The organism is Pseudomonas sp. RV120224-01b (assembly GCF_003208145.1).
In the GTDB taxonomy this organism is placed as follows: Bacteria; Pseudomonadota; Gammaproteobacteria; order Pseudomonadales; family Pseudomonadaceae; genus Aquipseudomonas; species Aquipseudomonas monteilii.
The window spans coordinates 55,549-145,384 of the sequence record NZ_QKMQ01000018.1 but is presented as its reverse complement, the minus strand read 5'-3'; the positions used below and the strand labels follow the sequence as shown (position 1 = coordinate 145,384).

At 61.7% G+C, this 89,836-nt stretch carries 87 protein-coding genes and 1 pseudogene (1 of these 88 cut by a window edge); 44 read left to right on the top strand and 44 right to left on the bottom strand.

The genetic code is table 11. The annotated features are described in order from the left end of the window. A pseudogene (locus N436_RS23560) lies at positions 1-275 on the top strand (IS110 family transposase); the annotation flags it as partial. A 366-nt stretch (positions 276-641) separates the two neighbouring features. On the opposite strand, the gene polA reads toward N436_RS23560, so the two are convergent. Next, positions 642-3,389: a DNA polymerase I gene (gene polA, locus N436_RS23555; protein ID WP_110742075.1), complete on the bottom strand. Its 2,748-nt coding sequence runs from the start codon at positions 3,387-3,389 to the stop codon at positions 642-644. Between the two features lie 75 nt (positions 3,390-3,464). Here polA and N436_RS23550 point away from each other — a divergent pair, with 75 nt between their 5' ends. Both N436_RS23550 and N436_RS23545 read left to right on the top strand, forming a co-directional pair. Further along, on the top strand, positions 3,465-3,752 hold the full coding sequence (locus N436_RS23550) for a DUF2782 domain-containing protein (protein WP_010951520.1): 288 nt from the start codon (positions 3,465-3,467) through the stop codon (positions 3,750-3,752). Positions 3,753-3,821: 69 nt separating this feature from the next. Then, positions 3,822-4,772 carry a homoserine kinase gene (locus N436_RS23545; protein WP_110742074.1) on the top strand — a complete coding sequence of 317 codons (951 nt, stop codon included), beginning with the start codon at positions 3,822-3,824 and terminating at the stop codon, positions 4,770-4,772. A 112-nt stretch (positions 4,773-4,884) separates the two neighbouring features. On the opposite strand, the gene N436_RS23540 is transcribed toward N436_RS23545, so the two are convergent. Then, positions 4,885-5,841: a zinc ABC transporter substrate-binding protein gene (locus N436_RS23540; RefSeq protein WP_110742073.1), complete on the bottom strand. Its 957-nt coding sequence runs from the start codon at positions 5,839-5,841 to the stop codon at positions 4,885-4,887. Between the two features lie 18 nt (positions 5,842-5,859). On the opposite strand from N436_RS23540, the gene zur reads away from it, so the two are divergent. From zur to N436_RS23520, 4 genes are all read left to right on the top strand, one after another. Beyond that, entirely contained in the window at positions 5,860-6,345 is a 486-nt protein-coding gene (gene zur / locus N436_RS23535) for a zinc uptake transcriptional repressor Zur (RefSeq protein WP_003253002.1), read from the top strand. Next, complete coding sequence (gene znuC, locus N436_RS23530; RefSeq protein WP_016712841.1) at positions 6,342-7,115, top strand: zinc ABC transporter ATP-binding protein ZnuC; 774 nt, start codon at positions 6,342-6,344, stop codon at positions 7,113-7,115. Before zur ends, znuC begins: the two co-directional genes overlap by 4 nt. Continuing rightward, a complete protein-coding gene (znuB, locus tag N436_RS23525) occupies positions 7,108-7,890 on the top strand; it encodes a zinc ABC transporter permease subunit ZnuB (RefSeq protein ID WP_019099207.1) in 783 nt (260 codons plus the stop codon). Before znuC ends, znuB begins: the two co-directional genes overlap by 8 nt. Positions 7,891-8,017: 127 nt before the next feature. Next, positions 8,018-8,725, top strand: a complete 708-nt coding sequence (locus N436_RS23520; RefSeq protein ID WP_105947069.1) for a PA5502 family lipoprotein — start codon at positions 8,018-8,020, stop codon at positions 8,723-8,725. Between the two features lie 114 nt (positions 8,726-8,839). Here the strand turns inward: N436_RS23520 and katE are convergent, their stop codons facing one another. After that, a complete protein-coding gene (gene katE, locus N436_RS23515; RefSeq protein ID WP_110742072.1) occupies positions 8,840-10,975 on the bottom strand; it encodes a catalase HPII in 2,136 nt (711 codons plus the stop codon). A 226-nt stretch (positions 10,976-11,201) separates the two neighbouring features. Here katE and N436_RS23510 point away from each other — a divergent pair, with 226 nt between their 5' ends. The 3 genes from N436_RS23510 to N436_RS23500 all read left to right on the top strand — a co-directional run bounded on the left by N436_RS23510 (position 11,202) and on the right by N436_RS23500 (position 13,715). Beyond that, positions 11,202-12,209 (top strand): methionine ABC transporter ATP-binding protein, encoded by a 1,008-nt coding sequence (locus tag N436_RS23510; protein ID WP_016712837.1) that lies wholly within the window; start codon positions 11,202-11,204, stop codon positions 12,207-12,209. Continuing rightward, positions 12,209-12,880 (top strand): methionine ABC transporter permease, encoded by a 672-nt coding sequence (locus tag N436_RS23505; protein ID WP_010951513.1) that lies wholly within the window; start codon positions 12,209-12,211, stop codon positions 12,878-12,880. Before N436_RS23510 ends, N436_RS23505 begins: the two co-directional genes overlap by 1 nt. A 64-nt stretch (positions 12,881-12,944) precedes the next feature. Continuing rightward, complete coding sequence (locus tag N436_RS23500) at positions 12,945-13,715, top strand: MetQ/NlpA family ABC transporter substrate-binding protein (RefSeq protein WP_110742071.1); 771 nt, start codon at positions 12,945-12,947, stop codon at positions 13,713-13,715. Positions 13,716-13,844: 129 nt separating this feature from the next. On the opposite strand, the gene N436_RS23495 is transcribed toward N436_RS23500, so the two are convergent. The 5 genes from N436_RS23495 to N436_RS23475 are packed head-to-tail and all read right to left on the bottom strand — an operon-like array spanning position 13,845 to position 17,728. After that, positions 13,845-14,477: an SCO family protein gene (locus N436_RS23495; protein ID WP_060499831.1), complete on the bottom strand. Its 633-nt coding sequence runs from the start codon at positions 14,475-14,477 to the stop codon at positions 13,845-13,847. After that, the gene (gene cyoE, locus N436_RS23490) at positions 14,474-15,367 is read right to left on the bottom strand and encodes a heme o synthase (RefSeq protein ID WP_110742070.1); all 894 of its coding nucleotides are present in this window, start codon (positions 15,365-15,367) and stop codon (positions 14,474-14,476) included. The genes N436_RS23495 and cyoE overlap by 4 nt, the downstream gene beginning before the upstream one ends. Beyond that, positions 15,352-16,431, bottom strand: coding sequence for a heme A synthase (locus N436_RS23485; protein ID WP_110742069.1), 1,080 nt, complete (start codon positions 16,429-16,431; stop codon positions 15,352-15,354). The genes cyoE and N436_RS23485 overlap by 16 nt, the downstream gene beginning before the upstream one ends. 9 nt (positions 16,432-16,440) lie before the next feature. After that, entirely contained in the window at positions 16,441-17,022 is a 582-nt protein-coding gene (locus N436_RS23480) for a hypothetical protein (RefSeq protein ID WP_110742068.1), read from the bottom strand. Further along, positions 16,991-17,728 carry an SURF1 family protein gene (locus N436_RS23475; protein ID WP_105947075.1) on the bottom strand — a complete coding sequence of 246 codons (738 nt, stop codon included), beginning with the start codon at positions 17,726-17,728 and terminating at the stop codon, positions 16,991-16,993. Before N436_RS23475 ends, N436_RS23480 begins: the two co-directional genes overlap by 32 nt. Positions 17,729-17,779: 51 nt before the next feature. Here N436_RS23475 and N436_RS23470 point away from each other — a divergent pair, with 51 nt between their 5' ends. Continuing rightward, the gene (locus N436_RS23470; RefSeq protein WP_110742067.1) at positions 17,780-17,983 is read left to right on the top strand and encodes a twin transmembrane helix small protein; all 204 of its coding nucleotides are present in this window, start codon (positions 17,780-17,782) and stop codon (positions 17,981-17,983) included. A 48-nt stretch (positions 17,984-18,031) separates the two neighbouring features. On the opposite strand, the gene N436_RS23465 is transcribed toward N436_RS23470, so the two are convergent. From N436_RS23465 to coxB, 4 genes are read right to left on the bottom strand one after another with little or no spacing between them, the layout of a single operon-like run. Beyond that, a complete protein-coding gene (locus N436_RS23465) occupies positions 18,032-18,919 on the bottom strand; it encodes a cytochrome c oxidase subunit 3 (RefSeq protein ID WP_105947076.1) in 888 nt (295 codons plus the stop codon). 16 nt (positions 18,920-18,935) lie between these two features. Beyond that, complete coding sequence (locus N436_RS23460; RefSeq protein ID WP_016712829.1) at positions 18,936-19,502, bottom strand: cytochrome c oxidase assembly protein; 567 nt, start codon at positions 19,500-19,502, stop codon at positions 18,936-18,938. 10 nt (positions 19,503-19,512) lie between these two features. Further along, positions 19,513-21,102, bottom strand: coding sequence for a cytochrome c oxidase subunit I (ctaD, locus tag N436_RS23455; RefSeq protein WP_104833654.1), 1,590 nt, complete (start codon positions 21,100-21,102; stop codon positions 19,513-19,515). A gap of 43 nt (positions 21,103-21,145) precedes the next feature. Beyond that, positions 21,146-22,273, bottom strand: a complete 1,128-nt coding sequence (gene coxB / locus N436_RS23450; protein WP_105947077.1) for a cytochrome c oxidase subunit II — start codon at positions 22,271-22,273, stop codon at positions 21,146-21,148. Between the two features lie 369 nt (positions 22,274-22,642). Between coxB and N436_RS23445 the strand changes: the two genes are divergently transcribed. Then, positions 22,643-23,284, top strand: coding sequence for a hypothetical protein (locus tag N436_RS23445; RefSeq protein WP_105947078.1), 642 nt, complete (start codon positions 22,643-22,645; stop codon positions 23,282-23,284). A 130-nt stretch (positions 23,285-23,414) separates the two neighbouring features. Here the strand turns inward: N436_RS23445 and N436_RS23440 are convergent, their stop codons facing one another. The 6 genes from N436_RS23440 to prlC form a co-directional block, all read right to left on the bottom strand. After that, the gene (locus N436_RS23440; protein ID WP_110742066.1) at positions 23,415-24,947 is read right to left on the bottom strand and encodes a SulP family inorganic anion transporter; all 1,533 of its coding nucleotides are present in this window, start codon (positions 24,945-24,947) and stop codon (positions 23,415-23,417) included. 190 nt (positions 24,948-25,137) lie between these two features. Continuing rightward, positions 25,138-25,857: a carbonic anhydrase gene (locus tag N436_RS23435; RefSeq protein ID WP_105947080.1), complete on the bottom strand. Its 720-nt coding sequence runs from the start codon at positions 25,855-25,857 to the stop codon at positions 25,138-25,140. Positions 25,858-26,130: 273 nt separating this feature from the next. After that, positions 26,131-27,189 (bottom strand): PA0069 family radical SAM protein, encoded by a 1,059-nt coding sequence (locus N436_RS23430; protein ID WP_105947081.1) that lies wholly within the window; start codon positions 27,187-27,189, stop codon positions 26,131-26,133. A 70-nt stretch (positions 27,190-27,259) separates the two neighbouring features. Next, on the bottom strand, positions 27,260-29,254 hold the full coding sequence (locus N436_RS23425; protein ID WP_105947082.1) for a M3 family metallopeptidase: 1,995 nt from the start codon (positions 29,252-29,254) through the stop codon (positions 27,260-27,262). A 110-nt stretch (positions 29,255-29,364) separates the two neighbouring features. Continuing rightward, complete coding sequence (locus N436_RS23420) at positions 29,365-29,646, bottom strand: YheV family putative zinc ribbon protein (RefSeq protein ID WP_016712822.1); 282 nt, start codon at positions 29,644-29,646, stop codon at positions 29,365-29,367. Continuing rightward, positions 29,643-31,730 carry an oligopeptidase A gene (gene prlC / locus N436_RS23415; RefSeq protein ID WP_110742065.1) on the bottom strand — a complete coding sequence of 696 codons (2,088 nt, stop codon included), beginning with the start codon at positions 31,728-31,730 and terminating at the stop codon, positions 29,643-29,645. The genes N436_RS23420 and prlC overlap by 4 nt, the downstream gene beginning before the upstream one ends. Positions 31,731-31,796: 66 nt before the next feature. Between prlC and N436_RS23410 the strand changes: the two genes are divergently transcribed. Then, on the top strand, positions 31,797-32,345 hold the full coding sequence (locus N436_RS23410; RefSeq protein WP_016712820.1) for a gamma carbonic anhydrase family protein: 549 nt from the start codon (positions 31,797-31,799) through the stop codon (positions 32,343-32,345). 20 nt (positions 32,346-32,365) lie between these two features. Next, positions 32,366-33,016: an HAD family hydrolase gene (locus N436_RS23405; RefSeq protein WP_110742076.1), complete on the top strand. Its 651-nt coding sequence runs from the start codon at positions 32,366-32,368 to the stop codon at positions 33,014-33,016. Positions 33,017-33,140: 124 nt separating this feature from the next. Here the strand turns inward: N436_RS23405 and N436_RS23400 are convergent, their stop codons facing one another. Next, positions 33,141-34,214: an aminopeptidase gene (locus N436_RS23400; RefSeq protein ID WP_110742064.1), complete on the bottom strand. Its 1,074-nt coding sequence runs from the start codon at positions 34,212-34,214 to the stop codon at positions 33,141-33,143. An 85-nt stretch (positions 34,215-34,299) separates the two neighbouring features. On the opposite strand from N436_RS23400, the gene N436_RS23395 reads away from it, so the two are divergent. Together N436_RS23395 and N436_RS23390 are read left to right on the top strand one after the other, a co-directional pair. After that, positions 34,300-34,713 carry a hypothetical protein gene (locus N436_RS23395; protein WP_104833660.1) on the top strand — a complete coding sequence of 138 codons (414 nt, stop codon included), beginning with the start codon at positions 34,300-34,302 and terminating at the stop codon, positions 34,711-34,713. 55 nt (positions 34,714-34,768) lie between these two features. After that, the gene (locus N436_RS23390) at positions 34,769-35,182 is read left to right on the top strand and encodes a hypothetical protein (protein WP_105947085.1); all 414 of its coding nucleotides are present in this window, start codon (positions 34,769-34,771) and stop codon (positions 35,180-35,182) included. Positions 35,183-35,217: 35 nt separating this feature from the next. Here N436_RS23390 and N436_RS23385 read toward each other — a convergent pair whose 3' ends face one another. Both N436_RS23385 and N436_RS23380 read right to left on the bottom strand, forming a co-directional pair. Continuing rightward, positions 35,218-35,451: a DUF1161 domain-containing protein gene (locus N436_RS23385; RefSeq protein ID WP_110742063.1), complete on the bottom strand. Its 234-nt coding sequence runs from the start codon at positions 35,449-35,451 to the stop codon at positions 35,218-35,220. A gap of 73 nt (positions 35,452-35,524) precedes the next feature. Further along, complete coding sequence (locus N436_RS23380; RefSeq protein ID WP_016712814.1) at positions 35,525-35,950, bottom strand: OsmC family protein; 426 nt, start codon at positions 35,948-35,950, stop codon at positions 35,525-35,527. Between the two features lie 154 nt (positions 35,951-36,104). Between N436_RS23380 and N436_RS23375 the strand changes: the two genes are divergently transcribed. Next, positions 36,105-37,109, top strand: coding sequence for an LLM class flavin-dependent oxidoreductase (locus N436_RS23375; RefSeq protein ID WP_019098082.1), 1,005 nt, complete (start codon positions 36,105-36,107; stop codon positions 37,107-37,109). 99 nt (positions 37,110-37,208) lie between these two features. Here the strand turns inward: N436_RS23375 and N436_RS23365 are convergent, their stop codons facing one another. Further along, positions 37,209-37,430 carry a DUF1161 domain-containing protein gene (locus tag N436_RS23365; RefSeq protein ID WP_019098081.1) on the bottom strand — a complete coding sequence of 74 codons (222 nt, stop codon included), beginning with the start codon at positions 37,428-37,430 and terminating at the stop codon, positions 37,209-37,211. Positions 37,431-37,531: 101 nt separating this feature from the next. Next, positions 37,532-37,747, bottom strand: a complete 216-nt coding sequence (locus tag N436_RS23360; RefSeq protein WP_003253076.1) for a dodecin — start codon at positions 37,745-37,747, stop codon at positions 37,532-37,534. Positions 37,748-37,898: 151 nt separating this feature from the next. Here N436_RS23360 and N436_RS23355 point away from each other — a divergent pair, with 151 nt between their 5' ends. Next, the gene (locus tag N436_RS23355; RefSeq protein ID WP_016712811.1) at positions 37,899-38,222 is read left to right on the top strand and encodes a YqjD family protein; all 324 of its coding nucleotides are present in this window, start codon (positions 37,899-37,901) and stop codon (positions 38,220-38,222) included. Here the strand turns inward: N436_RS23355 and N436_RS23350 are convergent. Continuing rightward, on the bottom strand, positions 38,219-39,115 hold the full coding sequence (locus N436_RS23350; RefSeq protein WP_105947087.1) for a LysR family transcriptional regulator: 897 nt from the start codon (positions 39,113-39,115) through the stop codon (positions 38,219-38,221). The genes N436_RS23355 and N436_RS23350 overlap by 4 nt on opposite strands. Positions 39,116-39,225: 110 nt before the next feature. Between N436_RS23350 and trpB the strand changes: the two genes are divergently transcribed. Together trpB and trpA are read left to right on the top strand one after the other, a co-directional pair. Next, complete coding sequence (gene trpB / locus N436_RS23345; protein WP_015268451.1) at positions 39,226-40,443, top strand: tryptophan synthase subunit beta; 1,218 nt, start codon at positions 39,226-39,228, stop codon at positions 40,441-40,443. Then, complete coding sequence (trpA, locus tag N436_RS23340) at positions 40,440-41,249, top strand: tryptophan synthase subunit alpha (RefSeq protein WP_019098079.1); 810 nt, start codon at positions 40,440-40,442, stop codon at positions 41,247-41,249. Before trpB ends, trpA begins: the two co-directional genes overlap by 4 nt. Positions 41,250-41,369: 120 nt before the next feature. Here the strand turns inward: trpA and N436_RS23335 are convergent, their stop codons facing one another. Together N436_RS23335 and N436_RS23330 are read right to left on the bottom strand one after the other, a co-directional pair. Next, positions 41,370-41,702 carry a DOPA 4,5-dioxygenase family protein gene (locus tag N436_RS23335; protein ID WP_019098078.1) on the bottom strand — a complete coding sequence of 111 codons (333 nt, stop codon included), beginning with the start codon at positions 41,700-41,702 and terminating at the stop codon, positions 41,370-41,372. Between the two features lie 23 nt (positions 41,703-41,725). After that, on the bottom strand, positions 41,726-42,625 hold the full coding sequence (locus N436_RS23330) for a LysR family transcriptional regulator (RefSeq protein ID WP_105947090.1): 900 nt from the start codon (positions 42,623-42,625) through the stop codon (positions 41,726-41,728). A 108-nt stretch (positions 42,626-42,733) separates the two neighbouring features. On the opposite strand from N436_RS23330, the gene betC reads away from it, so the two are divergent. The 3 genes from betC (at position 42,734) to N436_RS23315 (ending at position 46,922) form a co-directional block, all read left to right on the top strand. After that, positions 42,734-44,251: a choline-sulfatase gene (betC, locus tag N436_RS23325; protein WP_110742062.1), complete on the top strand. Its 1,518-nt coding sequence runs from the start codon at positions 42,734-42,736 to the stop codon at positions 44,249-44,251. A gap of 14 nt (positions 44,252-44,265) precedes the next feature. After that, positions 44,266-45,189, top strand: a complete 924-nt coding sequence (gene choX, locus N436_RS23320) for a choline ABC transporter substrate-binding protein (RefSeq protein WP_110742061.1) — start codon at positions 44,266-44,268, stop codon at positions 45,187-45,189. A 167-nt stretch (positions 45,190-45,356) separates the two neighbouring features. Then, positions 45,357-46,922, top strand: a complete 1,566-nt coding sequence (locus N436_RS23315) for a SulP family inorganic anion transporter (protein ID WP_110742060.1) — start codon at positions 45,357-45,359, stop codon at positions 46,920-46,922. Between the two features lie 143 nt (positions 46,923-47,065). Here the strand turns inward: N436_RS23315 and aroE are convergent, their stop codons facing one another. Together aroE and hemF are read right to left on the bottom strand one after the other, a co-directional pair. Beyond that, positions 47,066-47,890, bottom strand: coding sequence for a shikimate dehydrogenase (gene aroE, locus N436_RS23310; protein WP_085676584.1), 825 nt, complete (start codon positions 47,888-47,890; stop codon positions 47,066-47,068). 25 nt (positions 47,891-47,915) lie between these two features. Continuing rightward, a complete protein-coding gene (gene hemF / locus N436_RS23305; protein WP_019098072.1) occupies positions 47,916-48,827 on the bottom strand; it encodes an oxygen-dependent coproporphyrinogen oxidase in 912 nt (303 codons plus the stop codon). 135 nt (positions 48,828-48,962) lie between these two features. Between hemF and N436_RS23300 the strand changes: the two genes are divergently transcribed. Then, complete coding sequence (locus N436_RS23300) at positions 48,963-49,940, top strand: NADPH:quinone reductase (RefSeq protein WP_105947095.1); 978 nt, start codon at positions 48,963-48,965, stop codon at positions 49,938-49,940. Positions 49,941-50,073: 133 nt separating this feature from the next. On the opposite strand, the gene N436_RS23295 is transcribed toward N436_RS23300, so the two are convergent. The 3 genes from N436_RS23295 to dprA form a co-directional block, all read right to left on the bottom strand. Continuing rightward, positions 50,074-50,382 (bottom strand): hypothetical protein, encoded by a 309-nt coding sequence (locus N436_RS23295; protein WP_105947096.1) that lies wholly within the window; start codon positions 50,380-50,382, stop codon positions 50,074-50,076. Between the two features lie 447 nt (positions 50,383-50,829). Then, positions 50,830-51,387, bottom strand: a complete 558-nt coding sequence (locus N436_RS23285) for an L-threonylcarbamoyladenylate synthase (RefSeq protein WP_060499858.1) — start codon at positions 51,385-51,387, stop codon at positions 50,830-50,832. Between the two features lie 42 nt (positions 51,388-51,429). After that, positions 51,430-52,527 carry a DNA-processing protein DprA gene (gene dprA / locus N436_RS23280; RefSeq protein WP_110742059.1) on the bottom strand — a complete coding sequence of 366 codons (1,098 nt, stop codon included), beginning with the start codon at positions 52,525-52,527 and terminating at the stop codon, positions 51,430-51,432. Positions 52,528-52,733: 206 nt separating this feature from the next. Between dprA and def the strand changes: the two genes are divergently transcribed. The 5 genes from def to N436_RS23255 are packed head-to-tail and all read left to right on the top strand — an operon-like array spanning position 52,734 to position 57,257. Further along, complete coding sequence (gene def / locus N436_RS23275) at positions 52,734-53,240, top strand: peptide deformylase (protein ID WP_016712797.1); 507 nt, start codon at positions 52,734-52,736, stop codon at positions 53,238-53,240. A 60-nt stretch (positions 53,241-53,300) separates the two neighbouring features. Next, positions 53,301-54,233 carry a methionyl-tRNA formyltransferase gene (gene fmt / locus N436_RS23270; RefSeq protein ID WP_110742058.1) on the top strand — a complete coding sequence of 311 codons (933 nt, stop codon included), beginning with the start codon at positions 53,301-53,303 and terminating at the stop codon, positions 54,231-54,233. Continuing rightward, complete coding sequence (gene rsmB, locus N436_RS23265) at positions 54,230-55,540, top strand: 16S rRNA (cytosine(967)-C(5))-methyltransferase RsmB (RefSeq protein WP_110742057.1); 1,311 nt, start codon at positions 54,230-54,232, stop codon at positions 55,538-55,540. Before fmt ends, rsmB begins: the two co-directional genes overlap by 4 nt. 23 nt (positions 55,541-55,563) lie before the next feature. Further along, a complete protein-coding gene (gene trkA, locus N436_RS23260) occupies positions 55,564-56,937 on the top strand; it encodes a Trk system potassium transporter TrkA (protein ID WP_110742056.1) in 1,374 nt (457 codons plus the stop codon). 11 nt (positions 56,938-56,948) lie between these two features. Beyond that, on the top strand, positions 56,949-57,257 hold the full coding sequence (locus N436_RS23255) for a tetratricopeptide repeat protein (RefSeq protein WP_019473745.1): 309 nt from the start codon (positions 56,949-56,951) through the stop codon (positions 57,255-57,257). Between the two features lie 180 nt (positions 57,258-57,437). Here N436_RS23255 and N436_RS23250 read toward each other — a convergent pair whose 3' ends face one another. Further along, the gene (locus N436_RS23250; RefSeq protein ID WP_016712792.1) at positions 57,438-58,325 is read right to left on the bottom strand and encodes a lysophospholipid acyltransferase; all 888 of its coding nucleotides are present in this window, start codon (positions 58,323-58,325) and stop codon (positions 57,438-57,440) included. A 41-nt stretch (positions 58,326-58,366) separates the two neighbouring features. Beyond that, on the bottom strand, positions 58,367-58,918 hold the full coding sequence (locus N436_RS23245; protein WP_110742055.1) for a DNA-3-methyladenine glycosylase I: 552 nt from the start codon (positions 58,916-58,918) through the stop codon (positions 58,367-58,369). 83 nt (positions 58,919-59,001) lie between these two features. Here N436_RS23245 and glyQ point away from each other — a divergent pair, with 83 nt between their 5' ends. Genes glyQ through N436_RS23225 form a run of 4 tightly spaced genes read left to right on the top strand, consistent with a single transcriptional unit; the run spans position 59,002 to position 63,360 of the window. Further along, positions 59,002-59,949 (top strand): glycine--tRNA ligase subunit alpha, encoded by a 948-nt coding sequence (glyQ, locus tag N436_RS23240; protein ID WP_003253126.1) that lies wholly within the window; start codon positions 59,002-59,004, stop codon positions 59,947-59,949. Then, positions 59,946-61,997, top strand: a complete 2,052-nt coding sequence (glyS, locus tag N436_RS23235; RefSeq protein WP_016712790.1) for a glycine--tRNA ligase subunit beta — start codon at positions 59,946-59,948, stop codon at positions 61,995-61,997. The genes glyQ and glyS overlap by 4 nt, the downstream gene beginning before the upstream one ends. A 3-nt stretch (positions 61,998-62,000) precedes the next feature. Further along, complete coding sequence (gene gmhB / locus N436_RS23230; RefSeq protein WP_105947102.1) at positions 62,001-62,528, top strand: D-glycero-beta-D-manno-heptose 1,7-bisphosphate 7-phosphatase; 528 nt, start codon at positions 62,001-62,003, stop codon at positions 62,526-62,528. Positions 62,529-62,574: 46 nt separating this feature from the next. Then, on the top strand, positions 62,575-63,360 hold the full coding sequence (locus N436_RS23225; RefSeq protein WP_016712788.1) for a 1-acyl-sn-glycerol-3-phosphate acyltransferase: 786 nt from the start codon (positions 62,575-62,577) through the stop codon (positions 63,358-63,360). 177 nt (positions 63,361-63,537) lie between these two features. On the opposite strand, the gene N436_RS23220 is transcribed toward N436_RS23225, so the two are convergent. Together N436_RS23220 and N436_RS23215 are read right to left on the bottom strand one after the other, a co-directional pair. Beyond that, positions 63,538-65,157 (bottom strand): MFS transporter, encoded by a 1,620-nt coding sequence (locus tag N436_RS23220; RefSeq protein ID WP_028699544.1) that lies wholly within the window; start codon positions 65,155-65,157, stop codon positions 63,538-63,540. 96 nt (positions 65,158-65,253) lie between these two features. Further along, the gene (locus N436_RS23215) at positions 65,254-66,900 is read right to left on the bottom strand and encodes a GMC family oxidoreductase (RefSeq protein WP_110742054.1); all 1,647 of its coding nucleotides are present in this window, start codon (positions 66,898-66,900) and stop codon (positions 65,254-65,256) included. A gap of 169 nt (positions 66,901-67,069) precedes the next feature. On the opposite strand from N436_RS23215, the gene N436_RS23210 reads away from it, so the two are divergent. Further along, the gene (locus tag N436_RS23210; RefSeq protein ID WP_105947104.1) at positions 67,070-67,957 is read left to right on the top strand and encodes a LysR family transcriptional regulator; all 888 of its coding nucleotides are present in this window, start codon (positions 67,070-67,072) and stop codon (positions 67,955-67,957) included. Positions 67,958-68,022: 65 nt separating this feature from the next. On the opposite strand, the gene N436_RS23205 is transcribed toward N436_RS23210, so the two are convergent. The 5 genes from N436_RS23205 to N436_RS23185 form a co-directional block, all read right to left on the bottom strand. Then, positions 68,023-68,940, bottom strand: coding sequence for an AEC family transporter (locus tag N436_RS23205; RefSeq protein ID WP_110742053.1), 918 nt, complete (start codon positions 68,938-68,940; stop codon positions 68,023-68,025). After that, a complete protein-coding gene (locus N436_RS23200) occupies positions 68,934-69,947 on the bottom strand; it encodes a TauD/TfdA family dioxygenase (protein ID WP_110742052.1) in 1,014 nt (337 codons plus the stop codon). Before N436_RS23200 ends, N436_RS23205 begins: the two co-directional genes overlap by 7 nt. Positions 69,948-70,121: 174 nt before the next feature. After that, positions 70,122-70,940, bottom strand: a complete 819-nt coding sequence (locus N436_RS23195) for a sulfite exporter TauE/SafE family protein (protein ID WP_105947107.1) — start codon at positions 70,938-70,940, stop codon at positions 70,122-70,124. Beyond that, positions 70,937-72,208 carry an FAD/NAD(P)-binding oxidoreductase gene (locus N436_RS23190; protein ID WP_110742051.1) on the bottom strand — a complete coding sequence of 424 codons (1,272 nt, stop codon included), beginning with the start codon at positions 72,206-72,208 and terminating at the stop codon, positions 70,937-70,939. Before N436_RS23190 ends, N436_RS23195 begins: the two co-directional genes overlap by 4 nt. A 39-nt stretch (positions 72,209-72,247) precedes the next feature. Beyond that, positions 72,248-73,132, bottom strand: a complete 885-nt coding sequence (locus N436_RS23185; RefSeq protein ID WP_110742050.1) for an MBL fold metallo-hydrolase — start codon at positions 73,130-73,132, stop codon at positions 72,248-72,250. A gap of 220 nt (positions 73,133-73,352) precedes the next feature. Between N436_RS23185 and N436_RS23180 the strand changes: the two genes are divergently transcribed. Together N436_RS23180 and N436_RS23175 are read left to right on the top strand one after the other, a co-directional pair. Continuing rightward, a complete protein-coding gene (locus N436_RS23180; RefSeq protein ID WP_110742049.1) occupies positions 73,353-74,645 on the top strand; it encodes a sigma-54-dependent Fis family transcriptional regulator in 1,293 nt (430 codons plus the stop codon). A 129-nt stretch (positions 74,646-74,774) separates the two neighbouring features. Further along, positions 74,775-75,182, top strand: coding sequence for an RcnB family protein (locus N436_RS23175; RefSeq protein WP_105947111.1), 408 nt, complete (start codon positions 74,775-74,777; stop codon positions 75,180-75,182). Between the two features lie 61 nt (positions 75,183-75,243). On the opposite strand, the gene gyrB is transcribed toward N436_RS23175, so the two are convergent. The 4 genes from gyrB to dnaA are packed head-to-tail and all read right to left on the bottom strand — an operon-like array spanning position 75,244 to position 81,461. Continuing rightward, the gene (gene gyrB / locus N436_RS23170; protein ID WP_105947112.1) at positions 75,244-77,664 is read right to left on the bottom strand and encodes a DNA topoisomerase (ATP-hydrolyzing) subunit B; all 2,421 of its coding nucleotides are present in this window, start codon (positions 77,662-77,664) and stop codon (positions 75,244-75,246) included. Between the two features lie 4 nt (positions 77,665-77,668). After that, positions 77,669-78,772: a DNA replication/repair protein RecF gene (gene recF / locus N436_RS23165; RefSeq protein WP_105947113.1), complete on the bottom strand. Its 1,104-nt coding sequence runs from the start codon at positions 78,770-78,772 to the stop codon at positions 77,669-77,671. A 15-nt stretch (positions 78,773-78,787) separates the two neighbouring features. Further along, the gene (gene dnaN, locus N436_RS23160; protein WP_016712777.1) at positions 78,788-79,891 is read right to left on the bottom strand and encodes a DNA polymerase III subunit beta; all 1,104 of its coding nucleotides are present in this window, start codon (positions 79,889-79,891) and stop codon (positions 78,788-78,790) included. Positions 79,892-79,931: 40 nt separating this feature from the next. After that, on the bottom strand, positions 79,932-81,461 hold the full coding sequence (gene dnaA / locus N436_RS23155) for a chromosomal replication initiator protein DnaA (protein ID WP_110742048.1): 1,530 nt from the start codon (positions 81,459-81,461) through the stop codon (positions 79,932-79,934). Positions 81,462-82,056: 595 nt separating this feature from the next. Between dnaA and rpmH the strand changes: the two genes are divergently transcribed. The 8 genes from rpmH to N436_RS23115 form a co-directional block, all read left to right on the top strand. Further along, on the top strand, positions 82,057-82,191 hold the full coding sequence (gene rpmH / locus N436_RS23150; protein ID WP_003253163.1) for a 50S ribosomal protein L34: 135 nt from the start codon (positions 82,057-82,059) through the stop codon (positions 82,189-82,191). Positions 82,192-82,204: 13 nt separating this feature from the next. Then, the gene (gene rnpA, locus N436_RS23145) at positions 82,205-82,609 is read left to right on the top strand and encodes a ribonuclease P protein component (protein WP_105947115.1); all 405 of its coding nucleotides are present in this window, start codon (positions 82,205-82,207) and stop codon (positions 82,607-82,609) included. Beyond that, entirely contained in the window at positions 82,602-82,847 is a 246-nt protein-coding gene (gene yidD, locus N436_RS23140) for a membrane protein insertion efficiency factor YidD (protein WP_082426416.1), read from the top strand. The genes rnpA and yidD overlap by 8 nt, the downstream gene beginning before the upstream one ends. A gap of 2 nt (positions 82,848-82,849) precedes the next feature. Continuing rightward, the gene (yidC, locus tag N436_RS23135) at positions 82,850-84,532 is read left to right on the top strand and encodes a membrane protein insertase YidC (protein WP_105947116.1); all 1,683 of its coding nucleotides are present in this window, start codon (positions 82,850-82,852) and stop codon (positions 84,530-84,532) included. An 88-nt stretch (positions 84,533-84,620) separates the two neighbouring features. Beyond that, complete coding sequence (gene mnmE, locus N436_RS23130; protein ID WP_016712773.1) at positions 84,621-85,991, top strand: tRNA uridine-5-carboxymethylaminomethyl(34) synthesis GTPase MnmE; 1,371 nt, start codon at positions 84,621-84,623, stop codon at positions 85,989-85,991. A gap of 546 nt (positions 85,992-86,537) precedes the next feature. Continuing rightward, on the top strand, positions 86,538-88,430 hold the full coding sequence (gene mnmG, locus N436_RS23125) for a tRNA uridine-5-carboxymethylaminomethyl(34) synthesis enzyme MnmG (RefSeq protein ID WP_110742047.1): 1,893 nt from the start codon (positions 86,538-86,540) through the stop codon (positions 88,428-88,430). Beyond that, a complete protein-coding gene (gene rsmG, locus N436_RS23120) occupies positions 88,427-89,077 on the top strand; it encodes a 16S rRNA (guanine(527)-N(7))-methyltransferase RsmG (RefSeq protein ID WP_105947118.1) in 651 nt (216 codons plus the stop codon). Before mnmG ends, rsmG begins: the two co-directional genes overlap by 4 nt. An 18-nt stretch (positions 89,078-89,095) precedes the next feature. Continuing rightward, positions 89,096-89,836 carry the 5' portion of a ParA family protein gene (locus N436_RS23115; protein WP_012274913.1) on the top strand. 51 nt of this gene lie beyond the right edge of the window, so the window shows 741 of its 792 coding nt (coding positions 1-741); the start codon lies at positions 89,096-89,098; its stop codon lies off the right edge, out of view.

Below are 89,836 nucleotides of genomic sequence, written 5' to 3'. Positions count from 1 at the left end.
CAGCTCAAGCACTCAAGCAGGCTGCATCCAATGCTCGTAATGACAAGGGTTTCATTGGTGCATCGCACCGAGCCAGGCTGACTCGAATGGATACCAGCTGCGCCATCAAAGCCACTGCCCACCAGTTGGCACGACTGGTGTACAACCTGCTAACCAAGAAACAGGCTTATGTCGAAAAAGGTCTTGAGGAATTCGAAGCCAGGAGCCAAGACCGACAGGTCCGGGCTTTGCTTCGCAAAGCCCGGAAACTGGGGTACCAACTGGTGGCTGCCTGAGTGCTTAAAAAACAGTGGGTTGCATTTTGTTTGATGAGAGCTGGCTTGCCGGCGATGAGGCCGTATCTGTCGACCCAAATTCCGGGCAAAAAAAACCCCGGACTTCGTATGGGGAGGGGGAAGTTCGGGGTCCAAGTCCGGACCGCTAGGGCGGGGTCCAGATATCTGCCAACACTTAACACAACATAGGAGCATCGAAGGGCTTCACCAGCCATTCAGTTACTCTGAGTTCCGGTTCACCGGTTTAGTTCCGAAGCCCTGAAAACTATTTGCGATAGTTTCATGAAACTTCAGCACCAATGGCACTGAGCGGTGCCAGGATCCGCGTCACTACGTCGCAGATCCTACACAGCTTTCCCCGCTCAATCAGTGAGCTTCGTCCCAATTCGCGCCAATTCCTGCTTCCACCAGCAGCGGCACATCCAGTTCCGCCGCCTTGCTCATGTGCTGGCGAATTTCATCTTTCACCTGCTGAACCAGGTCCTCACGCACCTCAAGTACCAGTTCGTCGTGTACCTGCAGGATCACCCGGGCATCCAGCCCGCTCTCGCTCAGCCAGTTGTCCACATTGACCATGGCCCGCTTGATGATGTCGGCCGCAGTGCCCTGCATCGGCGCGTTGATCGCCGTGCGCTCGGCGCCTTTGCGCAGGGCCGGGTTCTTGGCGTTGATGTCCGGCAGGTACAGCCTGCGGCCGAACAGGGTTTCGACAAAGCCTTGCTCGGCAGCCTGGGCGCGGGTGCGCTCCATGTAGGCCAGTACGCCCGGGTAGCGGGCGAAGTAACGGTCGATGTAGTCCTGCGATTGCTTGCGGTCGACACCGATCTGCTTGGCCAGGCCAAAGGCGCTCATGCCATAGATCAGGCCGAAGTTGATGGCCTTGGCCTTGCGGCGTTGGTCGGTTGTGACGTCTTCCAGGGCCACGCCGAACACTTCCGCCGCCGTGGCGCGGTGCACGTCCAGGTCATTGCGGAAGGCATGCAACAAGCCTTCGTCCTTGGCCAGGTGGGCCATGATGCGCAGCTCGATCTGCGAGTAGTCCGCCGCCAGCAGCTTGTAGCCCGGGCTGGCAATGAACGCCTGGCGGATGCGGCGGCCTTCGGCGGTGCGGATCGGGATGTTCTGCAGGTTCGGGTCGCTCGACGACAGCCGGCCAGTGGCTGCCACTGCCTGCTGGTAGGAGGTGTGGATACGCCCGGTGCGCGGGTTGATCTGGCCCGGCAGCTTGTCGGTGTAGGTACTCTTGAGCTTGCTCAGGCTGCGGTATTGCATCAGTACTTCGGGCAGTGGGTAGCCTTGCTCGGCCAGCTCGTCGAGCACGGCTTCGGCGGTGGATGGCTGGCCCTTGGCCGTCTTGCTCAGCACCGGCATGCCCAGCTTGTCGTAGAGGATCGAGCCCAGCTGCTTGGGCGAGCCGAGGTTGAATTCCTCACCGGCCAGCTCATAGGCGCGCTGTTCCAGCTCGGCCATTTTCACACCCAGCTCACCACTTTGTACCTGCAGCAGTGCGGCATCGACCAACGCACCCTGGCGCTCGATCTTGGCCAGCACCGGCACCAGCGGCATTTCGATGTCCATCAGCACCGGCTGCACACTCGGCGTCTGCGCCAGACGCGCTTGCAGTGCGTGATGCAGGCGCAGGGTGATGTCGGCATCTTCGGCGGCATACGGGCCGGCCTTGTCCAGGTGGATCTGGTTGAAGGTGAGCTGCTTGGCGCCCTTGCCGGCGATGTCCTCGAAGGCGATGGTGGTGTGGTCGAGGTACTTCTGCGCCAGGCTGTCCATGTCGTGGCGGGTAGCCGTGGAGTTCAGCACATACGACTCGAGCATGGTGTCGTACGCCACGCCGCGCATGTCGATGGCAGGCGAGCCGTTGGCCAGGATGTTGATGTCGTACTTGGCGTTCTGCCCGACCTTGGCCTTGGCCGGGTCCTCCAGCAGCGGCTTCAGCGCCAGCAGCACGGCCTCGCGGTCCAGCTGGGCCGGCGCGCCTTCATAGTCGTGGGTCAAGGGCACATAGGCTGCTTCATGTGGCTCGACGGCGAACGACAGGCCAACCAGCTGGGCCTGCTGGGCGTCCAGGCCGGTGGTCTCGGTGTCGAAGGCAAACAACGGCGCCTGGCGCAGCTTCTCCAGCCAGGCATCGAAACGGGCCTGGTCGAGGATGGTTTCGTACTTGGGTTCGGCCTTGGCGGCTGGCGCCTCGACCGGTGCCACGTCATCACCGGCCTTGGCCGCGTCACGCTGCACCTCGGCGACCCAGCTCTTGAACTCCATCTCGGTGTACAGCGCCAGCAGCGCTTCACGGTCCGGCTCGCCACACACCAGTGCATCCACTTCGACATCCAGCGGCACGTCGACCTTGATGGTGGCCAGCTCATAGGACAGAAACGCCGCATCGCGGTGCTCTTCCAGCTTGGCCGGCAAGGTCTTGGCGCCCCGAATGGCCAGCGCCGGCACCTTGTCCAGGTTGGCGTACAAGTCGCTGAGGCCACCACCGATGCCGGTCAGCAGGCCCACGGCGGTCTTTTCGCCCACGCCCGGCACGCCGGGAATGTTGTCGACCTTGTCGCCCATCAGGGCCAGGAAGTCGATGATGTGTTCCGGGCCGACGCCAAATTTCTCGTGCACGCCAGCCACGTCCAGCACGCTTCCGGTCATGGTGTTGACCAAGGTAATGTGCCCGTCCACCAGCTGTGCCATGTCCTTGTCACCGGTCGAGATGATCACCGGGCGCCCTTGAGCGGCGCTGCTGCGGGCCAGGGTGCCGATGACGTCGTCAGCCTCGACACCCTCGACGCACAGCAACGGGTAGCCCAGCGCCTTCACGCTGGCATGCAGCGGCTCGACCTGCACGCGCAGGTCGTCCGGCATGCTGGGGCGGTTGGCCTTGTACTCGGCGAACATGGCATCGCGGAAAGTGCCGCCTTTTGCGTCGAACACCACCGCGAACAGGCTGTCGGGGTATTGCCTGCGCAGGCTCTTGAGCATGTTCAGCACACCCTTCACCGCACCGGTCGGCATGCCCTTGGACGTGGTCAGCGGCGGCAGCGCGTGGAAGGCGCGGTACAGGTAGGAGGAACCGTCCACCAGGACGAGGGGCGCTTGGCTCATGAGCAGAATCAACCTTTTCGACGGGTCCGGCGCTAGAATAGCCAGAATCATTGACGACAAAGGGACTAGGTTATCATGCGTACACTCAATCGCCTGTTACTGCTCGGCCTGTTGGCAACCATGCCTGTCGTTACCCTGGCGGCGGACGACGCCCCCTCGGCCGATCCCGAGGTGACCATTCGCACGGAAGGCGACAAAACCATCCAGGAATACCGGCAGAACGGCTTCCTGTATGCGATCAAGATCACGCCGAAAAACGGCAAGCCTTATTTCCTGGTACGCGCTGATGGCACTGATGCCAATTTCATTCGATCCGACCAGCCGGACATGCTGATTCCGTCCTGGAAGATCTTCGAGTGGTAATCTGACGCGCACCGTTCACATCAACCCGGCACTTCCCGGCGGAAGTGCCCGTATGGGCAATTTTTCATCATGTCAGTCTTCACCCCCGTGACCCGGCCTGAGCTGGAAACCTTTCTGGCGCCGTACGAGCTGGGCCGTCTGCTCGACTTCCAGGGCATTGCCGCCGGCACCGAGAACAGCAATTTCTTCGTCAGCCTCGAACAGGGGGAGTTCGTCCTGACGCTGATCGAGCGTGGGCCGAGCGAAGACATGCCGTTCTTCATCGAACTGCTCGACACCCTGCACGCTGCCGACATGCCGGTGCCGTATGCCATTCGTGACCGCGATGGCAATGGCCTGCGCGAACTGTGTGGCAAGCCTGCGCTGTTGCAGCCACGGTTGTCGGGCAAGCACATCAAGGCGCCGAACAACCAGCACTGCGCCCAGGTAGGCGAACTGCTGGCGCATATTCACCTGGCCACCCGCGAGCACATCATCGAGCGCCGTACCGACCGTGGCCTGGACTGGATGCTGGCCTCAGGTGCCGAGCTGCTGCCGCGCCTGACTGCCGGGCAAGCCGCCCTGCTGCAGCCGGCGCTGGACGAAATTACCGCGCACAAGGCGCAGATCCTGGCCTTGCCACGGGCCAACCTGCATGCCGACCTGTTCCGCGACAACGTGATGTTCGAAGGCACCCACCTGACCGGTGTGATCGACTTCTACAACGCCTGCTCGGGGCCGATGCTGTATGACATCGCCATCACCGTGAACGACTGGTGCCTGGATGAACACGGCGCGATCGATGTGCCACGCGCCCAGGCGCTGCTGGCGGCCTATGCGGCGCTGCGGCCGTTCACGGCGGCCGAGGCCGACCTGTGGCCGGAAATGTTGCGGGTAGGGTGTGTGCGCTTCTGGCTGTCGCGCCTGATTGCGGCGGAATCGTTCGCCGGGATGGATGTGATGATCCATGACCCTAGCGAGTTCGAGGTGCGTTTGGCGCAGCGCCAGCAGGTGGCTTTGCACCTGCCGTTCGCTCTCTAGTTCCTCTTCGGCCTCTTCGCGGGCGCGCCCGCTCCCACAGGTACAACGACAACCTTGAGGTTTGTGTTATCCCTGTGGGAGCGGGCATGCCCGCGAAGAGGCCGGAACAGGTTTATAGCTGTTCCAGACAGCCAGCCAGGTCACCACCCAGCTTCTCCAGCAAGCGCTCATAGCCCTTGCCATCAACCGGGTCGGTTCCGCCCAAGGCATCCAGCTCAGCCAGGCGCACCGGCAGCCCGGCAGTCAATGTTTCAGCCAAGCGCGGTCGCAGCGGCGGCTCGCTGAACACACAAGTCTTACCCACTTCCTGCAGGCGCTTGCGCATGGCAGCAACATGTTGCGCGCCCGGCTGCACCTCGGAGGCCACGCTGAACACGCCCGTGTGTTTCAGGCCGTACTCGGCCTCGAAGTAGTCGAACGCTTCGTGGAACACGAAGTACGGTTTGTCGGCGATACCCGCCACACGGGCCTTGATACGCCCATCCAGCGCATCCAGGCGCTCATCGAACGCCTTGAGGTTGCTCTGGTAGCGGGCAGCGTTGGCCGGGTCTACCTGAGCCAGGTCCGCAGCCATTTTCGCCGCGATTACCCGCGCATTGACCGACGACAGCCACAAATGTGCATCGAGACTACCCGGGCGGTGATCGTGGTCATGGTCGTCGTGATCCTCTTCCTCATGGGAGTGGCTGTCCTCGCCAAAATGACGCAACTTCATGCCCGTCAGCGACTGCACGGCCACCGTGGGCTTGCTGCGGCTGCCCAGCACCCGCGGCAGGAAGTTCTCCATGTCCGGGCCGATCCAGTACAGCAGGTCGGCATCGCCTACCCGCCGCACGTCGGAAGGGCGCAGCGCGTAGTGGTGGGGTGAAGCACCTGGCGGCAACAGTACATCAGGGCTGCCAACGCCTTCCTGCACGGCGGCGGCGATCTGCTGCAGGGGCTTGATACTGGTGAGCACGCGCACATCGGCCTGGGCGGAAAATGCGATGAAAGCGACAAACAGAGCTAGGAATCGGGACACGGTGGATACTCGAGTCGTCAGAAACAGGTAACATAATAACGTCTCCATCCAGAACCGTCGCTGCCCATGTCCATCACGCCGCTGGCCAACCGTCCTCACGATCACTCCCATTGCGTACACAGCGCACTGGCTGAAGCCGACGCCTTGTGCACCCGCCAGGGCCTGCGCCTGACCGCGCTGCGCCGCCGTGTGCTGGAACTGGTGTGGCAAAGCCACAAGCCGCTGGGCGCCTACGACATCCTCGCCGTGCTCAGCGAGCAGGACGGCCGCCGCGCCGCTCCGCCTACGGTGTACCGCGCGCTGGACTTCCTGCTGGAAAACGGCCTGGTGCACCGCATCGCCTCGCTCAACGCCTTCATCGGCTGCAGCCACCCCGAGCACGTGCACCAGGGCCAGTTCCTGATCTGCCGGGCCTGCCATGTGGCCATCGAGCTGGAGCAAAGCAGCATCAGCGAGGCCATTATCAACAGCGCCAAGGGTGTGGGCTTCACGGTCGAGACCCAGACCGTGGAAGTGGTCGGCCTGTGCGGCAATTGCCGGAGCGCGGCATGAGCGATGCGCTGATCCGCCTGGAACAGGTGGGCGTTACCTTTGGCGGCGAGGCGGTGCTCGACAGCATCGACCTGTCGGTCGCACCAGGGCAGATCGTCACCCTGATCGGCCCCAACGGGGCAGGCAAAACCACCCTGGTGCGCGCCGTGCTCGGGCTGCTAAAGCCGCACCGCGGCAAGGTATGGCGCAAGCCGAAACTGCGCATTGGCTACATGCCGCAGAAGATCCAGGTCGATGCCACACTGCCGCTGTCGGTGCTGCGCTTCCTGCGCCTGGTGCCCGGCGTAGACCGCGCGGCAGCCTTGTCGGCGTTGCAGGAAGTGGGCGCCGAGCAGGTCATCGACAGCCCGATCCAGACCATTTCCGGCGGCGAGATGCAGCGCGTGCTGCTGGCCCGTGCTTTGCTGCGCGAACCCCAACTGCTGGTGCTCGACGAGCCGGTGCAGGGCGTGGACGTGGTCGGCCAGACCGAGCTGTACAACCTCATCACCCGCCTGCGCGACCGCCACGGCTGCGGCGTGCTGATGGTGTCCCACGACCTGCACCTGGTGATGAGCGCCACCGACCAGGTGGTGTGCCTGAACCGCCACGTGTGCTGCTCGGGTCATCCGGAGCAAGTCAGCAACGACCCGGCCTTCGTCGAACTGTTCGGCCAGAACGCACCGAGCCTGGCCGTTTACCACCACCATCACGACCACAGCCACGACCTGCACGGCTCGGTCGTCGCCCCCGGCACCCATGTTCACGGAGAGCACTGCAAGCATGGCTGATTTTCTTCTTTACGCCTTGCTTGCGGGATTGTCCCTGGCAGTAGTTGCGGGCCCACTCGGTTCTTTCGTGGTGTGGCGGCGCATGGCGTATTTCGGCGATACCCTGTCCCACGCCGCGCTGCTGGGCGTGGCAATGGGTTTCGTGCTGGACGTGAGCCCGGCCCTGGCGGTAACCGTCGGCTGCCTGTTGCTGGCGATCCTGCTGGTTACCTTGCAGCAACGCCAACCGCTGGCCTCCGACACCCTGCTCGGCATCCTCGCCCCCAGCACCCTGTCGCTGGGCCTGGTGGTACTGAGCTTCATGCACGATGTACGCATCGACCTGATGGCCTACCTGTTCGGCGACCTGCTGGCCATCAGCACCACCGACCTGGCCTGGATTCTCGGCGGCAGTGCGCTGGTCCTGCTGCTGCTCGCCGTGCTGTGGCGGCCGTTGCTGGCCGTTACCGTGCACGAAGAACTGGCGATGGTCGAAGGCCTGCCCGTAGCCGGGCTGCGCATGGCGCTGATGCTGCTGATTGCGGTGGTGATTGCCGTGGCCATGAAGATCGTCGGCGTGTTGCTGATCACCTCGCTGCTGATCATCCCCGCCGCTGCGGCGCAACGTCACGCCCGCTCCCCCGAGCAGATGGCCCTGGGCGCCAGCCTGCTGGGCGTTACCGCCGTCTGTGGCGGCCTGGCCATGTCCTGGTTCAAGGACACACCCGCCGGCCCATCGATCGTGGTCTGCGCGGCGGTGCTATTCTTGCTGAGCCTGGCCCTGCCAAAACGCTGAAATACAGGGCGTGTGATGGCACGCCTTGCAACCTTTTGCCGGGTAAAGGGTCTGTAAGACCTGTTTTCGAGCGTGCGCACCTGGGTGTAGACTTGCTCGCTTTTTGCGCAAATAGAGAGTCGCAGGAATGAAGCCGTTCGCCTCCCGTTATCTGCTTGTTGCCGCGTTTTCCCTGTTCCTGGCTGCCTGCTCCAGCGCGCCGGTCGAACAGGCCGCCGTACCTGCCCAAGCCGATGCCTGGCAGCAGTTGCAACAAAACATCGCCAGCAACGAGCTGGCCACCGCCGAAGACCAGCTGGCAGCCCTGCAGGCCCAGTCGCCTGACGACGCGCGCCTGGAGCAATACCAGCGTCAGTTGGCCGAAGCGTATCTGCAACGCAGCCAAATCGTCCTGCAGAAGGGCGATGTGAACGCAGCAGCTACTGCCTTGGCCCGTGCCCGTGCACTGATGCCGCAAGCCCCGGCGGTGACCGGTGGCGATCCCCTGTCCCAGGCACGCAAGGCCGAGCTGGAGAAGGCAGAGGCTGCCTTGAAAGCTGCTGAAGCCAAGCCCAAGGCACGCATCATCGACCCGACAGCGCCAAGCACGGTGGTGGCCTTGAAGACCACCGATAGCCGGGCCATGCGCCGCCAACTCGATGACATTGCCGCCGATGTGGTGAGCTATGACTGCGAAGTGGTGTTCCAGGTGCCGCGTACTGATGATGCGCCTTGGCTGAAGACCTTGCTGGAGAAACGCGTGCGCAAGATCGACAGCGGGTTTGAGCTGAAGCAGAAGCATGAGATTCAGCGTTCGCTGCCGGCGCAGGTGGTATTGGTGCCACACCTGCAATAAAACTTTAAGGCCCTATCGCCGGCAAGCCAGCTCCCACAAGTACTGCACAAAGCTCAAGGCCTGCGCAGTACCTGTGGGAGCTGGCTTGCCGGCGATGGGCTGCAAAGCAGCCCCTTAGGCCGGCACAGCCTCCGCAGCCGCCTCCCGCTCCCACACCCGATGCCCCTCAACCGCTTTGACAAAGGCATCCACGGCTTTCTGGTCATCCGCCAGCAGCAAGCCCTTGTCTTCCTTAAGTCCCAGGCCGGTCGCCAGTTCCTTGGTCAACACCATAGCCTTCAGGTGCTTGTAGCCTTCCAGCAAGAAGTGTTTGGCCAGCCCGCTAGCCACCAAGGCATCCGTCGAAGCCTTACCTGATGGCACGACAATCCCGTCGAACATGATCGAAGGCATCCCTTCCATCGACGCGTCCACCGAAATCTGCTTGCCATCCGCGGCTTTCACTGGCGCCGACGTTGGCCCCAGCAGCATCAGCCGTGCACTCACAGCCTCCAGAGCCTTGACCAGCCTGTCGACGCTCGCCGCATCCACGCCATCGGCCACCAGCAGCGCGATCTTGCGCCCTTTGATACCCACGTCACCGGGGTGATTCATCTGGCTCAACGCCTTTGACTGCTCGGGCTTGCTGCCTTTCACCTTGACCGTCCCACGCTTGGGTGCCGGCAACCCAAGGTTGCCCGCTACCGCCGCCGCCAACGCCAGGTCGATGTTCGCCAGAATCTCATTCACCACACGCTCGCGAATGGTTTCACGCTCCACCTTGCCCAGCTCAAAGCTGTAGGCCTTGATGATGTGCTGCTGCTCGGTCGCGCTCATGCTCTGGAAGAAAAGCCGCGCCTGCGAGAAGTGGTCGCCAAACGACTCGCTGCGCTGGCGGATCTTGTGCGCATCGATGCGCTCCTGATAACTCTCGAAACCGCCATCCTGCGCCGCAGGCGGTGTTTCCTTCGGCCAACCGCCGTCGATGGAGTTGGGTTCGTACGAAGCCCGACCCTTGTCGATGGTCATGCGGTGCATGGCATCGCGCTGGCTGCTGTGGTTGGGCGCCACCGGCCGGTTGATCGGGATTTCATGGAAGTTCGGCCCGCCCAGGCGGCTGATCTGCGTATCGGTGTAGGAGAACAACCGGCCCTGCAGCAGCGGGTCGTTGGTGAAGTCGATGCCTGGCACGATATGCCCCGGGCAAAACGCCACTTGCTCGGTTTCGGCGAAAAAGTTGTCCGGATTGCGGTTGAGCACCATCTTGCCCAGCAGGGTGACCGGCACCAGTTCCTCCGGGATGAGCTTGGTCGGGTCGAGCAGGTCGAAATCGTACTTGTGCTCATCGGCCTCGGGCACGATCTGCACGCCCAGTTCCCATTCAGGGTAATCACCCGATTCGATGGCCTCCCACAGGTCGCGGCGGTGATAGTCAGCATCCTTGCCCGCCAGTTTCTGCGCCTCATCCCACAGCACCGAATGCACACCCTCGCGCGGCTTCCAGTGGAATTTGACGAAGCTGGCCACGCCTTCGGCGTTGATCAGGCGGAAGGTGTGCACGCCAAACCCTTCCATCATCCGCAAGCTGCGCGGGATGGCGCGGTCGGACATGGCCCAGATCACCATGTGCGCCGACTCGGGCACCAAGGATACGAAGTCCCAGAAGGTGTCGTGGGCCGAGCCACCGGTGGGCATTTCGTTGTGCGGCTCAGGCTTCACGGCATGCACGAAGTCGGGGAACTTGATGGCGTCCTGGATGAAGAACACCGGCATGTTGTTGCCAACCAGGTCGAAATTGCCCTCATTGGTATAGAACTTGACGGCAAAGCCGCGCACATCGCGTACCGTATCACCCGAGCCACGCGGCCCCTGCACTGTGGAAAAACGCACGAACACCGGGGTGACCTTGTCCGGGTCTTGCAGGAAGCCTGCCTTGGTCAGTTCGGCATGGCAGCCGTAGCTCTGGAAGTAGCCGTGCGCCCCGGTACCACGGGCATGCACGATGCGCTCCGGGATGCGCTCATGATCAAAGTGGGTGATCTTCTCGCGCATGATGAAGTCTTCGAGCAGCGACGGCCCGCGTGCGCCAGCCTTGAGGCTGTTCTGGTTGTCGGCAATCTTCACCCCCTGGTTGGTGCGCAGGGCCTGGCCGGTAGCGTCGCTGCGGAAGGTTTCCAGGCTCTGCAACTTGGCATTGGTATTGGCCCGGTCCGGGGTTTGGGTGCCAGCGGCTTCACTCTGCTTGGGCGCGTCCGTTTTCTTGCTGGGCATGGTCGGCTCTCCTCATCAGTCTTCAGGCGTGCCCGTTGCGGGCTTGTTCAACTAGTGACTGGGAGGCTTTGCCGAGCGTTCAATCAGGATTACCGGTTGTCGCGATATGCCCGATGGATTGGTGCATTACGAAATAAATGCTAAGAACAGCTATGGGAAAAGGCTAAAATGCGCGACCCCAGCTAACCGCTGACCCAAATTCCATGCGCCCCACAAGGTTCGCTACGTGATCGAGTTCCAACAGGTACATAAAACCTACCGCGTTGCCGGTAGGGAAATCCCCGCACTGAATCCGACCAGCCTGACCATCGAAGATGGCCAGGTGTTCGGCCTGATCGGCCATTCCGGCGCCGGCAAAAGCACCATGCTGCGCCTGATCAACCGCCTGGAAGAACCTTCCGGCGGCAAGATCATCGTCGACGGCGAAGACGTCACCGCGTTCAACGCCAGCCAGTTGCGCGGCTTCCGCCAGCAGGTCGGGATGATTTTCCAGCACTTCAACCTGCTGGCCTCCAAGACGGTCGCCGACAACGTCGCCCTGCCACTGACCCTGGCCGGCGAGCTGTCGCGCAGCGAAATCGACAAACGCGTGACCGAGCTGCTGGCCCGTGTCGGCCTGCAAGACCACGCCAAAAAGTACCCGGCGCAGTTGTCTGGCGGCCAGAAGCAGCGCGTCGGCATCGCCCGCGCCCTGTCCACCAACCCGAAGATCCTGCTGTGCGACGAGGCCACCAGTGCCCTCGACCCGCAAACCACGGCCTCGGTCCTGCAATTGCTGGCCGAGATCAACCGTGAGCTGAAGCTGACTATCGTGCTGATCACCCATGAAATGGACGTGATCCGCCGTGTCTGCGACCGCGTGGCGGTGATGGACGCCGGCCAGATCGTCGAGCAAGGCTCGGTGGCCGATGTGTTCCTGCACCCGCAGCACCCCACCACCAAGCGCTTTGTCCAGGAAGACGAGCAAGTCGACGAAGGCGAACAGCGCGACGACTTCGCCCATGTACCTGGCCGCATCGTGCGCCTGACCTTCCAGGGCGACGCCACCTACGCGCCGCTGCTGGGCACCGTGGCCCGCGAAACCGGTGTGGACTACAGCATCCTCGCCGGGCGTATCGACCGCATCAAGGATGTCCCCTATGGCCAGCTCACCCTCGCCCTGATCGGCGGTGACATGGAAGCGGCATTCGCCCGCTTCAAGGCAGCTGACGTACATATGGAGGTACTGCGTTGATGGACGCCCTGAATTTCTTTGCCAACGTCGACTGGGCCGAAATCTGGCTGGCCACCGTCGATACCATGATCATGCTGTTCGGTTCGCTGTTCTTCACCGTGCTGCTGGGCCTGCCGCTGGGCGTGCTGCTGTTCCTCTGCGGGCCAAAGCAGATGTTCGAGCAAAAGGGCGTGTACGCACTGCTATCGCTGGTGGTGAACATCCTGCGCTCGCTGCCGTTCATCATCCTGCTGATCGTGATGATCCCGTTCACCGTGCTGATCACCGGCACCTCGCTGGGCGTAGCCGGCGCCATCCCGCCGCTGGTGGTGGGTGCCACGCCGTTCTTTGCCCGCCTGGTGGAAACCGCCCTGCGTGAAGTGGACCGCGGCATCATCGAGGCTACCCAGTCGATGGGCGCCACCACCCGCCAGATCATTACCAGCGCACTGCTGCCAGAGGCCCGCCCGGGCATCTTCGCAGCCATTACCGTGACCGCCATTACCCTGGTGTCGTACACCGCGATGGCCGGTGTGGTCGGTGCCGGCGGCCTGGGCGACCTGGCTATCCGCTTCGGTTACCAGCGCTTCCAGACCGATGTGATGGTAGTGACCGTGGTGCTGCTGCTGGTACTGGTTCAAGTGTTGCAGAGCGTGGGCGACAAACTGGTCGTGCATTTTTCCCGTAAGTAACCCCAATGGGGTCGGCCCGGCCGACCCGTTCGGGGGCCGTCGCGGCCCTCACAAGGAGTGATTGATGAAGAAGCTGCTTGCTGTTGCTGCCGCTGTTGCGGCCTTCTCGGCCCACGCCGATACCCTGACCGTTGCCGCCACCCCGGTGCCGCACGCCGAGATCCTCAACTTCGTCAAACCACAGCTGGCGAAAGAGGGCGTGGAGCTGAAGGTGAAGGAGTTCACTGACTACATCCAGCCGAACGTGCAGGTGGCCGAAAAGCGCCTGGACGCCAACTTCTTCCAGCACCAGCCGTACCTGGATGAGTTCAACAAAGCCAAGGGCACTAGCCTGGTGAGCGTGGCCGGCGTGCACATCGAGCCGCTGGGCGTGTACTCGACCAAGATCAAGAAGCTGGACGAGCTGTCCTCCGGCGCCACCGTGGTCATCCCTAACGACGCCACCAACGGCGGCCGCGCCTTGCTGCTGCTGGACAAAGCCGGTGTGATCAAGCTGAAGGACAATAAGAACATCCTGTCCACCGTGAAGGATGTGGCCGAGAACCCGAAAAACATCAAGTTCCGTGAGCTGGAAGCAGCCACCATCCCGCGCGTGCTGACCCAGGTCGATGCCGCCCTGATCAACACCAACTACGCGCTGGAAGCCAAGCTGAACCCGGAGAAAGACGCGCTGGCCATCGAAGGCAGCGACTCGCCTTACGTGAACATCCTGGTTGCCCGCCCGGACAACAAGGACTCGGAAGACATGAAGAAGCTGGCAGCTGCGCTGCACTCGCCTGAGGTGAAGCAGTTCATCATCGAAAAATACAAGGGCGCTGTGGTTCCGGCGTTCTGATCCGAAATCCCCGGGGCCGCTTTGCGGCCCATTCGCGACGCAAGGCCGCTCCCACAAAATACGGCGTACGCCGATCCATGTGGGAGCGGCCTTGTGTCGCGATAGGCCTGCGCAGCAGGCCCAGCACTCTCAATCCCGCTTCACAAGCCCGGGCAACTGCGCCACCAGCTTCTGGTTGTTGAACGGCGCACGAATAAACCCACGCTGACGCCCATCCGGCCCGACAACCGCCAGGTTGCCGCTGTGATCCACGGTATACCCCGGCTTGCTGGTATCCGCCGGAATGAACGGAATGCTCAAGGCATTGGCCAGCTTCTGGGTATCCTCGATTGACCCCGCCACCCCGACAAAGTCCTTGTCGAAATAGCCCAGGTACTGCTTCAGCTGGTTCGGCGTGTCGCGGTTCGGGTCCACACTCACCAACACTACCTGCAGCCGGTCAACGGCTTCCTTGGGCAGCTCGCTCTTTACCTGACGCAACTGGGCCAGGGTGGTCGGGCAAATGTCCGGGCAGTAGGTGTAGCCGAAGAACAGCAGCGACCATTTGCCTTTCAGGTCATCCAGCTGCACTGGCTGGCCATCCTGGTTGGTCATGGTCACGTCGGCCACGGTGCGGCTTTGTGGCAACAGGATAATGCCCGCGTCGATCAGCTCGGTGGGGTTGGGCTGGTCGCGGCCATTGAGCACCTTGTTGACGGTCAGGCCCATGATCAGCGCGACCAGGGCAACGAGGATGAAGACGGTTTTCTGGGTTCGGGTCATAGGTTCAGCAACAGGTAGTGGTCGAGGAGCAACGCAATGAACAGCACGAACAGGTAGCCGATAGAGTACTTGAAGGTGCCGATCGCCGCGTGCGGCCGGCTGCCACGGTACAACACCCAGGCCCAATGCAGGAAGCGCAGGCCCAGCATCAAGGCACAGGCCAGGTACAGCGGGCCGCTCATGTGGATGGCATACGGCAGCAGGCTCACGGCCAGCAATACCAAGGTGTACAGCAGGATATGCAGCTTGGTGTAGCGCTCGCCGTGGGTCACCGGCAGCATCGGGATATCGGCCTTCGCGTATTCCTCCTTGCGGTGGATGGCCAGGGCCCAGAAATGCGGCGGGGTCCAGGCGAAGATGATCAGCACCAGCAGCAAGGGTTCGGCGCTGACATGGCCGCTCACGGCCACCCAGCCGAGCAGCGGCGGGGCAGCGCCGGCCAGGCCGCCGATAACGATGTTCTGTGGCGTGGCGCGCTTGAGAAAGCCGGTGTAGAGCACCGCATAGCCGAGCAAGGAGGCCAGGGTGAGCCAAGCGGTGAGGGCGTTGGTAAATACCAGCAGCAACGTCATGCCCAACAGCGCCAGGGCCAGGGCGAACAACAGCGCCGGCAGTGGCTCGACCCGGCCCTGGGCCAGTGGCCGCTTATGGGTGCGGGCCATCAGCGCATCGATGCGCCGGTCCACCACATGGTTGACCACCGCCGCAGCACCCGCGCACATACCTATGCCCAGGTTGCCGAACAGCAGCACGCTCCAGCTGACGCCCGCGCGAGTGGCCAGGAACATGCCGGCCAGCGAGGTAATCAGCATCAGCACCACCACCTTGGGCTTGGTCAGCTCCAGGTAATCGCGCCAGCTCGCCCACCGTGCGCTCAGAAGCGTCGCCACGAATCATTCCTCATGTGATGGGAAGTGCCCACGCCGGCCACCGGCCGCAGGCGCCACCCGTGGCCGACACCCACGCGCACCTTGTCGACCACGCGAATGCGGTAATTCACCAGCACCATGCTCAACAGCAACAGCGCCCCACCCGCGTTGTGCGCCACGGCCACGGCCAGCGGCAGGTGGAACAGCACGTTGCTGATGCCCAGGCCCACTTGCAGGGCCAGCGCCAGCAGCACCAACCGTGCCAGGCCGGGGAGGCCACAGCGGTGGAGCTTCCAGCTGAGCATCAAAAGCACACAAGTCACCAACAACGCGCCCAGCCGGTGGCTGATGTGGATGGCCGTGCGCGCATCGCTGTCCAGTTGCCCGCCCAGGTAGTTGGGGCCAACGTGCTGGGTCAGGTGGAAGCCGTTGCTGAAATCCGCCGCCGGCCACCACTGGCCATGGCAGGTGGGCAGGTCGATGCAGGCAACCGCTGCATAGTTGGCACTGACCCAACCGCCCAGGGCGATCTGGCCGATCACCACCAGCAGGGCCAATGCAGCGATCCGGCGCAAGCTCAACGGCAACTTGGGCAATGGCGCAAAAGCCCGGGATAGACGCAGGGAAAGCAGGAACAGCAGGCTCAACGTAGTGAACCCGCCGAGCAAGTGCGCGGTGACCACCTGTGGCCACAGCTTCAAGGTGACTGTCCACATGCCGAAAGCCGCCTGGGCCAGCACCACACCCAGCAACAGCACAGGCAGGCGATAGGGTTGGCCATCGCGGGCATGCCGGCGCACCGCCTGGAAGGCGAGCAGGGCAATCACCACGGCCAAGGTGCCAGCGAAGTAACGGTGGACCATCTCGGCCCAGCCCTTGGCCTCTTCCACGGGGTGATCGGGGAAGTGCAACTCGGCATGGGCCAACTGGGCCTCGCTCTTGGGCACGCTGATGAAGCCGTAGCAGCCCGGCCAGTCCGGGCAGCCCAGGCCGGCGTGGGTCAGCCGGGTATAGGCGCCGAGCAGGACGACCAGCAGTGCCAGCAGGGTGGCGAATACAGCCAAGCGGAATCCAGGTCTGGCCATGGCAGGCTCCTAGCCGATGTTGGACAGCTTGAGCAAGTGGCGCAGGTCGTCCAGCACATGCTTGCCGTTGACCTTGCCGTCGTAACGCAGCACCAGGTTGCCGTGGGGGTCGACGATCCAGAGTTGCGGGCCAGGCTCGCCAACCTTCTGCAGGTAGTGCTGGGCATCCAACGGGTAGCGTTGCAGTTGTGGGTACTCGCGGCCGAGCAGCGCCTGGTAGTCGGCGCTCAGCGGTTGGGCAGCGGCCAGCGCATGGCTGGCGCGGCTGGCATCGCGGCCCAGGCCGACCTGGATCTGCCGGGCCAGGTACACCAGGCGCTGGCAGTCTTCGGCGCAGGCCTCGGGCGCGCTGACCAGCAGTTGCCAGCGCTCGTCTTCACCCGCCACGCCGATATCGGCACGGCTTTCACCATTGCCGATCATGGCGCCGTGGTAGCTGCGGCCTTCCGGCACCCAGAACTTGAGCTTGTACATGCTGGTGGCCAGGATCATCGGACCGAGCACCACCAGCAAGATCAACAGCAGCTGCAAACGCCCGCGGGCTCTGGGTTTGCTACGTTCAGGCACGTCCAGTGGAGTGGCGGTGGCCATGGCGTTTCTCCTTGTTGTGGTGCCAGCCGAAGTAGAGGTAAAGCAGAACCAGCGCAGTCGCCAGGGCAAACCACTGCACGGCGTACCCCAGGTGTTTTTCCGGGCCCATGGCAACCACCGGCCAGTCCAGCCGGTAGGTTGCCGGGCCGGGCTCCAGGCGCAACTCATGGGCATAGCCTTCGCGGCCTAGCTGTGGCCATAGCTGTGCGGCATCAACGGCGGTAAGCAGATGGGGCCATTGGCCGCCTTCAGGGTCGGGATGCAGCTGAAACGTGCTGCCGGGTGATACGTAGACTGAAGCGTCCAGTGCCAAGGCGTTGGAGGGGGTATCGAAATGCACCGGCACGCGACGGTCTGGCCATGGCAGCCAGCCGCGATTGACCAACAGCCACAGGCCGCTGGGCTGGTCATGGAAGGGTTGAAGAAGTTCGACACCGGCCTGGCCGTCGCGCATGCGGTTGTCCAGCAGTAGGCTGTGTTCGGCGTCGAAGCGGCCATAGAGGTGCACGCGGCGGAAGGCGTTGTCTTCGTTCGATGCCAGCTGAGCCGTGGCGATTGGCGCGTCGACCCGCCGCTCGGCATAAGTGGCCAGCAGCACGCGCTTTTCCTCGGCGCGGCCCAGTTGCCAGCAGCCAAGCGCTATCAGGCCCGGCAGCAGCGCAAGCACCACCAGGGTCGGTACCCAACCTGGGCGAAACGGCCTCACGGGCGCCTCGCTATACTTATCCACATCACCGCATCCCCCCGGAGTAGCGCCATGCTCAAGGCCGCGATTGTCCTGATGCTGTTGGCCACGATTGCCAGCCTGTTCAGCGGCCTGGTGTTTCTGGTCAAGGACGACGAAAACTCGACCCGCCTGCTGAAGGCGCTGACCGTGCGGGTGACCCTGGCGGCCCTGACCGTTGGCTTGGTCGCCTGGGGCTTGATCAGCGGTCAGCTGGTTTCACATGCTCCCTTCTGAATCTCTGAGTGCCTGGCCTCATCCCTGTAGGAGCGAGCTTGCTCGCTCCTACAGCACATACACAAAGATGAACAACCCCACCCACACCACATCGACGAAGTGCCAGTACCAACTGGCCGCCTCGAAGCCGAAGTGTTTCTCCGGGTTGAAATGCCCGCGCAAAATCCGCACGAACATCACGATCAGGATGATCGTGCCCAGCGTCACGTGGGCGCCGTGGAAGCCGGTCAGCATGAAGAACGTCGCCCCGTAGATCCCCGAACCCAGCGTCAGCCCCAGCTTGGTATAGGCCTCGTGGTACTCGTAGGCCTGCAACGTAATGAAGCTGATACCCAGAAGAATGGTCAGCGCCATCCAGAACTTCAGTGGCCCACGGTGATCACGGCGCAACGCATGGTGCGCAAGGGTGATGGTCACACTGGAACTGACCAGCAGGATGGTGTTGATCAGCGGCAGGTGCCACGGGTCGATCACTTCCTTGGGCGGCGGGAACAGTTTCGGGTCGGGTGTGTGCAGCAGCGGCCAGGTGAATTCGAAGGTCGGCCACAGCATGTGCGCAACCCCTTTGGCCCCTTCGCCCCCCAGCCACGGCCCGGCCAGCACGCGCACGTAGAACAGCGCACCGAAGAACGCCAGGAAGAACATCACTTCGGAGAAGATGAACCAGCTCATGCCCCAGCGGAACGAGCGGTCCAACTGTGGGCTGTACAACCCCGCACGACTCTCCTTCACCACGGCGCCAAACCAGCCGAACAGCATGTAGGCCAGGAACAATGCACCCACGAAGAAAATCAGCGGCCCGTGCGATTCCGGGTGGCCGGCCTTCATGTCATTGAACCAGGTGCCCAGACCGAACACCGTGATGAACATGCCGATGGTGGCGATGATCGGCCACTTGCTCTGCGCCGGGACGTAGTAGTGCTCATGACTTGCCATTGCTGTTCTCCTTCCCTTAACGGGCGCCCTGGACGTCCTGGGCCGCAACATGCGCGACCGGCGGGTGGCGAGCGGTGATGTCGAACAAGGTGTAGGCCAGTGTCAGGTGCTTCACGCTGGCCGGCAGGTCGCGGTCTACGATGAAGCGCACCGGCATCTCGATGCGTTCGCCGGGCTGCAGCACCTGCTGGGTAAAGCAGAAGCACTCGGTCTTGTGGAAATACGCCGCGGCCTCGGCCGGGGTAATGCTGGGTATCGCCTGCGCACTCATCGGCCGGTCGGTCGGGTTGTGGGCAATGAAGATCATCTGGTTCACCGCACCCGGGTTGACCTCCAACTGGTCAGCCGTTGAGTAGAAGTCCCAGACCATGTCGCTGGCATTGGTCGACATGAACTGCACCCGTACCGAACGCGACGGGTCGCTGACCTGGCTGCCTTCGTACTGCCCGCCGGTCTTGCCATTGATGCCAAACGCCTTGCACATCACGTCGTAGATCGGCACCAGGGCAAAGCCGAAGGCAAACATCACCACCGTCAGCATCAACAGGCGCGTTACCAGGCGTTTCAGCGACAGGCCGTTCATGGCGGGCTTCCTATTTCACTTCCGGTGGCGTCTGGAAGGTGTGGTAGGGCGCAGGCGAGGGGATCGACCACTCCAGGCCCTCGGCGCCATCCCAAGGCTTGGCCGGTGCCGGCGCGCCGCCACGGATGCACTTGATGACGATGAACAGGAAGAAGATTTGCGTGGCGCCGAACATGAAGGCACCGATAGACGACACCATGTTGAAGTCGGCGAACTGCAGGTTGTAGTCGGGGATGCGTCGTGGCATGCCGGCCAGCCCCACGAAGTGCATGGGGAAGAAGGCCATGTTCATGCCGATGAACGACAGCCAGAAGTGCAGCTTGCCGAGGGTTTCGTCATACATGTGGCCCGTCCATTTCGGCAGCCAGTAGTAGGCCGAGGCGAAGATGCCGAAGATCGCCCCGGGCACCAGCACATAGTGGAAGTGTGCGACCACGAAGTAGGTGTCGTGGTACTGGAAGTCCGCCGGGGCGATGGCCAGCATCAAGCCGGAGAAGCCGCCGATGGTGAACAGGATGACGAAGGCGATGGCAAACAGCATCGGCGTCTCGAAGGTGAGCGAGCCTTCCCACATGGTGCTGACCCAGTTGAACACCTTCACCCCGGTGGGCACGGCGATCAGCATGGTGGCGTACATGAAGAACAGTTCGCCCACCACCGGGATGCCGACCACGAACATGTGGTGGGCCCAGACGATGAACGACAGGAAGGCAATCGCGCCGGTGGCGTACACCATTGAGGTGTAGCCGAACAGCGGCTTGCGCGAGAACGCCGGGATGATCGAGCTGACCGCACCAAAGGCCGGCAGGATCATGATGTACACCTCGGGGTGGCCGAAGAACCAGAACACATGCTGGAACAGCACCGGGTCACCGCCACCGGCGGCGCTGAAGAAGCTGGTACCGAAGTGGATGTCCATCAGCATCATGGTCACCACGCCGGCCAGCACCGGCATCACCGCAATCAGCAGGAACGCAGTAATCAGCCAGGTCCAGACAAACAATGGCATCTTCATCAGGGTCATGCCCGGCGCACGCAGGTTGAGGATGGTGGCGATCACGTTGATCGCGCCCATGATCGAGCTGATGCCCATCAGGTGGATGGCAAAGATGAAGAAGGTGACGCTGGCCGGTGCATAGGTGGTGGACAGCGGGGCGTAGAAGGTCCAGCCAAAATTCGGCCCGCCGCCAGGGCTGAACAGGGTCGACACCAGCAACAGAAACGCCGCCGGCAACAACCAGAAGCTGAAGTTGTTCATGCGCGGCAGGGCCATGTCGGGCGCACCGATCATCAACGGGATCATCCAGTTGGCCAGGCCGACGAAGGCCGGCATCACCGCACCGAACACCATGATCAGGCCATGCATGGTGGTCATCTGGTTGAAGAACGCCGGCTCCACGATTTGCAGCCCGGGCTGGAACAGCTCGGCGCGAATCACCATGGCGAACGAGCCACCAAGCAGGAACATGAGGAAGGCAAACCACAGGTACATCGTGCCGATGTCTTTGTGGTTGGTGGTCAGCACCCAGCGCATCAGGCCCTTGGCCGGGCCGTGCGCATGGTCATGGCCGTGGGCGTGGTCGTCGATCACTGTGCTCATGTCCTGTCTCCTGCAACCCATTGATTGCCGCGAGTAGCCCGGTTCATTGCGCTTCTGCCTGCTTCAGCGCCAGCACGTCCTTCGGCGTGACCATGTCGCCCTTGTTGTTGCCCCAGGCGTTGCGCTCGTAGGTGACCACGGCGGCAATATCCACTTCCGAGAGCTGCTTGCCGAATGCAGCCATGGCGGTACCGGGTTTGCCGTGGAAGACGATGCTCAGGTGGCCTTCCTTTGGCCCGGTAGCGATCTTCGAACCCTTGAGCGCCGGGAACATCGGCGGCAGCCCCTGGCCTTCGGCCTGGTGACAGGCCACGCAGGTGGTGTGGTAGACCTTGTCGCCACGCTCCACCAGCTCTTCCAGGGTCCATTCCTTGCTGGTCAGCTCCTTGAGCTTGGCAGCTTCGGCTTTGCGCTCACCCAACCAGGTGTCGTAGTCGGCCTTGGACTTCACCTCGACCACCACCGGCATGAAGCCATGGTCCTTGCCGCACAACTCGGTGCACTGGCCGCGGTAGATGCCGGGCTTCTCGATACGGGTCCAGGCTTCGTTGACGAAACCGGGGATGGCGTCGCGCTTGACCGCGAAGGCCGGTACCCACCAGGAGTGGATGACGTCAGCGGCGGTTACCAGGAAACGCACCTTGGCGCCCACAGGCAACACCAGTGGCTGGTCGACTTCGAGCAGGTAATGCTCGTCCTTGGGGGCCTTGTTGTGAATCTGATCGGCGGGGGTGGCCAGGTTGCTGAAAAACTCCACGTCCTGGCCCAGGTATTTGTAGTGCCACTTCCACTGGTAGCCGGTGACCTGGATGTCGATGTCCGACTCGCTGGCGTCGTAGATGTCGATCAGGGTCTTGGTGGCCGGGATGGCCATGGCCACCAGAATCAGGAAGGGCACCACGGTCCAGAGGATTTCCACCCAGGTATGCTCGTGGAAATGCGCGGCCTGCTGGCCGGTGGAACGGCGGTGGATGACCATCGACCAGAACATCGCGCCGAATACCACGATGCCGATGATCACGCAGATCCAGAAGATGGTCATGTGCAAGTCGAAGACGGCGTTGGAGACTTCCGTCGCCCCCGGGTGCATGTTCACGGTCCAGGCCGCATTGGCCTGACCAAAAACCGACCACAACAGGAGGCCCATCCAGACATGTGGATGTCGCATCATTGCGGGTTCCCCTTCTAATTCTTGTTGTCCCGGAGGCGTGGCCTGCGGCAAGAGGGAACGGCGGTCAAGACTGCCTGGCTTCGACGACCGAGCCCCTGCTAAAAGCAGTCGGGCCTCATCAACGAATCACGTTCACCGGGAGTATAGACAGCGACCAATGGCACGCAATGAAGCCTGTGAAATGAACTTCACGAAATAGCCAAATTGCCTGAAAACCGCACGCTTGAGGGGGTATGGCGCAATAATGGCACCTTGATATGCCTGAGAGCGCACACGTTTGCGAGATTTATAACAAATAGGTCTTAGGTATTCTGTATACCGAGCTAATTTAGTGTCTTCCGTTTGAAACGTAATGTCCCTGGAGTTGTCATGAACATCGCTGCTGTACGCGAGCAGGTAAGCCAAGCCCATCAACATGAAGGCCAGACTGGCCAATTGAAACAGCGTCTCGAGCTGCAACTGCCCCACCTGCACCCCTCGATCCAACTGCCTGAGCAGGACGCCCAGGGTACTTTGGCGCGCTTCGTCAGCGCCTACATCGACCAGGTTCCGGAACTGCTGGAGGCCGCACATGCGGTTGCCCGCGAGGCCGGGATCGAGTCGCAGATCAAACCTGTATTGAAAATTGCCGAGGCTTACTTCCTGCAACCGCCCGAGGTCATGGAAGGGCATGTGGGTCTGGACTGCCTGCTGGATGAGGCCTACCTGGCGCATCGCTTGGTGGAGGAAGTGAATGACTTGTACATCCGACACTTCCAGCAGCCGCTGATCCCGGTCGATACCACCGTCGCCAACCTGATTGCCCACCAGTTGATTGGCGAGGAATTTGCCAACCAGCTGGATGAAGTGGTGCATCACTCGGTTGACGAAATGCTCAATGACGAGAGCTTTGCGGTGGAGTCTGTTGAGGCTTATCGCGAGAAACTGAGCAGCCCGGCAACTGGCGAGGCCTGGAAGCGCTGGCCGTGCCTGTCGCGGCAGCTGGGTGTCGAGCTGGGTCAACCGGCCTGATTTTCCTGTTCCGGCCTCTTCGCGGGCACGCCCGCTCCCACAGGTTCTGCGCTGGTTTCAGCTAAAGCGCAATCCTGTGGGAGCGGGCGTGCCCGCGAAAGGGCCAGATCAGGCAACAAATCCCTCGGGGCTATGCCCCAACCCCCGCCGTAGTCCGCAACCGCCCCTCGATCCGCCGCTTCAACCGCCGCTGCTCGATCAACAACCGCGACCCATTCGCCGCATTGCTGCGGCCCCAGTCTTCAAGCAGCTCAAGGCACGAGTGGTCGATGTAGCTCAGGTTACCCAGCGGCACGTGCAGCGTGGTCCCCGCCGGCACAGTATCCAGCACCTGAGTCAGCGCCGGCACCTTGAGGAACGTCGCCGCACCGCTAAGCCGCAGCTCCATGTGCCCAGCCTTCTCCAGGCTCACCAGATTGATCTTCAACCGCGCCGCCTTGAACGCCAGCTTCAGCAAGGTCAGGGCAAAGCCCAGCAGCACGCCGGTCAGCAGGTCGGTAAAGATGATCGCCAGTGCTGTCGCCGCGTAGGTAAACATCGGCATGCGGCCATAACGGCCCAACCCGCGAAACGCCTTGAAGTCCACAAGCTTCACCCCGGTAAACACCAGCACACCCGCCAGGCTCGCCACCGGAATCTGTTGCAGCACGCTGCTCAGCGCCACTACGAACGCCAGCAGCCAAAGGCCATGGAAGATCGCCGAAGCCCGGGTTTGCGCTCCCGCCTGAACATTCGCCGAACTGCGCACGATCACTCCAGTCATCGGCAAAGCACCCAACACACCGCAGAGCATGTTGCCGATCCCCTGGGCCGACAACTCACGGTCGAAGTCCGAGCGCTGGCCGCTGTGCATGCGGTCCACCGCCGCAGCCGACAGCAGGGTTTCAGCACTGGCAATGAAGGCCAGGGCGAAGGCAGCGACCAGCAGGGTAGGGTCGGCCAGTTGCATCAGGTCATCCGGGCGGATCCAGTCGATGGCCTCAGACAAGTCTGCCGGCACGTGCACTCGGTTGACCGGCAAGGCCAGCCACATGCTGATGCCGGTCATCGCCGCAACACCCAGCAGGGCACCCGGGACGAAGCGTAGCCGCTGCGGCCGCAAGCGCTCCCAGCCCCACATGATGGCGATGGTACCCAGGCCCAGCGCACCGGCCATCCAGCCGGTACCGGCGCTTTCCTGTGGCAGGGCTGCGGCCACGGTTGCCGGGAACTCCAGCAGGTTCTGCATACCGGAAGGCTGGGGCGCGGTGTCGAACATGACATGCACTTGCGACAGTACGATCAGCACGCCAATCCCCGCCAACATGCCGTACACCACCGCTGGCGCAGTGACGCGGAACCAGCACCCCAGGCGCAGGCGCCCGGCCAGCAATTGCAGCACCCCGGCCAACAGCAAAATCGGCCCAAGCATGGCCATGCCATGTTGGCGCACCAGCTCGAACACCAGCACTGCCAGGCCGGCAGCCGGGCCGCTGACTTGCAACGGCGAACCGGCGAGGAAACCCACGACAATGCCGCCGATAATGCCGGTAATCAGCCCTTTGGCCGGCGGCATGCCCGAGGCGATCGCAATGCCCATGCACAACGGCAAGGCCACCAGAAAGACCACCACCGACGCCAACAACTCACGCGGCAGGGCCGCTTTCAACTGTGTAATGTTCACCGTGTTTCTCCATTCTCAGTCACACGGCCATTCCCCTGGCCGTGGGCACGTTTGCCCCTGAAGAGCGCGCAGGCGCGGGCCGCCAGCGGGCGTGCCGGCAGGGCAGTCAGGGAATTCAAGGCAGCAGAAGGCCGCGCCACACCCTGAAGGGTGCAGCCGGCTATCAAGGTTCTAGCGGTGGATGGGGCGCTTAGTAGCGGCCTCTCGGAGTGGCGCTCGGAACAGGCTCGCCAGCGGCCAGGGGCAGGAAGCTGTCGCTGGCGGCGTCGTAGGCTTCAATCTTGCTGGTCTCGATGTCGTAGACCCAGCCATGGATGTACAACTGGCCAGCTGCCAGGCGCGAGGCCACCGAGGGGTGAGTGCGCAGGTGGTGCAGCTGGGCAATGACGTTTTCCTTGGTCAGCACCTGCATGCTTTCGTGTTCGCTGCCGCACGAGCAGTTGTTCTCGACCACGGTGCGGGCCACCTCGGCATGGCGCAACCAGGCGCCAACCGTCGGCATCTTGTCCAGCGAGTGCGGGTTGAGTACCGCGCGCATGGCACCGCAGTCGGAGTGGCCGCAGATGATGATGTGGTGCACTTTCAGTGCAAGAACCGCGTATTCGATGGCGCTGGAAACACCACCGTTCATCTGGCCGTAAGGCGGCACCACGTTACCCACGTTACGGGTCACGAACAGGTCGCCTGGCGAGCTTTGGGTGATCAGCTCGGGGACGATGCGCGAGTCGGCGCAGGTGATGAACATGGCGCGTGGCGTTTGCGCGGTGGCGAGCTTCTTGAACAGCTCTTGCTGCTCGGGGAAGACGTCATGGTGAAAGCGCAGGAAGCCGTCGACGATGTGCTTCAGGGCAGCATCGGCGCTTTCCGCGGGGACCTGCGGTACGACCTTGGATGGGTCCTTGACGGGCATGATTCATCCTCTTGACGGTGTGTAGGTAAATCCATTTTACCGGTGAAAGATTCTGGCTATGCAGGGATTTAGATGACACGCACGGGCCATTGATCACAGTCGGTGTGGACTGATTTCCTACGCTAGCGGGGAAAACTTAACTGAAACTTAATTCGAAGGCTCTAGAACGGGTGTTCCAGACAGGAAAGGCGGGATCTGGATAATAGCAAAAAAGCATCAGTTGCCAATATGGATTAGCAAAATTATTGGGTGTTATTAGCTGAGTTACAGGCATCAGAACAACGCCATCTGGCCCCCCGGTGGGCAGAATGCCGAGCAATCCAGTGCCTGCGCTTCCCGCCCCTCAAAGTTCAGCCGCTTCATGGCCTTGGCAAAACGCTGTGCCAACAGCTCGGCAAACACCCCTTCACCGCGCATGCGCGCACCAAACCGGCTGTCGTACAGCTCGCCGCCCCGGCTCTGGCGGATCAGGCTCAGTACATGCGCAGCCCGTTGCGGGTAATGGTCCTGCAGCCACTGCTCGAACAGTGGCGCCACCTCCAGCGGCAGGCGCAGCATCATGTAGGCCGCGCTCTGTGCGCCGGCTTCCCTGGCAGCCTCCAACAGGCGTTCCAGTTCACTGTCGTTGATCATCGGAATCATCGGCGAACACAACACACCCACCGGCACACCCGCTTCGCGCAATACCCGGATGGCCCTCAACCGTGCGCCGGGGGATGCCGCGCGTGGCTCCAGCACCCGCTTGAGATCATCGTCCAGCGTGGTCAGGCTGATCATTACCCGCGCCAGGCGCTGGCGGGCCATCTCGGCCAGCAGGTCGAGATCACGCAACACCAGCGAACCCTTGGTGACAATGGTCACCGGATGGCGAAAACGCAGCAAAACCTCAAGCAGCCGCCGGGTGAGCATGTGCTCCCGCTCGATCGGTTGGTAAGGGTCGGTGTTGGAGCCCAGGTTGATCGGCGCGCACACGTAGCCCGGCTTGCTCAATTGTTGCGTCAGCACCTCGGCAGCGTTGGTCTTGGCAATCAGCTTGGTCTCGAAATCCAGACCGGGGGAAAGGTCCCAATAGGCGTGCGAGGGGCGGGCATAGCAGTAGATGCAACCATGCTCGCAGCCACGGTAAGGGTTGATGGAGCGGTCGAAGGGCAGGTCGGGCGAGGTGTTGCGGCTGATTACCGACTTGGCGGTTTCTATCCGCACTTCAGTGCCCTGCGTCTGTGGCACTTCCTGGTACCAGCCATCATCCACTGCCACCGAATGGCTCGGGGCAAAGCGGTTATGTGGGTTGTGCGCCGTGCCACGGCCCTTTTGCGGTGCTGGAGGAATCATGGCTAACCTCTATACTGTACCGATATACAGTATAGTGCGCGCCAGAATCTTTCCAGCACCTCTGGTCTGGCTACTTCAGGCCATGCCAGCTCAGGTACGCTGCCTGTTCAGATTGCCGACCAAGGAACACCTCAATGCCTTCGCGCAATGGGCGCGATGCGCCTGGGGCTAACAGCGCGTCCTGAAGGGCCTGGCCCGTGGCCCGGTTCAGCAGGCCCTCGGCCTCGAAGCGGGTGAACACGTCAAAAGCATGCACATCCGACCACAGGTAGGCGTAGTAACCAGCATCGTAACCATTCACCAGGTGGTCGAAGGCATGCGCCGGGTGCTCGAAATCAGCGAGCGGCCAGTAGCCACAACGCTCACGGGCCTCATTCAGGCGCTGCTCAAAGGACCTGCCATCGTTCGGTGTGGCATGCAGGTCCATGTCGAACAGCGCCAGGCTCAGATGACGCGCGATTTCCTCCACGCCCTGCTGGCGCAGCGCCTCCAGGCTCTCATCGGCTTGCCTCCGGGTCAGCGGGCTGCCATCGCTTGTATGAGCCGAAATCGACACCAGGTAATCCGCATCCCAGACCCAACGCTCGAACAGCTTGCCAAACAGCTCCACACCATCGGTGCCCAGTTCGGTCACGTTGGACATCACGTGGTTCGTCGTACGCACCAGTAAATGGTGCAGGGCATGGCCGAACTCATGGAACAACTTGCGCAGAGACAAGTGGTCGAGCAATGGCCGGCTACCTGGTGGTGCTTGCGGCACATCGCAGAAAACCACCACCGACGCGGCCTGGTAGATACCCTCGGCATCGACCCGACGGTTGCGTATGTATGTGGTGAACACTGAGTCTGGCTGCTTCCCGGCATGCTGCACGGCGTCCAGATACAGAAACCCGATGAAGGCGTTGTCCTGCCACACCTCGAACGGCTGCACGCTATCATCCCAGGTAGCGAGCGGCTTAGGCTCAAGCACAACACCGAACAGCGTCTGCGCCAGCTGCTGTAACGCGCTGACGACCGCATCCAGCGGGAAGTATTCGCGCAGCGCTTCGGTGGAAGACCCACCGCGCGAAGACGCCTGCAGGTAGTCGAAGTCCCAGGGTTTTGGGTTGTCCAGGCCTTGATCGGCAGCCTGGCGCTGCACTTGCGCACGCCAGCGCAACATGGCCGGTCGCACATGACCGGCCAGATCGTGGAGAAAGCTGCGCACCTGAGCTACCGAGCCCGCACTCTTCACATGCAGGCTTTGCTCCAGATGGCTGGGAAAACCAAGCAGGAGGGCCTTCTCCTGGCGCAGTTGTGCAAGCTCCTGCAAAGACGAGCGGTTATCCAGTTGCGGATCATTGCTGGTGCCTCGGGTGTGAAATGCCCGGTACACACGTTCACGGAGCTGGCGGTTGGCCGCATGCTTGAGCACCTCATCGGTAGCCACTGTGTCACAGGCAATAATCCAACCCTGCTCACCTGCCTCTTGTGCCGCAGCAGCCCATTTGTCGCGCACCTGCTGTGAAATGCCGCTGAGCTCGGTTTCGTCGGTAATGCTAAGCCCAGAGCGGTTGATGTTGCTGCGGAACGCGTCGCGTGCACTGCCGATCTGCCCTTGGAGGTCTGCCAGGCGCACCTTGCCAGCGGCATCGAGCAACGCCCCGCTGGAGGCAAATTTGTCCAGATGCCAACGCAAGGTGGCGCGTTTCTGGGCATCCAGCTGCTTGCCGATGTCACTGCTGGCCAAGCGCTCGTAAAGGGCATGCAGATGACTGTTGACGAATTTCTGTTCGAAGCGCTCCGTTGCTTTACCGTAAAAGCCGATGATGGCGTTGGCCCAGTCGACCTCCCGGCCAACCAATGGCGAGGCGGCATACAACACTGCCAATAGCTGGCTGTCCAGGCCATCCACGGCCAGCACCATGTCATCCCAGGTGGGCATGGCCTGCTGATCACGGATGATGCGCTCGATCCCTTGCTCATGCGCCAGTAGCACATGGTCGAAAGCCGCACGCATGTTTTCAAGGGTGATGGAAGGGTAATCGACGGGGATGTGGCTAGCTTGCAGCAGGGGGTTGTCCATGGCGCGTCACTTTGCTCGTGGAAAGGAGCAAGAGAGCGTGCATGGCCAACGTATGCCAGAAGGCCTGACTATCTACCACCCGGGCCTTGCACCCGGGTGGCACCACAGCATTACTCAGCCGGTTTCTTCAGCTTCGGATTCGGGAAGAACTGCACCGTCTGTACCTTGGCCGGCGCAGCCTTCGGCGCCAGGTGATTAACCCGGGTGCCAAGCTCCTTGGGCACCGAAAGCCCCTGCTCGTTGAGGGTATCGGTGAAGCCACAGGCAACACACTCGCGGTGCGGGGTGTCGTCTTCGCTCCACATCATCAGCTTGTCAGGCTCGCTGCACGCCGGGCATACCGCCCCGGCAATGAAGCGTTTCTTGGTCTTGTTCACAGCAACCTCGCTCATGCTGCAGCGCTCTCGGTGAGGCCACTGTGGCGCAGCAACGCATCGATGGAAGGCTCACGCCCACGGAAGTCGACAAACAGCTCCATTGGCTCGCGCGAACCACCACGGGCCAGGATCGCCTCACGGAACGCGCGGCCAGTCTCGGCATTCAGCACGCCTTCTTCCTCGAAACGCGAGAAGGCGTCGGCCGACAGCACTTCGGCCCACTTGTAGCTGTAGTAGCCGGCTGCGTAACCGCCCGCGAAAATGTGCGCAAAGCTGTTAGGGAAGCGGTTGTACGCCGGTGGGCGCATCACCGACACCTCGTCGCGCACGCCTTCGAGCACCTGCAACACGCTGCGGCCGTCGCCATGGGTGGCATGCAGTTCGAAGTCGAACAGCGAGAACTCCAGCTGGCGCACCATCATCATGCCCGACTGGAAGTTCTTCGCCGCCAGCATCTTGTCCAGCAGGTCCTGGGGCAGGGGGGCGCCGGTTTCGTAGTGGGCGGAGATCAGCGCCAGGCCTTCGGGCTCCCAGCACCAGTTTTCCATGAACTGGCTCGGCAGCTCGACCGCGTCCCAGGCCACGCCGTTGATGCCGGATACACCGGCATGCTCGATGCGGGTCAGCATGTGGTGCAGGCCATGGCCGAACTCATGGAACAGGGTGGTGACTTCATCGTGGGTCAGCAGCGCCGGCTTGCCGGGTGCGGCCGGGGTGAAGTTGCACACCAGGTTGGCCACCGGGCTCTGCAGCTCGCCAGCGGCAGTGCGGCGACGGTCACGGGCGCCGTCCATCCAGGCGCCGCCGCGCTTGTTGGCGCGGGCGTACAGGTCGAAGAAGAAGCGACCGACATGCTGGCCGTTTTCCTTGATTTCGAACAGACGCACGTCCGGGTGCCAGCTGTCGAAGCCTTTGAGCTCCGCGATTTCGATGCCGTACAGGCGCTGCACGATGCTGAACAGGCCGTTCAGCACCTTGTCGATCGGGAAGTAAGCACGCAGGGCTTCCTGCGACACGCTGTAGCGTTGCTCGCGCAGCTTCTCGCCAAAGTAGCCGGCGTCCCAGCTGGCCAGCTCAGGGCAGCCTTGTTCGGCGGCGTAGGCCTTCAGTTGCTCCAGGTCCTGGGCGGCAAACGGTTTGGAACGCTTGGCCAGGTCACGCAGGAAGTTCAGCACCTGGTCGCTGGACTCGGCCATCTTGGTGGCCAGGCTCAGCTCGGCGTAGTTCTTGTAGCCCAGCAGCTCGGCCAGCTCCTGGCGCAGGCCGAGGATTTCCTGCATCACCGGGCCGTTGTCGAACTGGCCGGCGTTCGGGCCCTGGTCCGAGGCGCGGGTGCAGTAGGCGGCGTACAGCTCTTCGCGCAGGGCGCGGTCGCTGGCGTAGGTCATGACTGCGTAGTAGCTGGGGAATTCCAGGGTGATCAGCCAGCCGTCGAGGCCCTTGGCCTGGGCCGCGGCGGCCATCTGCGCCTTGGCCGAGTCGGTCAGGCCAGCCAGCGCGGCTTCGTCGGTGACATGCTTGGTCCAGGCCTGGGTAGCATCGAGCAGCTGGTTGGAGAAGCGGCTACCCAGCTCGCTGAGCTTGCTCTGCACTTCGGCGTAACGCTGCTGCTTGTCTGCCGGCAGGTCGATACCCGACAGGCGGAAGTCACGCAGGGCATGCTCGAGGATAGTCTTCTGCGCCACGTCGAAGCTTGCGGCTTCCGGGCTGTCGATCAAGGCCTGGTAGGCTTCGAACAGGGCACGGTTCTGGCCCAGTTCGGTCGAGTAGGCGCTTAATGCCGGCAGGCATGACTCATAGGCCTCGCGCAGTTCAGCGCTGTTGCACACCGCATTCAGGTGGCTAACCGGGCTCCAGGCAGCACCCAGGCGGTCGTTCAGTTCATCCATGGCCAGCACCAGGCCAGCCCAGGAGGGGTGCTTGCCCTGCTTGTCGAGGATCTCGGCAATGGCTTTACGGTTGTCGGCCAGGATCGCTTCGATCGCCGGCAACACGTGTTCGGCACGGATTTGCGAGAAGGGCGGCAGATCGTGGGATTGCAGAAGCGGGTTGTTCGCAGTCACGGTTTGGATACCTTGGCAGAAGAAACACTGCCCCATCTTAATTACAATCGACGCCGACCGCAGCAGGCAGCCTGCCTATCGGCACAGATGAGAGACGCTATCATGGCCATCCGAAGCTTCCAGCAACACACTCCGAAAGTTGGATCACGGGCCTTTATCGACCGTTCGGCGGTAGTGCTGGGCGATGTGGAGATTGGCGAAGACAGCTCGGTCTGGCCGTTGACCGTGGTGCGCGGCGACATGCACCGCATCCGCATCGGCGCACGCACCAGCGTGCAGGATGGCAGCGTGCTGCACATCACCCACGCCGGCCCTTTCAACCCGGACGGTTTCCCGCTGATCATCGGCGACGAAGTAACCATCGGCCACAAAGTGATGCTGCACGGCTGCACCCTGGGCAACCGCATCCTGGTCGGCATGGGCAGCACCATCATGGACGGCGCCATCGTCGAGGACGAAGTGATCATCGGCGCCGGCAGCCTGGTACCGCCCGGCAAACGCCTGGTCAGTGGCTACCTGTACATGGGCAGCCCGGTGAAACAGGCCCGGCTGCTGAACGACAACGAGCGCGCCTTCTTCTCCTACAGCGCCGGCAACTACGTGAAGCTCAAGGACCAGCACCTGGCCGAAGGCTACGACCAACCGGAATGATCCCGATTACCGAGACGAACATGCACCAGCAAAACATCCTTTTCGACCTCGACGGCACCCTGACCGACCCACGCCTGGGCATCACCCGCTCGATCCAGTACGCCCTGGCCAAGCTGGGTATCGATGAACCGGACCTGGCCCGCCTGGAGCACTTCATTGGCCCACCCTTGCTGCAAGCCTTCATGCAGTTCTACGGCTTCGACGAAGCCAAGGCCTGGGAGGCGGTGAACTTCTACCGGGAGCGCTTCCGCGTCACCGGCCTGTACGAGAACCTGGTGTTCCAGGGTGTGCCGGAGTTGCTTGAAGCCCTGAACGGGCAAGGCCGCACGCTGTACATCGCCACCTCCAAACCCTGGGAGTTCGCCCGTGAAATCGCCCGGCACTTCGCCTTCGACCACCACTTCAAGGTGATCTACGGCAGCGAGCTGGACGGCACCCGCACCAACAAGGTCGAGCTGATTCGCCACCTGCTGGACGAAGAAGGGCTGGACCCGGCACAGACGCTGATGATCGGCGACCGCAAGCATGACCTGATTGGCGCGCGCAGCAATGGCGTGCAGGCCGTGGCAGTAGGGTATGGGTTTGGTAGCCAGGAGGAGTTGATGGCGGAAGAACCGGCCTACCACTTTGCTACCTTGGCCGAGATGCATCAGGCATTTATCAAGGCTTGATGGCCATTGGGGCTGCTTTGCAGCCCATCGCGACACAAGGCCGCTCCCACATTGATCGGCGTACGCGGGACCTTTGTGGGAGCGGCCTTGTGTCGCGAAAGGGCCGCAAAGCGGCCCCAATATCTCACGACCTAACCATCAACCTCTGTAACGCCGCCTTCCTGTCAGCAATCGGCAACCGCCCCAGTTGCTCGACCCGCTCATAAAACCGCCCCCAATCCCCGCCCACCTCGCGGAACAGCGCCTCAAACGCCGGCACCCATTGGTCATAAAGCCCGAACGGCAGCAACTTGGCATTGTTCAGCGGCCCATACACCCAGGCGTCATAGCGCTTGTCCCCGCCCCACTGGCCATCACGCACCTGCCGGTACTCGCGCCTCAAGCGCTCGAACTCGGCCCGCTTGGCCTGCCGCTTGTGCGCTTCATCCAATGGGCCTGCATAGATCGCCTGCAGCCGCTCACGGCTGGCCAGCACCAGCCGGATGAACTGCTCACGCTGCTGTCCCTGATCCCCGCCAATGGCGGCAAGCCCACGCGCCACGCGCCATTGCCGCGTGCCTTCCTGCTCGACGAAGGAGGCAAACGACTCGTTGAACTCGGTGTCGTTCTGCACATAAAAGCGCTGGTGAGCCAGCTCATGGAAGATCAGCGTGGCCAAGCGCTCGTCGCCCCAGCCCACCATCGAAGAGAGAATCGGGTCATCGAACCACCCCAGCGTCGAATACGCCTCCACACCGCCAACGTACACATCCAGCCCGTCTTGCCGCATCAGCGCCGCCGCCCCACGGGCCGCGCCTTGCTGGTAGTAGCCGCGATACGCCACGCACCCCGCAATCGGGAAGCAGTGCGTAACAGGCTGCAACGACAACTCGGGCGTGGCGAAGACGTTCCACACCACATAAGGCCGGCCAATGTCGGCGTAAACCCGGTAGCTGCGGTTATCCGGCAGCTTCAGCTGCTGGCTGGCGAACACCCGCGCCTGTTCAGCGTGTGCCAGGTGCGATCGTAATTGCGGGGGTGTCACCGGGTCGGCTATCACCTGCGCGACAGGCTGTCGTGCACGCAGTAATTGCCACTGGCCCTCAGCCAACTGCCCATAGTAGGCAACGCTACTGCAACCGTTCAGCAGGAGCGCGGCCAGCAGGGGAACCAAACGGATGAAAACGCGGTCGAGTGCCCCAGGGCCTGAGCGCTGCATAAGAAAAAGTCGAAGCATCCGGGACTGTCTGACTCGCTCAAGGCCGATTCACTCCAAGACTATCTCGCCAAGGGGGAGTTTCGCCATGCGTGCATTGCTGGTCGCCGGTTCACTGTTGCTGCTTTGTGCCTGTTCAACGTTGCCAGACCCGGACCCGAACCAGGCCTGGATCGACCTCACCCCCTACGACAACACGTCGCTGCACGCCGTGCAGGTCGACGAACGAGAGTGGGTCGACAGCCGCTATTTTGAGGTACCACCAGGCAGCCATGAGCTGACCGTGCGCTACCAGTTTCCGGTTACCCCCAGCAATATCGGCCCGGTCGATGAGCCGCTGTGGCGCGATTGCCAGGTCAAGCTGACCTTCAAGGACTTCAGCGCCGGGCAGCGCTACCAGCTGCAAGCCGGCAGCATTGGCTTCCGCCCCTGGATCAAGCTCTACGACCAGCAGCAAAAACTGCTCGGCCAAGGCCTGCCTGCAGGCTGCCAACGCACCTGAACCCCGCAAACGGCGCTATGCTTGTACCTTGTACATCGCAAGTGGGAGTCTTGCCATGCGCCAGCCCATGATGCTGATCGCCCTCAGTGCACTGGGGGCTTGCGCCAGCCCCTTGCCACCCGTCGACCCCAAGCAGGCCTGGGTCGACCTCTACACCATGACCCCCGGCCGGGTGATCATGGCCGACCGCCTTGACGGAAAACGCCTGGAGGATGGCCGTTACTTCCAGGTAACGCCCGGCAAGCACGAACTGGTGGTGCGCTTCGATTATGAAATCTACTCCGGCGGCATCATGAGCGAGCCCCGGGACCGCACCTGCTACCTGACCGTGCGCTTTGACAACTTCAAGGCCGGCGAGCGCTATCGCCTGGAGGCACGGGCTCCGGTGATGGAGCCGCAAGTGCTGCTGTACGACGCCAGCCGCAAGGTGCTGGTGAACGAGCCTAGCGAAGTGTTCTGTATTCCGTGAAAGCCGGGGCTGCCAGGCAGCCCCGGGTCTCAAAGCTACTGGTCATTCTTCTGGTAGATGATCTTCTTCGTCCCGCCATCGCAGGTCCCGACCACCATATTCTGGTCCTTGACCTCGCTGTTGGGCACGATCTCCAAGGTGTAGGAGGGCACGCCCTGCGCCTGGATCTTGGCCTCGATCTCGGCTTTCAGCTCCTCGCACGGTTTCACTGCCGCCAACGTGGAGGTGGCGAGCAGGGAAGCCAACACGGCGATTGCTACGCGAATCATGGAACGGCTCCTGAAGAGGCAGCGTGCTGCCGACGCTGTTTAGACTACAGCAAACCGCCACCGTTGCGCCGCTTCAGCCAACCAGCGCGGCATCCAGGCTGATCTTCGCGTTCAGCACCTTGGACACCGGGCACCCTTCCTTGGCCTTGTTGGCTATCTCCAGAAACTGCGCTTCGCTTGCACCAGGCACCTTCGCCCTGAGCACAAGATGCACGGCGGTAATGGCAAACCCATCGGGCAGCTTGTCGAGCGTCACTTCGGCAGCGGTGTCGATCCGGTCGGCAGTAAGCCCGGCTTCGCCCAGCATCATCGACAAAGCCATCGAAAAACAGCCCGCATGCGCTGCACCAATCAACTCTTCCGGGTTGGTGCCCGGCGAGCCTTCAAAACGGGTATTGAAGCCGTAAGGGTTCTGCTTGAGCGCGCCGCTTTCGGTAGAAAGCAGGCCGGTGCCGTCCTTCAGGCCACCTTGCCAGATCGCCGATGCTGTCTTTTTCATGCTGCCTCCTGGTCTTTCGGTTACGAGCTTATGGGTTCAGAGGCCTGTCGCCTGCAGCAAGTTCAGACCAATCGCACGGCAAGCATTGAATCCCCCGAATGTGCCCATACAGAGTTGAAAAGGCCGCTGGCCAACCACCTTTGCGGAGGCTCCGATGACGCAGCTGCGTGACCTGAAAATTTCCACCCTCGACCTGGTGCCGGTGCGCGCCGACGCAGGCCCGGCGCAGTCGCTGCGCAATTCGCTGGACCTGGCGCAACACGTCGAGCGCTTTGGCTACAACCGCTTCTGGGTGGCCGAGCACCACAACATGGACGGCATCGCCAGTTCGGCCACCTCGGTGCTGATCGGTTACCTGGCCGGGGGGACGTCGACCATTCGCGTGGGCTCAGGTGGAGTGATGCTGCCCAACCACGCGCCACTGGTAATCGCCGAGCAGTTCGGCACCCTGGCCAGCCTGTACCCCGGGCGAATCGACCTGGGCCTGGGCCGTGCACCAGGTTCCGACCAGATGACGGCTTACGCCTTGCGCCGCGACCGCGCCGGTGGCCCGGACGACTTCCCGGACGATGTCGAGGAGCTGTCGCGCTACCTCGGCCCACGCACCGATGATCAAAAAGTGATCGCCGTACCGGGGCATGACACCGACGTACCCATGTGGTTGCTGGGCTCCAGCCTGTTCAGCGCCCAGCTGGCCGGGATGCGCGGTATGCCCTACGCCTTCGCCTCGCACTTCGCACCGCGCTACATGCACGAGGCCATCCGCGTTTACCGCAACCACTTCAAACCATCGACCACGCTGGACAAGCCGTATGTGATGCTGGGCATCCCCATGGTGGTGGCCGAAACCGATGAAAAGGCCGAGTACCTGGCTACCTCGGTTTACCAGCGCATTCTGGCGCTGATTCGCGGGCAGAGCCTGATGCAAAAGCCGCCGGTCGAAAGCATGGATGGATTGTGGCTGCCCCATGAGCGGGATGCTGTGGGTAGCTTCCTGGGCCTGGCGATGATCGGCAGCCCGCAGAAGGTACGGGCCAAGGTGGAGGTGCTGCTGGAGCAAACCGGAGCGGATGAGCTGATCTTTACCTGTGACTTGTATGAGCATGCGGACCGGGTGAGGTCCTATGAACTGTTGGCGCAGGCCTTGAAAGCCGAGTGACCTTCTTCGCGGGCTCGCCCGCTCCCACATAGACTGCACAGATGCTGAAACCTGTGGAGTACTTGTGGGAGCGGGCAAGCCCGCGAAGAATCCAGCACATTAGCCGCGGCGGTACACAATTTCCTTGGTACCGGCTTCGCAGCTACCAATTACCTTGCCGGCCGGGTCGCCCTTGTTGACGATCTCCAGGGTGTACCCCTTCACGCCCTTGGCATCCAGCTTGGCCGCAATCTCCGCCTTCAGCTCTTCGCACGGCTTGCCCGCCGCCATGGCGCCGCCAGCCAGGGTCATCAGGCCCAGGGCCAGAATCAGTTTGTTCATCGATCGCTTTCCTTGTGCAGATGAAATCAGAAAGGGCGCCCGCCAAGGCGCCCCCTTCCTAAATACCCCATCAAGCCGGGATCATCTACCCCGGCGCAGCATCAGCTGTTGGCGATACGGAAACCGACTTTCAGCGTGACCTGGAAGTGCGCGGCCTTGTTATCGCGGATATGGCCACGGGTATCGACCACCTCGAACCACTCCAGGTGCTTGATGCTCTTGCCCGCTTCGGCCAGGGCATTGTTGATCGCCTCTTCGATGCTGGTAGGCGAAGACCCCACCAGTTCGATCTTCTTGTACGTGTGATGATCGGTCATGAGCGCTCTCCTTGGGTGACGGTGATTTTTTAGCCTAGCAGCGCAGGCCTGGTTTATCTGCGAACCGTCACCCATGGCCAAAGTTCGATCGCACTTTCACGCAAGCCAACGGTCGCACTTCTTACAGCCCATACTGCAAAGGAGAGTCAACATGCACCGTAATTCGCTGCGTAAAACGTCCCTGGAAAGCATGGAAGCGGAGATCGAGAGCCTTCTGAAAAGCCTGGAGAACCTCAAGCACGATGCGTCGGAAGAGTCCCAGAAGTCGGTGAAGGCAATCCGCAGCAACGCTGAAAGTGCCCTTCGTCATTCGCGCAGCCTGCTGAGCGATGCCTACGAAGAGGTGAAACAGCGCACCCGTCAGACCGGCATCGCCACCCGCGACTACGCCCAGGAACACCCGTACACCACCGCTGGCGTGGCCATTGGCGCACTGGGCCTGCTGGCGGCCTACCTGATGTGCAAACGCAACTAGGCGCTCTGCCGCGCCAATTCGGCACGTAGCCACTGCGCCAACTGCTCGGCGCGCCCGTCTGCGGCGCGCCTGGGCACCCACAGCGCCAGCGCGGCAGGCGTAGGGGAAAAGCCCCACGGCGCACTCAAGCGGCCCGCACGCAGGTCATCAGCGACCAATGGCTGTGGCGCAATCGCCACACCCAAACCTGCCACAGCGGCTTCCAGCAAGTAATACAGGTGCTCGAACGCCTGGCCATAGTGAATGGCTGCAGGGTCCAGCCTCTGTTCCAGCGCCCAGGTGGGCCAGGCCTGCGGGCGCGAGGTGGTGTGCAGCAGGGCTTCACCCAGCAACGCCTTGGCAGGCGCCCCCTGCAAGCGTTCAAAGCCGGCGTAATGGGGGCTCACCACTGGCCCGATACGTTCCTCGGCCAGTACATACACCTGCATGTCCGCAGGCCACGGCGGCTCGGCATACACCAACAGCGCGTCCAGCCCGGGTCGTCGCGGGTCGAGGTCACCTTCACCCGCCGACAGGTGCAGGCGCAGTTCGGGCAAATCCGCCTGTAGCCGCCCCAACCGAGGGATGAACCAGCGCGCCAGCAGGCTACCGGAGCAGCCCAACACGAACGGCGCTTCGCTGACATCACGGCTGAGCTCGGCACACACGCTGCGCAGCCGGTCGAAGGCTTCGCCGCTGGCATCACGCAGGCGCACCCCGGCATCTGTGAGTTTGATGCCGCGCCCGTCCTTGACGAACAGGGCCACGCCCAAGTGCTCTTCAAGCACCTTGATCTGCCGGCTGACGGCACCGTGGGTCACATGAAGGGCCTCGGCCGCCTGGCTGACGCTGTTAAGCCGGGCGGTGGCTTCGAATGCCCGCAGTGCATTGAGGGGAGGGAGGTCGTGGGCCATTTTACCTGTGAGTTTTTCTGACAAGTTTGCGCAATCTTATCGGTTTTCAGCCGGGCTTGCCGTGGTTAGAGTAAAGCCCATCACTCATTCATTACGCCCTGGAGCGCCCCATGACCCAGTCCCAATACCGCCCCGGCCCCGACGCCAACGGCCTGTTCGGCTCGTTCGGCGGCCGCTACGTGGCCGAAACCCTGATGCCACTGGTGCTGGACCTGGCCCGCGAATACGAAGCGGCCAAGGCAGACCCCAAGTTCCTCGAAGAGCTGGCCTACTTCCAGCGCGACTACATCGGCCGCCCGAACCCGCTGTACTTCGCCGAGCGCCTGACCGAACACTGTGGCGGCGCCAAGATCTTCTTCAAGCGTGAAGAGCTCAACCACACCGGCGCGCACAAGGTGAACAACTGCATCGGCCAGGTGCTGCTGGCCAAGCGCATGGGCAAGAAGCGCCTGATCGCCGAAACCGGCGCCGGCATGCACGGCGTGGCCACTGCCACCGTCGCCGCCCGCTTCGGCCTGCCTTGCGTGATCTACATGGGCGCCACCGACATCGAGCGCCAGCAGGCCAACGTGTTCCGCATGAAACTGCTGGGCGCCGAGATCGTCCCGGTCACTGCCGGCACCGGCACCCTGAAAGACGCCATGAACGAAGCCCTGCGTGACTGGGTCACCAACGTCGAAGACACCTTCTACCTGATCGGTACCGTGGCCGGCCCACACCCGTACCCGGCCATGGTCCGTGACTTCCAGTCGATCATCGGCAAGGAAACCCGCGCCCAGCTGCAAGAAAAAGAAGGCCGCCTGCCAGACAGCCTGGTTGCCTGCGTGGGGGGCGGTTCCAACGCCATGGGCCTGTTCCATGAATTCCTCGAAGAGCCAAGTGTGCAGATCATCGGCGTCGAAGCCGGTGGCCACGGCGTACACACCGACAAGCACGCCGCCAGCCTGAACGGCGGTGTACCGGGCGTGTTGCACGGCAACCGCACCTACCTGCTGCAGGATGAAGACGGCCAGATCACCGACGCCCACTCGATTTCCGCAGGCCTGGACTACCCGGGTATCGGCCCTGAGCACGCCTACCTGCACGAAGTGAAGCGCGTCGAGTACGTCAGCATCACCGACGACGAAGCGCTGGATGCGTTCCACGCCACCTGCCGCCTGGAAGGCATCATCCCGGCCCTGGAAAGCTCCCACGCCCTGGCCGAAGCGATCAAGCGCGCACCGAAGCTGCCCAAGGACCACCTGATGGTCGTGTGCCTGTCGGGCCGCGGCGACAAAGACATGCAAACCGTCATGAACCACATGGCCGCCCAGGAGAAACAGGCATGAGCCGTCTTGAACAACGCTTCGCCGAACTGAAGGCCGAAGGCCGTTCGGCACTGGTCACCTTCGTCACCGCAGGCGACCCGGGCTACGACGCCTCGCTGCAGATCCTCAAGGGCCTGCCGGCCGCTGGCGCCGACGTGATCGAACTGGGCATGCCGTTCACCGACCCGATGGCCGACGGCGTGGCCATCCAGCTGGCCACCCTGCGCGCCTTGGAAGCTGGCCAGACGCTGGCCAAGACCCTGCAGATGGTTCGCGAATTCCGTGTGGATAACCACACCACGCCGATCGTGCTGATGGGCTACTACAACCCGATCCACCGCTTTGGCGTGGAAAAGTTCGTGGCTGAAGCCAAGCAAGCCGGGGTCGATGGCCTGATCATCGTCGACCTGCCGCCCGAGCACGACGCCGAACTGGCCACCCCGGCCCAGGCCGCCGGTATCGACTTCATCCGCCTGACCACCCCGACCACCGACGATGCGCGCCTGCCGCGCGTGCTGGAGCGCAGCTCCGGGTTCGTCTACTACGTGTCGGTGGCGGGTGTAACCGGTGCCGGCTCGGCGACCACCGAGCACGTGACCGAGGCCATTGCCCGCCTGCGTCGGCATACCGATCTGCCGATCAGCGTTGGTTTCGGCATTCGTACGCCGGAGCAGGCCGCGAACATCGCCCGCTTGGCGGATGGTGTGGTGGTGGGGTCGGCGCTGGTCGACAAGATTGCCCAGGCCACTAGTGCCGACCAGGCAGTGAATGATGTATTGAGCCTGTGCTCGGCACTGGCTGAAGGCGTGCGCGGGGCTCGTCGCTAAACCGCGTCGCCTTCATCGCCGGCAAGCCAGCTCCCACAGGTACAGCGCCGCCCTCAGGCCCTGTGAAAATCCTGTGGGAGCTGGCTTGCCGGCGATGAGGCCATCACAGGCAACTGAGATTTACCCACCAAAAATAGACAGATCCAAAGGCCGCACAGCCCCCATCCAGATCGCATGGTCCCGGTGATCCGCCAGCTCATCTCCGGTCAGCGGGTGCATGAACACCACCAATCCCTTGCGGTACAGCGCCAACCAAGGCAACACCACTCCGACAAATTCCGGCTCGAACGCCAGCTGGCAACTCCAGTCCGGATGCGGCCCAACCGGCTTCTGGTGCATACGCCCCATGGTCACAGGGAACAGCCGCGCCGCCTCCTCACACAGCTCACGTGCCTGTTCCATCGTTGCCGCGTCGTAATAAACGTGTGCGTGGTAACCCTTGATTCTTTGCACGATAACTCCCGATTACACCGCCATCAGCCACTGCGCTCCTGCTCCAGCCAGCTGACGAACCGCTCGATCAACGCCCCGCGCCGCTTGCGCGGTGGCAAAACCAGATAATAGCCCCGACTCGACGTCAGGCTCCCCTCTAATGGCCGACATAGCAAGCCTTGATCCACCAGGCCATCCACCAGGTGCCGCCAACCAATCGCCACACCCTGACCGGCAATCGCCGCCTGGATCAGCAAGGTGTAGTTGTCAAAGCGCAACTGCCCCGCAGGTGGCGGGCTGGCCACGCCAAACCCGCGAAACACCCCCGCCCAATCAAACCAGCGGCTGGCCTGCTCGCCCTTCAAATGCAACAGGGGCAACTGTTGCAAAGCCACGGCTGACAAGGGTTTGCCATGGGTCAGGCGGGGGCTGCACACCGGGAACACTTCCTCATCGAACAGCCAGCGGCTTTCGCCCTGGTGAAAGCGCCCATCGCCAAACAGCACCGCCACATCGATGTCCGGCCGCAACATGCCCTGGCTGCGCTCACCGGTCACCAGGCTCACATCCACCTGTGGATAAGCTTCGTGAAAGCGCTGCAACCGGGGCATCAGCCAGAACGCGGCAAAGGCAAAGTCAGTGGCCACCTGCAGCACCTCGCGCTGGCCACGCCCGCTGGCTTGGGCAATGCCGTCATCCATCGCCTGCAATCCCTGATGCACCTGCTCGAACAGCACCTGTCCGGCTTCGGTCAGCTCGATGCCCCGGTAGATCCGGTCGAACAGGCGCGTGCCCAACTGCGCTTCCAGGCGCTTCACCTGCTGGCTCACGGCCGGTTGTGTGGTACCCAGCTCCAGCGCGGCGGCAGTAAAGCTGCGCAGACGCGCTGCCGCCTCGAACACACGCAAGGTATCCAGTGACAGCTCGGCGAGGTGATCAAACATAAGCGCAGCTAATCCCAGTCATTGCCCGCCATGGGCTTTACCCATGTTAGCCACAGTCGCATCTTGGTAGGCAAGCGGTTCGCATAACCCTCAACGATGGAAGCCACCATGACGCGCCCGAATATCCTGTTCATCATGGCCGACCAGATGGCCGCACCTTTGCTGCCGATCTACGCCCCTTCGCCCATCCAGATGCCGCACCTTAGCCGCCTGGCCGAGCAGGCGGTGGTGTTCGACTCGGCCTACTGCAACAGCCCGCTGTGCGCGCCGTCGCGCTTCACCCTGGTCAGCGGCCAGTTGCCCAGCCGCATCGGCGCCTACGACAACGCCGCCGACTTCCCCGCAGACGTGCCAACCTATGCCCACTACCTGCGCCGGCTGGGCTACCGCACAGCACTGTCGGGCAAGATGCACTTCTGCGGCCCGGACCAGCTGCACGGCTATGAAGAACGCCTGACCAGCGATATCTACCCCGCCGACTACGGCTGGGCGGTGAACTGGGACGAACCGGATGTGCGCCCCAGCTGGTACCACAACATGTCCTCGGTGCTGCAGGCCGGCCCATGCGTGCGCACCAACCAGCTGGATTTCGACGAAGAGGTGGTGTTCAAGGCGCGCCAGTACCTGTACGACCATGTGCGCGAGAACGATGGCCGGCCGTTCTGCCTGACCGTGTCCATGACCCACCCGCACGACCCGTACACCATCCCCAAGCGCTACTGGGACCGCTACGAGGGTGTGGATATCCCCATGCCCCACGCCGGGTTCAGCCAGTCGGAGCTCGACCCGCACTCACAGCGCCTGCTCAAGGTCTACGACCTGTGGAACAAGCCGCTACCTGTGGAAAAGATCCGCGATGCCCGCCGCGCCTACTTTGGCGCTTGCAGCTACATTGACGACAACATCGGCCAGCTGCTGCAAACCCTGGAGGAATGCAACCTGGCCGACGACACCCTGATCGTGTTCTCCGGCGACCACGGCGACATGCTTGGCGAGCGGGGCCTCTGGTACAAGATGCACTGGTTCGAGATGTCGGCGCGGGTACCGCTGCTGGTGCATGCGCCGAAGCGCTTCGCAGCAGGCCGGGTCAGCGCCTCGGTCTCCACCTGCGACCTGTTGCCAACCCTGGTCGAACTCGCGGGCGGCGCTGTGGATAACCACCTGCACCTGGACGGCCGCTCGCTGGTAAGCCACCTGCAAGGGCAGGGCGGCCACGACGAAGTGATCGGCGAATACATGGCCGAAGGCACCGTCGGCCCGCTGATGATGATCCGCCGTGGGCCGTACAAGTTCGTGTACAGCGAAGACGACCCATGCCTACTCTATGACCTGAGCCGCGACCCGCACGAGCGGGAGAACCTCACCGGCAGCCCGGACCATCAGGCGCTGCTGCAGGCATTGGTCGATGAAGCACAGCAGCGTTGGGATATCCCCAACCTGCGCCAGCAGGTGCTGGCCAGCCAGCGCCGCCGCCGCCTGGTGGCCGAAGCGCTGGCCATCGGCAAGCTGAAAAGCTGGGACCACCAACCGCTGGTGGACGCCAGCCAACAGTACATGCGCAACCACATCGATCTCGACGACCTCGAGCGCAAGGCACGTTATCCACAGCCCGCACCCATGGATTGAGAAGAGAGGCCGCCATGCACAAGTTCTCCGCCGCCGTGTTCGCCCTGGCCCTGGGCGCCGCCACGGCCCACGCCGCCGACAGCGACGCGCAATGCAGCACCGTGAAAATGGCCGACCCCGGCTGGAGCGATATCGCTTCGACCAATGCCGTGGCCCGCCTGTTGCTGGAAAGCCTGGGCTACCAGGTGAAAATCGACAGCCTGGCCGTACCGATCATCTACGGCGGCCTGAAGGATGGCCGTGTCGACGCCTTCCTTGGCAACTGGATGCCAGCCCAGCAAGGTTTCCATGACAAGTTCATCGCCAACGGCGATGTGCAGCAGCTGTCGCGCAACCTGGAGGGAACAGAGTTCACCCTGGCGGTGCCCGACTATGTGTGGAATGCCGGGGTGAAAGACTTTGCCGACCTGCAGAAGCACGCCGACCAGTTCGACAAGAAGCTGTATGGCATCGGCTCCGGCGCACCGGCCAACCTGTCGCTGAAGGAGATCATCGACAAGAATGAGTTCAACCTTGGTCAGTGGAAGCTGGTGGAGTCCAGTGAGCAGGCGATGCTGGCGCAGGTCGACCGGGCAGTGAAGAAGCAGCAGTTCATTACCTTCCTCGGCTGGACACCGCACCCGATGAACGTAAAGCTGAAGATGCATTACCTGACCGGCGGGGAGAAGTGGTTCGGCAGCAAAGGCGAGGTGTATACGCTGACCCGCAAGGGTTATCCACAAGCCTGCCCGAATGCGGCGAAGCTGTTGGGTAACCTCAAGTTCACGCTGGACATGGAAAACAGCATCATGGCCGAGGTTGTGGACAAGAAGATCAGCTTTGATGAAGCAGCCAAGGGCTGGGTGAAGGCGCATCCCGAGTTGCTGGATGGGTGGTTGGCTGGGGTGACCACAAAAAGTGGCGGGGATGCAGCAGAGGCAGTAAAGGTCAAACTCTGATTTTTGTCTGTTAGGCTGCCGGGGCCGCTTTGCGGCCCTTTCGCGACACAAGGCCGCTCCCACAGGTCCACTGTAGGCCTGACGGTTTGCACAATCCCTGTGGGAGCGGCCTTGTGTCGCGAAACGAGGGCAACGCCCTCGCCAGCGATTCTGAACAGGAACACTGAATGTCCCGTCTCTACCATCTGCTGCCCTTCCTCACCTGGCTCCCCCGCCAATCGGGCCGCAGCCTGCGCCAGGACCTGCTGGTGGGCCTGAGCGGTGCCATCCTTGCCCTGCCGCAATCCATCGCCTACGCCCTGATCGCCGGCCTGCCCGCCGAATATGGCCTGTACGCCGCCATCGTGCCGGTGCTGATCGCTTGCCTATGGGGTTCATCCTGGCACCTGATCTGCGGCCCGACCGCTGCCATTTCCATCGTCCTCTACGCCAGCATCAGCCCGCTGGCCGTGGCGGGCAGCGCCGATTACATCACCCTGGTACTGCTGCTGACCTTCCTCGGCGGCATCTTCCAGCTACTGCTGGGGCTTTTGCGGTTTGGTGCGCTGGTCAACTTCGTCTCCCATTCCGTGGTGCTCGGCTTCACACTGGGTGCTGCCATCGTCATTGCCCTGGGTCAGATGCCCAACCTGCTGGGCATGGACCTGCCCAGCCAAGCTACGGCGCTGAAGACCGTGCAAGACCTGGCCAGCCATGCCGGCGACGTCGACCTGCCATCCCTGATACTCGGCCTGGCCACTGTGGTGATCGGCGTGGCGCTCAAATTTTGGCGCCCCCGCTGGCCGAGCCTGTTGATAAGCCTGATGCTGGTCAGCCTGGCTGCGTGGCTGCTGCCGGGTTTCTTTGGCCATGTGCCGCGGGTGACTGCGTTTACCGGGCAGCTTCCGCCGATCAGTCCGCTGCCCTTGCTGGACGTGGAACTCATGCTGCGCCTGCTACCCAGCGCTGTGGCGGTGGGCATGCTGGGGCTGGTCACCAGCCTGTCGATTGCCCGCTCGTTGTCGGCACGTTCAGAACAGCTGATCGACCCGGATCAGGAAATACGGGCACAGGGCCTGTCGAACATCGCCGGTGCATTTTTCTCCGGTTACCTGTCTGCCGGTTCTTTCACCCGCTCGGGCCTGAGTTATGAGGCAGGTGCCCGTTCGCCCATGGCCGGGGTGTTTTCGGCGCTGTGGGTAGCGTTGTTCGCCGTTACCGGCGCCGGGTTGATCGCACACCTGCCGATACCCGCCATGGCCGGCAGCATTTTGCTGATCTGTTGGGGGTTGGTGGACCATCGGGGGATTCGCGCACTGTTCCGGGTCAGCCGCTCGGAGTTTCTGGTAATGGCACTGACGGCGGCGGCGACCTTGTTGCTGGAATTGCAGACGGCGATCTATGCCGGGGTGCTGGCGTCGCTGTTCTTCTATCTGAAGCGCACGTCACGGCCACGGGTACAGCAGAGCCGTGAAGGTGATGCGGATGTATTGCGGGTGGGCGGGTCGATCTTCTTTGGTGCCGCGCATTACCTGCAGGTGCGCTTGCAGCGTTGCCAGGGGCCGCATGTGGTGATCGATGCGCGACAGGTGAATTTTATCGATTACTCGGGTGTGGATATGTTGCACCGCGAGGCGCGGCGGTTGATGAGGATGGGGGGGAGTTTGACCTTGCACCGGGCCAGGCCGCAGGTGGTCGAGGAGTTGCAGAAGCTGGAAGGGGTGGCGTTGTGCCCGATACGGTTTGAAGAGTGAGGTTGGGTTGAGATCCTGGGGCTGCCTTGCAGCCCATCGCGACACAAGGCCGCTCCTACAGGGATCTCGATTTGCCGCCAGACCGCGACCCCCTGTAGGAGCGGCCTTGTGTCGCGATGGGCCGCAAAGCGGCCCCGGCAATCTCAGCCCCGGGCAAGTTGCCGGCGCAACTCCGCCAACACTGGCGCGGTGTCCGGCCGAACGCCACGCCAGATAAAGAAGGCCTCAGCCGCCTGCTCCGCCAGCATCCCCAACCCATCCAGCACCTTGGCCGCGCCCAGCTTCTCAGCCCACTGGCAAAACGGCGTAGGCTCCTTGCCATACATCATGTCGTAGCAAACCGTACGCCCCGCCTCGACCAGGCTATCGGCAATCGGAGGCAATTCCCCGGCCAGGCTCGCCGAGGTGGCATTGATGATTACATCCACCGGCTCCTGCAACCAGGCAAACCCACTGGCCACCACCGGCCCCAGTTCATCGAACTCACGCGCCAGTTGCTCGGCTTTTTCCACGGTACGGTTGGCAATCACCAGCGACTGCGGCTGGTGCGCCAGTATCGGCTCCAGCACGCCACGCACGGCGCCACCGGCCCCCAGGATGAGAATGCGCTTGCCGGCCAGCTCGACCCCGGCATTCACCGTCAGGTCGCGCACCAGGCCAGCGCCATCGGTGTTATCGCCCTGCAAGGTACCGTCGGCCAGCTTGCTCAGCGTGTTCACCGCCCCAGCGCGCTGCGCACGAGGGGTCAGGCTGTCGCACAGGCGGTAGGCCTCTTCCTTGAACGGCACCGTGACGTTGCCGCCACTGCCTTGCTTGAAGAAGCCGCGCGCGCAATCGCTGAACTCGTCCAGCGGCGCCAGCAGGGTGGCGTATTCCAGGTCCTGGCCGGTCTGCTCGGCGAACAGGCGGTGGATCAGCGGCGACTTGCTGTGGCCGATGGGATTACCGAAAACGACGTACTGGTCCATGGCGGTTCCTTGGTTGTCCACAGGCTTACTGGCCAAGCCAGTCGCGGTCTTGCAAGAAGTACTCGGTCAGGCGCGCTTCTTCGCTGCCGGGCGCAGCCTTCCAGTCGTAGCCCCAACGAACCTGCGGCGGCAGCGACATGAGGATGGACTCGGTACGGCCACCCGACTGCAGGCCGAACAGGGTGCCACGGTCGTAGACCAGGTTGAACTCCACGTAGCGGCCGCGCCGGTATTCCTGAAACTCGCGCTGCTGCGGGGTGTAGGGCGTGTCCTTGCGGCGCTGGATGATCGGCAGGTAGGCGTTGACGTAGGCATCGCCGATGGCGCGGATGAAGGCAAAGCAGGTGTCGAAATCCCACTCGTTCAAGTCATCGAAGAACAGCCCGCCAATGCCGCGTGGCTCACCCCGGTGCTTGAGGTGGAAGTAGCGGTCGCACCAGGCCTTGTAGCGCGGGTACACGTCGGCACCGAACGGCGCGCAGGCCTGCTCGGCCACGCGGTGCCAGTGGATGCAGTCTTCTTCATTGCCGTAGTACGGAGTCAGGTCGAAGCCACCACCGAACCACCACACAGCTTCTTCACCTTCCTTTTCGGCGATAAAGAAGCGCACGTTGGCGTGGGAAGTAGGCACATGCGGGTTGTGCGGGTGAATCACCAGCGACACGCCCAAGGCCTCGAAACCACGGCCCGCCAGCTCAGGGCGGTGGGCACTGGCCGAGGGCGGCAGACCCGCGCCGAACACGTGAGAGAAGTTGACCCCGCCTTTCTCGATCACCTTGCCGTCGCCGATCACCCGCGTGCGGCCCCCGCCACCGGCTTCGCGCACCCAGGCGTCCTCGACGAAGCGGGCGCCGCCGTCTTCAGCTTCGAGGGCAGAGCAGATGCGGTCTTGCAGGTCGAGCAGGTAGGCTTTCACGGCCTCGGTGCGGCTAGTCATCGGGTCACCAGGAACGGGCAGGGAAGAATTCGCCGCGTAGCATACCACCGCCAGCGCGCGCGCCGCAGTTGACGGCGATCAAGCAAAGGCGTCCGATAGAAGGCCTTTTCCCGATCCCGACGACAGGAGTGCGAGATGGCCAAGCGTATCCAGTTCAGCCAGCATGGCGGCCCGGAAGTGCTGCAGTTTGTGGAATTCGAACCCGCCCCACCGGGGCCGCAGCAGGTGCGCGTGCGTAACCATGCCATCGGCCTGAACTTCATCGATACCTACTTCCGCAGTGGGTTGTATGCGCCGCCGTCCCTGCCTTCGGGCCTGGGCACCGAGGCTGCGGGCGTGGTCGAGGCCGTGGGCGAAGGCGTTACTCGGTTGAAGGTAGGGGATCGCGTGGCCCATGCCGGCGGCCCGCTGGGTGCGTACAGCGAGGTGCATACGCTGCCGGAGGCCAACCTGGTCAAGCTGCCTGACAGCATCAGCTTCGAGCAGGCAGCGGCGGTGATGCTCAAGGGTTTGACCGTGCAGTACCTGCTGAAGCAGACCTATGAGGTGAAGGCGGGTGACGTGATCCTGTTCCACGCGGCGGCTGGCGGTGTGGGTTCGCTGGCGTGCCAGTGGGCCAAGGCGTTGGGCGCCAAGCTGATCGGCACCGTGAGTTCAGCGGAAAAGGCCGAGCGGGCCAAGGCGCTGGGGGCGTGGGAAACCATCGACTACAGCCGTGAAGATGTGGCCAAGCGCGTGCTGGAGCTGACCGATGGCAAGAAATGCCCGGTGGTGTACGACGGCGTGGGTGCCGATACCTGGCTGACCTCGCTGGATTGCCTGCAACCGCGCGGGTTGATGGTGAGCTTTGGCAATGCCTCGGGCGCGGTGAGCGGGGTGAACCTGGGGATTCTGGCGCAGAAGGGGTCGCTGTATGTCACACGCCCAACGTTGGCGAGCTATGCCAACAATGCCGAGAACACCCAGGCCATGGCCGATGACCTGTTTGCGATGATTGCGAGTGGGAAGCTGGTTGTGGATATCCAGCAGCGGTATCCGCTGAGTGAAGCGGCCAAGGCGCAGGCGGAGTTGTCGGCGCGGCGGACTGTGGGGTCGACCGTACTGCTGCCTTGAGCCAGGCTGAAGATTGCATCAGGGCGGCCAGGTGTTCGCCGTGAGGTTTGCAGCGCCTATGAAACCGAGCGCCGCGCGGGCGGCGCTCGATCTCACAGACGATGAATGCATCAAGGCGGATACCTGTCAGCCCTCACACCTTCTTCTGCGGATCGGTCGGCGACTCGATCCCATCGAGTATCGATTCCACCAACCCCTCCGCCAGTTCAATGGAATGCAGGCTCGACCAGTACATGCCACGGCCTTCTTCGCGCAGATACTCCAATGCTTTGGAACCCGTCTCATACGCACCACGCAGGTACAGGGCGACATGGACCAGAGCGTCCTCGGCGGAAATGTTCGGGTTGACGGTGAAGAGTGGGTCATGGCCGGCGTCGCAGCGGCCGAAGGGGCGGGTGGAGGTGCAGGGTAGGGGTGGATCTGGAACAATCTTCTTCATCATTAGATCTCGCTTCATGGCCCCACCCAGTCGTTACCACACGAATGGGTGGCAGCTGTACGCAGGGTGGTAAACCGGGTGGGAGATCTAAAACCCAGCAGGCACGAAGCCTCCTGCGAACAGCCGCCATGGACTGCCAAGATCACCCTGAACCCGGGTTACCACACCCGATCGCCAAGTTATTCAGCGACGGTTGAAGCCTAAGGGCAGAGGTTCCCACTGAGAAGGTGATGGCAGAGGACACGGATCGTAGGATATTTCCGAAGCGGCTAGCTGGACAGCCATTCGAGACAAAATCAGAAAAACCTGCGGTGAATTGGCCCTAACCCTGTGGGAGCGGGCATGCCCGCGAACACGGGCGAAGCCCGTGCCAGGCACCGAGTTGGATTCTTCGCGGGCGCGCCCGCTCCCACAAGGGCCCGAGCCCACCCGCGAGCGCTGTGGATAGATTCAGCCCGGGCGCACCACTTCGCCAGTAGCCAGATTCCGAATCACACTCGGGTTCTTCCGCCCCCCCAGCGCGCCGCCCAGCACCATGTCCAGCTGGCCATGGAAATACTGCTCCACCCGCAACCGAGTCTTCGCCGCCGGGCGCCCGCCGGGGTTGCACGAGGTGGAAATCAGCGGCCCCACCAGCGCGCACAGTTCACGCACAACCGGGTGATCACTGACCCGCAGCGCCACGGTGTCATGCTGGCCGGTCACCCATTCAGGCAACAGGTCCTGATGCGGCACCAGCCAGGTGTTCGGCCCCGGCCAGGTGCTGCCCATACGGTCGATCCAGTCTTCGGGGAAGTCCTCGAACAGGAAGTCGAACTGGCGAATGTTGTCGGCGATCAGGATCAGCCCTTTATCCACAGGTCGCGATTTCAGCGCCAGCAGGCGATACACCGCGTCCTCGTTCCACGGGTCGCAGCCCAGGCCCCAGACCGCTTCCGTCGGGTAGGCGATCACTGCGCCCGCCCGTACCTCACGTGCGGCTTGTTGCACACGAAAACTGCTCACCATTGCTGTCTCTCCGCCTATATACCTTGCTTGTGTGCAGTGTACTTAGCCCGCACGGGCAAACCAACGCCCGGCTTCATTGCTGACCCGGCCTTCCAGCTCCAGCTCGGTCAGTTGCGCCAGCACTTCGGCCAGCGGCAGCTCGCTGCAATGCGCCAGGCTTTCGCTGGTTTGCGGCGCGGCATGCAGCAGGGCAAGCAGGGGATGGTCGAATTTGTCCACAACGGCGGGTGGCAGGTTTTGCCAACCCTGCAAGCTCTCCAGGATCTGATCCACGCTTTCCACCAGCAGCGCGCCATCACGGATCAACTGGTGGCAGCCCTTCGAACCCGGGTGGTGAATGGAACCCGGTATGGCATACACCTCACGGCCATGCTCGGCCGCCAGCCGGGCAGTGATCAACGAACCGCTTGCAAGGCTGGCTTCGACCACCAGCACGCCCAACGACAGCCCACTGATGATGCGATTGCGCCGCGGGAAGTTGCCGGGCAATGGCCCGGCATTCAGCGGGTACTCGGAAACCAGTGCGCCGCCATGGTCGATCATCGCCTGCGCAAGCTCCAGGTGCCGCTGTGGATAAAGTTTTTGCAACCCCGTGCCAAGCACGCCAATCGTACCCCCACCAGCCTGCAGAGCAGCCCGATGAGCGGCACCATCGATACCCACAGCCAAGCCGCTGGTGATAGTGAAACCGGCCTGCGCCAGGTAGCGGGAAAATGCCGCAGCGGTGTCGAGCGCCGGTGGTGTGGCACGCCTGCTGCCCACAATGGCCAGCTGTGGACGTTCGAGCAACGCAGGTTCGCCAGCCACGAAAAGCAGCGGCGGGGCATCGTCGATTTCCGCCAGCAATGCAGGGTAATCGGGGCCGTCCCACATCAGTAAATGTTGACCAGGTCGCTCTAGCCAGGCCATTGCGGCCAGTGCGCCATCGCGCACTTCGGCACTGCGCCGCGCGTCAATGGTGATCTGTGGGATGCCCAGTGCACGCCAGGCCGAACCCGGTGCACTGAGTGCAGAGCAGGCACTGCCAAAGGCATCGAACAACGTGCGAAAACGTCGCAGTCCCATCCCGGTAAGGCAGTGCAGACGTAATCGTGCATCCAGTTCGGCAGGCGAACAGAGCGACGAATGGTGAATTGGCATAGGGATCATCCTTGATCGAAACAGGGCCATTTACGTGGCACAACCTGTGGATAACTCTGTGAGTAACACTTTGAAAAGCTGTCCATTGATTGAAGGCTATCAAGCCCATAAACACCCTAGACGAGCTTGCCAGGTGCCGAAATCCCCGTTTCCCTTTATTATGTGTGCTCAGTTTTCAACCGAACGCACAGTGACTGCCTGACCTTATGGCCATCTTGAACATTCTCGAATTCCCGGACCCGCGCCTGCGCACCATCGCCAAGCCGGTGACGGTGTTCGACGACGCCCTGCGTCAGCTGATCGACGACATGTTTGAAACCATGTACGAAGCCCCTGGCATCGGCCTGGCCGCCACCCAGGTGAACGTGCACCTGCAGGTCGTGGTCATGGACCTCAGCGAAGACCGCAGCGAGCCGCGCGTCTTCATCAACCCCACGGTCGAAGAGCTGACCCATGACATGGGCCAGTATCAGGAAGGCTGCCTGTCGGTACCGGGCTTCTACGAGAACGTCGACCGCCCGCTGCGCGTACGGGTCAAGGCCCAGGACCGCGACGGCAAGCCGTACGAGCTGGAATGCGAAGGCCTGCTGGCGGTGTGCGTGCAGCACGAATTCGATCACCTCAACGGCAAGCTGTTCGTTGACTACCTGTCGCAGCTCAAGCGCGACCGGATCAAGAAGAAGCTGGAAAAGCAGCACCGCCAGCAAGCCTGATCCCCACCTTCCAGAAGGCTTGCTCCGGCAAGCCTTTTTCTTTTTTGAAGCGAGAACTCCATGCGCATCGTCTTTGCAGGCACTCCAGAGTTTGCCGCCGAACACCTCAAGGCCCTGCTCGACAGCCCGTACGAAATCGTGGCTGTCTACACCCAGCCCGACCGCCCTGCCGGCCGTGGCCAGAAGCTGATGCCAAGTGCGGTCAAGGCGCTGGCCGTGGCCCATGACATCCCGGTGTTCCAGCCGCAAACCCTGCGCAACGCCGACGCACAGGCTGAACTGGCTGCGTTGAAGCCAGACCTGATGGTGGTGGTCGCCTACGGCCTGATCCTGCCCCAGGTGGTGCTGGATATCCCGCGCCTGGGCTGCATCAATAGCCACGCCTCGCTGCTGCCACGCTGGCGCGGTGCGGCACCGATCCAGCGTGCCGTGGAAGCTGGCGACGCCGAGAGCGGTGTAACCGTGATGCGCATGGAAGCAGGCCTGGACACCGGCCCGATGCTGCTCAAGGTGGTGACCCCGATCAGCGCCGACGACACCGGCGGCACCTTGCACGACCGCCTGGCTGAGATGGGCCCGCCTGCTGTAGTCCAGGCCATCGCCGGCCTGGCCGACGGGTCGCTGCAAGGCGAAGTGCAGGATGATGCCTTGGCTACTTATGCACACAAACTGAACAAGGACGAGGCGCGCATCGACTGGAGCCGCCCGGCCGTTGAGCTGGAGCGCAAGATCCGCGCTTTCAACCCGTGGCTGGCGTGCCACAGCACCCTCGATGGCGAAAGCGTGAAGGTCCAGGCGGCCAGCGTGTCCACTGGCACAGGCACCCCCGGCGAAATCCTGTCGGCCAGCAAAGACGGCCTGGTCGTCGCCTGCGGTGAGCAGGCGCTGAATCTGACCCGACTGCAACTGCCCGGCGGCAAGGCACTCAACTTCAGCGACCTGTTCAACAGCCGCCGCGAGAAGTTCGCCGCTGGCAAGGTGCTGGGCCAATGAACCCACGCCTCGCCGCCGCCCGTGCCCTTGCCGCTGTACTTAGCGGCAAGGCTTCGCTGAACAGCTCGCTGCCGGCGCAGCTGGACAAGGTCGACGAGCGCGACCGTGGCCTGACCCAGGACCTGGCGTTCGGCACCGCACGCTGGCAGCCTCGACTCGACCTGCTGGCCGCGCAACTGCTGCAAAAGCCGTTCAAGGCCGCCGATGCCGATGTGCAGGCGCTGCTGCTGGTCGGCCTGTATCAGTTGTTCTACACCCGTATTCCCGCCCACGCCGCCATCGGCGAAACCGTCGGTTGTGCCGACAAGCTGAAGAAGCCGTGGGCCAAAGGGCTGCTCAATGCCGTGCTGCGCCGCGCCCAGCGCGAAGGCGAGGAGCTGTTGGCAAGCATGGAGCGCGACCCGGTGGTACGCACCGCCCACCCGCGCTGGCTGCAAAAGTCGCTGAAAGCGTTCTGGCCGGAGCAGTGGGAAGCCATCTGCGCCGCCAACAATGCCCACCCGCCGATGATCTTGCGGGTCAACCGCCGCCACCACAGCCGCGATGCCTACCTGGCACTGCTGACCGAAGCTGGCGTGGCCGCCAGTGCCTGCCAGTTCAGCCGTGACGGCATCGTGCTGGCCGAAGCCTGCGACGTACGCGGCCTGCCAGGCTTTGCTGAAGGCTGGGTGAGCGTGCAGGACGAAGCCGCGCAACTGTCTGCCGACCTGCTTGAACTGGCCCCCGGCCAACGCGTGCTGGACGCCTGCTGCGCCCCGGGAGGCAAAACCTGCCACCTGCTCGAAGCCGAAGCTGGCCTGGCCCATGTGGTGGCGATCGACCTTGAAGCCAAGCGCCTGACCCGCGTACGCGAGAACCTCGACCGCTTGCAACTGGACGCCGAACTGATCGCCTGCGATGCCCGTGACACCGCCAGCTGGTGGGACGGCAAGCCATTCCAGCGCATCCTGCTCGACGCCCCGTGCTCGGCCACTGGCGTGATCCGCCGCCACCCAGACATCAAGCTGACTCGCCAGGCCGACGACATTCCGGCCCTGGCTTCGCTGCAAGGCGAGCTGCTGGATGCCCTGTGGCCGACCCTGGAAGTAGGCGGCATGCTGCTGTACGCCACCTGCTCCAGCCTGCCGACCGAGAACACCGAAGTGATCGACGCCTTCCTGGCCCGCACCCCGGGCGCCCGTGAGCTGGACCTGGCCACCGAGGCCGGGCTGCGCCAGCCCCACGGTCGCCAGCTGCTGGCCCAGGAAGGCGGACACGACGGTTTCTACTATGCCAAGCTGATCAAGATCGCCGCCTCGCGCGGATAAGAACAAAAGGTAGGGAGTAGCGGATGAAGATCATCATCCTCGGCGCAGGCCAGGTAGGCGGTACGCTGGCAGAGCACCTGGCCAGCGAAGCCAACGACATCACCGTGGTCGACACCGATGGCGACCGCCTGCGCGACCTGGGAGACCGCCTGGACATCCGCACCGTGCAAGGCCGCGGCTCGCTACCGACGGTGCTGCGCCAGGCAGGCGCCGATGACGCCGACATGCTGGTAGCGGTGACCAACAGCGATGAAACCAACATGGTCGCCTGCCAGGTAGCCTATTCGCTGTTCCACACCCCGACCAAGATCGCCCGGGTACGGGAGTCGGCCTACCTCACCCGCGAAGAGCTGTTCGACAACGACCATATCCCGGTCGACGTGCTGATCAGCCCTGAGCAGGTGGTGACCAACTACATCAAGCGCCTGATCGAGCACCCGGGCTCGCTGCAGGTGATCGACTTCGCCGAAGGCAAGGCCCAGTTGGTGGCGGTAAAGGCTTACTACGGTGGCCCGCTGGTCGGCCAGCAACTGCGCCAGATTCGTGCGCACATGCCCAACGTCGATACCCGCGTGGCAGCCATCTTCCGCCGCGACCGGCCGATCACCCCACGGGGCGACACGGTAATCGAAGCCGACGACGAAGTGTTCTTCATTGCCGCGAAGAAAGACATCCGCGCCGTGATGGGCGAGCTGCGCCGCATCGACGAAACCAACAAGCGCATTGTCATCGCGGGCGGCGGGCAGATCGGCGAACGCTTGGCCGAGGCCATCGAAAGCCGCTATCAGGTGAAGATCATCGAGATGAGCCCCGCCCGTTGCCGGCACCTCTCCGATACCCTGGAAAGCACTGTAGTGCTGCAGGGCAGCGCTTCGGACAAGGACCTGATGCTCGAAGAGAACATCGCCGACGCCGATATTTTCCTGGCCCTGACCAACGACGACGAAGCCAACATCATGTCGTCGCTGCTGGCCAAGCGCCTGGGCGCGGGCAAAGTGATGACCATCATCAACAACCCGGCCTATGTCGACCTGGTGCAGGGCGGCGATATCGACATTGCCATCAGCCCGCAGTTGGCCACCATCGGCACCCTGCTGGCGCACGTGCGCCGTGGCGACATTGTCAGCGTGCACTCGCTGCGCCGTGGCGCGGCAGAGGCCATCGAAGCGGTGGCGCACGGGGATTCGAAGTCGAGCAAGGTGGTGGGCAAAGCCATCGAAGACATCGCCCTGCCACCGGGGACCACCATTGGCGCGATCATTCGTGACGAAGAGGTGATGATTGCCCACGACGACACCATCATCGAGTCGGGTGACCATGTGATCCTGTTCGTTGTGGATAAAAAGCATATTCGGGATGTGGAGAAGCTGTTCCACGTCGGCTTGAGTTTCTTCTAGGAGAAGAGGGCATGCGCGAATCGCTGGAGAAGATGCTGGCCAAGGGTGTGGATAACCCGCTGCTGAGGTTTGGCCTGGGTAAAGCTTGGCTGGATGAGGGCAATGGTGCTGAGGCGGCAGTGCACCTGGCACGCTGTGTGGAGCAGGATCCGAAGTATTCGGCAGCCTGGAAGCTGTTGGGCAAGGCGCATCAGTTGCAGGGTGACCTGGCGGCGGCGCGCAAGGCCTGGGAGGACGGGATCGTGGCGGCGCAGGCCCATGGGGACAAACAGGCCGAGAAAGAGATGACTGTGTTCCTGAAGAAGCTCAACAAAGTCTGAAATTGCCGGGGCTGCTCTGCAGCCCATCGCAGGCAAGCCAGCTCCCACAGGGACCGAGTGGGCCCATGGATCATGTGCAAAACCCTTGGCTTGCTCAGGTTAAAGCATAACCTCTGGCCAGCACGGTCAATGTGGGAGCTGGCTTGCCTGCGAATGGGGCGCAAAGCGCCCCCAACAATCTCAGTACCAGCGCGGCTCGCCAGCCGGGCGCTTCTTGAAGCGCTTCATGCTCCACATGTACTGGCTCGGGTACTCGCGCACATAGCGCTCGACCACCTTGCTCATCGCCGCCGCCGACTCGGTCACGTCAGTGCTGTACATCGCCTCCGGCGCCGCCTCCAGGAACACCTTGAAGCCCGAGCCATCCGGCAGCCGCAGGGCATGCAGGAACACCCCCACCGCCTTGCCACCGGCCAGCATGTTCGGCACGAACTTGCTGGTCAGCGCCTGGGTACCGAGAAACGGCACGAACACGCCCGCCGATTCCGCTGGCTCCGGGTCGGCAGGAATGCCCACCTGGCCACCCCGGCGCACTTCCTTGATCACGCTGAGAATGCCTTCCTTGGTCGAAGGCGCCACGCGGTTGCCCATCTGTACGCGCTGCTCGCGCAGCAGGTCATCCACCGCCTTCAGCTTGGGCGGGCGGTAGAAGATGATCGGTTTGCACTGGTTGCAGTAGAAGTGGTTCAGCACTTCCCAGTTGCCCAGGTGGCTGGTGATGCCCACCACACCCTTGCCCGAGGCCAAAGCCTGTTCCAGCACTTCCAGGCCATGCACTTCCTTGACCAGCTCCAGCGAACGCTGCGGCGGCCAGATCCAGGCACAGGCACTTTCGACAAAGGACTTACCAATATCCCGTAGTGCCTGGCCAACCAGTTGCTCACGGGCAACCGGGTCCATCTCCGGGAAACACTTGGCCAGGTTGATGCGCACCACGTTGCGCGAACTGTTGGGGATCTTCCACATCAGCCAGCCAATACCCGCGCCGACGCGCTGCACAGCGCCCCAGGGCAGCTTGGCAAACAGGCGCAGCACCCCGACCATCAGGGCGCCCTTGAACTTTTCCACAGGCGAATTCCTTATTTCAGCAAGGCGCGCATTGTAACCCCTCAGCGCAGCAAGGCGGCGTAGCGATCGCAATCGGTGGTGTGGTCCATGACCATGCCGGTAGCTTGCATGAAGGCGTAGCAGATGGTCGGGCCGACGAACGTGAAGCCGGCTTTCTGCAGGGCCTTGCTCATGGCCTTGGCTTCATCGGTGACCGCCGGCACATCGCTACGGCCCGCGAAATGGTTGACCTTCGGCTCCCCGCCAACGAACGACCATAACCAATCGGCAGGGTTATCCACAGCCAGCCAGGACTGCGCGTTGCGCCGGGCGGCCTTGAGTTTGAGCCGGTTGCGGATGATGCCGGCATCCTGCATCAGTTCTTCGATACGTTCGTCGCTCATGGCAGCCAACTGCACAGGGTCGAAGCCGTACATCACCTCGCGATAACGCTCGCGTTTGCGCAAAACAGTGATCCACGAAAGCCCCGCCTGGAACCCTTCGAGCAAAAGCATCTCGAAGAGCAACGCCGGGTCGCGCTGTGGCGTTCCCCATTCCTGGTCATGGTAGGCCTGGTACAACGGATCGTCGGTACACCAAAAGCAGCGTGGCATAAGGCTCCAATGAGTAGAGGGCGAGGCGAATCAGGTTATACTCCCGCTCTTTACATCCGCATCCCCAGATACAGGTGAATTTCGTGAGCCAGCCTACGCCAGCCGTGCGTACCTTCCAAGACCTGATCCTCGCCCTGCAAAACTACTGGGCAGCTCAAGGTTGTGTGGTGCTTCAGCCCTACGATATGGAAGTAGGCGCCGGCACTTTCCACACCGCTACATTCCTGCGCGCCGTGGGTCCAGAAACCTGGAACGCCGCCTATGTGCAGCCTAGCCGTCGCCCTGCCGACGGGCGGTATGGCGAAAACCCCAACCGCCTGCAGCACTACTACCAGTTCCAGGTGGTGCTCAAGCCGAACCCGGCCAACTTCCAGGAGCTGTACCTCGGCTCGCTGAAAGCCATCGGCCTGGACCCGCTGGTGCACGACATCCGCTTCGTCGAAGACAACTGGGAATCGCCAACCCTCGGCGCCTGGGGCCTGGGCTGGGAAATCTGGCTGAACGGCATGGAAGTGACCCAGTTCACCTACTTCCAGCAGGTAGGCGGCATCGAGTGCTACCCGGTCACCGGTGAAATCACCTACGGCCTGGAGCGCCTGGCCATGTACATCCAGGGCGTCGACTCGGTGTACGACCTGGTGTGGGCCGACGGCCCGTTCGGCAAGGTCACCTATGGCGACGTGTTCCACCAGAACGAAGTGGAGCAGTCGACCTACAACTTCGAACACGCCAACGTCGACAAGCTGTTCGAACTGTTCGACTTCTACGAAAGCGAAGCCAACCGCCTGATCAAGCTGGAGCTGCCGCTGCCGACCTACGAAATGGTCCTGAAGGCCTCGCACACCTTCAACCTGCTGGACGCCCGCCGCGCCATCTCGGTAACCGAGCGCCAGCGTTACATCCTGCGTGTACGTACCCTGGCCCGGGACGTGGCGCAAAGCTATCTGCAAGCCCGCGCACGCCTGGGCTTCCCGATGGCCACCCCCGAACTGCGTGACGAAGTGTTGGCTAAGCTGGAGGCTGCACAATGAGTGCTCAAGATTTCCTGGTAGAACTGGGCACCGAAGAGCTGCCACCGAAAGCCCTCGCCAGCCTCGGCGAAGCCTTCCTGGCCGGTATCGAGAAGGGCCTGCAGGCTGCTGGCCTGAACTACACCGGTAAGCAGGTGTATGCCGCACCGCGCCGCCTGGCCGTGCTGATCCGCCAGCTGGACGTGCAGCAGCCTGACCGCAGCATCAACATCGACGGCCCGCCCCTGCAGGCTGCTTTCAAAGACGGCGAGCCGACCCAGGCTGCCTTGGGCTTCGCCAAGAAGTGCGGCGTGGAGCTGGCCGAAATCGACCAGAGCGGCCCCAAGCTGCGCTTCTCCCAGCACATCCCGGGCAAGGCCACTGCCGGCCTGCTGCCAACCATCGTCGAAGACTCGCTCAACGACCTGCCGATTCCCAAGCGCATGCGCTGGGCGGCCAGCCGTGAAGAGTTCGTGCGCCCTACCCAATGGCTGGTGATGCTGCTGGGCGACCAGGTGGTCGACTGCACCATCCTGTCGCAGAAGGCCGGCCGTGAATCCCGTGGTCACCGCTTCCACCACCCGGAGAACGTGGTCATCACCACCCCGGCCAACTACGTCGAAGACCTGCGCAAAGCCTACGTGTTGGCCGACTTCGCCGAGCGTCGCGAGCTGATCAGCAAGCGTACCGCCGAGCTGGCCATGCAGCAGGAAGGCACTGCCATCGTGCCACCGGCGCTGCTGGACGAAGTGACTGCCTTGGTCGAATGGCCAGTGCCGCTGGTGTGCTCGTTCGAGGAGCGCTTCCTCGAAGTGCCGCAGGAAGCCCTGATCACCACCATGCAGGACAACCAGAAGTACTTCTGCCTGCTGGACAGCGAAGGCAAGCTGCTGCCGCGCTTCATCACCGTGGCCAACGTTGAAAGCCGCGACCCGAAGCAGATCGTGCAAGGCAACGAGAAGGTTGTGCGCCCACGCCTGACCGACGCCGAGTTCTTCTTCAAGCAAGACAAGAAGCAGCCGCTGGAAACCTTCAACGAGCGCCTGAAGAACGTGGTGTTCCAGGCCCAGCTGGGCACTGTGTACGACAAAGCCGAGCGCGTTTCCAAACTGGCTGCCTTCATCGCCCCGCTGATCGGTGGCGACGCCCAGCGCGCTGGCCGTGCCGGCCTGCTGTCCAAGTGCGACCTGGCCACCGAGATGGTTGGCGAGTTCCCTGAAATGCAGGGTGTTGCCGGTTACTACTACGCGCTCAACGACGGTGAGCCGGAAGATGTGGCCCTGGCCCTGAACGAGCAGTACATGCCGCGCGGTGCTGGCGCCGAGCTGCCGCAGACCCTTACCGGGGCTGCCGTGGCCATCGCCGACAAGCTCGATACCCTGGTGGGTATCTTCGGCATCGGCATGCTGCCAACCGGCAGCAAAGACCCCTACGCCCTGCGCCGTGCTGCCTTGGGCGTGCTGCGTATCCTGATCGAGAAGCAGCTGGACCTGAACCTGACCGGTGCGGTCGAGTTCGCGGTCAAGCAGTTCGGTGCCAAGGTCAAGGCTGCCGGCTTGTCGGAGCAGGTGCTGGAATTCATCTTCGACCGCCTGCGTGCACGCTACGAAGACGAAGGCATCGACGTGGCCACCTACCTGTCGGTGCGTGCCCTGCAGCCAGGTTCTGCCCTGGACTTCGACCAGCGCGTACAGGCCGTGCAGGCCTTCCGCAAGCTGCCGGAAGCCGAAGCCCTGGCCGCGGTGAACAAGCGTGTGTCGAACCTGCTGAGCAAGGCCGAAGGCGCCATCGCCGAACAGGTCGAGCCCAAGTACTTCGACAATGCCAACGAGTTCTCCCTGTACTCGGCCATTCAGCAAGCCGACCAGGCCGTGCAACCGATGGCTGCTGCACGCCAGTACAGCGAATCGCTGGCCCGCCTGGCGGCCCTGCGTGACCCGGTCGACGCCTTCTTCGAGGCGGTGATGGTTAACGCCGAAGACGCCAAGGTACGCGCCAACCGTTATGCCCTGCTCAGCCGCCTGCGCGGTCTGTTCCTGGGCGTGGCCGACATTTCGCTGCTGGGGTAAGCCTTGAAACTGCTGATTCTCGACCGTGACGGGGTGATCAACCATGACTCCGACGCCTATATCAAGACGCTGGAAGAGTGGGTACCGATCCCGGGTTCGGTCGAAGCGATCGCGCAGTTGAGCAAGGCGGGCTGGAAGGTGGCCGTGGCCACCAACCAGTCCGGTATTGCCCGTGGCTATTACACTCTGGCAACCCTTGAGGCCATGCACGCGCGCCTGCGCGCGCTGGTGGCCGAGCAGGGCGGCGAGGTGGGCCATATCGTGTATTGCCCGCACGGGCCGGACGAAGGCTGCGATTGCCGCAAGCCCAAGCCTGGCATGCTGCGGGCTATCGCCGAGCATTACCAGGTCGGCCTTGAGGGCGTCTGGTTTGTTGGCGACAGCAAAGGTGACCTGGAGGCCGCCCTGGCCGTCGGTGCACAACCCGTGTTGGTGAAAACCGGCAAGGGCGAGCGGACCCTGGAAAAAGGTGTCCCGGAAACTACACTGATTTTCGACGATCTGGCAGCTATCGCCAGAGAACTAATTTAAACAGTGCGCCTTCGGGCGCACTTTTCTCAGGCGGGCATGCCCCGCAATGGTACAAGCCACTATGTCGATCCTGCAGGCGATCAGAATCTTTCTTTTTTACCTGCTGCTGGGCACCAGTTCGCTGCTGTGGTGCTCGCTGAGCTTTTTCGTCGCGCCGTTCCTGTCGTTCCCCAAGCGCTACAAGTTCATCAACGTATATTGGTGCCGCTGCGCGCTGTTCCTGGTGCGCACCATTCTCGGCATCGACTACAAGATCACTGGCGCCGAGAACGTGCCCAATGAGCCTTGCGTGATCCTGTCGAACCACCAGAGCACCTGGGAAACCTTCTTCCTGTCCCAGTACTTCTCGCCGTTGAGCCAAGTGCTCAAGCGCGAGCTGCTGTATGTGCCGTTCTTCGGCTGGGCCATGGCCATGCTGCGACCGATCGCGATCAACCGCGACAACCCCAAGGAAGCCCTGCGCCAGGTGGCGAGCAAGGGTGACGAGCTGCTCAAGCAGAAGACCTGGGTGCTGATTTTCCCGGAAGGCACCCGCGTGCCCTTCGGCACGGTGGGCAAGTTTTCCCGTGGCGGTACCGCTCTGGCGGTAAATGCCGGGCTGCCGGTGCTGCCGATTGCCCACAACGCGGGCAAGTTCTGGCCAAAGACGGGTTGGGGCAAACGCTCTGGCACCATCGAGGTGGTCATTGGCGAACCCATGTACGCCAATGGCAGCGGGCCACGTGCCATTGCAGAGCTCAACGACCGCGCCGCAGCGTGGAACGAGGCGACTCAGCGGGCCATGGGTTCGCTGCCGCCAGCAGAGGAAAAACCCCAGGAACAGACAGCTTGATTTTCTGTGGATAACTTGTGAGCAGTTTTTCGATCGAATGCTTCAAGTGATCCCTAAGTAATTGAATTAGCTGTTTATTTCTACGTATGACATTTTTCTTGAAATCGTGCATAAGTTTTTTCGAGGCATAAAAAAACCGGCTTTTACAGCCGGTTTTTTTATGGCGTGTGGACAGCATCAGACCTTGTCGATATCCACATCCTTGGTTTCTTTGAGGCAGAAGATCCCCACCACCAGGCTCACCCCGGTCACCAGAATCGGGTACCACAGCCCGTAGAAGATATCCCCGGTGTACACCACCAGCGCGAACGAGACCGTCGGTAGGAAGCCGCCGAACCAGCCGTTGCCAATGTGGTAGGGCAGTGACATCGAGGTGTAGCGGATACGGGTCGGGAACAGTTCGACCATTACCGCCGCCAAGGGGCCGTAGGTCATGGTCGCGATCAGAATCATCGCCACGATCAGCACCACCACCATCACCTGGTTGACCTGCGCCGGGTCGGCCTTGGCTGGGTAGCCCGCCTGCTCGATTGCCGCACGCATGGCGGTTTCGTCGAAGCCATTGATGGCCTTGTCGCCAATATTCACCACTACATCACTGCCCGCCACGCTCACCGATTTGTACGGCAAGCCCTGCTTGACCAGGAACGTCTTGACCTTGTCGCACGGGCTGTCGAAACGCGCCTTGCCCACCGGGTCGAACTGGAAGGTGCAGCCTTGCGGGTCGGCGGTTACCACGATTGGCGCCTGACGGCTGGCGGCATCAATCTGCGGGTTGGCGTAGTGGCTCAGCGCCTTGAACAGCGGGAAGTACAGCACGGTGGCCAGCAGCAGGCCGAGCATCAGGATCGGCTTGCGGCCGATACGGTCGGACAACCAGCCGAAGAACACGAAGAACGGCGCACCAATCACCACACTGATGATCAGCAGGGTGTTGGCCTGGGCCGGGTCCATCTTCAGCATCTGGGTCATGAAGAACAGCACGTAGAACTGCGCCGTGTAGAAGGTCACGGCTTGCCCGGCGTTGATGCTGAACAGGGCGGTAAGTACCACCTTCAGGTTTGGCCAGGAGGTGAACGACTCACGGATCGGCGATTTGCTCACCTTGCCCTGGGCCTTCATTTTCACGAACGCCGGCGATTCGTGCATGCTCATACGAATCCAGGTGGAGATGGCCAGCAGCACGATCGACAGCAGGAACGGCAGGCGCCAGCCCCAGGTTTCGAACTGGTCGCCGCTGATGTAGCGGCTGCCCAATACCACCAGCAGCGACAGCAGCAGCCCAAGGGTGGCGGTGGACTGGATGAAACCGGTGTGGAAGCCACGCTTGCCAGGCGGTGCGTGTTCAGCCACATAAGTGGCAGCACCGCCGTACTCACCGCCCAGCGCCAGCCCCTGCAACATCCGCAGAATCACCAGGATGATCGGTGCTGCGATGCCGATGCTGGCATAGGTGGGCAACAGCCCCACCGCGAAGGTGGACAGGCCCATCAGCACGATGGTGACCAGGAAGGTGTACTTGCGCCCGATCATATCGCCCAGGCGACCGAACACCAGTGCACCGAAGGGCCGCACCAGAAAACCGGCGGCGAAGGCCATAAGGGCGAAGATGAAGGCGGTGGTGTCGTTCACACCCGCAAAAAACTGCTTGCTGATGACCGCTGCCAACGCGCCATAGAGAAAAAAGTCATACCACTCGAAAACTGTCCCGAGGGATGACGCGAAAATGATCTTGCGTTCTTCACGGCGGCTGGAGCTGCTGGCCGCCGCACCCTGCTCTTGGATGTAATCCGACATCGTTGCTGTCCTCGGCCCGCAGGCCACAGTGATTATTCTTGTTGTTCCACTGTCGGCAGCCTCTGACCGCAAGCCGCCGGTACTGCACGCACCCGGTCAGGGCGTCGGTAAGGCGTCTTCATTCAGATAGGTTTGGGTCGCAGCTCCTTTGAGAATCAGTTGCGCCGCCTTTTCGGCGATCATGAGGGTGGGTGAGCAGGTATTGCCGGAAGTGATCTGCGGCATGATCGAGGCATCCGCTACGCGCAGGCCGGGGATGCCGTGTACGCGCAGCTGGTTATCCACAACGTCCAGGGCGCCGGCGCCCATGCGGCAGGTACCGACCGGGTGGAAGATGGTGGTGCCGATTTTGCCAGCGGCCTCGAACAGTTCTTCCTCGGTTTGCAGGGCCGGGCCCGGCAGGTATTCCTTGGGCTCGAACGCCGCGAGGGCAGGGGCCTGGACGATGCGCCGGGTAAGGCGAATGGCATCGGCAGCGACGCGCAGGTCCTGTGGGTCGCTGAGGTAATTGGGGTCGATCAGCGGCGTGCTGTTCATGTCGGTGCTGCGGATATCGATACGCCCGCGGCTGGCCGGGCGCAGGTTACACACCGAAGCGGTGAACGCCGGGAACGGATGCAACGGCTCGCCGAAGCGCTCCAGTGAAAGCGGCTGCACGTGGTACTGCAGGTTGGCAGTGGCCTGATCCGGACTTGAACGCACAAATGCCCCCAATTGACTCGGCGCCATGGCCAGCGGGCCACTGCGGTCATAGAGGTATCGCAAGCCCATACCCATCTTGCCCCAGAGGCTGTTGGCCATCTGGTTCAAGGTGCGGGCGTTGCGGACCTGGTAGATCAGGCGCAGTTGCAGATGGTCCTGAAGGTTGCCGCCGACACCCGGCATGTCGTGGCGAACGCCGATACCCAGGCTTTCCAGCAGTTGGCGCGGGCCGATACCGGAGCGCTGCAGAATGCCAGGTGAACCGACGGCTCCGGCGCAAAGGATGATCTCGCGGCGCGCCGCAAACTCGTGCCAAGCGCCTTGCCAAAATGCTTTCACAGCCCGCGCACGGGTATTGTTGAGCAGTACCTGATCAACCTGAACGCCGGTCAGCACGGTGAGGTTAGCGCGGTCCTTGATCGGTCGCAGGAAGGCTTTGGAGGCGTTCCAGCGTACGCCGCTGCGCTGGTTGACCTGAAAGTATCCACAGCCTTGGTTGTCGCCGGTGTTGAAGTCATCGACCTTGCCGACGCCACTTTGCTCGGCGGCATCGCGGAAAGCATCGAGAATCGGCCAGCTGTAGCGCTGGCGCTCGACCCGCCATTCGCCGTCACCGCCGTGGTGCTCGCTGGCGCCGGCAAAGTGGTTCTCGCTGGCCTTGAACAGCGGCAATACATCTTTCCAGGCCCAACCGTCGTTACCTTGCTCGGCCCAAGCATCATAGTCGGCCGCCTGGCCACGCATGTAGATCATGCCGTTGATCGAGGAGCAGCCACCAAGCACCTTGCCGCGCGGGTAGCCCAGTGCGCGACCGCCAAGACCAGCCTGGTGCTCGGTCTTGAAACACCAGTCAGTGCGCGGGTTGCCTATGCAGTAGAGATAACCCACGGGAATGTGGATCCAGGGATAGTTATCGCGGCCTCCCGCTTCCAGCAGCAAGACGCGGCAGGAAGGGTCGGCGGACAAACGATTGGCCAGCAGGCAACCGGCGGGACCGGCCCCTACGACCACGTAGTCGAAGGCAGAATCGGCTGATGGCATGTGCAACCTCGGGCCTGTTTTTTATTCTTGTCCCGATCCATCTTAGTGAGTAATTTCGTGGAGGAAACACGAGATTTCGCGCAGCCGCTGTGCGTTTTAGCACAGCGACCATCACTGCAACGGCGTGCGCCTGCAAAGGTTCTCGCCGTCTGGATGCATAGGGACAAGCATGTTCGACTGGAACGATCTTCGGTTTTTCCTCGAGTTGCAGCGCAGCGGCCGCCTACTCACTGCCGCCAAGCGCCTCAACACCACCCACAGCACCGTGGCTCGGCACATCGAGAGCATCGAGCAAAGCCTGGGCACCGCACTATTTGTACAACATGCCCAAGGCTACGAGCTGACCCCCTCGGGCCAAGCCTTGCTCAAACACGCCGAGGCCATGGAAAATGTCGCGCTGCTGGCGCAGGAAGAAATCACCCAGGCCATCACCCCATTGGGCAAGATTCGCCTGGGGGTGACCGAAGGCATCGGCATCATGTTCTTCACACCACGCATGAACGCGTTGTTCGAGCGCTACCCCGGCCTGGAAGTGGAGCTGGTCGCCGTACCGCGTTTCGTCAGCATCCTCAATCGCGAAGCAGAAATCAGCATCCACTTGGAACGGCCCAATGCCGACCTGCTGATCACCCGCAAACTCACCGATTATCGACTGGCCCTGTACGCCAGCCAGGACTACCTGGACCGCGCACCGCCCCTGCGCAACCGCGAAGACCTGGCCCGGCACAGCTGGATCGGCTACGTAGACGACCTGCTGTTCAGCCAGGAACTGTTGTTTCTCAACAGTTTCTGCCGGGCCCCGAATGTAGTGTTTCGCAGCACCAGTGTAATCGCCCAACAGGCCGCTGCCCGTGCCGGCCTGGGCATTGCAGTGCTGCCCAATTACATGGCTCGCCACGACCCGACGCTGGTGCGCGTGCTGCCGGGTGAAACCATCCAGCGCAGCTACTGGATCTGCACACGGCGCGAGCTGCACAAATCAGTGCGCCTGCGGGTGGTATGGGACTACCTGCTGGCGCTGTGTTTTGCTGAACAAAACGAACTTCTGGCCCAGTAATGAGCCACGACAAACAGCAGCGCCGCGCTCAGCACGCGGCACTGCCAGTGACTGATCGAAGCGACCTAGAGCTCGACCATACTCACTATCAAAGTGATGGTGATAGTAGAGACCAACGTCGTCCAGGTAATCATCGAGGCCATGGCTGGCGCATCACCACCCATTTGCCTGGCCAGGATGTAAGCATTACCCGCACATGGGACGCAGGCATACAGCAACGCAACATTGGCTGCGGTACCAGAGACGCCAAGGCCCATGATTAAAGCCAGCGTCACGATTGGCAGCAGCAAAAGCTTCAGCACGACCACGTACAGCGTAGCCAGAACACCCGCTACCTGAAGATTCAACATCAGCCCAGCACCTACAGACATCAAGCTAAGCGGGGTAGCAGCACTACCCAGATAGCTCATGAACTGCTCAACCGGCCCCACGATGCGCACCTCGTACAGGTTCAGGGCCAACCCCACCAGTGCCCCAATGATCAGCGGGTTTTTGATGAGCGCGGCAAGCATGCTGCCCGGTGATTTGCGACCGCCCTCACCAAACTGATTCATCACCAACACACTCATCACATTGGTGGTAATGATCAGATAAGCAACGAATACACCGGATATCGCAACCCCTTCAGCACCATACAAGGAATGCGCCAAGGCAATGAACACATACGAGTTGTAGCGTATACCACCTTGAAAAATCGACGTGAACAGGTCGTTTCGAACCCTGAGGATTGCCTGGCCCAAAAATATGATAACCGCAACCACCAACGTTGCGCCCACTGTCGCAAAAATGGCGGTAGACGTTTCACCACTGCCAAAGTCGGCCTCACTGATATCCCGTATGAGCAGGGCTGGAAAAAACAGGTAGTAAACCAATTTATCGACATGTTTCCACCAGCCCGCATCACTGATGAACCACCGCTTGACGGTATTACCGGCAACTATCAATAGAAAGATTGGTAATACCGAGAAGAAGGTAGTCAGCATGCGCTCGCCTCCTGTGGCAGGAAGATTCGCGACTTCACCCTTTGCAACTGACGGTGCCCCCACAAATTGTTGGCGACAAACACGCGCTGCACCCAACGCATCGGGTTGTTCAGGTCATCGAGTGATGCACTGAAACGGTCACGCGAGTGAAGTGTGAAGCGATTATCAATATAAGCCAACATTCCCGGTTTTATATCGACACCAATCGATACCGTTTTTATTGCGTCATGGAATTTTTCCATTGCCTGGGCGGCACGCGCATTCAACGCCTCAACCATATCGGGGTAAAATACAGCATTGATTTCTGGAAAACTGTTGCTGCCGCAAACCATTGGAACGGCTGGGGTTACGTAGGTTCCTTCCTTCCGCCAGCGATAGGGAACCTTGATTTGGTAGAGCGGTTGACGCAGCCACGAGACATCGCTCGCATCGAGCAAATCGAGCGCGTTGCGGGCGTCGGCAAGGCGCGTCATCGGGCCGTTGCGGTCATGCCGAACACCGGTGAGCAGCAGGCCGAGCGGGTAAGCATTCAACCCGTCCATAAACTTCAATGCCGCGTTCTCGATATGAAAGTCAAGTTCCACATCGGAGCCAAGTCCTGTGTACTCACCTTTTGTCTGGGTACCCGGTATAAGATTATTGACGATATTGGCACCCTCAAACTGCACCAAGTACGGTTCACCTATCAACGCGGCAAACATCATGATCAGGTTTTCACTGATCGTGCCGCTTTTGCACGCGGGGAGGAACCTTTGTGGATCCGGAGTGGTAAACACTTGTTCATCGACCGGCAGGTTTTCGAACACAAGGTAGGGCTTGGGATGCAGCGACGCACGCTGTTCGGAAAGTATATCTATGACGCGCCTTGGCAACGTGGACGCAGCGGCCATCCGTAGGTCTGTAATATAAACTTGATCCCCTTGCGTATCATAATTAATAGTGGCCAATACCCTCGCCAACTGATCGCGTTCACTGTCGGTAAATTTGTACATGCAGGTGCTGTCCACGGGTGCACTCCTCTGAGCTGTTGCTGGTTCAAGTAACCACTGGGCTTTTAATGGAGTGCAAACTATCAATGTGGAAGACTCAAAGGGAGTAGGTCACGCTTCCTCAGGATCAAATTGCACAGCTGAACTGTGTGTTTATTGACATAAGAGTTGCTCGACCTGCCCCCAAGCGGCCTAGCCCCACAGTGCCTTGACGGCCAGAAGCAGAGCCGCCGCCCATCCAGCCACCGCAAACAATTGCTGCAAGCGCGGCCCAGCCAACTTCGCAGCCAGAGGCCTCACCAGTAGCAAGCCGAGCACCGCGCCAAAAGCGAAGGGTGCCCCGACCTGCCACTGCATGGCGCCCGCCAGGCTGGCGCTGACCACACTTCCGGTGGATACCAGGGCGATTACTGCCAACGAAGTGGAAACGATGCTGGCCATGCGCAGGTTGGTATAGCGGTTCAACGCAGGGATGATGACGAAGCCACCACCCACACCCAACAGGCCGGACAGTAACCCAGACAACGCCCCGGTGAATGCCAGGGCACGCGCGCAGGGAAGGGTCCAGCGCAAACGGCCCTGCAACGGGTTCAACACACAGGGTTCGATATAGCGATGGGCGTCATTGGCTTCACCGCGCAGCTCCTTGGCAGCCTTGCGCCAGATACGCAGGCAGGCGTACACCAACACACCCGCGAACACCACCTGCAAGGGTGTGTTCGGCAAGCGGTGCGCAAGCATCAGCCCGAACGGCGCGGCAACCACACCCACCATCGCAATGAACAGCGCCGCCCGATAACGCACCAGCCCCTGTCGTAGGCCCAGCACCGCGCCAACCGCTGCAGCCAGGCCTACGGCCAGCAGGCCGACCGGAGCGGCCTCGACCATCGACAGCCCCAGCCCGAACACCAACAAAGGCACGGCGAGAATGCCACCGCCTGCGCCGGTCAATGCCAGGACCGCGCCGATGATCGCGCCCAGGCCCGCCCCCAACAATTGATGTTCGATCACTTCCCACCCTCTGCACCCAACGGCTGCGGCCGAGCCAGCCACTCGCGGCCCTTCAGCATGCCTTGCCAGTACAGCGGTGGCAGCGCTTGCGCCTTCAGCAACCAAGCCAGGCGCGTTGGTTTGCGGCCATCCAGCAACCAGCTGGGGAAGCTCGGTGCCAGCTTGCCGCCATAGGTGAACTCAGCCAGGACGATTTTGCCGCGCTCTACAGTCAGCGGGCACGAGCCATAGCCGTCGTACTGGGCGAGGGTAGGCAACCTGCCCAATGCCACCAACACGTTGTTGGCCACGACCGGCGCCTGCTTACGGGCAGCCGCAGCAGTCTTGGCATTGCTGGTGTTGGCCACATCACCCAGGGCATGGATGTTGATGTACTTGCGGTGGCGCAGGGTATGCGGGTCGACATCGACCCAGCCCGCGTTATCGGCCAAGGGGCTTTCACGAATGAAGGCCGGCGCCACCTGGGGAGGGACCACATGGAGCATGTCAAAGGCCTCGATGTGCGTTTCGCTGCTGCCGTCGGGCAGGGTGCACACGAAGGTGGCGCGCTTGTTCGGGCCATCCACGGCCACCAGTCGGTGGGAGAAATGGAGGTCCACGGCGTATTTGTCTATGTACTTCATCAGCGCGGGCACATAGTCCGCCACACCGAACAGCACAGCGCCAGCATTGAAGAAGCTGGCTTTCACTGCCCCCAGATGGCCGTGGCGTAACCAGTGGTCGCAAGACAGGTACAACGCCTTCTGCGGCGCGCCCGCACATTTGATCGGCATGGGCGGCTGGCTGAATATGGCACGGCCTTGCTTGAGCTTCTGCACCAGCTCCCAGGTATAGGGCGCCAGGTCGTAGCGGTAGTTGGAGGTGACGCCGTTGCGGCCCAGGGTTTCGCTGAGCCCGTCAATGGCCGCCCAGTCCAGCGTAAGGCCGGGGCAGACTACCAGCTGTTCATAGCTGATGGCGCGACCGTCCTCGAGGACGACCAACTGGCCCAGCGGATCGAAAGCCTGCACCCGCGCCTTGACCCAGCGTACCCCGCGCGGAATGGTCGAGGCCATGGTGCGGGCGGTGCTCGGTGCCTTGAACACACCGGCACCGACCATGGTCCAGCCGGGTTGGTAGTAATGCACTTCGGCGGGGTCGATCAAGGCAACGTCCAGCGACGGGTCACGGCTGATCAGGCTGGAAGCGGTAGCGATACCGGCGGCACCGGCACCGACGATGACCACTTTGTGATGGTCGGTATTGGCAGGGGACAACAAGGCAGGCATGGCGGTAAATCCTGGAAATCTGATTATGGGGCAGGGCGGTTACAGCTTGTTCAGCGGAATCTTCAGGTAGCTCACGCCGTTCTCTTCCGGCGCAGGGAACTGGCCGCTGCGCATGTTCACCTGCACCGAAGGCAGGATCAGCACTGGCATGTCGAGGGTCTTGTCGCGTGCTTCACGCATGGCGACAAAACTGTCTTCGTCGATGCCCTGATGAATGTGGATGTTGCTGGCGCGCTGTTCGGCCACGGTAGTGACGTACTGCATGTCGCGGCCACCCGGCAGGTAGTCGTGGCACATGAACAGCCGGGTCTGGTCGGGGAAAGCCAGCAATCGACGGATCGAGCGGTACAGGGTGCGGGCATCGGCACCCGGGAAGTCACAGCGGGCAGTACCGTAGTCGGGCATGAACAGCGTATCGCCGACAAACACCGCAATTTCGCCAGCGTCTTCGATCATGAAGCTCATGCACGCGGGCGTGTGCCCTGGGGTGTGCAGTGCACGGGCATGCAGGTTTCCGATCCTGAAACCCTCCTCGTCTTCGAGCAGCACATCAAACTGGCTGCCGTCGTGGGCGAAGCCAGGCTCAGCGTTGAACAGCGCACCGAACACTTTCTGCACTTGGGTGATGTGAGCACCAATAGCGGTGTGGCCGCCCAGCTTTTCCTTCAGGTAGGCAGCCGCTGAAAGGTGGTCGGCGTGTACATGGGTTTCCAGCACCCAGCGCACGCTGGCATTCAGTTCGGTCACGCGTGCGATGAGGCGATCCGCCGATGTGCTGCAGGTGCGCCCGGACTTGGGATCGTAATCAAGCACGCTGTCGATCAATGCGCACTGCCGGGTTTCACGGTCCATGACCAGGTAGCTGATGGTCGAGGTCGCCTTGTCGTAAAAGGCGTCCACGTGAAGGTTGTTGCCGATGATCATCACGTTCTCCAATTTATCCGCCCCGCCTTGTAAGGCGTAGGCAGTAACAGGAGGTTTATCAAGATGCATGCCAGGCTTTTTAACGTGCTTGGGCCAATGAAACCGGCCCATTGCAAACAACTGGCAGCAATACTGGCAGCCCATGTGGCAGTCGACTGTCAGCCAATGGCAGTGTTTGGCAGTCCTTGTTACCCTGCGCCGGTCATCCAACGGTGCCGTCATGCCTGAAGCTCATCCCCTTATCCTAGCGCTGGTTTCCTACCTTGAGCACGATGCCCTCCCGGCCATCGTGCTGGACACCGACTACAACATCCTGGCCGCCAACGCCGCCTATCGCCGCCAGTTCGGCCACCACGAGCAGGCCCCGTTGGGCGAAAAATGCCACAAGGTCTCGCATCACTACGCCGTGCCCTGCGACCAGGCCGGCGAGCATTGCCCGATGCGCAAAGCCTGGGACAGCAAGGTGCCGGAGCGGGTATTGCACATTCATCACACACCACGTGGCCCCGAGCATGTCGATGTCGAACTGCGCCCGATCCTGGATGAGCAGGGCAGGGTGGTGGCCTTTGTCGAACGCCTGACCACCATCACCCTCGCGTCAGCGCAACCTCAGGAGCAGGGCTTGGTCGGACGCGCGCCAGCCTTCAAGGCCGCCTTGGCCAGCCTGCAACGTGCGGCGCCAGCGCAGATCCCGGTATTGCTGCAGGGTGAATCGGGTAGTGGTAAAGAGCTGTTCGCCCGTGCGGTGCATATGGGCAGCCCCAGAGCCAACGGCCCGCTGGTGGTGGTCGACTGCACTGGCCTGACCGAGTCGCTGTTCGAAAGCGAGTTGTTCGGTTATGAAAAAGGCGCGTTCACCGGTGCCAACCAACGCAAGATCGGCCTGGCCGAGGCGGCCCATGGAGGCACCCTTTTTCTCGACGAAATCGGTGAGGTGCCGCTGGCGATGCAGGTGAAGCTGCTGCGCCTGATCGAATCCGGCAGCTTCCGCCCGGTGGGCAGCCTGCGCACGGTGCACTCGGACTTCCGCCTGGTTTCGGCCACACACAAACCGCTCAAGCAAATGGTTGCGCAGGGCACCTTCCGTGAAGACCTGTATTACCGCATCAGCGGTTTCCCCATTCGCCTGCCTGCGCTGCGCGAGCGGGTGGAAGATCTGCCGCTGCTCGCGCAAAGCCTGTTACAGCGAATGGCTGGCAAGCCTACGCCCAGCCTGAGTGAGGATGCCTTGCAGCAGCTTGGCTTGCATCCGTTTCCCGGCAATATCCGCGAGCTGCGCAACATACTGGAAAGGGCGCGGCTGTTTGCCGATGACGGGCTGATCCGACCTGAACACTTGCCAGAAGATATCGGGCCGGCTGGGGCGATCACGAAAGATGGCCGTCGAAAAAACCTGGGGGAGCTGGCTCAGGCGCTGGAACAATTCAAGGGCTCGCGTAGCGAACTGGCCAGCCATCTTGGCATGAGCGAACGCACGCTCTATCGCCGTTTGAAGGCGCTCGGGCTGAATTGAAAGGGCGGCAGACTTTACCGGACCTTTACCTGCGCCCTGACATTAAAGGGCAAAAATCGTGGTCTGATCAGTTATCCGAATCTGGCAGTCAGTGAACGCCAGGCGTTAACAGGCAGAGGACCGCATCAAATGAAGAAAACCCTAACCGTGATCTGCGCCGCGCTCATGCTCAGCGCACCCTTGGCCAGCTTCGCACAACCGGGCCCACCCGACCGGCATGATGATGGCCCATCGCACCAAGGCAACCCGCCGCATGGCCAGCCAAAGCAGCAAGGCCGCCATGACAACGGTCGTGCACCCGATTACCGCAACCCGAACTTCCGCCCCCAACAAGGCATGCCGGTGCCTCACCAGCAGTGGCAACGAGGGCATGTGGTTGACCCACACTACCGTGGCGACCGCTACTGGGTGACTGACTGGAAAGCACGCCACTTGTATGCGCCACCGCGTGACCATCGCTGGTTGTATGTGAATGGCGACTACGTGCTGGTGGCTATTGCCAGTGGTGTGATCGTTAACATTCTCAGCGGTTACTGATTTTCAGACACTAAAAAGCCCGCATCAGCGGGCTTTTTAGTGGGTGGCGGATCACACCTGATCAGAAGTCCAGGTTCGACACCGACAGCGCGTTGCTTTCGATGAAGTCACGGCGCGGCTCGACCGCATCACCCATCAGGGTGTTGAAGATCTGGTCGGCTGCGATCGCATCCTCGATGGTGACCTTGAGCATGCGGCGCACGGTCGGGTCCATGGTGGTTTCCCACAGCTGCTCAGGGTTCATCTCACCCAGCCCTTTGTAGCGCTGGATGGTGTGGCGCTTGGTGGTTTCGTTCATCAGCCAGTCCAGTGCTTCCTTGAACTCACTGATCGCCTTGCGGCGTTCACCACGCTGCACGTATGCACCGTCACCCAACAGAGTGGCGAGCTTGGCACCCAGGTTAACAACCGAGCGGTAGTCGTTGCTGCCGAAGAAGTCGCGGTTGAAGGTGACGTAGCTGGCCAGGCCGTGGGAGGTCACTTCCACTTCCGGCAGCCATACGTTGCGCTCCTTGTCTTCGCGCAGGCTGGCCTGATACACCAGGCCCGACTTCTGGCTGTTGCTCAGACGCTCCTGGAACTTGACCAGCCAGGCTTGCATCGCAGCGTGGTCACCCAACTGCTCCACGGTCACTTCCGGCAGGTAGATGAAGTGCTCGGTGATGTCTTCCGGATACAAGCGCGAAAGGCGCTTGAGGGTTTTCATCACGCCGCGGAATTCATTCACCAGGCTTTCCAGCTGCACACCGGAAACCGCTGGCGCCGACTCGTCCAGGTGCAGGCTGGCATCTTCCAGGGCCGACTGGGTCATGTACTCTTCCATGGCCTCGTCGTCCTTGATGTACTGCTCCTGCTTGCCTTTCTTCACCTTGTACAGTGGTGGCTGGGCAATGTAGATGTAGCCGCGCTCGACCAGCTCCGGCAGCTGACGGAAGAAGAAGGTCAGCAGCAGGGTGCGGATGTGCGAACCGTCAACGTCAGCATCGGTCATGATGATGATGTTGTGATAACGCAGCTTGTCGATGTTGTACTCTTCGCGGCCGATACCACAGCCCAGTGCGGTGATCAGCGTGCCCACTTCCTGGGACGAGATCATCTTGTCGAAGCGTGCTTTCTCGACGTTGAGGATTTTACCCTTCAGCGGCAAGATCGCCTGGGTACGACGGTTACGGCCTTGCTTGGCCGAACCACCGGCGGAGTCACCCTCCACCAGGTACAGTTCGGAAAGGGCCGGGTCTTTCTCTTGGCAGTCCGCCAGTTTGCCTGGCAGGCCGGCGATGTCCAGCGCACCTTTGCGGCGGGTCATCTCACGGGCTTTACGTGCCGCTTCACGGGCACGCGCGGCGTCGATCATCTTGCCAACGACCGCCTTGGCCTCGTTCGGATTCTCCAGCAGGAAGTCGGCGAAGTACTTGTTCATCTCCTGTTCCACGGCGGTTTTCACCTCCGAGGAAACCAGCTTGTCTTTGGTCTGCGAGCTGAACTTGGGGTCCGGCACTTTCACCGAGATGATCGCGGTCAGGCCTTCACGGGCATCATCGCCAGTGGTTGCCACCTTGTTCTTCTTGGCCAGGCCTTCCTGCTCGATGTAGCTGTTCAGGCTACGGGTCAGCGAGGAACGGAAGCCCACCAGGTGAGTACCGCCGTCACGCTGCGGAATGTTGTTGGTGAAGCACAGCAGGTTTTCGTTGAAGCTGTCGTTCCATTGCAGAGCAACTTCAACACCCACGCCATCGTCACGCTGGACGTTGAAGTGGAACACCTGGGAGTTGACCGGGGTCTTGTTGGTGTTCAGGTACTCGACGAATGCGCGCAGGCCGCCTTCGTACTTGAAGAACTCTTCCTTACCGCTGCGCTCATCCTTCAGCAGAATGCCAACGCCCGAGTTGAGGAACGACAACTCGCGAATACGCTTGGCCAGGATGTCCCAGCTGAAGTGAATGTTCTTGAAGGTTTCAGCCGAAGGCTTGAAGTGGATGTGGGTACCGGTGGTTTCACTGTCACCGACAACCGCCATAGGCGCTTGAGGGACACCGTGAACGTAAGTCTGTTCCCAGATTTTTCCGCTACGGCGAACGGTCAGCACCAGCTTCTCGGACAGCGCGTTCACGACCGAAACACCTACGCCGTGCAGGCCGCCGGATACCTTGTAGGAGTTGTCGTCGAACTTACCGCCAGCGTGCAGCACGGTCATGATGACCTCGGCTGCGGAAACGCCTTCTTCTTTATGCACGTCGACCGGAATGCCGCGACCGTTGTCGCGCACACTGATGGATTCGTCCGGATGGATAATGACAGTGATGTCATCGCAGTGACCGGCGAGGGCTTCGTCGATGGAGTTGTCGACCACCTCGAAGACCATGTGGTGCAGGCCGCTACCATCATCGGTGTCGCCAATGTACATGCCGGGACGCTTGCGTACGGCATCCAAACCTTTCAGCACCTTGATGCTGGAGGAGTCGTACGTTTGATTTTCGCTCATGCCTTCACTCCCGATGGTCGTGGGTCTGGGTGATACGGCCTTGTTCCACGTGGAACAAAGCAACTGGCGTTTCCGTCTGCCAGCCTTCCCTCAGTAATTCGTGATCTACACAGGTGATGAACACCTGGCAGCGTAATTCTTCAAGCAAGCGGCACAGCGCGCGGCGATGCTGGTCGTCCAGTTCGGACGGCAAGTCATCCACGAGATAAATACAATGACCGCGGCGAGCCTGACTAACGAGGTGGCCCTGGGCAATGCGCAATGCACACACCACCAGCTTTTGCTGACCACGCGACAGGATGTCGGCTGCATTGTTGGCAGCCAGACGAAGACGCAGATCAGCACGCTGCGGACCGGCCTGGGTATGGCCCATCTGCTGATCGCGAAGGAGAGAGGAGGCGAGTACTTCTTGCAGTTCCCGGTCCTTGTCCCAGCCTCGGTAGTAGCTCAGGGTCAACCCGTCCAGCTCGACCAGTTCGCTCAGGGTTCGCTCGAAGACGGGCTTCAAGGCCTTGATGTAGTTGCGACGGTATTCATCTATTTCCGCGCTGGCCAGGCACAGTTCCCGGTCCCAGGCGGCTTGCGAAGCTGGGTCAAGTGTACCATGACGCAACCATGAGTTCCGCTGCCGCAGCGCCTTCTGCAGCCGCTGCCAGGCTGGCAAGAAGCGAGGTTCCACGTGGAACACCCCCCAATCCAGAAACTGGCGGCGAATTTTCGGGGCACCTTCCAACAGGCGGAAACTGTCTGGGTTGATGAGCTGAAGCGGTAACAACTCCGCCAGTTGCGCCGCGCTGCGCGCATTCTGCCCATCGATGCGAATAGTGAACTCCCCCTGGCGCTCCCGGGAGACGCCCAGGTTGCTGGTGCCACCCTCGGACAACTGCACTTCACCAAACACGGTACAGGCAGCCTGTTCGTACTGGATAACCGGGTTCAGGCGTGTGCTGCGGAAAGAGCGCGCCAGCCCCAGCAAATGCACGGCCTCAAGCACGCTGGTCTTGCCGCTGCCGTTGGCGCCATAAAGTATGTTGATACGGGGGGAGGGTAAGAGAGTCACCGGGTGCAAATTGCGCACCGCGGTGACCATGATACGTCGAAGGGACATGTCGCCTGCTATGGGTTACAGGCGCATCGGCATGACAACATAGGAAGAATCGTCATTGCCCGCTTCCTGCAGCAGGGCACTGCTGTTGGAATCCGAGAGAATCAGACGAACTTGCTCAGTAGTCATTACGCCCAACACGTCGAGCAGGTAGCTGACGTTGAAGCCGATTTCCAGCGAGCTACCTTCGTAGTCCACGCTGATTTCTTCCTCTGCTTCTTCCTGCTCCGGGTTGTTGGCCTGGATTTTCAGTTGGCCAGCAGCCAGTTGCAGGCGAATGCCGCGGTACTTTTCGTTGGAAAGAATCGCGGTACGGCTGAAGGCTTCACGCAAGGCCTGGCGGTCCCCGACCACCAGCTTGTCGCCGCCCTTGGGCAGTACGCGCTCGTAGTCCGGGAACTTGCCGTCCACCAGCTTGGAGGTGAAAGTGAATTCACCGGTGGTGGCACGGATGTGATGCTGGCCCAGCACGATGCTGACCATGCCTTCCGGGTCCGTGAGCAAACGCGCGAGCTCCAGGATACCTTTGCGTGGAACGATGACCTGATGGCGGTCATCCTGCTCGATCGGCGCGGTCATGGAGCACAACGCCAGCCGGTGACCATCGGTAGACACTGCACGCAGGGTGTTGCGGGACACCTCCAGCAGCATGCCGTTCAGGTAGTAGCGCACATCCTGCTGGGCCATGGCGAAGCTGGTGCGCTCGATCAGCCGGCGCAGCTTGCTTTGTTCCAGGTTGCAGGTCAGCGAGCCTGGGCCTTCTTCCACCGTCGGGAAGTCATTGGCTGGCAGGGTGGACAGGGTGAAGCGGCTACGGCCGGCCTTGACCAACAGTTTCTGCTCGTCGACCTTGATATCGATCAGGGCGTCGTTCGGCAGGCTTTTGCAGATGTCCATCAGCTTGCGTGCCGGGACAGTGATTTCGCCGGGCTCAGCCGGCTCTTCCAGTTGCACGCGGCCTACCAGTTCGACTTCCAGGTCGGTACCGGTCAACGACAGTTGCTGGCCTTGCACAACCAGCAATACGTTGGACAGGACCGGCAAGGTCTGACGGCGCTCGACGACACCGGCGACCAGTTGCAGGGGTTTCAACAGGGCTTCGCGTTGAATGGTGAAATGCATGGTCTAGTCCCTTGCCTTCAATTAGCTGCGCAGACGGCCATCAGGTCGTCAGCGTCCGCAGCAGGTTCTTGTAGTCCTCGCGGATGTCCGCGTCGGATTCCTTCAGTTCGTTGATCTTGCGGCAGGCGTGCAGCACGGTCGTGTGGTCGCGACCACCAAACATGTCGCCAATTTCCGGCAGACTGTGGTTGGTCAGCTCCTTCGACAGGGCCATGGCCACCTGGCGTGGACGAGCGACAGAACGTGAACGCCGCTTGGACAACAGATCAGAGATCTTGATCTTGTAGTACTCGGCGACGGTTCGCTGAATGTTATCCACACTGACCAGTTTGTCCTGCAGCGCCAGCAGGTCTTTCAGCGACTCACGGATCAGTTCGATGGTGATATCACGGCCCATGAAGTGCGAGTGGGCGATCACCCGCTTCAAGGCACCTTCCAGCTCACGCACGTTGGAGCGGATGCGCTGGGCAATGAAGAAGGCCGCATCATGCGGCAGCTCGACCTTGGCCTGGTCGGCCTTCTTCATCAGGATGGCCACACGGGTTTCCAGCTCGGGTGGCTCGACGGCCACCGTCAGGCCCCAGCCAAAGCGCGACTTCAAGCGCTCTTCCAGGCCTTCGATCTCCTTGGGGTAACGGTCAGAGGTCAGGATTACCTGCTGGCCGCCCTCAAGCAGGGCGTTGAAGGTGTGGAAAAACTCTTCCTGCGAGCGCTCTTTACGGGCAAAGAACTGGATATCGTCGATCAACAACGCATCCACCGAGCGGTAGAAACGCTTGAATTCGTTGATAGCGTTCAGTTGCAGAGCCTTGACCATGTCCGCGACGAAGCGCTCCGAATGCAGGTACACGACCTTGGCGTTCGGGTTCTTCTTCAGCAGGTGGTTACCCACAGCATGCATAAGGTGGGTTTTACCCAGGCCCACACCGCCATAAAGGAAAAGCGGGTTGTAACCATGCTTGGGGTTGTCCGCGACCTGCCAAGCAGCCGCACGCGCCAACTGGTTCGACTTACCTTCGACGAAGGTTTCGAAAGTGAAGGTACGGTTCAGGTAACTGGTGTGCTTGAGCGCACCTTCAACCTGCACGGTGCGCTGCTCGGCCCGACCACCAACGGCGGGTGCCGCAGCCGTTTCGGCCATGGCATCGAAGCTGTCGCGTGCGGACGGTTCGGCAAGATCATCGACCATTACCGGCTCGGTCACCGGCACTGCAACAGGTTCGACCGCTGCCACCGGAGCAGGCTTGTGCGCCTGGCCTTGAGCCAGCGAGGCAGCCACGGCCGCACTGACCGGTGCGTTGGGCGCGGCACGCGGAGCCGAGCTGCGACGGCTACCTATCAACAAGGAAAGGGCAGGCGCAATACCGCTGCCGTTTTCACCTAGCAGCTCGAGCAAGCGACCCAGGTACTTTTCATTGACCCAATCGAGAACGAAACGGTTGGGCGCATAGACGCGCAACTCGTCGCCTTCGGCTTCGACCTGTAGCGGACGGATCCAGGTGTTGAATTGCTGGGCAGGCAGTTCATCGCGCAGAAGCTCCACGCACTGCTGCCAAAGTTCCACTGACACGGATATCCCCTGAGTTTGAAAGCCGGATGAGGCAAAAACAAACCGCCATTGTACCGGTCGGGCGCCCAGTTATCCACATGTGGACACGTTAGGAGCCATGACAAAACAGCCATTTATCGACCAAAACGGCCTTTACGCGTTGTGAATAAGGTCTGTGGATAAACGCCCATGAGGGCTATGCACAACCCTGAGATCAGCCCTGTTGATAACTCGCCTGTGGGTAAGTGTCATTTTAATCCACAGCTTGCCCGCACGAATAAAACAGGTGCAGCACCGGTTGAGAACACGGTTGTAAAACGCTGTACATGCCGTGAATTATGGCCTTGAGGAGGTTATCCACAGAAGGTTACCCACATAAGATTTATAAGTTCTTCAGAAAAGCTTTTTATATGTCTCTTCTTTTTTTTCATGTTGTCCCCGATTCGTGTGTCCGATCAAGCACCCCTTGGGGATGAACCGGCAGGCACCGTCCATCCTGTGCTCTATATGGAAAGACTGGTTGGAAATTGACCTATGGGCTTGCTTTCTCTAGAATCGCCGGTCTCTTAAAAAGGGGGCCATCCCGGCCCGTCGTCGACAAACCAGGTAACACGCCATGAAACGTACTTTCCAACCAAGCACCATCAAGCGCGCCCGCACCCACGGTTTCCGTGCCCGTATGGCTACCAAGAACGGCCGCGCTGTTCTGTCGCGTCGTCGTGCCAAAGGCCGTAAGCGTCTGGCCATTTGATTTTTCGGCACAGGTGGTGAGTCAGGACTTCAGTCGGGAAAAGCGACTGCTTACACCCCGACACTTCAAAGCGGTCTTCGACTCCCCAACCGGCAAGGTTCCAGGGAAAAACCTGCTGATCCTTGCTCGCGAGAACGGCCTTGATCACCCACGGCTCGGCCTGGTGATTGGCAAGAAGAGCGTCAAGCTCGCCGTTCAACGCAATCGCCTCAAGCGCTTGATGCGCGATTCCTTTCGTCTGAACCAGCAAATGCTCGCCGGGTTGGACATCGTGATCGTCGCGCGCAAGGGATTGGGTGAAGTAGAAAACCCGGAATTGCACCAACACTTTGGCAAACTCTGGAAACGTCTGGCGCGTAGCCGGGCAACACCAGCAGTCACCGCCAATTCCGCAGGGGTAGACAGCCAAGATGCGTAAACTGGCGCTCGTTCCGATCCAGTTTTACCGTTATGCCATCAGCCCCCTGATGGCCAATCACTGTCGTTTTTTCCCCAGTTGCTCCTGTTACGCTCAAGAAGCCATCGAAAACCATGGCCTATGGCGTGGTGGGTGGCTAGCCGTTCGTCGCCTGGGGCGTTGTCATCCGTGGAATGACGGCGGTTTCGACCCCGTTCCCCCCGCTCCTTCCTCCCGAACTTCTTCGATAGCCGAGTAATCATGGATATTAAACGCACGATCCTGATCGCCGCGCTGGCAGTCGTGTCCTACGTCATGGTCCTGAAGTGGAACGATGACTACGGCCAGGCTGCCCTGCCGACTCAGAATACTGCTGCCAGCACCGTTGCTCCGGGCCTGCCCGATGGTGTGCCGGCCGGTAACAACGGTGCCAGCGCCGATGTACCGAGCGCCAACGCCGAATCGAGCCCTGCCGAACTGGCACCGGTCGCACTGAGCAAGGACCTGATCCGAGTCAAGACCGACGTCCTGGAACTGGCTATCGATCCGGTTGGTGGTGACATCGTCCAGTTGAATCTGCCGAAGTACCCACGCCGTCAGGACCATCCGAACATTCCATTCCAGTTGTTCGACAATGGTGGTGAGCGTGTTTACCTGGCACAAAGCGGCCTGACCGGCGCCAATGGCCCGGATGCCCGCGCCAGCGGTCGCCCGTTGTATGCCGCCGAGCAGAAGAGCTACCAGCTGGCCGACGGCCAGGAACAACTGGTGGTCGACCTGAAGTTCAGCGACAACGGTGTCAACTACATCAAGCGCTTCAGCTTCAAGCGTGGTGAGTACGACCTGAATGTCAGCTACCTGATCGACAACCAGAGTGGCCAGGCCTGGAGCGGCAACATGTTCGCCCAGCTCAAGCGCGACGCCAGCGGCGATCCGTCCTCGAGTACCGCAACCGGCACCGCAACCTACCTGGGCGCTGCCCTGTGGACAGCTTCCGAGCCTTACAAAAAGGTCTCGATGAAGGACATCGACAAAGGTAGTTTGAAAGAAAATGTGTCCGGCGGTTGGGTTGCCTGGCTGCAGCACTACTTCGTGACCGCCTGGATTCCGGCAAAATCAGACAACAACGTTGTCCAGACCCGCAAGGACAGCCAGGGCAACTACATCATCGGCTACACCGGCCCAGTCCTCAGCGTGCCTGCTGGCGGCAAGGTCGAAACCAGCGCCATGCTGTACGCCGGTCCGAAAATCCAGTCCAAGCTGAAAGAGTTGTCCCCAGGCCTGGAACTGACCGTCGACTACGGCTTCCTGTGGTTCATCGCCCAGCCGATCTTCTGGCTGCTGCAACATATCCACAGCCTGCTGGGTAACTGGGGCTGGTCGATCATCGTACTGACCATGCTGATCAAAGGCCTGTTCTTCCCGCTGTCGGCTGCCAGCTACCGTTCGATGGCGCGTATGCGTGCTGTTGCGCCGAAGCTCGCCGCACTGAAGGAACGCTTCGGTGACGATCGCCAGAAGATGTCCCAGGCGATGATGGAGCTGTACAAGAAAGAGAAGATCAACCCGCTGGGCGGCTGCCTGCCGATCCTGGTACAAATGCCGGTATTCCTGGCCCTGTACTGGGTACTGCTGGAAAGCGTTGAAATGCGCCAGGCCCCATGGATGCTGTGGATTACCGACCTGTCGATCAAGGATCCGTTCTTCATCCTGCCGATCATCATGGGCGCCACCATGTTCATCCAGCAGCGCCTGAACCCGACCCCACCGGATCCGATGCAGGCCAAGGTGATGAAAATGATGCCGATCATCTTCACCTTCTTCTTCCTGTGGTTCCCGGCTGGTCTGGTGCTGTACTGGGTTGTGAACAACTGCCTGTCGATCACTCAGCAGTGGTACATCACCCGCAGCATCGAGGCAGCCAGCAAAAAAGCTGCTGCTTGACAGGCTACTGCGCTAGCCTGTGAATAAAAAACGCCCCCTAGTGGGGCGTTTTTGCTATCTGTCGTTTTTGTCGTAGAGGCTTTCGAGCATGAACACTGTGCGTGAAACCATCGCCGCCATCGCTACCGCCCAAGGCCGCGGGGGTGTGGGTATTGTCAGGTTGTCCGGCCCTCTGGCTGCCAAGGCCGGCCAGTTGATCACCGGCCGTACACTCACCCCTCGGCATGCCCATTACGGCCCGTTCCGCGACGATGAAGGGCTTGTACTGGATGAGGGGATCGCGCTGTTCTTCCCCGGGCCGAATTCGTTCACAGGCGAGGATGTGCTCGAACTGCAGGGCCACGGCGGACCGGTGGTCCTGGACATGTTGCTGCAGCGCTGTGTACAAGTCGGCTGCCGCCTGGCCCGCCCAGGCGAATTCAGCGAGCGCGCGTTCCTCAATGACAAACTTGACCTCGCCCAGGCCGAAGCCATTGCCGACCTGATCGAGGCCAGTTCCAGCCAGGCGGCGCGTAACGCCCTGCGTTCGCTGCAGGGGGAGTTCTCGAAACGTGTGCACAGCCTTACCGAAGCGTTGATTGCCCTGCGCATCTACGTCGAGGCGGCTATCGACTTCCCGGAAGAAGAAATCGACTTCCTCGCCGATGGCCACGTGCTGTCGATGCTCGATGCCGTACGCAGCGAGTTGTCCACTGTGCAACGCGAGGCCGGGCAAGGCGCTTTGCTGCGTGACGGCATGACGGTGGTCATCGCCGGCCGGCCGAATGCGGGCAAGTCGAGCCTGCTGAACCAGCTTGCTGGCCGGGAAGCGGCCATTGTCACCGACATTGCCGGTACCACCCGGGACATCCTGCGGGAACATATCCACATCGACGGCATGCCACTGCACGTCGTCGATACGGCCGGTCTGCGCGATACCGACGACCATGTGGAAAAGATCGGCGTGGAACGCGCCCTGAAGGCCATTGGCGAGGCTGACCGTGTGTTGCTGGTGGTCGACTCCACCGCGCCCGAGGCCAGCGACCCGTTCGCTTTGTGGCCGGAATTTCTCGACCAGCGGCCAGACCCGGCCAAGGTCACGCTGATTCGCAACAAGGCCGACCTGAGTGGTGAACGGGTCGCGCTGGAGCAGTGTGATGACGGCCATGTGACGATCACCCTCAGCGCCAAAGGCGATGATGCAGGGCTGCAACTGCTGCGCGACCATCTGAAGGCCTGCATGGGTTACGAACAGACTGCAGAGAGTGGTTTCAGTGCCCGTAGGCGCCATCTGGATGCCTTGCGCCAAGCCAGCGAACACCTTGAGCACGGCCGTGCTCAGTTGACCCTGGCAGGTGCAGGAGAGCTGCTGGCTGAGGACTTGCGCCAGGCACAACACGCCCTGGGCGAAATTACCGGGGCATTCAGCTCGGATGATTTGTTGGGGCGGATTTTCTCCAGCTTCTGCATCGGCAAATAATCCACAGCAGGCAAGATCAAGAGCCGCTCCTTCGGGAGCGGCTTTTTTTTGCCTGCAATTTCTCATCTCAAGCCTTGAGGAGATTGCTATGGGAGCGGGTTTACCCGTGACAAGGCCCTCAAAACTCACACATCACTCATCCACAGAAGGCAATCGGTGCTCAGGAGCCCTGTGGAAAACCCGCCTTCAGCTCCGTTGATAAGCAGGCTTTTTTGCTGAGGAAAATCTGGGCTGTGGGTAAAGAGCCATTTAATCCACAGGCTAAATCGTGTTATCCATAACCCTCATGGCACTCCAGCCACAGGGTTTAATTTCTCTCTACAAGCCATGAACAAAGGGCTACAGAACCTTATCCACAGACAAGGCTGTGCATAAGAATAAACATAAAAACAAAGCTTTTTTAAATTTTTCCTCTTTGTTTTCTGTTGTTTGCCACTCATCCACAGACTGGTCAAAATTTGCTCAGACGGTTTCTTTAAAGGGGGTGAAGTCCCTATACTTGTCCGCTTACCTTCTCTATTCGCAAAAACAGGCACGAGGTGCGTGGTGGATTTCCCTTCCCGTTTTGAAGTGATCGTCATCGGCGGCGGCCATGCCGGTACCGAGGCTGCGCTTGCGTCTGCACGCATGGGTGTGAAAACCCTGCTGTTGACCCATAACGTGGAAACCCTCGGTCACATGAGCTGCAACCCCGCCATCGGCGGTATTGGCAAAAGCCATCTGGTCAAAGAGATCGATGCCCTCGGTGGCGCCATGGCGCTGGCCACCGACAAGAGCGGCATCCAGTTCCGCGTTCTGAACAACCGCAAGGGCCCGGCCGTACGTGCCACCCGAGCACAGGCCGACCGCGCCATCTACAAGGCAGTGGTGCGTGAAATCCTGGAAAACCAGCCGAACCTGTGGATATTCCAGCAGTCCTGCGACGACCTGATCGTCGAGCAGGACCAGGTCAAAGGCGTGGTGACCCAGATGGGCCTGCGTTTCTTCGCCGAATCGGTGGTACTGACCACCGGTACCTTCCTCGGCGGCCTTATCCACATTGGTTTGCAAAACCATTCCGGCGGCCGCGCCGGTGATCCGCCTTCGATCGCCCTGGCCCACCGCATGCGTGAACTGCCGCTGCGCGTCGGCCGCCTGAAAACCGGTACGCCGCCACGCATCGATGGCCGCTCGGTGGACTTCTCGGTGATGACCGAGCAGCCAGGCGATACGCCGATCCCGGTGATGTCGTTCATGGGCAATGCCGAAATGCACCCACGTCAGGTGAGCTGCTGGATTACCCACACCAATGCGCGCACCCACGAGATCATCGCCTCGAACCTCGACCGTTCGCCGATGTACTCGGGCGTGATCGAAGGTGTCGGTCCGCGCTACTGCCCGTCGATCGAAGACAAGATCCACCGCTTCGCCGACAAGGAAAGCCACCAGGTGTTCATCGAGCCGGAAGGCCTGACCACCCATGAGCTGTACCCCAACGGTATTTCCACTTCGCTGCCGTTCGACGTGCAGCTGGAACTGGTGCGTTCGATCCGTGGCATGGAAAACGCCCACATCGTGCGCCCGGGCTATGCCATCGAATACGACTACTTCGACCCGCGCGACCTCAAGTACAGCCTCGAAACCAAAGTCATCGGCGGCCTGTTCTTCGCCGGGCAGATCAACGGCACCACCGGTTACGAAGAAGCCGGCGCCCAGGGCTTGCTGGCCGGGACCAACGCGGCCCTGCGGGCGCAAGGCCGTGACAGCTGGTGCCCGCGCCGCGACGAGGCGTACATCGGGGTGTTGGTTGACGACCTGATTACCTTGGGTACGCAGGAGCCGTACCGCATGTTCACCTCGCGCGCCGAATACCGCCTGATCCTGCGCGAAGACAACGCCGACCTGCGTTTGACCGAGAAAGGCCGCGAACTGGGCCTGATCGATGACCAACGCTGGGCCGCCTTCTGCGCCAAGCGCGAGGGTATCGAGCGCGAAGAGCAGCGCCTGAAGGCGACCTGGGTGCGCCCGAACACCGAGCAAGGCCAGGCCATTGTGGATAAGTTCGGCACCCCGCTTAGCCACGAGTACAGCCTGCTCAACCTGCTGGCGCGTCCGGAAATCGACTACGCCGGCCTGATCGAGGCGACCGGCGGTGATGCGATCGATCCGCAAGTTGCCGAGCAGGTCGAGATTCGTACCAAATACGCCGGTTACATCGATCGCCAGCAAGACGAAATCGCCCGCCTGCGTGCCAGCGAAGATACCCGCCTGCCTGTGGATATCGACTACTCGAGCATTTCCGGCCTGTCCAAGGAGATCCAGGGCAAGCTTGGCCAGACCCGTCCGGAAACGTTGGGCCAGGCTTCGCGCATCCCGGGGGTGACCCCGGCGGCGATTTCCCTGTTGCTGATTCACTTGAAAAAACGCGGCGCTGGCCGCGAATTGGAGCAAAGCGCTTGAGTTCCCTGGTCACCCCGCAACACGCCGAAGAGTTGTCCACAGGTGCCCGCCAGCTTGGTGTCGAGCTGAGCACCGAGCATCACGAAAAGCTGCTCGGCTACCTGGCCCTGTTGATTAAATGGAACAAAGCCTACAACCTCACCGCCGTGCGCGACCCCGACGAGATGGTGTCGCGCCACCTGCTGGACAGCCTCAGCGTCATGCCGTTTATCCACAGCGAGCGTGTCAACTGGCTGGATGTGGGCAGTGGCGGTGGCATGCCCGGCATTCCCTTGGCTATCCTGCATCCGGACAAGCGCGTGACTGTGCTGGACGCCAATGGCAAGAAGACCCGCTTCCTGACCCAGGTGAAAATGGAGCTCAAGCTGGACAACCTCACGGTTATCCACAGCCGGGTCGAGGCCTTCCAGCCAGCGCAGCCGTTCGACGGCATCATCTCCCGTGCCTTCAGCAGCATGGAGAACTTCACCAACTGGACCCGCCACCTGGGCGACACCGGGACGCAATGGCTTGCAATGAAGGGGCTGCATCCTGCCGATGAACTGGTAGCATTGCCCGCAGACTTCACAGTGGAAAGCGAACAGGCCCTGACCGTTCCGGGTTGCCAGGGCCAGCGCCATCTGCTGATACTGCGCCGCAAGGCATGACTGGGAACACACGCAACAATGGCTAAGGTATTCGCAATCGCGAACCAGAAAGGTGGTGTGGGCAAGACAACCACCTGTATCAATCTCGCCGCCTCGCTGGCGGCGACCAAGCGTCGTGTGCTGCTGATCGACCTCGATCCGCAGGGCAACGCCACCATGGGCAGCGGTGTGGACAAGCACGAGCTCGAGCACTCGGTCTACGACCTGCTGATCGGGGAATGCGATTTGGCCCAGGCCATGCATTACTCCGAGCACGGCGGTTTCCAGTTGCTGCCGGCCAACCGCGACCTGACCGCCGCCGAGGTGGTGCTGCTGGAAATGCAGGTCAAGGAAAGCCGTCTGCGCAACGCGCTGGCGCCCATCCGCGAGAACTACGACTACATCCTCATCGACTGCCCACCGTCGCTGTCGATGCTGACGCTGAACGCCCTGGTCGCTTCCGATGGCGTGATCATCCCCATGCAGTGCGAGTATTACGCACTGGAAGGTCTCAGCGACCTTGTGGATAACATCAAGCGCATCGCTGCCCGGTTGAACCCGGAGCTGAAGATCGAAGGCCTGCTGCGGACCATGTACGATCCGCGCCTGAGCCTGAACAACGATGTTTCGGCGCAGCTGAAGGAGCACTTTGGCCCGCAGCTGTACGACACGGTCATTCCGCGCAACATTCGCCTGGCCGAGGCCCCGAGCTTTGGCATGCCGGCACTGGCTTACGACAAGCAATCGCGAGGCGCGCTGGCTTATCTGGCCCTGGCCGGG

What these genes read in the sequence shown, in the direction of transcription:
- polA (WP_110742075.1), bottom strand. Translation starts at nt 3,389, where the DNA reads ATGAGCCAAGCGCCCCTCGTCCTGGTGGACGGTTCCTCCTACCTGTAC.
- N436_RS23550 (WP_010951520.1), top strand. Translation starts at nt 3,465, where the DNA reads ATGCGTACACTCAATCGCCTGTTACTGCTCGGCCTGTTGGCAACCATG.
- N436_RS23545 (WP_110742074.1), top strand. Translation starts at nt 3,822, where the DNA reads ATGTCAGTCTTCACCCCCGTGACCCGGCCTGAGCTGGAAACCTTTCTG.
- N436_RS23540 (WP_110742073.1), bottom strand. Translation starts at nt 5,841, where the DNA reads ATGGAGACGTTATTATGTTACCTGTTTCTGACGACTCGAGTATCCACC.
- zur (WP_003253002.1), top strand. Translation starts at nt 5,860, where the DNA reads ATGTCCATCACGCCGCTGGCCAACCGTCCTCACGATCACTCCCATTGC.
- znuC (WP_016712841.1), top strand. Translation starts at nt 6,342, where the DNA reads ATGAGCGATGCGCTGATCCGCCTGGAACAGGTGGGCGTTACCTTTGGC.
- znuB (WP_019099207.1), top strand. Translation starts at nt 7,108, where the DNA reads ATGGCTGATTTTCTTCTTTACGCCTTGCTTGCGGGATTGTCCCTGGCA.
- N436_RS23520 (WP_105947069.1), top strand. Translation starts at nt 8,018, where the DNA reads ATGAAGCCGTTCGCCTCCCGTTATCTGCTTGTTGCCGCGTTTTCCCTG.
- katE (WP_110742072.1), bottom strand. Translation starts at nt 10,975, where the DNA reads ATGCCCAGCAAGAAAACGGACGCGCCCAAGCAGAGTGAAGCCGCTGGC.
- N436_RS23505 (WP_010951513.1), top strand. Translation starts at nt 12,209, where the DNA reads ATGGACGCCCTGAATTTCTTTGCCAACGTCGACTGGGCCGAAATCTGG.
- N436_RS23500 (WP_110742071.1), top strand. Translation starts at nt 12,945, where the DNA reads ATGAAGAAGCTGCTTGCTGTTGCTGCCGCTGTTGCGGCCTTCTCGGCC.
- N436_RS23495 (WP_060499831.1), bottom strand. Translation starts at nt 14,477, where the DNA reads ATGACCCGAACCCAGAAAACCGTCTTCATCCTCGTTGCCCTGGTCGCG.
- N436_RS23485 (WP_110742069.1), bottom strand. Translation starts at nt 16,431, where the DNA reads ATGGCCAGACCTGGATTCCGCTTGGCTGTATTCGCCACCCTGCTGGCA.
- N436_RS23480 (WP_110742068.1), bottom strand. Translation starts at nt 17,022, where the DNA reads ATGGCCACCGCCACTCCACTGGACGTGCCTGAACGTAGCAAACCCAGA.
- N436_RS23470 (WP_110742067.1), top strand. Translation starts at nt 17,780, where the DNA reads ATGCTCAAGGCCGCGATTGTCCTGATGCTGTTGGCCACGATTGCCAGC.
- N436_RS23465 (WP_105947076.1), bottom strand. Translation starts at nt 18,919, where the DNA reads ATGGCAAGTCATGAGCACTACTACGTCCCGGCGCAGAGCAAGTGGCCG.
- N436_RS23460 (WP_016712829.1), bottom strand. Translation starts at nt 19,502, where the DNA reads ATGAACGGCCTGTCGCTGAAACGCCTGGTAACGCGCCTGTTGATGCTG.
- ctaD (WP_104833654.1), bottom strand. Translation starts at nt 21,102, where the DNA reads ATGAGCACAGTGATCGACGACCACGCCCACGGCCATGACCATGCGCAC.
- coxB (WP_105947077.1), bottom strand. Translation starts at nt 22,273, where the DNA reads ATGATGCGACATCCACATGTCTGGATGGGCCTCCTGTTGTGGTCGGTT.
- N436_RS23445 (WP_105947078.1), top strand. Translation starts at nt 22,643, where the DNA reads ATGAACATCGCTGCTGTACGCGAGCAGGTAAGCCAAGCCCATCAACAT.
- N436_RS23435 (WP_105947080.1), bottom strand. Translation starts at nt 25,857, where the DNA reads ATGCCCGTCAAGGACCCATCCAAGGTCGTACCGCAGGTCCCCGCGGAA.
- N436_RS23430 (WP_105947081.1), bottom strand. Translation starts at nt 27,189, where the DNA reads ATGATTCCTCCAGCACCGCAAAAGGGCCGTGGCACGGCGCACAACCCA.
- N436_RS23425 (WP_105947082.1), bottom strand. Translation starts at nt 29,254, where the DNA reads ATGGACAACCCCCTGCTGCAAGCTAGCCACATCCCCGTCGATTACCCT.
- N436_RS23420 (WP_016712822.1), bottom strand. Translation starts at nt 29,646, where the DNA reads ATGAGCGAGGTTGCTGTGAACAAGACCAAGAAACGCTTCATTGCCGGG.
- prlC (WP_110742065.1), bottom strand. Translation starts at nt 31,730, where the DNA reads ATGGGGCAGTGTTTCTTCTGCCAAGGTATCCAAACCGTGACTGCGAAC.
- N436_RS23410 (WP_016712820.1), top strand. Translation starts at nt 31,797, where the DNA reads ATGGCCATCCGAAGCTTCCAGCAACACACTCCGAAAGTTGGATCACGG.
- N436_RS23405 (WP_110742076.1), top strand. Translation starts at nt 32,366, where the DNA reads ATGCACCAGCAAAACATCCTTTTCGACCTCGACGGCACCCTGACCGAC.
- N436_RS23400 (WP_110742064.1), bottom strand. Translation starts at nt 34,214, where the DNA reads ATGCAGCGCTCAGGCCCTGGGGCACTCGACCGCGTTTTCATCCGTTTG.
- N436_RS23395 (WP_104833660.1), top strand. Translation starts at nt 34,300, where the DNA reads ATGCGTGCATTGCTGGTCGCCGGTTCACTGTTGCTGCTTTGTGCCTGT.
- N436_RS23390 (WP_105947085.1), top strand. Translation starts at nt 34,769, where the DNA reads ATGCGCCAGCCCATGATGCTGATCGCCCTCAGTGCACTGGGGGCTTGC.
- N436_RS23385 (WP_110742063.1), bottom strand. Translation starts at nt 35,451, where the DNA reads ATGATTCGCGTAGCAATCGCCGTGTTGGCTTCCCTGCTCGCCACCTCC.
- N436_RS23380 (WP_016712814.1), bottom strand. Translation starts at nt 35,950, where the DNA reads ATGAAAAAGACAGCATCGGCGATCTGGCAAGGTGGCCTGAAGGACGGC.
- N436_RS23375 (WP_019098082.1), top strand. Translation starts at nt 36,105, where the DNA reads ATGACGCAGCTGCGTGACCTGAAAATTTCCACCCTCGACCTGGTGCCG.
- N436_RS23365 (WP_019098081.1), bottom strand. Translation starts at nt 37,430, where the DNA reads ATGAACAAACTGATTCTGGCCCTGGGCCTGATGACCCTGGCTGGCGGC.
- N436_RS23360 (WP_003253076.1), bottom strand. Translation starts at nt 37,747, where the DNA reads ATGACCGATCATCACACGTACAAGAAGATCGAACTGGTGGGGTCTTCG.
- N436_RS23355 (WP_016712811.1), top strand. Translation starts at nt 37,899, where the DNA reads ATGCACCGTAATTCGCTGCGTAAAACGTCCCTGGAAAGCATGGAAGCG.
- N436_RS23350 (WP_105947087.1), bottom strand. Translation starts at nt 39,115, where the DNA reads ATGGCCCACGACCTCCCTCCCCTCAATGCACTGCGGGCATTCGAAGCC.
- trpB (WP_015268451.1), top strand. Translation starts at nt 39,226, where the DNA reads ATGACCCAGTCCCAATACCGCCCCGGCCCCGACGCCAACGGCCTGTTC.
- trpA (WP_019098079.1), top strand. Translation starts at nt 40,440, where the DNA reads ATGAGCCGTCTTGAACAACGCTTCGCCGAACTGAAGGCCGAAGGCCGT.
- N436_RS23330 (WP_105947090.1), bottom strand. Translation starts at nt 42,625, where the DNA reads ATGTTTGATCACCTCGCCGAGCTGTCACTGGATACCTTGCGTGTGTTC.
- betC (WP_110742062.1), top strand. Translation starts at nt 42,734, where the DNA reads ATGACGCGCCCGAATATCCTGTTCATCATGGCCGACCAGATGGCCGCA.
- choX (WP_110742061.1), top strand. Translation starts at nt 44,266, where the DNA reads ATGCACAAGTTCTCCGCCGCCGTGTTCGCCCTGGCCCTGGGCGCCGCC.
- N436_RS23315 (WP_110742060.1), top strand. Translation starts at nt 45,357, where the DNA reads ATGTCCCGTCTCTACCATCTGCTGCCCTTCCTCACCTGGCTCCCCCGC.
- aroE (WP_085676584.1), bottom strand. Translation starts at nt 47,890, where the DNA reads ATGGACCAGTACGTCGTTTTCGGTAATCCCATCGGCCACAGCAAGTCG.
- hemF (WP_019098072.1), bottom strand. Translation starts at nt 48,827, where the DNA reads ATGACTAGCCGCACCGAGGCCGTGAAAGCCTACCTGCTCGACCTGCAA.
- N436_RS23300 (WP_105947095.1), top strand. Translation starts at nt 48,963, where the DNA reads ATGGCCAAGCGTATCCAGTTCAGCCAGCATGGCGGCCCGGAAGTGCTG.
- N436_RS23295 (WP_105947096.1), bottom strand. Translation starts at nt 50,382, where the DNA reads ATGATGAAGAAGATTGTTCCAGATCCACCCCTACCCTGCACCTCCACC.
- N436_RS23285 (WP_060499858.1), bottom strand. Translation starts at nt 51,387, where the DNA reads ATGGTGAGCAGTTTTCGTGTGCAACAAGCCGCACGTGAGGTACGGGCG.
- dprA (WP_110742059.1), bottom strand. Translation starts at nt 52,527, where the DNA reads ATGCCAATTCACCATTCGTCGCTCTGTTCGCCTGCCGAACTGGATGCA.
- def (WP_016712797.1), top strand. Translation starts at nt 52,734, where the DNA reads ATGGCCATCTTGAACATTCTCGAATTCCCGGACCCGCGCCTGCGCACC.
- fmt (WP_110742058.1), top strand. Translation starts at nt 53,301, where the DNA reads ATGCGCATCGTCTTTGCAGGCACTCCAGAGTTTGCCGCCGAACACCTC.
- rsmB (WP_110742057.1), top strand. Translation starts at nt 54,230, where the DNA reads ATGAACCCACGCCTCGCCGCCGCCCGTGCCCTTGCCGCTGTACTTAGC.
- trkA (WP_110742056.1), top strand. Translation starts at nt 55,564, where the DNA reads ATGAAGATCATCATCCTCGGCGCAGGCCAGGTAGGCGGTACGCTGGCA.
- N436_RS23255 (WP_019473745.1), top strand. Translation starts at nt 56,949, where the DNA reads ATGCGCGAATCGCTGGAGAAGATGCTGGCCAAGGGTGTGGATAACCCG.
- N436_RS23245 (WP_110742055.1), bottom strand. Translation starts at nt 58,918, where the DNA reads ATGCCACGCTGCTTTTGGTGTACCGACGATCCGTTGTACCAGGCCTAC.
- glyS (WP_016712790.1), top strand. Translation starts at nt 59,946, where the DNA reads ATGAGTGCTCAAGATTTCCTGGTAGAACTGGGCACCGAAGAGCTGCCA.
- N436_RS23225 (WP_016712788.1), top strand. Translation starts at nt 62,575, where the DNA reads ATGGTACAAGCCACTATGTCGATCCTGCAGGCGATCAGAATCTTTCTT.
- N436_RS23220 (WP_028699544.1), bottom strand. Translation starts at nt 65,157, where the DNA reads ATGTCGGATTACATCCAAGAGCAGGGTGCGGCGGCCAGCAGCTCCAGC.
- N436_RS23215 (WP_110742054.1), bottom strand. Translation starts at nt 66,900, where the DNA reads ATGCCATCAGCCGATTCTGCCTTCGACTACGTGGTCGTAGGGGCCGGT.
- N436_RS23210 (WP_105947104.1), top strand. Translation starts at nt 67,070, where the DNA reads ATGTTCGACTGGAACGATCTTCGGTTTTTCCTCGAGTTGCAGCGCAGC.
- N436_RS23205 (WP_110742053.1), bottom strand. Translation starts at nt 68,940, where the DNA reads ATGCTGACTACCTTCTTCTCGGTATTACCAATCTTTCTATTGATAGTT.
- N436_RS23190 (WP_110742051.1), bottom strand. Translation starts at nt 72,208, where the DNA reads ATGCCTGCCTTGTTGTCCCCTGCCAATACCGACCATCACAAAGTGGTC.
- N436_RS23185 (WP_110742050.1), bottom strand. Translation starts at nt 73,132, where the DNA reads ATGATCATCGGCAACAACCTTCACGTGGACGCCTTTTACGACAAGGCG.
- N436_RS23180 (WP_110742049.1), top strand. Translation starts at nt 73,353, where the DNA reads ATGCCTGAAGCTCATCCCCTTATCCTAGCGCTGGTTTCCTACCTTGAG.
- N436_RS23175 (WP_105947111.1), top strand. Translation starts at nt 74,775, where the DNA reads ATGAAGAAAACCCTAACCGTGATCTGCGCCGCGCTCATGCTCAGCGCA.
- gyrB (WP_105947112.1), bottom strand. Translation starts at nt 77,664, where the DNA reads ATGAGCGAAAATCAAACGTACGACTCCTCCAGCATCAAGGTGCTGAAA.
- recF (WP_105947113.1), bottom strand. Translation starts at nt 78,772, where the DNA reads ATGTCCCTTCGACGTATCATGGTCACCGCGGTGCGCAATTTGCACCCG.
- dnaN (WP_016712777.1), bottom strand. Translation starts at nt 79,891, where the DNA reads ATGCATTTCACCATTCAACGCGAAGCCCTGTTGAAACCCCTGCAACTG.
- rpmH (WP_003253163.1), top strand. Translation starts at nt 82,057, where the DNA reads ATGAAACGTACTTTCCAACCAAGCACCATCAAGCGCGCCCGCACCCAC.
- yidD (WP_082426416.1), top strand. Translation starts at nt 82,602, where the DNA reads ATGCGTAAACTGGCGCTCGTTCCGATCCAGTTTTACCGTTATGCCATC.
- yidC (WP_105947116.1), top strand. Translation starts at nt 82,850, where the DNA reads ATGGATATTAAACGCACGATCCTGATCGCCGCGCTGGCAGTCGTGTCC.
- mnmE (WP_016712773.1), top strand. Translation starts at nt 84,621, where the DNA reads ATGAACACTGTGCGTGAAACCATCGCCGCCATCGCTACCGCCCAAGGC.